The organism is Priestia sp. Y58 (assembly GCF_029522095.1).
GTDB classification, from domain to species: domain Bacteria; phylum Bacillota; class Bacilli; order Bacillales; family Bacillaceae_H; genus Priestia; species Priestia megaterium_E.
In genome coordinates this window covers 400,149-515,491 of record NZ_JAKWFL010000001.1, presented here as the reverse complement: position 1 = coordinate 515,491, position 115,343 = coordinate 400,149, and the positions used below count along the sequence as shown (strand labels likewise).

114 protein-coding genes, 1 pseudogene and 1 other annotated feature (2 of these 116 cut by a window edge) are annotated in these 115,343 nt (G+C 39.7%); of the genes and pseudogenes, 113 read left to right on the top strand and 2 right to left on the bottom strand.

The window, feature by feature from the left end:
* The 38 genes and pseudogenes from bshC to MMB68_RS02500 form a co-directional block, all read left to right on the top strand.
* On the top strand, nt 1 holds a 1-nt sliver of the coding sequence (gene bshC, locus MMB68_RS02685) for a bacillithiol biosynthesis cysteine-adding enzyme BshC (protein ID WP_116372382.1). 1,625 nt of this gene lie to the left of the window's left edge; only 1 of the gene's 1,626 nt is visible here; its start codon lies beyond the left edge, outside the window; its stop codon straddles the left edge of the window (only 1 of its three bases is visible, at nt 1).
* Nucleotides 2–335: 334 nt separating this feature from the next.
* A complete protein-coding gene (gene rsmH, locus MMB68_RS02680; RefSeq protein WP_277548187.1) occupies nt 336–1,271 on the top strand; it encodes a 16S rRNA (cytosine(1402)-N(4))-methyltransferase RsmH in 936 nt (311 codons plus the stop codon).
* A 33-nt stretch (nt 1,272–1,304) separates the two neighbouring features.
* Entirely contained in the window at nt 1,305–1,664 is a 360-nt protein-coding gene (ftsL, locus tag MMB68_RS02675; protein WP_013058965.1) for a cell division protein FtsL, read from the top strand.
* A gap of 5 nt (nt 1,665–1,669) precedes the next feature.
* The gene (locus MMB68_RS02670; RefSeq protein WP_277548184.1) at nt 1,670–3,916 is read left to right on the top strand and encodes a penicillin-binding protein; all 2,247 of its coding nucleotides are present in this window, start codon (nt 1,670–1,672) and stop codon (nt 3,914–3,916) included.
* 69 nt (nt 3,917–3,985) lie between these two features.
* Nucleotides 3,986–5,902: a stage V sporulation protein D gene (locus MMB68_RS02665; RefSeq protein ID WP_277548181.1), complete on the top strand. Its 1,917-nt coding sequence runs from the start codon at nt 3,986–3,988 to the stop codon at nt 5,900–5,902.
* A 211-nt stretch (nt 5,903–6,113) separates the two neighbouring features.
* Complete coding sequence (locus MMB68_RS02660) at nt 6,114–7,577, top strand: UDP-N-acetylmuramoyl-L-alanyl-D-glutamate--2,6-diaminopimelate ligase (RefSeq protein ID WP_025750376.1); 1,464 nt, start codon at nt 6,114–6,116, stop codon at nt 7,575–7,577.
* A gap of 61 nt (nt 7,578–7,638) precedes the next feature.
* Entirely contained in the window at nt 7,639–8,613 is a 975-nt protein-coding gene (gene mraY / locus MMB68_RS02655; protein WP_013058961.1) for a phospho-N-acetylmuramoyl-pentapeptide-transferase, read from the top strand.
* Nucleotides 8,614–9,963 (top strand): UDP-N-acetylmuramoyl-L-alanine--D-glutamate ligase, encoded by a 1,350-nt coding sequence (murD, locus tag MMB68_RS02650; RefSeq protein ID WP_014458374.1) that lies wholly within the window; start codon nt 8,614–8,616, stop codon nt 9,961–9,963.
* Nucleotides 9,964–10,024: 61 nt separating this feature from the next.
* Nucleotides 10,025–11,125 carry a stage V sporulation protein E gene (gene spoVE / locus MMB68_RS02645; protein WP_013058959.1) on the top strand — a complete coding sequence of 367 codons (1,101 nt, stop codon included), beginning with the start codon at nt 10,025–10,027 and terminating at the stop codon, nt 11,123–11,125.
* Nucleotides 11,126–11,665: 540 nt separating this feature from the next.
* Nucleotides 11,666–12,571, top strand: coding sequence for a UDP-N-acetylmuramate dehydrogenase (murB, locus tag MMB68_RS02640; protein ID WP_098249242.1), 906 nt, complete (start codon nt 11,666–11,668; stop codon nt 12,569–12,571).
* Nucleotides 12,572–12,724: 153 nt separating this feature from the next.
* Nucleotides 12,725–13,483: a cell division protein FtsQ/DivIB gene (locus MMB68_RS02635; protein WP_016765445.1), complete on the top strand. Its 759-nt coding sequence runs from the start codon at nt 12,725–12,727 to the stop codon at nt 13,481–13,483.
* Between the two features lie 425 nt (nt 13,484–13,908).
* Nucleotides 13,909–15,204 (top strand): cell division protein FtsA, encoded by a 1,296-nt coding sequence (ftsA, locus tag MMB68_RS02630; protein ID WP_013058956.1) that lies wholly within the window; start codon nt 13,909–13,911, stop codon nt 15,202–15,204.
* 41 nt (nt 15,205–15,245) lie between these two features.
* Nucleotides 15,246–16,403, top strand: a complete 1,158-nt coding sequence (ftsZ, locus tag MMB68_RS02625) for a cell division protein FtsZ (RefSeq protein WP_013058955.1) — start codon at nt 15,246–15,248, stop codon at nt 16,401–16,403.
* A 276-nt stretch (nt 16,404–16,679) separates the two neighbouring features.
* Nucleotides 16,680–17,603, top strand: coding sequence for a sigma-E processing peptidase SpoIIGA (gene spoIIGA, locus MMB68_RS02620; protein ID WP_277548175.1), 924 nt, complete (start codon nt 16,680–16,682; stop codon nt 17,601–17,603).
* Between the two features lie 30 nt (nt 17,604–17,633).
* A complete protein-coding gene (sigE, locus tag MMB68_RS02615) occupies nt 17,634–18,353 on the top strand; it encodes an RNA polymerase sporulation sigma factor SigE (protein ID WP_013058953.1) in 720 nt (239 codons plus the stop codon).
* Nucleotides 18,354–18,501: 148 nt separating this feature from the next.
* Nucleotides 18,502–19,281, top strand: a complete 780-nt coding sequence (sigG, locus tag MMB68_RS02610; protein WP_013058952.1) for an RNA polymerase sporulation sigma factor SigG — start codon at nt 18,502–18,504, stop codon at nt 19,279–19,281.
* A 348-nt stretch (nt 19,282–19,629) separates the two neighbouring features.
* On the top strand, nt 19,630–19,884 hold the full coding sequence (locus tag MMB68_RS02605; protein ID WP_013058951.1) for a YlmC/YmxH family sporulation protein: 255 nt from the start codon (nt 19,630–19,632) through the stop codon (nt 19,882–19,884).
* A gap of 74 nt (nt 19,885–19,958) precedes the next feature.
* Nucleotides 19,959–20,780, top strand: a complete 822-nt coding sequence (gene pgeF / locus MMB68_RS02600) for a peptidoglycan editing factor PgeF (RefSeq protein WP_014458379.1) — start codon at nt 19,959–19,961, stop codon at nt 20,778–20,780.
* A gap of 7 nt (nt 20,781–20,787) precedes the next feature.
* A complete protein-coding gene (locus MMB68_RS02595; protein WP_277548173.1) occupies nt 20,788–21,471 on the top strand; it encodes a YggS family pyridoxal phosphate-dependent enzyme in 684 nt (227 codons plus the stop codon).
* 16 nt (nt 21,472–21,487) lie between these two features.
* Complete coding sequence (locus tag MMB68_RS02590) at nt 21,488–21,955, top strand: cell division protein SepF (RefSeq protein ID WP_014458381.1); 468 nt, start codon at nt 21,488–21,490, stop codon at nt 21,953–21,955.
* A 3-nt stretch (nt 21,956–21,958) separates the two neighbouring features.
* Complete coding sequence (locus tag MMB68_RS02585; RefSeq protein WP_014458382.1) at nt 21,959–22,228, top strand: YggT family protein; 270 nt, start codon at nt 21,959–21,961, stop codon at nt 22,226–22,228.
* 50 nt (nt 22,229–22,278) lie between these two features.
* Nucleotides 22,279–23,052 (top strand): YlmH family RNA-binding protein, encoded by a 774-nt coding sequence (locus MMB68_RS02580; RefSeq protein ID WP_277548171.1) that lies wholly within the window; start codon nt 22,279–22,281, stop codon nt 23,050–23,052.
* An 84-nt stretch (nt 23,053–23,136) separates the two neighbouring features.
* Entirely contained in the window at nt 23,137–23,631 is a 495-nt protein-coding gene (locus MMB68_RS02575) for a DivIVA domain-containing protein (protein ID WP_013058945.1), read from the top strand.
* A gap of 69 nt (nt 23,632–23,700) precedes the next feature.
* Nucleotides 23,701–23,921 (top strand) — a binding site (T-box leader).
* 70 nt (nt 23,922–23,991) lie between these two features.
* The gene (gene ileS / locus MMB68_RS02570; protein WP_115654854.1) at nt 23,992–26,757 is read left to right on the top strand and encodes an isoleucine--tRNA ligase; all 2,766 of its coding nucleotides are present in this window, start codon (nt 23,992–23,994) and stop codon (nt 26,755–26,757) included.
* 170 nt (nt 26,758–26,927) lie between these two features.
* Nucleotides 26,928–27,215: a conjugal transfer protein TraR gene (locus tag MMB68_RS02565; RefSeq protein ID WP_013058943.1), complete on the top strand. Its 288-nt coding sequence runs from the start codon at nt 26,928–26,930 to the stop codon at nt 27,213–27,215.
* An 80-nt stretch (nt 27,216–27,295) separates the two neighbouring features.
* A complete protein-coding gene (lspA, locus tag MMB68_RS02560; protein ID WP_013084844.1) occupies nt 27,296–27,763 on the top strand; it encodes a signal peptidase II in 468 nt (155 codons plus the stop codon).
* Nucleotides 27,760–28,674 (top strand): RluA family pseudouridine synthase, encoded by a 915-nt coding sequence (locus MMB68_RS02555; RefSeq protein ID WP_014458386.1) that lies wholly within the window; start codon nt 27,760–27,762, stop codon nt 28,672–28,674. The genes lspA and MMB68_RS02555 overlap by 4 nt, the downstream gene beginning before the upstream one ends.
* Before the next feature lie 191 nt (nt 28,675–28,865).
* Complete coding sequence (gene pyrR / locus MMB68_RS02550; protein ID WP_013058940.1) at nt 28,866–29,408, top strand: bifunctional pyr operon transcriptional regulator/uracil phosphoribosyltransferase PyrR; 543 nt, start codon at nt 28,866–28,868, stop codon at nt 29,406–29,408.
* 156 nt (nt 29,409–29,564) lie between these two features.
* Nucleotides 29,565–30,872, top strand: a complete 1,308-nt coding sequence (locus tag MMB68_RS02545; protein WP_277548168.1) for a uracil-xanthine permease family protein — start codon at nt 29,565–29,567, stop codon at nt 30,870–30,872.
* Between the two features lie 148 nt (nt 30,873–31,020).
* Nucleotides 31,021–31,959: an aspartate carbamoyltransferase catalytic subunit gene (locus tag MMB68_RS02540; protein ID WP_243549908.1), complete on the top strand. Its 939-nt coding sequence runs from the start codon at nt 31,021–31,023 to the stop codon at nt 31,957–31,959.
* A complete protein-coding gene (locus MMB68_RS02535; protein WP_277548164.1) occupies nt 31,922–33,211 on the top strand; it encodes a dihydroorotase in 1,290 nt (429 codons plus the stop codon). Before MMB68_RS02540 ends, MMB68_RS02535 begins: the two co-directional genes overlap by 38 nt.
* Entirely contained in the window at nt 33,196–34,281 is a 1,086-nt protein-coding gene (locus MMB68_RS02530) for a carbamoyl phosphate synthase small subunit (RefSeq protein WP_277548161.1), read from the top strand. The genes MMB68_RS02535 and MMB68_RS02530 overlap by 16 nt, the downstream gene beginning before the upstream one ends.
* Nucleotides 34,281–37,493 (top strand): carbamoyl-phosphate synthase large subunit, encoded by a 3,213-nt coding sequence (carB, locus tag MMB68_RS02525; RefSeq protein WP_097824522.1) that lies wholly within the window; start codon nt 34,281–34,283, stop codon nt 37,491–37,493. The genes MMB68_RS02530 and carB overlap by 1 nt, the downstream gene beginning before the upstream one ends.
* The gene (locus MMB68_RS02520; protein WP_221784478.1) at nt 37,490–38,263 is read left to right on the top strand and encodes a dihydroorotate dehydrogenase electron transfer subunit; all 774 of its coding nucleotides are present in this window, start codon (nt 37,490–37,492) and stop codon (nt 38,261–38,263) included. Before carB ends, MMB68_RS02520 begins: the two co-directional genes overlap by 4 nt.
* Nucleotides 38,260–39,201: a dihydroorotate dehydrogenase gene (locus MMB68_RS02515; RefSeq protein ID WP_013058933.1), complete on the top strand. Its 942-nt coding sequence runs from the start codon at nt 38,260–38,262 to the stop codon at nt 39,199–39,201. The genes MMB68_RS02520 and MMB68_RS02515 overlap by 4 nt, the downstream gene beginning before the upstream one ends.
* Complete coding sequence (gene pyrF, locus MMB68_RS02510; protein ID WP_221784477.1) at nt 39,173–39,895, top strand: orotidine-5'-phosphate decarboxylase; 723 nt, start codon at nt 39,173–39,175, stop codon at nt 39,893–39,895. Before MMB68_RS02515 ends, pyrF begins: the two co-directional genes overlap by 29 nt.
* Entirely contained in the window at nt 39,892–40,530 is a 639-nt protein-coding gene (gene pyrE, locus MMB68_RS02505; protein ID WP_013084835.1) for an orotate phosphoribosyltransferase, read from the top strand. The genes pyrF and pyrE overlap by 4 nt, the downstream gene beginning before the upstream one ends.
* A gap of 129 nt (nt 40,531–40,659) precedes the next feature.
* Nucleotides 40,660–41,815 (top strand): annotated as a pseudogene (locus MMB68_RS02500) (IS3 family transposase).
* Nucleotides 41,816–41,873: 58 nt separating this feature from the next.
* On the opposite strand, the gene MMB68_RS02495 reads toward MMB68_RS02500, so the two are convergent.
* Nucleotides 41,874–43,586, bottom strand: a complete 1,713-nt coding sequence (locus MMB68_RS02495) for an Rqc2 family fibronectin-binding protein (RefSeq protein ID WP_206532530.1) — start codon at nt 43,584–43,586, stop codon at nt 41,874–41,876.
* A 141-nt stretch (nt 43,587–43,727) separates the two neighbouring features.
* Between MMB68_RS02495 and MMB68_RS02490 the strand changes: the two genes are divergently transcribed.
* From MMB68_RS02490 to spoVM, 17 genes are all read left to right on the top strand, one after another.
* On the top strand, nt 43,728–46,406 hold the full coding sequence (locus tag MMB68_RS02490; protein ID WP_221784476.1) for a cation-translocating P-type ATPase: 2,679 nt from the start codon (nt 43,728–43,730) through the stop codon (nt 46,404–46,406).
* A gap of 153 nt (nt 46,407–46,559) precedes the next feature.
* Nucleotides 46,560–47,435 (top strand): YicC/YloC family endoribonuclease, encoded by an 876-nt coding sequence (locus MMB68_RS02485; RefSeq protein ID WP_221784475.1) that lies wholly within the window; start codon nt 46,560–46,562, stop codon nt 47,433–47,435.
* Between the two features lie 46 nt (nt 47,436–47,481).
* Nucleotides 47,482–47,742 (top strand): DUF370 domain-containing protein, encoded by a 261-nt coding sequence (locus MMB68_RS02480; RefSeq protein ID WP_013084831.1) that lies wholly within the window; start codon nt 47,482–47,484, stop codon nt 47,740–47,742.
* A 13-nt stretch (nt 47,743–47,755) separates the two neighbouring features.
* Entirely contained in the window at nt 47,756–48,370 is a 615-nt protein-coding gene (gene gmk / locus MMB68_RS02475) for a guanylate kinase (protein ID WP_013058927.1), read from the top strand.
* A gap of 2 nt (nt 48,371–48,372) precedes the next feature.
* Nucleotides 48,373–48,594, top strand: coding sequence for a DNA-directed RNA polymerase subunit omega (rpoZ, locus tag MMB68_RS02470; protein WP_013058926.1), 222 nt, complete (start codon nt 48,373–48,375; stop codon nt 48,592–48,594).
* A gap of 180 nt (nt 48,595–48,774) precedes the next feature.
* On the top strand, nt 48,775–49,992 hold the full coding sequence (coaBC, locus tag MMB68_RS02465; protein ID WP_221784474.1) for a bifunctional phosphopantothenoylcysteine decarboxylase/phosphopantothenate--cysteine ligase CoaBC: 1,218 nt from the start codon (nt 48,775–48,777) through the stop codon (nt 49,990–49,992).
* Entirely contained in the window at nt 49,989–52,403 is a 2,415-nt protein-coding gene (priA, locus tag MMB68_RS02460) for a primosomal protein N' (protein WP_221784473.1), read from the top strand. The genes coaBC and priA overlap by 4 nt, the downstream gene beginning before the upstream one ends.
* A gap of 70 nt (nt 52,404–52,473) precedes the next feature.
* On the top strand, nt 52,474–52,947 hold the full coding sequence (def, locus tag MMB68_RS02455) for a peptide deformylase (RefSeq protein WP_013084828.1): 474 nt from the start codon (nt 52,474–52,476) through the stop codon (nt 52,945–52,947).
* A gap of 10 nt (nt 52,948–52,957) precedes the next feature.
* Nucleotides 52,958–53,896 carry a methionyl-tRNA formyltransferase gene (gene fmt, locus MMB68_RS02450; RefSeq protein ID WP_221812620.1) on the top strand — a complete coding sequence of 313 codons (939 nt, stop codon included), beginning with the start codon at nt 52,958–52,960 and terminating at the stop codon, nt 53,894–53,896.
* On the top strand, nt 53,889–55,229 hold the full coding sequence (gene rsmB, locus MMB68_RS02445; RefSeq protein WP_277548152.1) for a 16S rRNA (cytosine(967)-C(5))-methyltransferase RsmB: 1,341 nt from the start codon (nt 53,889–53,891) through the stop codon (nt 55,227–55,229). Before fmt ends, rsmB begins: the two co-directional genes overlap by 8 nt.
* Nucleotides 55,230–55,231: 2 nt before the next feature.
* Nucleotides 55,232–56,323, top strand: a complete 1,092-nt coding sequence (gene rlmN / locus MMB68_RS02440; protein ID WP_013084826.1) for a dual-specificity RNA methyltransferase RlmN — start codon at nt 55,232–55,234, stop codon at nt 56,321–56,323.
* A 4-nt stretch (nt 56,324–56,327) separates the two neighbouring features.
* Complete coding sequence (locus MMB68_RS02435; RefSeq protein WP_277447156.1) at nt 56,328–57,071, top strand: Stp1/IreP family PP2C-type Ser/Thr phosphatase; 744 nt, start codon at nt 56,328–56,330, stop codon at nt 57,069–57,071.
* A gap of 5 nt (nt 57,072–57,076) precedes the next feature.
* Nucleotides 57,077–59,134: a Stk1 family PASTA domain-containing Ser/Thr kinase gene (gene pknB, locus MMB68_RS02430; protein WP_346780472.1), complete on the top strand. Its 2,058-nt coding sequence runs from the start codon at nt 57,077–57,079 to the stop codon at nt 59,132–59,134.
* 13 nt (nt 59,135–59,147) lie between these two features.
* The gene (rsgA, locus tag MMB68_RS02425; protein WP_028410790.1) at nt 59,148–60,029 is read left to right on the top strand and encodes a ribosome small subunit-dependent GTPase A; all 882 of its coding nucleotides are present in this window, start codon (nt 59,148–59,150) and stop codon (nt 60,027–60,029) included.
* A gap of 2 nt (nt 60,030–60,031) precedes the next feature.
* Entirely contained in the window at nt 60,032–60,688 is a 657-nt protein-coding gene (gene rpe / locus MMB68_RS02420; RefSeq protein ID WP_013084822.1) for a ribulose-phosphate 3-epimerase, read from the top strand.
* 116 nt (nt 60,689–60,804) lie between these two features.
* Entirely contained in the window at nt 60,805–61,452 is a 648-nt protein-coding gene (locus tag MMB68_RS02415) for a thiamine diphosphokinase (RefSeq protein WP_221784470.1), read from the top strand.
* A gap of 79 nt (nt 61,453–61,531) precedes the next feature.
* On the top strand, nt 61,532–61,612 hold the full coding sequence (spoVM, locus tag MMB68_RS02410; protein ID WP_016765421.1) for a stage V sporulation protein SpoVM: 81 nt from the start codon (nt 61,532–61,534) through the stop codon (nt 61,610–61,612).
* A gap of 57 nt (nt 61,613–61,669) precedes the next feature.
* Here the strand turns inward: spoVM and rpmB are convergent, their stop codons facing one another.
* Nucleotides 61,670–61,858 carry a 50S ribosomal protein L28 gene (gene rpmB / locus MMB68_RS02405; protein ID WP_013058914.1) on the bottom strand — a complete coding sequence of 63 codons (189 nt, stop codon included), beginning with the start codon at nt 61,856–61,858 and terminating at the stop codon, nt 61,670–61,672.
* 314 nt (nt 61,859–62,172) lie between these two features.
* Here rpmB and MMB68_RS02400 point away from each other — a divergent pair, with 314 nt between their 5' ends.
* The 58 genes from MMB68_RS02400 to flhA all read left to right on the top strand — a co-directional run.
* Nucleotides 62,173–62,535, top strand: coding sequence for an Asp23/Gls24 family envelope stress response protein (locus MMB68_RS02400; RefSeq protein ID WP_013058913.1), 363 nt, complete (start codon nt 62,173–62,175; stop codon nt 62,533–62,535).
* Between the two features lie 16 nt (nt 62,536–62,551).
* Nucleotides 62,552–64,219: a DAK2 domain-containing protein gene (locus tag MMB68_RS02395; protein WP_221812618.1), complete on the top strand. Its 1,668-nt coding sequence runs from the start codon at nt 62,552–62,554 to the stop codon at nt 64,217–64,219.
* Nucleotides 64,220–64,415: 196 nt separating this feature from the next.
* Nucleotides 64,416–65,444, top strand: a complete 1,029-nt coding sequence (locus MMB68_RS02390) for a PTS sugar transporter subunit IIC (protein WP_016765419.1) — start codon at nt 64,416–64,418, stop codon at nt 65,442–65,444.
* A gap of 212 nt (nt 65,445–65,656) precedes the next feature.
* Nucleotides 65,657–66,319, top strand: a complete 663-nt coding sequence (gene sdaAB, locus MMB68_RS02385; RefSeq protein WP_014458409.1) for an L-serine ammonia-lyase, iron-sulfur-dependent subunit beta — start codon at nt 65,657–65,659, stop codon at nt 66,317–66,319.
* A gap of 98 nt (nt 66,320–66,417) precedes the next feature.
* Nucleotides 66,418–67,305, top strand: a complete 888-nt coding sequence (sdaAA, locus tag MMB68_RS02380) for an L-serine ammonia-lyase, iron-sulfur-dependent, subunit alpha (protein ID WP_013084817.1) — start codon at nt 66,418–66,420, stop codon at nt 67,303–67,305.
* Nucleotides 67,298–69,346: an ATP-dependent DNA helicase RecG gene (recG, locus tag MMB68_RS02375; RefSeq protein ID WP_195781988.1), complete on the top strand. Its 2,049-nt coding sequence runs from the start codon at nt 67,298–67,300 to the stop codon at nt 69,344–69,346. Before sdaAA ends, recG begins: the two co-directional genes overlap by 8 nt.
* Before the next feature lie 263 nt (nt 69,347–69,609).
* Entirely contained in the window at nt 69,610–70,173 is a 564-nt protein-coding gene (gene fapR / locus MMB68_RS02370; RefSeq protein WP_013058909.1) for a transcription factor FapR, read from the top strand.
* Nucleotides 70,174–70,193: 20 nt separating this feature from the next.
* Nucleotides 70,194–71,198, top strand: a complete 1,005-nt coding sequence (gene plsX / locus MMB68_RS02365; protein WP_221812617.1) for a phosphate acyltransferase PlsX — start codon at nt 70,194–70,196, stop codon at nt 71,196–71,198.
* Nucleotides 71,199–71,201: 3 nt separating this feature from the next.
* Entirely contained in the window at nt 71,202–72,146 is a 945-nt protein-coding gene (fabD, locus tag MMB68_RS02360; RefSeq protein ID WP_277548137.1) for an ACP S-malonyltransferase, read from the top strand.
* A 1-nt stretch (nt 72,147) separates the two neighbouring features.
* Nucleotides 72,148–72,888: a 3-oxoacyl-[acyl-carrier-protein] reductase gene (gene fabG, locus MMB68_RS02355; RefSeq protein ID WP_013058906.1), complete on the top strand. Its 741-nt coding sequence runs from the start codon at nt 72,148–72,150 to the stop codon at nt 72,886–72,888.
* A gap of 138 nt (nt 72,889–73,026) precedes the next feature.
* Nucleotides 73,027–73,260 carry an acyl carrier protein gene (gene acpP / locus MMB68_RS02350; protein ID WP_013058905.1) on the top strand — a complete coding sequence of 78 codons (234 nt, stop codon included), beginning with the start codon at nt 73,027–73,029 and terminating at the stop codon, nt 73,258–73,260.
* Nucleotides 73,261–73,441: 181 nt separating this feature from the next.
* On the top strand, nt 73,442–74,188 hold the full coding sequence (gene rnc, locus MMB68_RS02345) for a ribonuclease III (RefSeq protein ID WP_014458413.1): 747 nt from the start codon (nt 73,442–73,444) through the stop codon (nt 74,186–74,188).
* Nucleotides 74,189–74,265: 77 nt separating this feature from the next.
* Complete coding sequence (gene smc / locus MMB68_RS02340) at nt 74,266–77,826, top strand: chromosome segregation protein SMC (RefSeq protein ID WP_221784466.1); 3,561 nt, start codon at nt 74,266–74,268, stop codon at nt 77,824–77,826.
* A 25-nt stretch (nt 77,827–77,851) separates the two neighbouring features.
* Nucleotides 77,852–78,850, top strand: coding sequence for a signal recognition particle-docking protein FtsY (gene ftsY / locus MMB68_RS02335; protein WP_277548132.1), 999 nt, complete (start codon nt 77,852–77,854; stop codon nt 78,848–78,850).
* Between the two features lie 125 nt (nt 78,851–78,975).
* Nucleotides 78,976–79,110: a hypothetical protein gene (locus tag MMB68_RS02330; RefSeq protein ID WP_260506719.1), complete on the top strand. Its 135-nt coding sequence runs from the start codon at nt 78,976–78,978 to the stop codon at nt 79,108–79,110.
* Nucleotides 79,111–79,314: 204 nt separating this feature from the next.
* On the top strand, nt 79,315–79,647 hold the full coding sequence (locus tag MMB68_RS02325; protein ID WP_221784741.1) for a putative DNA-binding protein: 333 nt from the start codon (nt 79,315–79,317) through the stop codon (nt 79,645–79,647).
* A 12-nt stretch (nt 79,648–79,659) separates the two neighbouring features.
* On the top strand, nt 79,660–81,003 hold the full coding sequence (gene ffh / locus MMB68_RS02320; protein WP_013058900.1) for a signal recognition particle protein: 1,344 nt from the start codon (nt 79,660–79,662) through the stop codon (nt 81,001–81,003).
* Between the two features lie 136 nt (nt 81,004–81,139).
* Complete coding sequence (gene rpsP / locus MMB68_RS02315) at nt 81,140–81,412, top strand: 30S ribosomal protein S16 (protein ID WP_013058899.1); 273 nt, start codon at nt 81,140–81,142, stop codon at nt 81,410–81,412.
* A gap of 11 nt (nt 81,413–81,423) precedes the next feature.
* On the top strand, nt 81,424–81,654 hold the full coding sequence (locus MMB68_RS02310; protein ID WP_013058898.1) for a KH domain-containing protein: 231 nt from the start codon (nt 81,424–81,426) through the stop codon (nt 81,652–81,654).
* 152 nt (nt 81,655–81,806) lie between these two features.
* A complete protein-coding gene (locus MMB68_RS02305; RefSeq protein WP_014458417.1) occupies nt 81,807–82,190 on the top strand; it encodes a YlqD family protein in 384 nt (127 codons plus the stop codon).
* 12 nt (nt 82,191–82,202) lie between these two features.
* On the top strand, nt 82,203–82,715 hold the full coding sequence (gene rimM, locus MMB68_RS02300; RefSeq protein WP_028410799.1) for a ribosome maturation factor RimM: 513 nt from the start codon (nt 82,203–82,205) through the stop codon (nt 82,713–82,715).
* Nucleotides 82,715–83,455: a tRNA (guanosine(37)-N1)-methyltransferase TrmD gene (gene trmD, locus MMB68_RS02295; protein ID WP_221784465.1), complete on the top strand. Its 741-nt coding sequence runs from the start codon at nt 82,715–82,717 to the stop codon at nt 83,453–83,455. The genes rimM and trmD overlap by 1 nt, the downstream gene beginning before the upstream one ends.
* 161 nt (nt 83,456–83,616) lie before the next feature.
* The gene (gene rplS / locus MMB68_RS02290; RefSeq protein ID WP_013084808.1) at nt 83,617–83,961 is read left to right on the top strand and encodes a 50S ribosomal protein L19; all 345 of its coding nucleotides are present in this window, start codon (nt 83,617–83,619) and stop codon (nt 83,959–83,961) included.
* A 180-nt stretch (nt 83,962–84,141) separates the two neighbouring features.
* Complete coding sequence (gene lepB, locus MMB68_RS02285; RefSeq protein WP_013058893.1) at nt 84,142–84,693, top strand: signal peptidase I; 552 nt, start codon at nt 84,142–84,144, stop codon at nt 84,691–84,693.
* 21 nt (nt 84,694–84,714) lie between these two features.
* Nucleotides 84,715–85,581: a ribosome biogenesis GTPase YlqF gene (gene ylqF / locus MMB68_RS02280; protein WP_025750333.1), complete on the top strand. Its 867-nt coding sequence runs from the start codon at nt 84,715–84,717 to the stop codon at nt 85,579–85,581.
* A gap of 107 nt (nt 85,582–85,688) precedes the next feature.
* Nucleotides 85,689–86,456 (top strand): ribonuclease HII, encoded by a 768-nt coding sequence (locus MMB68_RS02275; RefSeq protein WP_221784464.1) that lies wholly within the window; start codon nt 85,689–85,691, stop codon nt 86,454–86,456.
* Between the two features lie 369 nt (nt 86,457–86,825).
* On the top strand, nt 86,826–87,986 hold the full coding sequence (gene sucC / locus MMB68_RS02270) for an ADP-forming succinate--CoA ligase subunit beta (RefSeq protein WP_013058890.1): 1,161 nt from the start codon (nt 86,826–86,828) through the stop codon (nt 87,984–87,986).
* A gap of 18 nt (nt 87,987–88,004) precedes the next feature.
* On the top strand, nt 88,005–88,907 hold the full coding sequence (sucD, locus tag MMB68_RS02265) for a succinate--CoA ligase subunit alpha (protein WP_013058889.1): 903 nt from the start codon (nt 88,005–88,007) through the stop codon (nt 88,905–88,907).
* 63 nt (nt 88,908–88,970) lie between these two features.
* Nucleotides 88,971–89,852, top strand: a complete 882-nt coding sequence (dprA, locus tag MMB68_RS02260) for a DNA-processing protein DprA (RefSeq protein WP_221784463.1) — start codon at nt 88,971–88,973, stop codon at nt 89,850–89,852.
* A gap of 154 nt (nt 89,853–90,006) precedes the next feature.
* A complete protein-coding gene (gene topA, locus MMB68_RS02255; RefSeq protein WP_221784462.1) occupies nt 90,007–92,082 on the top strand; it encodes a type I DNA topoisomerase in 2,076 nt (691 codons plus the stop codon).
* A gap of 206 nt (nt 92,083–92,288) precedes the next feature.
* On the top strand, nt 92,289–93,593 hold the full coding sequence (trmFO, locus tag MMB68_RS02250; RefSeq protein ID WP_028410805.1) for an FADH(2)-oxidizing methylenetetrahydrofolate--tRNA-(uracil(54)-C(5))-methyltransferase TrmFO: 1,305 nt from the start codon (nt 92,289–92,291) through the stop codon (nt 93,591–93,593).
* A gap of 65 nt (nt 93,594–93,658) precedes the next feature.
* On the top strand, nt 93,659–94,561 hold the full coding sequence (gene xerC, locus MMB68_RS02245; protein WP_028410806.1) for a tyrosine recombinase XerC: 903 nt from the start codon (nt 93,659–93,661) through the stop codon (nt 94,559–94,561).
* A gap of 14 nt (nt 94,562–94,575) precedes the next feature.
* The gene (gene hslV, locus MMB68_RS02240) at nt 94,576–95,118 is read left to right on the top strand and encodes an ATP-dependent protease subunit HslV (protein ID WP_013058884.1); all 543 of its coding nucleotides are present in this window, start codon (nt 94,576–94,578) and stop codon (nt 95,116–95,118) included.
* A 16-nt stretch (nt 95,119–95,134) separates the two neighbouring features.
* Nucleotides 95,135–96,535 (top strand): HslU--HslV peptidase ATPase subunit, encoded by a 1,401-nt coding sequence (gene hslU / locus MMB68_RS02235; protein WP_013084801.1) that lies wholly within the window; start codon nt 95,135–95,137, stop codon nt 96,533–96,535.
* A gap of 28 nt (nt 96,536–96,563) precedes the next feature.
* On the top strand, nt 96,564–97,343 hold the full coding sequence (codY, locus tag MMB68_RS02230) for a GTP-sensing pleiotropic transcriptional regulator CodY (RefSeq protein WP_013058882.1): 780 nt from the start codon (nt 96,564–96,566) through the stop codon (nt 97,341–97,343).
* Nucleotides 97,344–97,775: 432 nt separating this feature from the next.
* The gene (flgB, locus tag MMB68_RS02225; RefSeq protein WP_221784461.1) at nt 97,776–98,165 is read left to right on the top strand and encodes a flagellar basal body rod protein FlgB; all 390 of its coding nucleotides are present in this window, start codon (nt 97,776–97,778) and stop codon (nt 98,163–98,165) included.
* A 2-nt stretch (nt 98,166–98,167) separates the two neighbouring features.
* The gene (gene flgC / locus MMB68_RS02220; protein WP_221784460.1) at nt 98,168–98,617 is read left to right on the top strand and encodes a flagellar basal body rod protein FlgC; all 450 of its coding nucleotides are present in this window, start codon (nt 98,168–98,170) and stop codon (nt 98,615–98,617) included.
* 12 nt (nt 98,618–98,629) lie between these two features.
* Entirely contained in the window at nt 98,630–98,920 is a 291-nt protein-coding gene (gene fliE, locus MMB68_RS02215) for a flagellar hook-basal body complex protein FliE (RefSeq protein WP_182420412.1), read from the top strand.
* A 49-nt stretch (nt 98,921–98,969) separates the two neighbouring features.
* Nucleotides 98,970–100,562 (top strand): flagellar basal-body MS-ring/collar protein FliF, encoded by a 1,593-nt coding sequence (gene fliF, locus MMB68_RS02210; protein ID WP_221784459.1) that lies wholly within the window; start codon nt 98,970–98,972, stop codon nt 100,560–100,562.
* Nucleotides 100,563–100,573: 11 nt separating this feature from the next.
* Nucleotides 100,574–101,593, top strand: a complete 1,020-nt coding sequence (gene fliG / locus MMB68_RS02205) for a flagellar motor switch protein FliG (protein ID WP_221784458.1) — start codon at nt 100,574–100,576, stop codon at nt 101,591–101,593.
* Complete coding sequence (gene fliH / locus MMB68_RS02200) at nt 101,586–102,374, top strand: flagellar assembly protein FliH (protein WP_033579779.1); 789 nt, start codon at nt 101,586–101,588, stop codon at nt 102,372–102,374. Before fliG ends, fliH begins: the two co-directional genes overlap by 8 nt.
* Nucleotides 102,349–103,662: a flagellar protein export ATPase FliI gene (gene fliI / locus MMB68_RS02195; RefSeq protein WP_028411430.1), complete on the top strand. Its 1,314-nt coding sequence runs from the start codon at nt 102,349–102,351 to the stop codon at nt 103,660–103,662. The genes fliH and fliI overlap by 26 nt, the downstream gene beginning before the upstream one ends.
* 2 nt (nt 103,663–103,664) lie before the next feature.
* Nucleotides 103,665–104,108, top strand: coding sequence for a flagellar export protein FliJ (fliJ, locus tag MMB68_RS02190; RefSeq protein WP_028411429.1), 444 nt, complete (start codon nt 103,665–103,667; stop codon nt 104,106–104,108).
* 9 nt (nt 104,109–104,117) lie between these two features.
* A complete protein-coding gene (locus MMB68_RS02185) occupies nt 104,118–104,735 on the top strand; it encodes a MotE family protein (RefSeq protein WP_221784457.1) in 618 nt (205 codons plus the stop codon).
* A gap of 17 nt (nt 104,736–104,752) precedes the next feature.
* Nucleotides 104,753–107,005: a flagellar hook-length control protein FliK gene (locus tag MMB68_RS02180; RefSeq protein ID WP_277548122.1), complete on the top strand. Its 2,253-nt coding sequence runs from the start codon at nt 104,753–104,755 to the stop codon at nt 107,003–107,005.
* A 9-nt stretch (nt 107,006–107,014) separates the two neighbouring features.
* Nucleotides 107,015–107,443: a flagellar hook assembly protein FlgD gene (flgD, locus tag MMB68_RS02175; RefSeq protein WP_221784455.1), complete on the top strand. Its 429-nt coding sequence runs from the start codon at nt 107,015–107,017 to the stop codon at nt 107,441–107,443.
* Nucleotides 107,444–107,468: 25 nt separating this feature from the next.
* Nucleotides 107,469–108,284: a flagellar basal body rod protein FlgG gene (flgG, locus tag MMB68_RS02170; RefSeq protein WP_064472085.1), complete on the top strand. Its 816-nt coding sequence runs from the start codon at nt 107,469–107,471 to the stop codon at nt 108,282–108,284.
* A gap of 35 nt (nt 108,285–108,319) precedes the next feature.
* A complete protein-coding gene (locus tag MMB68_RS02165; RefSeq protein WP_098399876.1) occupies nt 108,320–108,529 on the top strand; it encodes a flagellar FlbD family protein in 210 nt (69 codons plus the stop codon).
* A 3-nt stretch (nt 108,530–108,532) separates the two neighbouring features.
* Complete coding sequence (gene fliL, locus MMB68_RS02160; protein WP_064472084.1) at nt 108,533–108,964, top strand: flagellar basal body-associated protein FliL; 432 nt, start codon at nt 108,533–108,535, stop codon at nt 108,962–108,964.
* Nucleotides 108,965–108,984: 20 nt separating this feature from the next.
* Nucleotides 108,985–109,986, top strand: coding sequence for a flagellar motor switch protein FliM (gene fliM, locus MMB68_RS02155; protein ID WP_221784454.1), 1,002 nt, complete (start codon nt 108,985–108,987; stop codon nt 109,984–109,986).
* Complete coding sequence (gene fliY, locus MMB68_RS02150) at nt 109,976–111,106, top strand: flagellar motor switch phosphatase FliY (protein WP_260506718.1); 1,131 nt, start codon at nt 109,976–109,978, stop codon at nt 111,104–111,106. Before fliM ends, fliY begins: the two co-directional genes overlap by 11 nt.
* 21 nt (nt 111,107–111,127) lie before the next feature.
* Complete coding sequence (locus MMB68_RS02145; RefSeq protein WP_028410821.1) at nt 111,128–111,490, top strand: response regulator; 363 nt, start codon at nt 111,128–111,130, stop codon at nt 111,488–111,490.
* 63 nt (nt 111,491–111,553) lie between these two features.
* A complete protein-coding gene (locus MMB68_RS02140) occupies nt 111,554–112,195 on the top strand; it encodes a flagellar biosynthetic protein FliO (protein ID WP_221784452.1) in 642 nt (213 codons plus the stop codon).
* Nucleotides 112,188–112,856, top strand: coding sequence for a flagellar type III secretion system pore protein FliP (gene fliP, locus MMB68_RS02135; protein ID WP_221784451.1), 669 nt, complete (start codon nt 112,188–112,190; stop codon nt 112,854–112,856). The genes MMB68_RS02140 and fliP overlap by 8 nt, the downstream gene beginning before the upstream one ends.
* A 10-nt stretch (nt 112,857–112,866) precedes the next feature.
* Nucleotides 112,867–113,136 (top strand): flagellar biosynthesis protein FliQ, encoded by a 270-nt coding sequence (gene fliQ / locus MMB68_RS02130; protein ID WP_016765390.1) that lies wholly within the window; start codon nt 112,867–112,869, stop codon nt 113,134–113,136.
* Nucleotides 113,137–113,138: 2 nt separating this feature from the next.
* Nucleotides 113,139–113,915, top strand: a complete 777-nt coding sequence (gene fliR / locus MMB68_RS02125; protein WP_028411419.1) for a flagellar biosynthetic protein FliR — start codon at nt 113,139–113,141, stop codon at nt 113,913–113,915.
* Nucleotides 113,916–113,917: 2 nt separating this feature from the next.
* The gene (flhB, locus tag MMB68_RS02120; protein WP_221784450.1) at nt 113,918–115,000 is read left to right on the top strand and encodes a flagellar biosynthesis protein FlhB; all 1,083 of its coding nucleotides are present in this window, start codon (nt 113,918–113,920) and stop codon (nt 114,998–115,000) included.
* A gap of 30 nt (nt 115,001–115,030) precedes the next feature.
* Nucleotides 115,031–115,343 carry the beginning of a flagellar biosynthesis protein FlhA gene (gene flhA / locus MMB68_RS02115; protein WP_221784449.1) on the top strand. It continues 1,724 nt past the right edge of the window, so the window shows 313 of its 2,037 coding nt (coding positions 1–313); the start codon lies at nt 115,031–115,033; its stop codon lies beyond the right edge, outside the window.

Here is a 115,343-nt window from a genome sequence, read left to right as displayed (position 1 = left end):
ATAAAATCCTGCTGAAAAGCAGGATTTTTATTTTGGAAAAGAGAAAAAGTCTACAAGGTGAATGGCAACCAATTGAATCCTCATAAGGTATTTATTTCTAATTGTGCAAAAAAACCTTATATTCCTTACATTTTATTCTACGAATATGTCCTACTTTTAACAAAATGACACTATTTGTGACAAAAAGACAAAATTCTACTTAATTCTTATATAAATAGCTGAAATAATGTTGAACTTTGATATATAATATAAACGTGTATATATATCAAAGAAAAACACCGTTTTTTGCTTTTTGTATACATAACTAAGTAGTTTAGAAAGAAGTAGGTGTCATAATGTTTAATCACACAACTGTTTTGCTTAAAGAAGCAGCGGAAGGCTTAAATATTAAGCCGGATGGAGTATATGTCGACTGCACGCTTGGCGGAGCAGGTCATAGTGAATATATCGTAAAACAGCTATCAGAAAAAGGGAAATTAATTGCGTTTGATCAAGACGATGTCGCTCTGGCAAATGCAAAAGAGAAATTGGCCCCGTATCTAGACAGAGTTATTCTAATCAAAAGTAATTTTCGCTATTTAAAAGAGCAGCTAATGAAACATGGAATTGAAGAAGTAGATGGAGTATTGTTTGACCTCGGAGTCTCGTCTCCTCAGTTGGATACACCAGAGCGAGGGTTCAGCTTTCATCATGATGCCCCGCTTGATATGCGCATGGATCAAAACTCAATGTTTTCTGCGTACAACGTAGTAAATGAATGGCCTTATGAAAAACTTGTGAAAATCTTTTTCCAATACGGAGAAGAAAAGTTTTCGAAACAAATTGCCCGCAAAATTGAAGCATATCGAGAGTCTAAACCAATTGAAACAACGCTAGAGCTGGTTGATCTTATTAAAGATGGTATTCCAGCGCCAGCTAGACGAACGGGTGGACATCCGGCAAAACGAATTTTCCAGGCTATTCGAATTGCTGTAAATAACGAGCTTCAAGTATTTGAAGATGCAATTGAACAGGCTATGGATGTAATCAAAAAAGGTGGACGTGTAAGTGTTATTACCTTCCACTCACTTGAAGACCGAATTTGTAAAGTTGCGTTTAAAAATGCAAGTACGGTTCCGCAGCTTCCGCATGGACTGCCGATTATTCCAGAAGAATTTAAACCTAAAATGAAAGTTATTACAAGAAAACCTATTTTACCTTCAGAAGAAGAGATAGAAGAAAATAAGCGCGCGCGCTCGGCAAAGCTTCGAATTGTTGAGAAATTAGTGTAATTAAAGGGTTTAATCAAAGAGGAGGGGACGAGAATGAACAATGTAGCATACAAAGTAAGAGAGCAAGATCAGCAGCAGAAGCAGCAAAAGACGGTACGTCAAGTTGTTCGGAAGACAAAAAGAAAAATCACGGTTGGTGAAAAAATTGTGTATTCTGGATTTGTCGCACTCATGCTGTTTGGGTCTGTGCAAATCATTTCAAATCAATCTTCGCTTTATAGCATCAGTGAAGAAGTGCAATCACTCGATGGAAAGATTGACAAGCAAGAAGCAAAAAACAATGAGTTAAAATTACAGGTAACAGAGTTAAGTGCATACGATCGTATTTGGACAAAAGCAAAAGAACTTGGACTAAAATTGAATGAAAATAACGTAAAAGTCGTTAACGATTAATTGCGATGACTACGCCAAGAAAAAATAGCAATATTAGTACAGGAGCAGCAATATTAATTTTAATATTTGCATTGCTCTTTTTTGTATTAGCCATCAGGTTCTTTTACATCCAAGCGACGGGCAAAGCAGACGGAGAAGCTTTAGCCGAAATTGCACAAAAACAGCATACGCGAACGTCTAAAATTGAAGGACAGCGCGGTACGATTTACGATCGAAACGGAGAAGCAATCGCCCAAGACACGGGTGCTTATACGGTTGTGGCGATTTTAGATAAAAAACAAACAAAAGACAAAGATCACCCGCAGCACGTAGTAGACCCTGAAAAGACGGCTGAAAAATTAGCCCCATTGTTGAAGATGGATGAGTCTAAACTTGAAAAAATGATGTCTAAAGACGTCTTCCAAGTCGAACTTGGCCCAGGCGGACGTGACATCGATAACGTGCTAAAACAAAAAATTGAAAAACTAAATCTCCCAGGCATCACGTTTTTACGCGATTCGAAGCGCTTCTATCCAAACGGTGTATTCGCCTCAAGTATTTTAGGATACGCACAAAAAGATGATACGGGTAAAATCGTAGGGAAAATGGGAATTGAAAAAGTATTTGATAAGCAGCTTTCTGAAGAAGATGGATATGTAAAATACGAAGCTGCTAAAAATGGAATTAAGCTTCCGGATCCAAAAGAGTCAATTGTAGCTCCGAAAAATGGAGACAGCGTCACGCTTACGATTGATGAAAAAATTCAAACGTTTTTAGAGGATGCGATGACAGCTGCTGCTAAAGAATATAAACCAGAAGAGCTAATGGCAACGGTAGTGAATCCGAAAACCGGTGAAATTTTGGCGATGTCAAACCGCCCTTCATTTGACCCAAATATTCGTGATATCACTTCTTATCGTAATCCGTTTGTTGAAAACAGCTATGAACTTGGTTCAACAATGAAAATCTTTACGCTAGCAGCCGCGATTGATGCAGGCGTCTATAACGGCGAAGACCGCTATCAGTCGGGATCTTATAAAGTAACGAAAAACAGCGTTCCGATTAACGATCACAACGGCGGAGTCGGCTGGGGAGCTATTACATTTAATGAAGGAATTCAAAGGTCTTCAAATGTAGCGGTTGCCATTTTAGCCAACGAAAAATTAGGTACCGACCGTTTGTATAAATACTTGGACAAGTTTGGCTTTATGGATAAGACGGGAATTGACTTGCCAAACGAAGCTTCTAGCAAGTTAGTGACGAAGTACCCGAGAGACCGCGTAACCACTGCGTTTGGACAGGCGTCTGCTTTTACGCCTATTCAAGAAATTCAAGCGGCTACTGCGATTGCAAATGACGGGAAAATGATGAAGCCTTACGTGATTAAACAAGTAATCGATGAAACAAATAAGAAAACGATTAAGAAAACAAAACCTACCGTAGTAGGACAACCTATTTCTAAAAAAGCAGCGAACGAAACGCTAGATATTTTAGAAACCGTTGTTTCTTCTGATGACGGAACAGGGAAACCTTACGCGATTGAAGGATACGATGTCGCTGGAAAGACGGGAACAGCTCAAATTCCTGGTCCTAACGGAGGCTACTTGCATGGACACGGGAAAAATTTCATTTCCTTTATGGGCTTTGCACCTGCTAAAGATCCAAAGCTGCTTGTCTATGTAGCTGTTAAAAATCCAACTCTCACGCCTCAAGAGACGGGTACTGCACCGCTTACAGCCGTATTTAATCCGGTGATGAAAAACAGCCTGCAGTACTTAGGGGTAGAGCCTGAAAAAACAGACGAAGACGGAAAGAAAACAGAAGAGAAAAAGGTAGATTCAGAAATTACGCTTAAATCTTACGTTAACGAATCAGTTGACAGTGCTGTGAAAGACTTAAAACAAAAAGGACTTGTTCCTGTTGTAATAGGTAAAGGAGATACGGTAGAAAGCCAGTCACCTACTTCTGATACCATTGTCACTGGTCAACGCGTGTTTATTAAGACAAATGGAAAAGCCACAATGCCTGATTTAACAGGTTTTTCACATCGTGATGTTATTCGCTTTAGTGAATTTGTCAACGTTCGACCTAGCGCACTTGAAAATGGTTATGTTGTAAGTCAAAGTATTAAAGCAGGCGATCCGCTAAAAGCAGGAACGTATCTGAAAGTGGAACTTGAAACGCCTAAAGAATTTTCAAGCACGTTAAATAAGTTAAAAGAAACGGAAAAAAGTGAATCTGATAGTAAAAAAGACGATAAGCAACTTGACTAGAAATTAAGTTCTAGTGAATCCTGTACAAGCATATATTGGAACGAGCCGATTCAGAGGAGGTTCTAATATATGCGGGTATCAGGAGTCACAGTTCGTAAAAGGCTAGCCATTGTTTTGTTTGTCGGTTTTATTGTGTTTTTGATTATTGATACAAGGCTTGGATATGTACAGTTGCTGACTGGGGATACGCTAACTGAAAAAGCCAAAGACTTATGGAGTCGGAATATTCCTTTTGAACCTGAAAGAGGAAAGATACTAGATCGCAATGATGTGGCACTTGCTACAAATAAAAGTGCACCGACCGTTTTAGTTATGCCAAGACAAGTTGAAAATCCAGCTGTTACGGCTGAAAAGTTAGCAAAAGTGCTGGGAGCATCAAAAGAAAAAGTATATGAACAAATAACAAAAGCTTCTTCTAGCGTATATTTGCGTCCTGAAGGAAGAAAAATTTCACATGCGAAAGCAAATGAAGTGCGAAATTTAAATTTAAAAGGCGTATATATAGCTGAGGATTCGAAGCGGTACTATCCGTTTGGAAGTTATTTGTCGCATGTATTAGGCTTTGCGGGAGTAGATAATCAAGGGTTAACAGGCCTTGAATTATATTATGATAAAGAGCTAAAAGGACAAAAAGGTTCAGTTAAATTGTATTCTGATGCTAAAGGTAAAAAGATGCCCAATATAGCCGATGACTACACAGCACCTGTGGACGGGCTGGATTTGAGATTGACCATTGATTCACGTGTGCAAACGATCATGGAGCGTGAGTTGGATAATGCTCAGACAGCTTATAATCCAGATGGTATGATTGCCATTGCCATGAATCCTAAAAACGGTGAAATTTTAGGTATGTCAAGTCGTCCGGGCTTTGATCCTACGGATTTTAAAAATGTGAAGCCTGAGGTGTATAATCGCAATCTTCCAATCTGGAGCGTATATGAGCCCGGATCAACGTTTAAGATTATTACACTGGCAGCTGCTCTTGAAGAAAAGAAAGTGGATTTACTAAAAGATCAATTTTACGATGATGGAGCCGCGGAAGTTGGCGGAGCGAGACTTCGCTGCTGGAAAAAAGGCGGACATGGACAGCAGTCTTTTTTAGAAGTTGTACAGAACTCATGTAACCCTGGTTTTGTGGAGCTTGGGGAACGCTTAGGAAAAGAGAAATTGTTCAAATACATTAAAGAATTTGGCTTTGGTCAAAAAACAGGTATTGATTTACAAGGGGAAGCAAAAGGAATTTTGTTCCCGCTTGAGCGCGTAGGGCCGGTTGAACAAGCTACAACAGCTTTTGGGCAAGGAGTTGCTGTTACGCCTATTCAACAAGTAGCTGCTGTTTCAGCAGCCGTAAACGGTGGAACGCTTTATGAACCTTATATTGCCAAAGAGTGGGTAGATCCAACTACCGGAAAAGTTGTAAGCAGTCATAAGCCGGTTGCTAAGCGAAAAGTTATTTCCGAGGAAACGTCTAAGCAAGTGCGTTTTGCTCTTGAAAGTGTAGTAGCACAAGGAAGCGGAAAAGGAGCTTTTGTGGAAGGGTACCGCGTTGGAGGAAAGACGGGTACTGCGCAGAAAGCTCAAAATGGAAAGTATTTAAAAAATAATCACATCGTTTCTTTTATCGGTGTTGCACCAGCAGATAACCCTGAAATTGTCGTGTATGTTGCAGTTGATAACCCAAAAGGCACCATTCAGTTTGGTGGAGTTGTAGCAGCTCCGATTGTAGGTAAAATGATTGAAGACAGTTTGCGTGTGATGGACATTAAACCGCGTAAAGGACAAATTGAAAAAGAGTTAACGTGGCTGGACACACCAATGATAAAAGTACCAAATGTCGTAGGAATGTCAAAAAAAGAGTTACAAGAACAGCTACTTAATTTAAAATTAGATGTGAGTGGCGAAGGAGATAAAGTGGTCAAGCAGTCTCCTGCAGCCGGAACGAAAGTTAAAGAAGGCGAAACGGTTAGAATTTATATGGGAAAATAAAAATCTCTATAAACCATTATTCTTCCTTGCATGATAATCAGCAGGTTACTCTGCGTGTGAACATGAAATCAACAAATAAGCCTTGGGGGTGTTCCCTCCGGGCTTCTTTTTCTGTAAAATGTAATAGGTTAGATGCTAGAAAAAGAAGAATAGTTGCCATAGCGTCTTATAACAAACGTTTCACTTTACAAATAGAGAGGACATGGTAGGAATGGATTTACGAGAACTACTAACACATTTACATGATTTTGTTCAGCTTCCTGAACAGAATATTGATATTACGTCAATTGAAATGGATTCAAGAGAAGTTAAGCCCGGAGCATTGTTCATTTGTATAGATGGCTATACAGTTGATGGTCATAGCTTTGCACAGATGGCTGTGGAAAAAGGAGCAGTAGCAATCTTAGCAGAAAAGCCCGTGGATGTAGAAGTGCCTGTTGTACGCGTGAAGAGTACAAAACGAGCAATGGCAGTACTAGCGGATGCTTTCTACAATCAGCCCACACAAAAAATGCATTTAATTGGTGTAACAGGCACAAATGGAAAAACAACGATTACACATTTAATTGAGCATATCTTTAAATCACAACATAAAAAGACGGGTCTAATTGGAACGATTGAAATTCGTATTGGTGATACGTCTTATGATGTGAAAAACACAACGCCTGAATCGCTGACGCTCCAAAAAACATTTCACCAAATGGTGGAGGAGAATGTAGAAGTAGCGATGATGGAAGTATCATCTCACGCGCTTGACTTAGGACGCGTACACGGGTGCGACTTTGACGTGGCGGTATTTAGTAACTTAACGCAAGATCATCTGGACTATCATCATACAATGGAAGATTATCGTCGTGCGAAAGGGTTGCTATTTGCACAGTTAGGAAACGCTTATAACCATAATCGTCCTAAATTTGCTGTTCTGAATGCTGATGATGCGGCAACTGAGGAATATATTAAGAACACGGCTGCTACAGTGATTACCTATGGCATTGACCGTGACAGTGATATTCGTGCAACAAATATTCAAATTACAAACAGCGGCACAACGTTCGACTTGACAACACCGACAGAAACGGTTCGTGTAGAAATGAAGCTTATTGGGAAATTCAGCGTCTACAACGTATTAGCGGCTACGGCTTCATGTTTAGTATCAGGTATTCCTCTGTCAGTTATTGTCGAGGAAATAAAAGTGTTAGAAGGCGTGTCTGGGCGTTTTGAAGTGGTTGATGCGGAGCAAGATTTTACGGTTATCGTTGATTATGCCCACACGCCGGACAGCTTAGAGAACGTGTTAAAAACTGTAAAAGAATTCGCAAAACGCAATATATATGTTATTGTTGGTTGTGGCGGAGATCGAGATCGTACAAAACGACCAATCATGGCTCGGATTGCAGCTGAATACAGTACACAAGCTATTTTGACATCTGATAATCCACGAAGTGAAGATCCATTGGCTATTTTAAAAGATATGGAAGAAGGTTTGGATACAGATAACTATGTGACGATTGCTGATCGTGCAGAAGCTATTCGCTATGCAGTGGAAACAGCGCATGCAGATGATGTTATTGTCATTGCTGGAAAAGGGCACGAGACCTATCAAATTATTGGTAAGAAAGTATTCGATTTTGACGATCGAGAAGTAGCACGCAAAATGATTGAGGAGCGAAAGTAGTAATGAAATGGGTAGAGAACAAAATGAGTCGGAATGAGTTGGAAGTTAAGGAGGGGACATCGTGCTAGAACAATCAATTTTATTGACAATCGGCGTAGCCTTTTTGATTACGGTTGTATTGTCGCCGATTTTTATTCCCTTCTTAAGAAGATTAAAGTTTGGTCAAAGTATTCGTGATGAAGGCCCGAAATCTCACCAGAAAAAATCAGGTACACCTACAATGGGCGGTATCATGATTTTATTATCTATTATTGTGGCAACTCTTATTATGGTCAATCAATATGCAGAACTTACATATAAGACGTTTCTATTATTATTTGTCACAATCGGATTTGGTTTGTTAGGATTTTTAGATGATTTTATAAAAGTAGTGTTAAAGCGTAACCTTGGATTAACATCTAAACAAAAGTTTTTAGGTCAGGTTGTCATTTCAATTATTTTTTACTTTATTGCAAGACAGTTTGAGTTTTCAACTGAAGTGACGATTCCTGGAATTAAAGACCCAATCGATTTAGGTTGGTTTTATGTTGTTTTCCTCATCATCTGGCTTGTTGGTTTTTCAAACGCGGTTAACTTAACGGATGGATTAGATGGACTTGTATCTGGTACAAGTGCGATTGCTTTTGGTGCATTTGCAGTTCTTGCTTGGAATGCAGAGCAGTTTGAACTATCTATTTTCTCAGTTGCTGTCGTAGGAGCTGTGTTAGGATTTTTAGTTTTTAATGCCCATCCTGCAAAAGTATTTATGGGAGATACGGGTTCTTTAGCGCTAGGAGGAGCTATCGCTACGGTGGCTGTCTTAATGAAAATGGAATTCTTGCTTGTTATTATCGGTGGTGTGTTTGTTATTGAAACACTATCTGTTATTATTCAAGTCGCATCTTTCAAAACAACAGGAAAACGTGTGTTTAAAATGAGCCCGCTTCATCACCATTACGAGCTAAGCGGCTGGTCGGAATGGCGCGTAGTTATGACTTTTTGGGCTGTAGGACTATTATTTGCAATGCTTGGAATTTATATCGAGGTGTGGATTTAAATGAAATCAGTCAATACGTATCAAGGTAAACAAGTACTTATTTTAGGATTAGCCAAGAGCGGTTTAGCAGCCGCTCAGTTAGTTAAACAGCTTGGTGCTAAAGTAGTCGTTAATGATCAAAAACCGTACGAAGAGAACGTAGCAGCACAGGAATTAGAAAAAACGGGCATTGAAGTTGTCTGTGGACATCATCCGCTTGAGCTTTTAGACAAAGCGGATGTTATTGTAAAAAACCCTGGGATTCCGTATTCAAATGTTCTATTGCAAGAAGCATTAAAGCGAAGTATTCCGATTTTAACAGAGGTAGAATTGGCTTATGAAATTAGCGAAGCTCCTTTTATCGGAATTACGGGAAGCAATGGGAAGACAACAACAACAACGCTAATTTATAAAATGTTAGAAGAAGATCAAAAGCAGCCGTTGATTGCTGGAAATATTGGAACAGTAGCTTGTGAAGTGGCGCAAAAAGCAACAAAGGACAATGTAATTGTAACGGAGCTTTCTTCTTTTCAGCTGATGGGAATTGAAAAATTCCGTCCGAAAATCTCTTTATTATTGAATTTGTTTGATGCTCACTTAGACTATCATGGTACAAAAGAGGAATATATCAAAGCGAAAGCAAATCTCTTTAACAATCAAACAAGTGAAGACTTTGCCGTTATTAATGCGGATGATGAGCTAGTGATGAAAGCTAGTGCAAATGTTAAAGCGACAAAAGTACCTTTTTCTGTTACAGCTCAAACGACAGAAGGAGCGTATATTAAAAACGAAACGATTTTCTTTAAAGATGAAGAAGTGATGTCCTTAAAAGATGTGGTGCTGCCAGGCAGACATAATCAAGAAAACATTTTAGCAGCTGTATCCGTTGTGAAGCTGTACGGCTGTTCAAATGAAGCTATCTACCGCGTGCTCACAACGTTTGCTGGTGTTAAACACCGCGTTCAATATGTCACGACAATCAACAAACGTAAGTTTTATAATGATTCTAAAGCTACGAATATGCTTGCTACAAAAGTAGCTCTTTCCGCTTTTTCGCAGCCGACGATTCTACTTGCAGGTGGACTCGATCGCGGCAATGAGTTTGATGATTTAAAAGAAGAGTTTAAAAATGTGAAAGCTGTGATTACGTTTGGTGAAACAGCTCCTAAAATTGAACGCGTAGCAAAAGAAGCGGGAATACAAATTGTAAAACGTGTCGATAATGTTAAACAAGCAGTTTCAGAAGCATATGCTTGTTCAGATGAAGAAGATGTTATTTTATTATCTCCTGCTTGTGCAAGCTGGGATCAATTTAAAACTTTTGAAGAACGTGGTGACATCTTTATTGAATCTGTGCATAAACTGAAATAAGGGCTTGTCTAAACACCTAGAAAATACACTAGCCCTAATCTATTTTTAGAGGTGTGTGACAGTGTCGACAAAAAGGTCTACCCCAGATTTTTTTCTCATAATCGTTACGCTTTCCTTGCTAACCATCGGCCTTATCATGGTATACAGCGCAAGTGCGGTATGGGCTACATACAAGTTTAATGATTCTTTTTTCTTTGCTAAACGCCAGCTCTTATTTGCAGGGCTTGGAGTATGCGCGATGTTTGTCATCATGAATATTGATTATTGGATGTGGCGTACGTGGGCAAAGCCAATTGTAATCATTTGCTTTGTTATGCTGGTACTTGTATTGATTCCAGGAGTAGGGCTAGTACGGAATGGGTCTCAAAGTTGGATAGGAGTTGGAGCGTTTTCGATTCAGCCTTCAGAATTTATGAAGTTTGCTATGATTATATTTTTAGCGAAATATTTATCAGAAAACCAGAAGAAAATTACATCCTTTAGAAAAGGAATGTTACCGGCATTATTACTGGTTTTCTTACCGTTTGGCATTATTATGATGCAGCCGGATTTAGGAACCGGAACGGTGCTTGTTGGAACTTGTTTAGTTATGATTTTTGTTTCAGGAGCCAAAGTCAGTCACTTTGCAGGGCTTGGATTGCTTGGCGTTGCCGGTTTTGTAGGGCTTGTTTTATCGGCTCCTTATCGGATTAAACGCATCACCTCGTTTTTAAATCCTTGGGAAGATCCGCTTGGGAGCGGGTTTCAAATCATTCAATCTCTTTATGCAATTGGACCGGGGGGATTGCTTGGATTAGGGTTAGGGCAAAGTAGACAAAAGTTCTTTTATTTGCCGGAGCCTCAAACTGATTTTATTTTTGCTATTCTGGCAGAAGAGCTCGGTTTCATCGGTGGAACACTCGTTCTGCTTTTGTTTAGCTTATTGCTTTGGAGAGGAATTAAAGTAGCGCTCGGAGCACCTGATCTTTACGGAACGTTTTTAGCCTTGGGAATTATTTCAATGGTTGCGATTCAAGTCATGATTAATATAGGCGTGGTAACAGGTCTTATGCCTGTTACGGGAATTACGCTTCCATTTTTAAGTTACGGCGGATCATCGCTGACGCTCATGCTGGCAGCAGTTGGAGTTTTGTTAAATGTTAGTAGATATTCTCGCTATTAATTGAAAAAAATTGTATAATGTCAAGTAGGCAATGGTCTACTGAAGTAAACCGTCATCTTAAATCCAAGTGCACGCCGGATTTTGTTGGCGGTTTATTTTCGATTTTTTACAGGTAGATGATATTTTTGTATGAAATGTTTTTAAAATGTAATGTTGTGATAACCAATTTTGAGTCCAACTATGGTATGATGTGTAAGGTTAAATGTTTTATCTTAGTGAGTAGGTGAACGTATGTGCACTTATGAGCGTAGCGTTTTTTTATGACTGTCAGCATGTGTTTAACTTCTAAATGAAAAACGATAAAAAAACAATCAAAATTACTTTATATAGCAGATGAACGTACATTCTATGGGTGAATGTCATACGATAAATAAAAATGATGAAATTGACAACAGAATAGAGTGCCTTCGTAGAAAAAATGTATCTTACAAGGTGCTGCTGCTTAGTTATGAATCTGTTCTTATTATTCTTATGCATTAGAAGTAAGGGCGCATTGACATGAAAGTTTTATAACAGCAAAGAGGGTTTTAGGAGGTTCTTATGGAAGCGTTAGTAAAAGAGTTAGTCGAAGCGAATATTGGAAAGGTTCGTGAAAATGAACCGCTAGCAAAACATACAACAATGAAAATTGGTGGTCCAGCAGATGTGCTTGTAGAACCTGATTCTGTTGATCACTTAAAAGTTACAATGGATATTATTAAAAAACATGGCGTGAAATGGAGAGCGATTGGTCGAGGATCTAATCTTCTTGTCTCTGATAAGGGAATTGAAGGCGTGGTCATTAAGCTCGGAGCCGGATTAGATAATTTAACAGTAGATGGAGAGACGGTTACTGTAGGTGGGGGATACCCTAGCATCAAGCTTGCAACAGTTATTACAAAACAAGGTCTGTCTGGACTGGAGTTTTCAAGTGGAATTCCTGGATCTGTGGGAGGCGCTGTTTATATGAATGCAGGTGCCCATGGTTCTGATATGTCTCATGTAGTCGAGAAAGCGCTGATTTTATTTGAAGATGGCACTCTTGAGTGGCTGACAAATGAAGAGCTTGAATTCTCGTATCGTCATTCAATTCTACAAAAAGACCGTCCTGGAGTATGTGTAGAAGCCGTGCTGCGTTTGAAAAAGGGAACGAAAGATGATATTGTGGCGGTCATGCAGAAAAATAAAGACTATCGCCGCGAAACACAGCCTTGGAATTTCCCTTGTGCGGGAAGTATTTTTAGAAATCCGCTTCCAAATTATGCAGGAGACTTAATCGAAAAGTCCAACTTAAAAGGTTTCTCAGTAGGCGGTGCGCAAATTAGTGAGCAGCATGCGAACTTCATTGTCAATACAGGAGATGCAACGGCTTCAGACGTGCTGAATTTAATTGCTCATGTTAAGAAAACAATTAAAGAGAAATTCGATATTGATATTCATACAGAAGTTGAGATTATCGGCCGCTAATTACTCAGCCTGTCGCTGTATGGTTATGCGTGAAAAGGTAGCTTTTATGTGTTTATTCTATGCTATAATGGGGATATTCTCATGAAGCAAAGATTGGAAATAAATAGATGGTAATTCTTCGTTTATTTTCTCAAATGGATAAGGGTGAAAAAAATGGAAAAAGGTAAGTTAATTGTTTTAGAAGATCGGGTACCGAAGCTCCAAGAACAGCGAAAGCAAAAAGCAAATAGACGGCTTATTTTGTATTTATCACTCTTTTTCATCCTTATTTTATTTATTGTATATTCTCAATCTTCTCTGAGTAATGTTTCTAACATTGAAGTACAAGGGAATAAACATGTAAGTGATAAGGATATTGTCAAAGCGAGTGGTCTGTCCAAAAAAACCAGCTACTGGAAAGCTGATGCTGATCAAATTCAAGAAAAAGTCGAAAAAAACCCTGAGGTAAAGGAAGCTGTCATTCACAAAACATTTCCTAATAAAGTCGTAATCGACGTAAAAGAGTACGCAAGAATTGCATATGTAACCTCGGGGAATAAATATTTCCCTGTGAATGAAAATGGAAAAGTTTTAAAAGAAGTAAGTGCTAAGAAAGTGTCATCCGACGCTCCGTTGCTAATTGACTGGAAAGACGGAGACGCTATACAAAGCATGGTTCAAGAATTAGCTAAAACGCCTAAGAGCATAAAAGGGGCTATTTCTGAGATTTACTATGCGCCGACAAAATCAGAACCTCTTCACATCGAGGTGTTTATGAATGATACGCGTGAAGTAAGCGGGAAAATTAGCAACTTCTCTGATAAAATTGTTCATTACCCAGCTATTGCAAGTAAATTGAGTGATGATCAAAAAGGTATTATTGATTTAGAAGAAGGATATGCATTTAAACCTTATAAAAAGAGCAAGCAGTAATTATTTTTTATAAGTGTTAATTAAAGGAAATAGATGAGTTGAGACTGGCAAACTAGCCCTTGTACATTGTATAATCACATGCAAGTATTCTGCATACATATGATTTTCTTCTCCGGTGCTGTGAAATGGAAATGTAATATTTGTTCTAGGTAAGTTTCGCTTTTCTCAGTGTACATCTTAGTGTAGACTTGTAGTTAAATAGCTTTTTTCAGTGAATTTTAGGCTTAAATCTAAAAAAAAGTCAAAACCAGAACGTTTTGTTCTTTGAAAGAGATAAAGTCTGTGAAAAACTTGAAAAAAATTGATTTTACAAAAGGGAAACAGATGTATTTGTTGAATATTTTCATATAATAAAAAATTAATATTGTTGTTCTTCTTAATTTATTAAGATGACATGTGCAGAAAGAAAAAGGAGGTGCCAAAGAATGAACAGCAATGAAATATACGTTAGTTTAGACATCGGTACATCCAGTGTGAAAGTAATCATCGGAGAGATGAGTAACGATTCATTGAATATCATTGGTGTAGGGAATGTTAAATCACACGGACTAAAAAAAGGTTCTATCGTTGATATAGATGCAACAGTTCAATCTATTAGAAAAGCAGTAGAACAAGCTGAACGAATGGTAGGCATTACAATTAAAAAGGTTGTAGTGGGCATAAGCGGAAATCATGTATTTTTACAGGATTGTCACGGAGTAGTAGCCGTGTCAAGCGAAAATCGTGAAATTACAAACGAAGATATTCATCGAGTAATTGATGCTGCTCAAGTCATGTCTATCCCGCCAGATCGTGAAATCATTGATGTTATTCCAAAGCAATTTATTGTAGATGGCTTAGAAGGTATTAACGATCCTAGAGGTATGATTGGGGTACGTTTAGAAATGGAAGGCACAATCATAACGGGATCTAGAACGGTTTTACATAACTTATTACGCTGTGTAGAAAGAGCTGGTTTAGAAATCAGTGATATTTGTTTACAGCCTCTAGCCGCTGGTTCAATTGCATTATCTCGTGATGAAAAAAACTTAGGTGTCGCACTGGTAGATATCGGTGGGGGTTCAACAACGGTTGCGATCTTTGATCAAGGACATTTGAAAGTAACAAATGTACTAGCTGTTGGCGGAGAGCACATTACCAAAGATTTATCGATTGGCCTTCGCACATCGACTGAAGATGCGGAAAATATTAAGATAAAGCATGGACATGCTTTCTACGATCATGCTTCTGAAGAAGAAGTATTTAGTGTACCGATCATTGGAAGCGATCAGCATCAGCAGTTTAATCAGCTCGAAATCTCTGATATTATTGAAGCTAGATTAGAAGAGATTTTAGATATGATTACGCAGGAGGTAAATCGCCTAGGATACAAAGATATTCCAGGAGGATTTGTTTTAACAGGCGGAGTAGTAGCGATGCCTGGTATTCTTGAGCTAGCTCAAGTAATTTTAAAGAATAACGTGCGCATAGCAGTGCCTGATTATATTGGAGTACGTGAGCCGCATTATACAACAGGCGTAGGATTAATAAAATTTGCATACAAAAATGCTAAAATACAAGGCCGGGAAATTGGAGCGCCAGTTGTGGAAGAAGAGCCGATTGAGCAAGAAATGATCAAACCTAGCCCGAAACCACAGCAGCCGCAACAATCAGCTGAGCAGCCGAAAAAGAAAAATGACCAAAATTTAATGAAGAAGTTTTTTGGATACTTCTTTGATTAACGTTACGGATTGGTAATTTCGAAGAATTAGGAGGAACTATCATGTTGGAGTTTGATACAAGTGTAGACCAATTAGCGACGATTAAAGTAATCGGTGTCGGAGGCGGCGGTAACAACGCGGTTAACCGAATGATTGAACATGGCGTCCAAGGTGTAGAATTTATTGCAGTTAATACAGATGCACAAGCATTAAATTTATCAAAAGCTGAAACAAAAATGCAAATCGGCGCTAAATTAACAAGAGGATTAGGTGCAGGTGCTAATCCGGAAGTTGGTAAAAAAGCAGCTGAAGAAAGTAAGGAACAAATCCAAGAAGCACTAAAAGGTGCAGACATGGTTTTCGTAACAGCTGGTATGGGTGGAGGAACTGGAACTGGTGCAGCTCCAGTCATTGCCCAAATTGCTCGTGAGCTAGGAGCACTAACGGTAGGTGTTGTTACTCGTCCGTTTACGTTTGAAGGCCGTAAGCGTTCTACTCAAGCGGCAGGCGGTATTGCGTCAATGAAAGAAGCAGTGGATACGCTGATTGTTATTCCAAATGATCGCTTATTAGAAATCGTTGATAAAAACACGCCAATGCTAGAAGCGTTCCGTGAAGCGGATAACGTATTACGACAAGGTGTGCAAGGTATTTCAGATTTAATCGCAGTTCCTGGATTAATTAACTTAGACTTCGCTGACGTGAAAACAATTATGTCTAACAAAGGATCTGCACTTATGGGTATCGGTATTGCGACTGGTGAAAACCGCGCTGCTGAAGCAGCTAAAAAAGCTATTTCAAGTCCACTTCTTGAAACATCTATCGATGGAGCTCAAGGTGTATTAATGAACATCACAGGCGGTACAAACCTAAGTCTTTACGAAGTACAAGAAGCTGCAGATATCGTTGCTTCGGCTTCTGACCAAGAAGTGAACATGATCTTTGGATCTGTTATTAACGAAAACCTAAAAGACGAGATTGTTGTTACAGTTATTGCAACTGGCTTTAGTGACCAAGATTTATCACAGCCAAAACCAGGTCGTCCTTCGTTATCAGCGAATCGCATGCAGCAATCGACACAGCAACCGGCTCCACAGCCGAAGCGTGAAGTAAAGCGTGAAGAACCTGTACAGCAAGAATATACGCGTCCATCTCAGCCACAGTCTGAAGATGCGCTAGATATTCCAACATTCTTACGAAACCGTAATCGTAGACGCTAAGAAAATAAAAAACCAAGACCTCTGTTTTATACAGAGGTCTTTTTTTATGCAATGAATCTAGAAAACTCAAAAAGAATATAAAAAACATTCGACATGGTCAATATGATGCCTTCAAAGGGTTTGTGTTTTCTTTCTAAAAGTGGTGTGACAAATATCGAATGATTTCCTCAAAAATACTGCTTGTTTCTCGGCATGAACTGACAGACTTTCTAATAGGATGTACTATATACTAATTTTTAACAGAAAAATTCAGAAAGAATGGAGAGGTTATAAACATTGCCAATCTATTTAGATTTAATATGGATGCTGAATTTTGGGTTAGATACGATTTTACTAATGTTATGTGCAGTTGTACTTAAACGGAATTACAAGTGGTGGCGGCTTTTACTTGGCGGCTTTATCGGTTCATTAATTGTCCTTCTTATGTTTACGCCTTTTTCTCATCTCATGGTTCACCCTGCTATTAAAATTTTATTCTCTTTTTTTATGGTATTGATGACGTTTGGTTATAAACGACTGCGCTTTTTCTTTGAGAATTTATTAACGTTTTATTTTGCAACCTTTGTTGTTGGTGGAGGGTTAATGGGCGTTCACTTTTTATTTCAAGATCAGTTTCTTGTTCTTAATCAAATGGTTGATACAAAATCTCCACAGTTTGGTGATCCTATTAGCTGGATATTTGTTCTTATCGGTTTTCCGCTATTATCTTATTTTTCAAAAGCACGAGTTGATGATTTGCGAATGAAAAACATTACATTTGATCAGCTGGTAGATGTGGAAGTTATTTTAAACGAACAGACGCTGTCGATGAAAGGACTTATTGATAGTGGAAACCAGCTTGTAGATCCGCTGACGAAAACCCCGGTTATGATTGTTACAGCAGATTCTTTAAAAGAAATATTGCCTGAAGGCTTAATGGAATTAAGCAAAAATGTCCAATCCTTTTCACACAGCGAAGATATTGATCAAGATTGGTATTCAAAAGTCCGCTTTGTCCCTTATCGAAGCGTGGGCCAAGCCAATCAGCTGCTGCTTGCTCTAAAGCCAGATATGGTAAGGCTGGTGCATCAGTCCAATACGATTGAAGTCACTAAAGTATTAGTAGGTATTAGTCATACAACGCTTTCAGTGGAGAAGCAATATGAATGTATTGTTCATCCGAAGCTTATCGTTATTGGAGAAGTAAGTTCCGCATCGTAAAAGGTGTGAACAAATAAAGGAGGATACAGAATGGCTACATATCGAATTCGATTTCAATTATGGTGGTACAAATTATTAATTAAACTTAAGTTAAAAACAGATGAAGTTTACTATATAGGAGGAAGTGAAGCTCTTCCACCGCCTTTAACAAAAGATGAAGAAGAAGTGCTCTTAAAAAAGCTCCCATCAGGAGATGAAGCAGCACGTTCACTATTGATTGAGCGTAATTTGCGACTGGTTGTTTATATTGCCCGCAAGTTTGAAAATACGGGAATCAATATTGAGGATTTAATTAGCATCGGTACCATCGGTTTAATTAAAGCAGTAAACACGTTTAATCCTGAAAAGAAAATTAAGCTAGCGACGTACGCCTCTCGCTGTATTGAAAATGAAATTTTAATGTATTTGCGCCGCAACAATAAAATTCGATCTGAAGTTTCATTTGATGAGCCGTTAAATATTGATTGGGATGGAAACGAACTGTTATTATCTGACGTGATGGGAACCGAAGAAGATATCATCACAAAAGACCTGGAAGCCAATGTAGATCGAAAACTTTTGTTGAAAGCACTGCACCAATTAAATGATCGTGAAAAGCAAATTATGGAGCTGCGCTTTGGGCTAGCCGGCGGAGAAGAAAAAACGCAAAAAGATGTAGCTGATATGCTAGGCATTTCTCAATCTTATATTTCAAGGCTTGAAAAACGAATTATTAAACGGCTGCGAAAAGAATTTAATAAAATGGTTTAAGTAAAAAAGCTGATTGTATAAGGGCTGAGAAGCATCTTATACAATCAGCTTTTTTAGCGTGGAATTGTCAGAATTATAAAAGTGCATATTTTTTCCTTCGGAGGAGATACTGAATTCAGAACATCATCTCCTGTTAGGAGGGAAAGAGTTGACAAGAAATAAAGTAGAAATTTGTGGAGTAGATACTTCGAAACTTCCCGTATTAAAAAATGAAGAAATGCGAAAGTTGTTTAAACAAATGCAGGCTGGAGATGGAACAGCAAGAGAAAAGCTAGTAAGCGGAAATTTACGTCTCGTACTCAGCGTGATTCAACGTTTTAACAATCGTGGAGAATTTGTTGATGACTTATTTCAGGTTGGGTGTATTGGATTAATGAAATCCATTGACAATTTTGATTTAAGTCAAAACGTGAAGTTTTCTACATATGCTGTCCCAATGATTATAGGGGAAATTCGCCGCTATTTACGTGACAATAATCCAATCCGTGTTTCTCGTTCCCTTCGTGATATTGCTTATAAAGCTCTTCAAGTTCGTGAAAGGCTTATGAGTGAAACATCCAAGGAACCTACAGCTGAGGAAATTTCAAAAGTCCTAGAAGTGCCGCATGAAGAAATTGTGTTTGCTTTAGATGCTATCCAAGATCCGGTTTCTCTATTTGAACCTATTTACAATGATGGTGGAGACCCAATCTATGTCATGGATCAGCTAAGCGATGAACGCAACCGTGATTCAACTTGGATTGAAGAAATTGCTTTGCAAGAAGGTATGAGAAGATTGAACGAGCGAGAAAAACTAATTTTACGAAAGCGCTTCTTTCAAGGTAAAACACAGATGGAAGTGGCTGAAGAAATTGGTATTTCTCAAGCGCAGGTTTCTCGTTTAGAAAAAGCTGCTATTAAACAGATGAATAAAAATATTCAAAGTTAACAAAAGCTCTCTAAACTGGCAGCTGCTCGTGTTCATACAATCAATACCATTCACTTTATTTGATGTTCAACTTAATAAGCATCGTGTCTATAAAAACGGACACGGTGCTTATTTTGTATGTATCAATGTATAATACATGACCAAAAGATATTCATATCCGGTTTCCTATTGCTGTGAGGAATTCTAGCTACTCGTTGAGAATGTCTCTTGATGAAAAGATGTGTAATTAGTGAACAAAATGCCTATAGAACGAGAATGGCAGAGAAAAAATAAGCTTTTCCTTCATGAAATGAAAATTTGAAAATATATATAGGCTAAGGAATAAAGTTGGCTATAGGAGGAGAGAGCATGTTAAAGATTTCAGAGTTTCAGCTGAAAGACGTAGTGAATGTAGCTGATGGCAAAAAACTTGGAAATGTAGGGGATATTGATATTGACTTAACAACGGGAAAAATACAGGCCGTCATTATCGGAGGCTCTCGTGTATTGGGCTTCTTTGGAAAAGATGATGAAATTGTGATTCCGTGGAAAAATATTGTGAAAATTGGTTCTGATGTCATTTTAGTACGTTATAAAGACGCATTTCAGCCTGAAGAGAATTAGTTTTTTGTCAACAGCACCTAGCAATCTGTGGTACAATATGTGAGAACAAATGAAACAAGGGATGTGTCACATACATGAATCCTGAGCCATTAAAAAAAAGCCATCACGAGTCGTTTATGTGGCTGAGCCCTTGGGTAGAAAAGAATGATATGCTTGTTGTTGGTTTCACCACAAAAAATGGTGGCGTGAGTAAACCTCCATTTGCTTCTTTTAACCTAGGGCTTCACGTAAACGATAACGTAGAAGATGTTATTACAAATAGAAAAATTTTAGCAGCCGAACTAGACATGTCTTTTGAAAGCTTTGTATGTGCTGAACAAGTACATGAAGCAACTGTTCAAAAAGTAACAAAAGCCGACTGTGCAAAAGGACTCTACAAGTATGAAGAGGGCATAAAAGCAACGGATGGCATTTATACAAATGAATCTGATATTTTGTTAGCTTTATGTTATGCAGATTGTGTTCCGCTGTACTTCTATGCGCCTGATCACCATTTAGTTGGTCTAGCTCATGCCGGGTGGAAGGGAACAGTGAAAGATATTGCAGGAAATATGATTCGACGTTGGGTAGAGCAAGAAAATGTTCCAGTTGAAGATATTTACGTGGCGATTGGCCCTTCGATTGAAGATTGCTGTTATGTTGTCGATAACCGCGTCATTACACAAGTAAACGAAGTAGTTGGCCAAAATGGATATCAAGAAGTAAGCCCTGGACAATACGCGCTTAATTTAAAAAAAGTCAATAAGCTGCTGATTCAAAACGCAGGCGTATTGCCGGAACGAATTTTAACATCGTCGTATTGTACAAGCTGTGAAGATGACCTGTTCTTCTCACATCGCCGCGACCAAGGGAAAACAGGACGCATGTTTAACTTCATAGGCTTTAAGGAGGAGTAATTACATAGTGACAGCTAGCGTAAGTGAAAATCTAGAAGCAGTTCAACAAACAATTGCTGAAGCGTGTAAAAAAGTTAATCGAAATCGAGAAGATGTAGAGCTGATTGCTGTAACAAAATACGTTTCCACAAAACGAGCAGCAGAAGCAGTGGATGCAGGCATTTTACATCTCGGAGAAAACAGGGATGAAGGTCTTCTAGAAAAGTATGAATCAATCGGTGAGAAAGCGACCTGGCATTTTATCGGGAGCTTACAAACAAGAAAAGTAAAAAATGTGATTGATAAAGTTGACTATATTCATTCACTAGACCGATTATCTTTAGCAAAAGAAATTGATAAACGTGCAGGACATCGTATAAAATGTTTTGTACAAGTTAATGTTGCCGAAGAACAATCCAAGCATGGCCTTGCTGTAGAAGACGTAATTCCATTTATTAAATCCCTTGAAGAATTTACAAATATTCAAGTGGTTGGATTAATGACCATGGCTCCTCACACAGATGATGAGCCCGCGCTTCGCAGCTGTTTTCAAGGTCTAAAAAAATTGCAGGATCGTATACAAGAACTAAACTTGCCATATGCACCGTGTACGGAGCTATCAATGGGAATGTCAAACGATTATGCAATTGCAATTGAAGAAGGAGCAACATTCATTCGACTAGGAACCACGTTAGTTGGGAATGAACGTTAAGGAGGTGTAATTCAAGATGAGTATGAAAAATCGCTTTAGAAGTTTCTTTGCTCTTGATGACGATACTGAATATGTAGAAGAACATTACGAACAAGAAGAGTCGGTAGAAGAGCCTGTACAGCAGTCGAGACCAGCAGTGAAAGCTAGTCAGCAGCCGAATCAGCAGCAAAATGTGATTAGCTTGCAAAGCGTTCAAAAATCATCAAAAATGATGCTTTGCGAACCGCGCGTCTATGCCGAAGCACAAGAAATTACGGATCATTTAAAAAATCGTAAAGTCGTAGTTGTTAATTTACAGCGCATTCAACGAGATCAAGCAGTGAGAATTGTCGACTTTTTAAGTGGTACAGTTTATGCTTTAGGCGGGGACATTCAAAAAATTGGAACCGACATCTTTTTATGTACACCTGATAATGTAGACGTAAGCGGAAGCATTTCAGATATGATGGGAGAACACGATACAACAAACGTAAAGAGGTGGTAGTTTTTGGACATCGTTTTTGGGATTCTTGGGCAATTGATTGGTCTTTACTCATGGGCACTAATTATTTACATTTTGATGTCTTGGGTACCCGATGTAAGGGCATCTAAGTTTGGTCAGCTGCTTGGCAGTATTTGTGAGCCTTACTTAGAGCCTTTTCGTAAAATCATTCCGCCGATTGGCATGATTGATATTTCACCTCTTGTTGCAATCTTTTTACTACGATTTGCGCAAGCAGGGGTACGTTCACTTCACAGTATGGTTGGATTTATTTAAAAAGGAATCGCTGGATTCCTTTTTTACATACCAATAGTAGGAGTAATAATATGTCTATTTATGAACATTTTAGGCAAGAAGAACATGGATTTATTGACCAGGTTCTTCAGTGGAAAGAAGATGTCCTACATCAATACAGCCCAAAATTAACGGACTTTTTAGATCCAAGAGAACAGCAGATTGTGACGGCTATTGTCGGGACTGAAGGAGAGGTTCAAGTTTCATTTGATGGTGGACAACCGTTTGCTGAACGCAAGCGTGCGCTGCTATATCCGGATTACTATGTACCTCAAAGTGAAGATTTTCAGTTGTGTATGTACGAGCTCAATTATCCTAAAAAGTTTGTGACAATTGAACATCCTCAAGTTCTTGGTTCGGCGATGTCTTTAGGACTGCGCCGTTCAAAATTTGGAGATATTTTGGTCGCGGGAGACGATATTCAGCTTGTAGTTGCAGAGGAAATTTCTTCCTATATTGAGATGAATTTAACATCAATTGGAAAAGCCAAAGTTTCACTTTCTTCTATTCAAAGAGAGCAGCTGCATGTGGTAAAAGAAGAGCTGATTGAACACGTTTATACAGTTTCTTCAATGAGGCTTGATGTTTTGCTGTCGACTATTCACAATTTATCAAGACAAAAAGTCCAGCCGTTTATTGCAAATAGAGCGGTAAAAGTAAATTTTAAAGTCATTGAACAGCCGTCTTTTGAATGTCATGAAGGTGATATTTTGTCGCTTCGTGGCCACGGCAGAAGTCGTATCGTTTCACTTGAAGGCAAAACCAAAAAAGAAAAATGGCGAATTGTTGTAGGAAAGCAGAAATAAAGAAATCTACTAGCAGGAAATTTTAAAAATATGTCGAATAAACCATTACTAATGATGTAATGAGACAACACGGAGGTGGCCTAGATGCCTTTAACCCCTTTGGATATTCATAACAAAGAGTTTAATCGCGGGTTTCGCGGATATGATGAAGATGAAGTAAATGAGTTTCTTGACCAAGTAATTAAAGACTATGAGCTGGTAATGCGTGATAAAAAGGAGTTAGAAGGAAGAGTATCTGAATTAACAGATCGTCTTGGACATTTTACTAACATCGAAGAAACGTTAAATAAATCAATTTTAATTGCTCAAGAAGCAGCGGAAGATGTGAAGCGAAACGCTGAAAAAGAAGCGAAGCTCATTATAAAAGAAGCAGAAAAAAATGCGGACCGTATTATTAATGAAGCACTGTCTAAGTCTCGTAAAATTGCGATGGACATTGAGGAGACGAAAAAGCAGTCTAAAGTATTTAGAACTCGTTTCAAAATGTTAATCGAAGCACAGCTTGAAATGTTAAACAGCGATGACTGGGATCAGTTGATGGATTATGAGATGCCAGCGCTAGAAGAAAAAATTGACTAGTCAAGACATCATCTTGACTTCTCACGTTTTGTTGTCATATAATTTGGTAACAGATGAAATTTCATATCAAACAGTACGGAGACAGGGAGAGTAGCTTTTTTAGTTTGTCAAAGCGAATCGAGGATGGTGTGAGCTCGATAACAAACAAAAAAGTGAAAATCACCCTAGAGTACCATTGCTGAAATGATGATAGTAAGCAGTGGCGGTTTATTCACGTTACGAATGCAAAGAGGATTTGCGTGCAGCAAATCTACTAGGGTGGTACCGCGGGAGACCTTCTCGTCCCTTTTTGGGATGAGGAGGTCTTTTTGTTATGGTACAAAAAGATATGAAATTTACGTTTTTTTTGGAGGGTAAAACATGGAATATAAAGATACATTATTGATGCCAAAAACTGAATTTCCGATGCGTGGAAATTTACCGAACCGCGAGCCTAAAATGCAAGAACAGTGGGCTGAAATGAATATTTATGAAAAAGTGCAAAAACGTACGGAAGGTCGTCCGCTATTTGTCCTGCATGACGGACCTCCATATGCGAATGGCGATATTCACATGGGACATGCCTTAAATAAAATTTTAAAAGATTTTATCGTTCGCTATAAGTCGATGTCAGGCTTCTGCGCACCTTATGTACCAGGCTGGGATACACACGGTTTGCCAATTGAAACAGCTTTAACAAAAAATAAAAAAGTAAACCGCAAAGAAATGACGGTAGCTGAGTTCCGTAAGCTTTGCGAACAGTATGCTTGGGAACAAGTAAACGGCCAGCGTGAGCAGTTCAAGCGTTTAGGCGTACGCGGAGATTGGGATAATCCATATGTAACGCTTCAGCCGCAGTACGAAGCGCAGCAAATCAAAGTGTTTGGTGACATGGCGAAAAAAGGCTACATCTACAAAGGGTTAAAACCTGTGTACTGGTCCCCTTCAAGTGAATCTGCTTTAGCAGAAGCGGAAATTGAATACTATGACAAGCGTTCAGCTTCTATTTACGTAGCGTTTAACGTAAAAGATGGTAAAGGTGTGCTTGAACAAGATGAAAAATTCATCATTTGGACGACAACACCATGGACAATGCCAGCTAACCAAGGGATTGCTGTCAATCCTGAGCTTCAGTACAGCGTAGTTGAAGCAGACGGAGCAAAATATGTAGTGGCAACTGAACTGATTGAAACAGTTGCTAAAGAAATTGAATGGGCTGAATATAAGACACTTCGTACAGTAAAAGGTTCAGAACTTGAACGCGTGGTAGCTGAACATCCAATCTACAAGCGCGATTCTTTAGTTGTTCTTGGCGATCACGTAACAACGGATGCTGGTACTGGATGTGTTCATACAGCACCGGGACACGGGGAAGACGACTTTATCGTTGGTCAAAAATACGGTTTGGAAGTTCTTTGCCCAGTCGACAGTAAGGGTCATATGACGAATGAAGCACCAGGATTTGAAGGGTTATTCTATGATAAAGCGAATAAGCCGATTACAGACAAACTAGAAGAAGAAGGCGCGCTGTTAAAATTAAGTTTCATTACCCACTCATACCCACATGACTGGCGTACAAAGAAACCAACAATTTTCCGTGCAACGGCACAGTGGTTTGCGTCTATTAAAGATTTCCGTGAAGATTTATTAAAAGCAGTAGAAAAAACAAAATGGGTACCTACTTGGGGTGAAACGCGACTTTATAACATGGTGCGTGACCGCGGAGACTGGTGTATTTCTCGCCAACGTGCATGGGGCGTGCCGATTCCGGTATTTTATGCTGAAAATGATGAGCCAATCATTACGGACGAAACAATTGAACACGTATCAAATCTATTTAGAGAACATGGATCAAACGTATGGTTTGAGCGTGAAGCAAAAGACTTGCTTCCAGAAGGCTTTACTCATGAAGGAAGCCCAAATGGCCGCTTCACAAAAGAAACAGACATCATGGACGTATGGTTTGACTCTGGTTCTTCACATCAAGCTGTTCTTGAAGAGCGTGAAGACTTACAGCGTCCGGCTGATTTGTATTTAGAAGGTTCTGACCAATACCGAGGCTGGTTTAATTCAAGTCTTTCTACAAGTGTAGCTGTAACGGGTGAAGCACCTTATAAAGGGGTACTTAGCCACGGATTTGCTTTAGACGGTGAAGGTCGCAAAATGAGTAAGTCATTAGGAAACGTTGTAATTCCAGAAAAAGTAATGAAACAACTAGGTGCAGATATTTTACGTTTATGGGTAGCTTCTGTAGATTACCAAGCTGATGTTCGTGTATCTGATAACATTTTAAAACAAGTAGCAGAAGTATATCGTAAAATCCGCAACACGTTCCGTTTCTTACTAGGAAACTTAGCGGACTTTAATCCAACAACTGACGCTGTAGCCGTTGAAGACCTTCGTGAAGTAGACCGCTACATGCTTGTGAAGCTGAACAAATTAATTGATAAAGTGCAAAAATCTTATGATTCATATGAATTCTCAAGCATTTATCACGCAGTGCATAATTTCTGTACAATTGATATGAGTTCATTCTACTTAGACTTCGCAAAAGATGTATTGTACATCGAAGCAGAAAATAATGTAGAGCGTCGCAGCATTCAAACGGTCCTTTATGAAACGTTATTATCGTTAACGAAATTAGTGTCTCCAATTCTTTCTCATACAGCAGACGAAGTATGGGTTCACATTCCAAATGTAAAGGAAGAAAGCGTGCAGCTAGTTGATATGCCAGAGGTTCAAGAAATTGAAGGAGCAGATCAATTAGTAGAGAAATGGGATGCGTTCATGGAGCTTCGTGATGAAGTATTAAAAGCGCTAGAACAGGCTCGTAATGAAAAAGTAATCGGTAAGTCTTTAGAAGCAAAATTAACGCTGTATCCAACAGCAGATACAAAAGAGCTGTTAGCATCTATTTCTGAAAATGTAGGTCAACTCTTCATCGTTTCAGATCTTGAAGTAGCAGAAGGTGAAGCACCTGCTGAAGCACAAAAATTCAGCTATGCTTCAATTGTTGTAAGTAAAGCAGAAGGTGAGAAGTGTGAGCGCTGCTGGGTTGTATCACCAACAGTTGGCGAAGATCAAGATCACCCGACTTTATGTACACGCTGTGCGGATGTTGTGAAAAATCACTACGTTCAGCAGTAATGAACAAAAACACGTCCTTTTTGGGCGTGTTTTTTGCTGTACGAAATTCCCAAATACAATGGTATAAAGCATTTAAAGCCTTAGGAAAAACTTGTGTTGTAGATTCGATGGAAAACTCGGTAAACCTAACATCATTAATACTTCATCTTATCAGCACAGGAGGCGTTTGCATGTATGAAAATTATCTTTCCATTGGACAGGAATTAGCTCTTATTAAAGAAGAATTACAAGATCGCCTAGTGAGATATGCTACAGAACAATCTGGTTATATAGATGAAAAGGAACGTTATGTAATAGAAATGATTAAAGCAGATTTAAAAGATGTAGAACACGCGTTAGCAAAGCTTGACGTTGGTGCGTTCGGAATTGATGAACTAACTGGCGAAGTGATGTCTATTCATAAATTAAAAGTAATGCCGACGGCCCGCACAAACGAAGATTTATTTGTTTTATGGTGAGAAGCGAGAAAAAAAATGAATTATGTGCTAAAATGCTTTAGTATGGATTCGTTTGATTTTATTGCGGGAGGAAAACGTTTGTGTTTTATTATCTTATCGCTTTAGCTGTTATACTTATTGATCAGGTAACAAAATGGATGATTGTAAAAGAAATGTATTATGGACAAAGCATCACCGTGATTGAAAACTTTCTTTACATTACCTCTCATCGTAACAGAGGAGCCGCGTGGGGGATTTTACAAGGACAGATGTGGTTCTTTTATCTCATTACGGTGGTTGTGGTAGTCGGTTTAATAATTTATATTCAAAAGCTCAAAAAACAAGATAAATGGTTCGGTATTGCGCTAGCATTAATGTTAGGCGGCGCCATTGGAAACTTTATTGATCGAGTGGTCCGTAAAGAAGTAGTTGATTTCGTAAATACATACATCTTTACGTATGATTTTCCGATTTTTAACGTAGCTGATTCGGCACTTGTCGTCGGAGTAATCATCATGTTTATTATGACGCTGTTTGAAGGGAAAATGAAGAAGGAGCACAAAGAATGAATGTAATTGAAACAGTTATAAATGAAGAACAAGCGGGAGAACGTATTGATAAAGTACTTTCGACTGTAAATGCAGAATGGTCACGTTCACAAGTGCAGCAGTGGATTAAAGAAGGTCACGCAAAAGTGAACGATAAAACCGTTAAAGGAAACTATAAATGTAAAACAGGAGACGCTGTTATTATTGAAGTGCCGGAACTAGAAGAGCTAGATGTGGTAGCGGAAGAAATGGATTTAGATATTTATTATGAAGATCAAGATGTGCTTGTTGTAAATAAACCTCGCGGCATGGTTGTACATCCAGCTCCTGGTCATCATAGCGGCACGCTTGTAAACGGCCTAATGGCTCACTGTAAAGATTTATCCGGTATTAACGGCGTTATGCGCCCTGGTATCGTTCATCGAATTGATAAAGATACATCTGGTTTACTTATGGTTGCAAAAAATGATTTAGCTCATGAATCACTAGTTAGTCAGCTTGTAGCTAAAACAGTGACGCGTCGCTATAAAGCTATCGTTCACGGAGTAATTGCGCACGATCACGGTACAATTGATGCGCCAATCGGCCGAGATAAGCAAGACCGTCAAAGCATGACGGTCACTGATGAAAACAGCCGTGATGCAGTGACGCACTTTACTGTATTGCAGCGTTTTAAAGATTTTTCACTGGTCGAATGTAAGCTAGAAACGGGGCGAACACACCAAATTCGCGTTCATATGAAGTATATTGGCTTTCCGCTTGCCGGGGATCCGAAGTACGGACCGAAAAAAACGCTTCCGATTGACGGACAAGCGCTTCATGCTGGTGTATTAGGTTTTATTCACCCTCGTACAAATGAATATATGGAATTTGAAGCGCCGGCTCCAAAAGAGTTTAATGAGATGCTAGAGCTTATTGAAAAAAGAAGTTGACAACTGCCATAAGTGATGGCATACTTGTATTAACTTAATAAGAACCTTTAAGAACAGTCCAGAGAGGCTGAGAAGGAAACGGTGCAGAAAAGGCATACTTATAGTCTTTTTGAAGAAATATGTCTAAAACCAAATCCTCTTGCCTCAAGGCAAGAGGATTTTTTTATGTCAACAACTTGAGGTGAAAAACAGTGAACGTAAAAGCTACCGTACTTGACGAACAGGCTATTCGCCGCGCTTTAACTCGAATTGCACATGAGATTATTGAAAAGAATAAAGGAATCGAAAATTGTGTGCTAGTGGGGATTAAAACGCGAGGTATTTATATCGCAAAACGTTTAGCAGAACGAATTGCACAAATTGAAGGAAATACACTGCCAGTCGGAGAACTAGACATCACGCTTTACCGAGATGATTTATCGAAAGTGACAAGCAATGATGAGCCTCTCGTAAAAGGATCAGATATTCCGACAGATATTGCAAATAAGAACGTCATCTTAGTAGACGATGTGTTATATACGGGCCGTACGGTTCGAGCAGCACTTGATGCACTGATTGATATCGGCCGACCTGAACTCATTCAGCTGGCTGTCTTAGTGGATAGAGGGCACCGCGAGCTGCCGATTCGAGCAGACTATGTTGGCAAAAACGTACCGACAGCTAAAAGTGAAAAAATTGCGGTGCACTTAATGGAAGTAGACGAAAAAGACCACGTGTCTATTTACGAAAAATAAATTATATACCCTTTTAAATGGTAGTCCCGTGAGGCTGCAAAAGGGGGGTCACTATACAAGGAAAACTATACTGCGGTATAGCGTCTTCCCTGTATGCTGAAAACCTCTTTGCCTCTGCGTAAAGAGGTTTTTTAATAGTGATAGGAGGAAAAACATATGAGTCAACAACGAGATTTTGTACTTGATATACATGATAAACCAAAAGCAGTAAATTGGTTAACATTGAGTCTACAGCATTTGTTTGCAATGTTTGGGTCGACGGTGTTAGTGCCGTTCCTAGTCGGGTTCAGCCCGGCAATTGCTTTGATTTCAAGCGGGGTAGGAACGCTTGCTTTCCTGCTCATTACAAGAGGTCAAATTCCTTCTTATCTTGGTTCATCGTTCGCGTTCATCACGCCAATCATTTTCGCCAAAGCTTCGTTTGGACCTGAAGAAACGATGGTTGGCTGTTTCTTAGCCGGACTTGTTTATGGAATCGTTGCTTTGATTATAAAAGGAACAGGAATCAATTGGATTATGAAGCTGCTTCCTCCGGTTGTAGTAGGACCAGTTATTATGGTTATAGGCTTAGGACTGGCTAATACAGCAGTAGGCATGGCTATGAACGATGCAAAAGGAAATTACAGCTTAACTTACCTGATGGTTGCGCTTGTGACACTAGCGATAACAGTTGCTTGCTCAATCTTCTTTAAAAACATTATCAGTCTGATTCCGGTACTGATGGGAATTATCGGCGGATACATCTTCGCTTATACACAAGGGTTGGTAGACTTTTCAAAGGTAGTGAAAGCAGAGTGGATTGAAATACCTCATTTCTACGTGCCGTTCGTCACATACACGCCGTCCATTTCACTGGGGATTGTGCTTATCATGGTACCTGTAGCAGTCGTAACACTCTCAGAACATATCGGACACATTCTCGTCTTAAATAAAATTGTGGATCGAAACTATATTGAAAAGCCAGGGCTGCACAGATCGATTTTAGGAGACGGAGTAGCAACTATGCTTGCTGCGCTGATCGGCGGACCGCCAAATACAACATACGGTGAGAACATCGGAGTGTTAGCTATCACAAAGGTGCTTAGCGTATTTGTGATAGCAGGAGCAGCAGTCTTCGCAATTTTGTTCGGGTTTGTCGGCAAAATCAACGCTCTTATTTCAAGTATACCAACGCCGGTCATGGGCGGGATTTCAATTCTCTTATTCGGAATCATTGCTTCATCAGGCTTGCGCATGATGGTGGATGCAAAGGTAGACCTTGGATCAAAACGAAACTTAATGATTGCTTCGATTATCTTAGTGTTAGGAATCGGAGGAGCACACTTAGATATCTCAGAACATGTAAAGATTGATAGCATGGCACTGTCTGCTATCATGGGAGTTCTGCTGAATCTAGTTCTGCCGAAAGAGAAGATAAAAGAAGTAGAAAACGTTCAACAAACGTCAGCACGAAAAATTTCATAGAACGCCTTTTAATTGAAATCCAGAGAGGTTTCTAAGGGTGTGTGAAAAGCGCGTTATAGACGAAGCTTGTTTTCTTACACCCTTTCTAAGTTAGAAAGGGTGTTTTTTATAAAGAAATGCGAGGAAAGCAAAAATGGAGGGAATCGATATGAAACATTTAGTGACAGTCTCAACACTAGAAACAAATGAAATTCTAGAGATTTTAGACAGCGCTGAAAACTATCGAACGAATAAACAAGGATGGAAACCGGAAGAGAAAATGTTTGTTGCCAACTTATTTTTTGAAGCGAGCACGCGTACTCGATGTAGCTTTGAAATGGCAGAACAGCAGCTAGGATTAACAACAATTCCGTTTGAAGTAACAACTTCAAGCGTCCAAAAAGGAGAAACGCTTTATGACACGATTGAAACATTAGCTTCAATCGGCGTTCAGTCAGTTGTTATTCGCCACCCGCAAGATCGCTATTATGAAGCACTGCAGGAAAAAGTATCGATTCCCATCATTAATGCAGGAGACGGATGCGGTCAGCATCCAACTCAGTGTCTGCTTGATCTACTGACGATTCGCCAAGAGTTCGGCTCGTTTAAAGGATTAAAAGTCGCAATAGTCGGAGATTTGCGACATAGCCGCGTAGCGAGATCGAATGCTGAAATGCTGACAAAGCTAGGGGCGACCGTATATTTTGCGGGACCTGAAGAATGGAAAGATGAAGAGAACAGACACGGTACATATCTTGATATCGATGAAGCAATCGAAACGGTCGATGTTGTGATGCTGCTGCGTATTCAATTTGAAAGGCATGAAGAGAACGCTTCAGAGCTTGCAAAGAACTACCATAGCCGCTTCGGATTAACCGTTGAACGAGAGCGGAAAATGAAATCACATAGCATTATCCTTCATCCAGCTCCTGTAAACAGAGGAGTCGAAATTGCGGATGAGCTCGTTGAATGTGAACGCTCAAGAATTTTTAAACAAATGCAAAATGGCGTATACATTCGCATGGCAGTATTAGCAAGAGCGCTACAACCAATTGAAAGGGGACTTAATAATGACAACAATTATCAAAAATGCTACATGGTTAAATGAAGGGAAAATTGAAAAAGTCGAACTGAAAATTGAAAATGGTGTAATTGCTGAAATAGCTTCACACATCGACGTAGAGAATGAAGAAGTCATTGATGCAGGCGGGAACTTCTTATCACCGGGTTTAATCGATGTCCACGTTCACTTGCGCGAGCCAGGGGGAGAAAAGAAAGAAACGATTGAAACGGGTACTCTAGCAGCGGCAAAGGGCGGTTTTACAGCAATTGCTGCAATGCCAAACACGCGTCCAGTTCCGGATACTGTTGAACAAATGGAGTGGGTAAACAAGCGTATTGAAGAAACAGCACATGTTCGCGTATTACCATACGCATCGATTACCACTCGTCAATTAGGAAAAGAACTAACGGACTTTGAAGGCTTAAAAGAAGCGGGCGCATTTGCTTTTACAGATGATGGAGTAGGCGTTCAGTCAACAGGAATGATGCTGGAAGCGATGAAAAAAGCCGCTTTATTAAATAAAGCAATCGTTGCACACTGTGAAGATAATGATTTAATCAACAAAGGCTGCGTCCACGACGGAAAATTTGCAAAAGAACATGGACTAAACGGTATCCCTTCTATCTGCGAAGCCGTTCAAATTGCACGAGATGTACTGCTTGCTGAAGCAGCAAACTGTCACTACCATGTGTGTCACGTAAGTACAAAAGAATCCATTCGCGCCATTCGTGATGCGAAAAAAGCAGGCATTCGCGTAACCGCAGAAGTAACGCCACATCATCTGTTACTAAATGAAGAAGATATCCCGGGACTTGATTCGAATTTTAAAATGAATCCGCCGCTTCGAGGAAAAGATGATCAACAGGCATTAATTGAAGCTTTATTAGACGGAACGCTTGATTTTATCGCCACTGATCATGCACCGCACACAGCGGAAGAAAAAGCAGAAGGCATGGAGCTTGCGCCGTTTGGGATTGTGGGACTTGAAACAGCTTTCCCGCTTCTTTATACAAACTTGGTATTAAAAGAAGTAATGACGCTAGAGCAGCTAGTATCATATTTAACAAACAAGCCTGCTGACACGTTCAACCTTCCTTATGGCACCATCGAAGTAGGGAAACCAGCAGATTTAACTATCATTGATCTTGAAACAGAAAAAGCAATTAATCCAGAAGAATTTGTATCAAAAGGTAAAAATACGCCGTTTGCTAACTGGGTATGCAAAGGTTGGCCGGTAATGACATTAGTAGAAGGTAAACGAGTATGGGAGGATGTTAAAGCATGCAACGTCAACTAATTTTAGAAGATGGAACAGTATTTATCGGAAAAGGATTCGGCAGCGACAAAGAGATGACAGGAGAAGTTGTTTTCAACACGGGAATGACAGGATATCAAGAAATTCTATCTGATCCATCATACTGTGCACAAATTGTGACATTAACATATCCTTTAATCGGAAACTACGGTATTAACCGCGATGACTTTGAGTCGATTGAACCAGCTGTACATGGTTTGATTGTAAAAGAAATTTGTGATGCTCCTTCAAACTTCAGAAGCGAACTATCAGTAGATGAATTTTTAAAACAAAAAGATATTCCAGGGTTAGCTGGAATCGACACGAGAAAATTAACGCGAAAAATTCGTCAGCACGGTGCGCTTCGCGGACGCGTATGCAACATGGAAGTCAATGTAGAAGAAGTGGTAGCACAGCTTCAAAATCATGAACTTCCGACTGATTCCGTTAAAAAAGTATCAACAGTGAAGCCTTACCCAAGCCCAGGCAGAGGTAAAAAAGTGGTACTCGTTGACTTTGGAATGAAACACGGAATTTTACGCGAATTAACGGCTCGTCAATGCGACGTGATTGTGGTTCCTTATAACGTAACTGCGCAAGAAATTCTTCAATTAAATCCAGATGGCATCATGTTAAGCAACGGACCTGGAGACCCAAAAGACGTACCTGAAGCAATCGAGATGATTCAAGGGGTTTTAGGAAAGGTTCCTCTTTTCGGAATTTGTTTAGGACACCAGCTGTTTGCGCTAGCATGCGGAGCAGATACAGAAAAAATGAAATTTGGTCATCGTGGATCCAACCATCCTGTAAAGGATTTAAAAACCAATAAAGTAGCTCTTACATCTCAAAACCACGGCTATACAGTATGTGAGCCATCTCTTGCCAACACGCCATTAGAAGTGACGCACGTTGCGCTCAACGATGGAACGGTTGAAGGAGTAAAGCATAAAGAATATCCGGCATTTACGGTTCAATATCACCCTGAAGCATCACCGGGACCTGAAGATGCAAACGGATTGTTCAACGAATTTATGAATCTTATGAAAAACAATCAGAAAGTAGGTAATTGCTAATGCCAAAACGTCAAGATATTAACACAATTCTCGTAATCGGATCAGGACCAATCGTCATCGGACAGGCGGCAGAGTTTGACTATGCAGGAGCGCAAGCGTGTATTGCGTTAAAAGAAGAAGGATACAAAGTTATTCTTGTGAACTCCAATCCTGCAACAATCATGACAGACTCAGAAATGGCAGATAAAGTATATATTGAACCTCTAACGGTTGAATTTGTAAGCTCAATTATTCGTAAAGAACGCCCGGATGCACTGCTTCCAACGCTTGGCGGTCAAACGGGACTGAACCTAGCGGTAGAATTACACGAAACGGGCATTTTAGAAGAATTTAATGTAGAAATTCTCGGGACAAAATTATCGGCGATTGAACAAGCTGAAGACCGTGAGCAGTTCCGTTCACTAATGAATGAACTAAATCAGCCTGTCCCAGCAAGTGAAATCATTCATTCACTAGACGAAGCATATGCGTTTGTTGAACAAGTAAACTATCCGGTAATCGTGCGTCCTGCTTATACACTTGGCGGTACGGGAGGCGGAATTTGTAACAACGAGCAAGAGTTGATTGAAATTGTAACAAGTGGATTAAAACACAGTCCTGTAACACAATGCTTACTTGAGAAAAGCATTGCAGGCTTTAAAGAAATTGAATATGAAGTAATGCGCGATGCAAACGATAATGCGATCGTAGTATGTAATATGGAAAACTTTGATCCGGTCGGTATTCATACAGGAGATTCAATTGTTGTAGCACCAAGCCAAACGCTAAGCGACCGTGAGTATCAGCTGCTTAGAAATGCGTCACTAACAATTATCCGAGCGCTTAAAATCGAAGGCGGATGTAACGTTCAGCTAGCACTAGACCCAGAAAGCTTCCAGTATTACGTAATTGAAGTAAATCCTCGTGTAAGCCGCTCATCGGCTTTAGCATCAAAAGCAACAGGGTATCCAATTGCAAAATTAGCAGCAAAAATTGCGGTAGGCTTAACATTAGATGAAATGATGAACCCGGTAACTGGGAAGACATACGCATGTTTCGAACCGGCACTAGATTACATCGTATCTAAAATTCCACGCTGGCCGTTTGATAAATTTGAATCAGCTAACCGTAAACTAGGTACACAGATGAAAGCAACAGGTGAAGTAATGGCAATTGGCCGCACGTTCGAAGAGTCAATTTTAAAAGCCGTACGCTCACTTGAGTCAAACGTTCATCACTTAGAGCTGAAAGATGCGCATGAATTTGATGATGCCATTATTGAAAAACGTATTCGCAAGGCTGGCGATGAGCGATTATTCTACATCGCAGAAGCAATTCGCCGCGGCGTAACGATTCAGCAAATTCACGAGTGGAGCAAAATCGATCTTTTCTTCTTAGTAAAACTTGAAAAAGTGATTGCTTTTGAAAATGTGTTAAAAGAAGAGATTCATAACGTAGAAGTTTTACAGGAAGCAAAAGAAATGGGATTTGCAGACTGCACGATTGCTAAGCTATGGAATCAAACAGAGCGTGAAGTATATGACTTCCGCAAACAAAATGGCGTGATGCCAGTATACAAAACGGTAGATACATGTGCAGCAGAATTTGAATCTACAACACCATATTTCTACGGCACGTTTGAAGATGAAAATGAATCGATTGTTACAGATCGTAAAAGCGTTGTAGTGTTAGGGTCAGGTCCGATCCGCATCGGGCAAGGAATTGAGTTTGACTATGCAACGGTTCACTCGGTGTGGGCAATTAAAGAAGCTGGCTACGAAGCGATTATTGTCAATAACAATCCAGAAACAGTATCAACTGACTTCAGTATTTCAGATAAATTATACTTCGAGCCGCTGACGATTGAAGATGTGATGCATATCATCGATTTAGAAAAACCAGAAGGTGTGGTTGTACAGTTCGGTGGTCAAACAGCAATCAACTTAGCGGATGAGCTAGAAGCAAGAGGGGTCAAGATTTTAGGAACGTCGCTTGAAAGCTTAGATGCAGCGGAAGACCGTAAAAAATTCGAAGCGACGCTAGCACGTTTAGAAGTACCTCAGCCGCTTGGAAAGACGGTTACGTCCGTAGAAGAAGCAGTGGTTGTGGCAAAAGAAATTGGTTATCCGGTGCTTGTACGTCCTTCATATGTACTAGGCGGACGCGCAATGGAAATTGTGTATAAAGAAGAAGAACTGCTTCACTATATGAAACACGCGGTAAAAGTACACGCTGATCACCCTGTATTAATCGACCGCTACTTAACGGGAAAAGAAATTGAAGTCGATGCCATTTCAGACGGTGAAACAGTGGTTATTCCAGGGATTATGGAACATGTAGAGCGCGCGGGTGTACACTCAGGTGACTCCATTGCTGTATATCCACCGCAAACTCTGTCACAGGATGTAAAAGATACAATCATTGATTACACAACACGTATTGCAAAAGGCTTAAACATTATTGGACTGCTCAACATTCAGTTCGTCTTATCAAAAGGAGAAGTGTTTGTTCTTGAAGTAAATCCTCGTTCAAGCCGTACGGTGCCGTTCTTAAGTAAAATTACGCGTATTCCGATGGCGAATGTGGCAACAAAAGTTATTTTAGGAACAAGTTTGCGAGAGCTTGGCTATGAATCAGGCATGCACCCTGAAGAAGAAGGTGTCTACGTAAAAGTGCCGGTCTTCTCATTTGCAAAGCTGCGCCGCGTAGATATTACGCTTGGACCTGAAATGAAATCTACTGGAGAAGTAATGGGGCAAGATTCAACGTACGAAAAAGCATTATATAAAGGACTAATTGCGTCAGGTATGTCCATTAAGCCGTACGGTTCAGTACTTATGACAGTAGCGGATAAAGATAAAGAAGAGGCAACAGCGCTAGCGAAGCGTTTTGCTAACATTGGCTACCAGGTGATTGCAACAGAAGGAACAGCTTCAACGTTTACAAAAGAAGACATTCGCGTAAAAGTAGTAAATAAAATTCATCATGAAGATCACAATCTTTTAGATGTGATACGAAAAGGTGAAGCGCAGCTTGTCATCAACACGCTAACAAAAGGAAAACAGCCTGCGCGTGACGGATTTAAAATTCGCCGTGAAGCAGTTGAAAATGGTGTACCTTGCTTAACATCACTTGATACAGCAGAAGCGATTTTACGAGTGCTTGAAACGATCAGCTTCCATACAACGCCAATGAAAAAAGTTCGTCCAACTAAAGAGGTGACAACCGTATGATCAAACATGAAATGATGCAAGTCGTCAGTCAGCGACCGTTAACACACAATGTATATGAATTAACCCTTCAAGGCGAGCTTGTTCGTTTCATGAATGAGCCGGGGCAGTTTGTGCATATCCGCGTTAATAACGATTATTTGCCACTGCTTCGCAGACCAATCAGTATTGCAGAAATTGACCAAACCCACGAACAATTTACGATGATTTACCGTGCAGAAGGAGCGGGAACATCGCTTCTGGCTGAAAAACAAGCCGGACAGTCGATTGACGTGTTAGGTCCGCTTGGGCATGGTTTTCCATTAGAGGCGATAGAGTCAGGTCAAACGGCTTTATTAGTAGGGGGAGGCATTGGAGTGCCTCCGCTCTATGAGCTTTCAAAAAGACTTCGTGAAAAAGGCGTGCAAGTTATTCATGTCCTAGGCTTTCAATCAAAAGCAGACGTATTTTATGAACGAGAGTTTTTAGCTTTAGGAGAAACATATATTGCAACGGTAGATGGCTCTTACGGAACAAAAGGTTTTGTCACAACGGTGATTGATGAGCATCAGCTTTCATATGACGTTATGTTTTCATGCGGTCCAACTCCGATGTTAAAAGCACTAGAAAATAATTATACAAACAAGCCGCTTTATATTTCTTTAGAAGAAAGAATGGGCTGTGGAATCGGAGCTTGCTTTGCATGTGTATGCAAGCAAAGTGAAGATTCTACGGCGTATAAAAAAATCTGCAGCGACGGTCCCGTCTTTCAAGCAGGGGAGGTGCTTTTATGAGTATGCTAAAAACGACATTGCCAGGCTTAGATTTGAAAAATCCAATTATGCCAGCATCCGGCTGTTTTGGATTTGGGCGTGAGTATGCTCAATTTTATTCACTTGATGCACTTGGAGCCATTATGATCAAAGCGACTACTGCTGAAACTCGTTTTGGCAATCCAACTCCCCGCGTAGCGGAAACATCTGCAGGAATGTTAAATGCGATCGGATTGCAAAATCCAGGGTTAGAAAAAGTAATGAACGAAGAGCTTGTTTGGCTTCAGCAATATGATGTGCCGATTATCGCGAACGTAGCCGGTGCTTCAATTGAAGAATATGTGCACGTGGCAAAAGAAATTTCAACCGTATCAAATGTAAAAGCACTTGAATTGAATATTTCATGCCCTAACGTAAAAGAAGGCGGAATTGCGTTTGGCGTAGATCCTGTCATTGCTGCTCGTTTAACGAAAGCAGTAAAAGATGTTTCAAATGTTCCAGTTTATGTTAAACTATCACCAAACGTATCCAATATTGTAGACATGGCGATGGCTGTTGAAGAAGCTGGCGCGGATGGCTTAACGATGATCAATACGCTTCTCGGGATGCGTCTGGATTTGAAAACAGCTCAGCCGGTTTTAGCGAACGGCACAGGTGGACTGTCAGGCCCATCCATTAAACCGGTAGCGATTCGAATGGTATATGAAGTGAGCCAAAAAGTGAACATTCCGATTATCGGTATGGGCGGAGTAACGACTGCTGAAGATGCACTCGAGTTCCTATATGCAGGTGCAAGTGCAGTAGCGGTTGGTACAGCAAACTTTGTTGATCCGTATGTGTGTCCAACCATCATTGACGAACTGCCAAGGCTATTAACATCATTAGGATACGAGCATGTTTCAGAATGTATCGGAAGGAGCTGGAAAAAGCGTGAAGCAACCGTTAATCATTGCTCTTGACTTTTCATCAATTAACGATGTACAGCAGTTTTTAATGCCTTTTCAACAAGAGTCATTATTTGTGAAAGTAGGCATGGAACTGTTTTATAAAGAAGGGCTATCTATTATTTCTGCATTAAAAGAACAAAACCATCAAATCTTTTTAGACTTAAAGCTTCATGATATTCCCAATACGGTAAAGCAAGGGATGAAGTCTTTAGCTTCTCTTGAAGTAGATTTGGTTAACGTTCACGCTGCCGGCGGAACGAACATGATGCAAGCAGCCGTTGAAGGACTTGACTTAGGAACAGCTGCCGGCAAAAAGCGCCCGGATTGTATTGCGGTTACTCAGCTAACGAGTACGTCTGATGAAATGTTAAAAGAGCAGCAGCTTATTACGCACTCGATGCAAGAAGTGGTTACGCATTATGCAGCGCTTGCTAAAAAAAGCGGACTAGACGGCGTTGTATGTTCTACTCATGAAGTGCCTTCGATTCGAAAAGCAGCAGGAGAGGACTTCTTGACCGTAACGCCTGGTATTCGTATGGGCACAGATTCGGTAGATGACCAAGTCCGCGTAGCGACGCCTCAGCTAGCGAGAGAATATGGCTCAAGTGCCATTGTCGTTGGACGTTCTATTACTAAAGCAAAAGACCCGCTTAACGCATATTATGAGATGTTACAGCAGTGGAAAGGGGAGCGTATTACGCGATGACAAAACTACGAAAAGAAATTGCAAAACAATTAATTGATATTGAGGCAGTAAGCCTTCAACCGAACGATCCGTTTACGTGGGCCTCTGGAATTAAGTCGCCTATTTATTGTGACAACCGTCTAACGCTTAGCTACCCAAAAGTGCGAAAAGAAATTGCAAAAGGTCTGCAGCATTTAATTAAAACGTATTTTGCTAATGCAGAAGTGATTGCTGGTACAGCTACAGCTGGTATTCCTCATGCAGCATGGGTAAGTGAAGCGTTAGAGCTTCCAATGTGTTATGTGCGAAGCAAAGCAAAAGAACATGGCCAAGGAAATCAAATCGAAGGAAAAGTAACAAAAGGCCAAAAAGTTGTTGTGATTGAAGATTTGATTTCAACTGGCGGAAGTGTGTTTACCGCAGTCGATGCATTAAAAGCGCAGGGGTGTGAAGTACTGGGAGTTGTGTCTATCTTTACATATGAGCTGGAAAAAGCGCGTCAGCTGTTTAAAGAAAAAGAACTTCAGGTTTATTCGCTAACAGACTACTCTACGCTAGTAGAAGCGGCAAACGAAGCGGGATACATTGAAGAAGAAGCGATGGACAAGCTATTTAAATGGCGTGAAAATCCTTCAGACCCTTCATGGATGAACTAAACTAGATCTATATAATAAAACCCCCTTTCTATATAGGGACTGACCCCATGGAGTGAGACAAATAAAAAACACCTTTAAGTTAAAAAACGGGTATGTAGTACCTAACAATAACTTGGAGGTGTTTTTTCTATGGGGACAAGAGTAAGCTATCCAGTAGAAGTGAAATTAAAAGCAATTGAAATGCGATTGGCAGGAATCCCCGTCAAAGAAGTGATGGAAACGTTACAGATTCGCAATCGTACGCAGCTTAAAACATGGATGAGATGGCATAAAAATGGAGAAGCTTATCGTTTAGCACAGCCCGTTGGGCAAAGCTACACCCATCAAAAGGGGTCCCATTCTCAAGATGCTTTATCAACGTTAAAAGCTGAAAATCAATATTTAAAGCAACAGAATGACGTGTTAAAAAAGTACAAAGAATTGGAAAGGGAGTGGTACGAGAAGTTGTATTGAATGTAGTGGAAGAATTAAAAAAGCAGTTGCCGATCTCTCAAATCTGTCAGTGCCTAGGGGTTCCTCGATCTACTTATTATCGTTGGCAGAAAAATGAGCAACGAGAAGAAATGAAGAGAAAAAAACGAATCGAACGAAAAATTGGTGAACAGTGCCGCAACCATAAATTTCGATATGGATATCGAAAAATTACAGCGTTACTCAATCAAACCATGCGTATCAACCATAAAACCGTGCAGCGTGTTATGCAGAAATACAGTTGGCAATGCCGAGTAAAAAGAAAAAAACGGAAACAAACAGGACAACCTTATCAGGTTGTAGAAAACGTGTTAAACCGTAATTTCCGAGCAGAGCGCCCTCTTCAAAAGCTGGTTACGGATATTACCTACTTGCCTTTTGGACCCAAACAGTTGTATCTTTCAAGTGTTCAAGATTTATTTAATGGGGAAATTATTGCGTACTCCATTGGTGATTGCCAAAACGTAGAATTTGTTTTAGATACATTAAGTCAACTCCCTCCTTTGCCTGAAGGATGTACGTTGCATAGCGACCAAGGTTCGGTTTACACGTCCTATGCGTATCAACAAAAAGTCAAAGAAAGAGGCATTATCAGCTGGTGTCCCGTAAAGGGACACCAGCTGATAATGCCTCCATTGAATCGTTTCATTCCATCCTAAAGTCTGAAACGTTTTACCTCGACGAGTTATCATGTACTACGACTGCCATCGTAGAACAAACCGTCGAAAATTATATTACTTATTATAACCATATCCGTATTCAAACAAAACTAAACAACCAGTCACCGGTACAATACCGAAAACTGGCTGTTTAAAAGGTGTTTTGATCCCTGTCTCGAAATCAGGGGTCAGTCCCATAGAAAGGGGGTTTTATTATGACTGACGCAGTTTCAGTACAAGTTCTTCGCTAGGCGTTACGTATACTGTTTGCTGATTATCGTACGTCACAAAACCAGGTTTAGCACCGCTTGGTTTCTTGACGTGGCGAATTTTTGTATAGTCCACAGGTACTGAACTTGAATTTTTAGCTTTACTAAAGTAAGCAGCAAGGTGAGCCGCTTCTAAAATTGTTTCTTCTGAAGGCTCTTGGCTGCGGATAACAACGTGAGAACCCGGTATATCTTTTGTATGAAACCAAATGTCATCACGAGCAGCAAGGCGATTTGTTAAATACTCATTTTGCTTATTGTTTTTTCCAACTAAAATCGTCGTGCCGTCGCTTGAAACGTATTGTTCAAGTGTAGGCGTGGTGTTTTTTTGTTTTTTTGCTTGTTTTTGCTGACGGTTGCGCAAATATCCTTCTTCCACAAGCTCTTCACGAATCTCTGCAATGTCTTTGTGAGTAGCAGTATCCATTTGCTGAATAAGTGATTCAAAATACTGTACTTCTTCGTTTGCTTTTTCAATTTGTTCGATTACAATCGAAACGGAATTTTTCGCTTTTTGATACTTTGTGAAAAAGCTTTGAGCATTTTGAGACGGTGATTTTTGCGGATCTAATGAAATCGTAAGTGTACCGCTATTTTCATCATAATAATTAATAACATCCACTTTCGCATCTCCTTTTTTGACAAGGTGTAAATTTGCGGTAAGGAGTTCACCGGCTAGCTGATAATCAGATGCTTTTTCTGCATTTTGCAGCGTTTGCTCAAGTTTTTTTATTTTTTTCTCATTTTTCTTTTTTTCGGTAGAAATAAACTGTACTAAATCATGCGCTTGCTGCTTTACACGATCTCGCTCTGCTTTTCCGTAGTAATAGCGGTCAAGAAGCTCGCTGATGGTTGCATACGTTTTTTTCGTACCCTCTAAATGCGTTAATTCCAGTAAATAAAAGTAGTCTTTTTGATTAACGGTTGTCAGAGTCGGTGTAAACTGACCTTCTTTGATCAGCGTCATCGTTTCGACGAATGATTTTGGAAGGGTAGAACGATTCGCTAAGCCAGAGCGAAACACCACTTCATTTGCAATTAAAGGAGAAAGCCCCGAGAAGGTTTGCACTAGCTGAGTCGCTAACTTTCCGCTATTAAAATCAATTTTTTTAACCACGGTTTCCTCGTCGGCTTCAAATGGATGAAGCTTATCTTGGCTAGGAGGCAGTACGTAAGGTGCTCCGGGTAGAAGCGTACGGTGCCTGTTCAAGGCCATTGGAACGTGTTTAATGCTGTCGATAATCGTTTGTTTTTCTTTATCTACAAGCACAACATTACTATGTCTTCCCATGATTTCAATAATAAGCTGCTTGTACGTCACGTCGCCAATTTCATTTCGTCCTTTTGTTTCAATGACTAAAATGCGGTCTAATCCAAGCTGATACACTTGTTCAATAATGCTTCCTTCTAAATGTTTGCGAAGAAGCATACAAAACATAGGAGGCTCAGATGGATTTTCATAGGGCTCATTTGTAAAATGAACGCGTGAATAGTTAGGGTGAGCTGAGATTAAAAGTTTGCGGTTTTCACCTTTAGCGCGTACTTGTAAAATCAACTCGTTTGGAAACGGCTGATATATTTTTGAAATTCGTCCTGAAACCAAGGTCTCAGATAATTCTTGTAAAATGCCATATGTAAAAATACCATCAAATGACATAGTGCTCACATCCTTAAGTAATTGAAAATTGTCCTATAGAAAAGTATAGCATTTTTTAGGACGAGTCTGAATAAGCATACGATATAAGATTGTAACAATCTAATAGGTGCATTTACAAATAAAAGGGTGTGAAAAGATGCAATGAAATGGTATGAATTAGGTGAAAAAGCAATAGTAGAAGTAACAAAAACAGACAGACAGCATGGCCTTACACACAAAGAAGTAAAAGCACGTCAGCAGCAGCAAGGATTTAATGAATTGACTGAAGGTGAGAAAAAACCGGCCATTCTTGTGTTTCTAGAGCAGTTTAAAGATTTTATGGTACTGGTTTTACTAGCTGCCACGCTTATTTCAGGGCTTTTAGGCGAATACATCGATGCGGTTGCTATTATTGCCATTGTAGTAATTAATGGATTTCTAGGTTTTTTTCAAGAAAGAAAAGCCGAGAAGTCTCTTCATGCATTAAAAGAGCTTTCTGCTCCTCAAGTAGCAGCTATGCGTGAAGGGAAATGGGTTAAGTTACCATCTAAAGAGCTGGTAGTAGGAGACGTTGTAAAGTTTTCGAGCGGAGACCGTATCGGGGCTGACCTTCGAATTATGGAAGCCAAAAGTCTAGAAATTGAAGAATCAGCGCTTACGGGAGAGTCTTTGCCTGTTGCCAAGCAAATAAAAGCTTTGCCAGGAGATGAAGTGCCGCTTGGAGATCAGGACAATATGGCGTTTATGGGTACGCTTGTGACGCGAGGAAGCGGAACAGGTATCGTTGTAGGGATTGGAATGAAAACAGCGATGGGACAAATTGCTGATTTGCTTCAAAATGCTGAAGCCATGATTACTCCTCTTCAACGGAAGTTAGAGCAATTAGGTAAAATTTTAATCGTTGTAGCTCTTGCACTTACTGTATTAGTTGTTGGGATTGGTGTGCTGCAAGGGCATGATTTATACAGTATGTTCTTAGCGGGAGTTTCCTTAGCTGTTGCTGCCATACCCGAAGGTCTTCCTGCCATCGTAACCGTGGCGCTATCTCTGGGTGTACAGCGCATGATTAAGCAAAGATCCATTGTTCGCAAACTTCCTGCTGTTGAGACACTAGGATGCGCGTCAGTCATTTGCTCGGACAAAACGGGCACATTAACGCAAAATAAAATGACGGTTACTCACCTCTGGTCAGGAGGAATGACGTGGAGGGTATCAGGGACAGGGTATGAACCTACGGGCGTATTTTCGCGAGAGGAAAGAGAAGTTGATACACGGAGTGAAAAACCACTTCAGCAGCTTTTGGTGTTTGGTCTGCTTTGCAATCAAACGTCCATTTCGAGAAAAGATAAAGAATATGTCATCGACGGTGATCCTACTGAAGCGGCTTTGCTTGTTGCCGCGATGAAAGCAGGGCTGACAAAAGAAAATATTCAAAAGCAGTTTACGATTATTGAAGAGTTTCCATTTGATTCAACGCGTAAAATGATGAGTGTAGTCATTGAAGACGCATCTCATAAACGCTATGTGATAACAAAAGGTGCTCCGGATGTGCTGCTTGTAAACAGCAAAAATATTTTGTGGGAAAGCAGACAACAAACGCTGTCGGTAACAGTTCATAATGAAGTAAAAGGAGCGATTGATCAGTTAGCTAGCCAAGCGCTTCGAACAATTGCTATTGCTTATCGGCCGTTAGGAGACCATGAGAGCGTTCATACAGAGAACGAAGCGGAAAAAGACCTGACTTTCCTCGGGCTTCAAGGAATGATTGATCCGCCAAGACCAGAAGTCAATCAAGCGGTCAAAGAATGCCGAGACGCAGGAATTAAAACCGTTATGATTACAGGTGATCACGTCATTACAGCACAGGCGATTGCAAAACAGCTAGGCATTCTACCGAAAAACGGTCAAGTCTTGGAAGGAACGGATTTATCCAAAATGACGCAGGAAGAGCTAGAAGAAGTAGTGGATGATGTTTACGTATATGCCAGGGTATCACCTGAGCATAAGCTTAAAATTGTTAAGGCTCTTCAAGCAAAAGATCACATTGTAGCCATGACGGGCGACGGCGTAAATGATGCACCGGCTATTAAAGCAGCAGACATAGGCATCGCGATGGGCATCACGGGGACAGACGTAGCAAAAGAAGCGTCTTCACTCGTTTTGCTTGATGATAATTTTGCTACTATTAAATCAGCGATCAAAGAAGGACGAAACATCTATGAAAATATTCGAAAGTTTATCCGTTACTTGCTTGCATCAAATGTAGGAGAAATCTTAGTTATGCTCTTTGCGATGATTTTAGCACTTCCGCTACCGCTAGTACCCATTCAAATACTATGGGTAAACTTAGTAACAGACGGTTTGCCTGCGATGGCTCTTGGCTTAGACCAGCCAGAGGACAACGTGATGAAGCGCCATCCAAGGCATCCGCGTGAAGGTATCTTTGCAAGAGGATTAGGGTGGAAAGTAGTCAGCCGCGGATTTTTAATTGGAGCTGCTACACTTGCTGCATTCATGATTGTTTACGACAATGACCCAGATCGGCTGCAGTATGCACAGACGATTGCATTTGCCACACTTGTCATGGCACAGCTTATTCACGTATTTGACTGCCGGAGTGAAAAATCAATCTTTGATCGCAATCCATTTCAGAACTTATATCTTGTAGGAGCCGTTATTTCATCTATTATCCTTATGCTGGTGGCCATCTACTATCCGCCCCTGCAGCCTATTTTCCATACAATGGCTATTGCACCGCGGGAATGGCTCGTTATTCTAGGACTTGCAAGCCTTCCAACTTTTTTACTTGCCGGTTCACTTTTAACAAGAAAACCTTCATAAATTGTGCTATACTTTAATACAGGCTGTCCTAAATGAGAAAACTCATGAAGGCAGCCTTTACAGGTTGAATAAAGAAGAGAGATTTCTTTTTTTTGCTAACACTTTCTTTTATGATACTTTTTATGTAAGATGTACATAGTGGATGTGATGATAATGATAAAAAGTATGACGGGTTTTGGCCGCGGAAAAGCGGAAGTGGAAAATCGATCAGTAACAGTGGAAATGAAGTCTGTTAATCATCGTTTTTGTGAAATTGTTATTCGTATGCCAAGACAATTAATTGAAATTGAAGATAAAATAAAAAAAATCGTTCAAACATACATAAAACGTGGTAGAGTAGAAGTATTTGTTACTATTTCAGGTGAAGAAATGGCAAAAAAGAAACTGCAGACGGATTGGCAGCTGCTTGAGGAATACATGAATGCGTTGCAGCAAGTACAAGAAAAGCATGGGCTGTCACAATCTGTTCAAATTCAAGACATTTTACACATGCCTGAAGTGATGACAACTTATGAAGAAGAAGCTGATCAGACGAGTATTCATGGTGCAATCTTTGAAGCCGTTGACGCTGCTGTGCATCAGTTAGTGGATATGCGGAAACGAGAGGGATCACAGCTGTATCACGATTTGATGGGGTACTTACAGGATATTCAAGACATTCGCGAAAAAATTACACAGCTTGCTCCTGAAGTTGCTGAACAATATCGCGAGCGTATTAAAAGAAAGCTGAGCGATTATTTAGAAGGTACTTTCGATGAGCAGCGAGTGCTGACTGAAGTAGCTATTTTTGCTGAAAAAGCAGATATTAGCGAAGAACTTACGCGAATTCAAAGTCATGTTTCACAATTTATTCAAGCATTAAATACACCTGATTCAGTAGGACGCAAGCTGGATTTTCTTGTTCAAGAGCTGAATCGTGAAATGAATACAATCGGTGCGAAGGCAAATAATGGTACTATTGCTCAGTATGTTATTAGTATGAAAGCACAATTAGAACGCATAAAAGAGCAGGTTCAAAATATTGAATAGCCTTCGTGTAAGATAAAGATTATATTGTTATAGCAGGAGGCTTCTTATGAGCGGTAAATTAGTGAACGTTGGATTTGGAAATTTTATTTCTTCTAATCGTATAATCTCTGTCGTTCATCCTGAATCAGCTCCAATCAAACGCATTATTCAAGATGCAAAAGATCGAGGCTCTTTAATAGATGCAACGCAAGGACGTAAAACACGATCTGTTATTGTTATGGATAGCGATCATGTTATTTTAGCTCCTGTACAGCCAGAAACTGTGTCACAGCGACTTATAAACAAAGAAGAATTATTAGAAGGGTAGGTCACTTGAACCGATGATTGAAAGAGGTTTATTAATTGTTCTTTCCGGACCATCAGGTGTTGGAAAAGGAACGGTACGAAAAGCATTGTTTGAGCAAGAAGACATTAAATTGCAGTATTCTATCTCTGCAACAACAAGAAAGCCCCGCGAAGGTGAAGTAGACGGTGTTGACTATTTCTTCAAACCACGCGAAGAGTTTGAGCGCATGATTGAAAACAAGAAATTATTAGAGTGGGCTGAATACGTAGGTAACTACTACGGTACCCCGGTTGATTATGTAGAACAAACGTTATCTGAAGGCAAAGACGTATTTCTAGAAATTGAAGTGCAAGGTGCTCTTCAAGTGAAAGAAGCGTTTCCAGAAGGTTTGTTCATCTTCTTGGCACCGCCGAGTTTGTCAGAGCTTAAAAGTCGTATCGTAAACCGCGGTACTGAAACAGAAGATTTAATCAATAACCGTATGCGCGTGGCAAAAGAAGAAATTGAACTTATGGACGCCTACGATTATGTTGTAGAAAATGACAAAGTAGAAAATGCTTGTGCTCGCATCCGTGCTATCGTAACGGCTGAACACTGCCGTCGTGATCGTATTTCTGCGCGCTATAAAAGAATGCTGGAGGTAGAATAAACATGCTTTATCCATCAATTGATTCCCTAATGGAAAAATTAGATTCTAAGTACACGCTTGTGACAGTAGCTGCAAAACGTGCACGTCAATTACAGCTTCACAATGATACACCGATTGAAAAGCCGGTTTCTTATAAATTTGTAGGCTGTGCTTTAGAAGAAATTAATGCTGAACAATTAAGCTATAAGCAAGGTGTAGCAGAAGAAGATTCTAAACATCAGTAAGTGAAAAAATAACAACCTACTTTATAGGTTGTTATTTTTTTGATGCTTTTGTTTGTATTCAAGCAGGATAGTGAATGTCTCATTACAAAAATGGTATAATAATTAAATTGAAAAGCTTTAGATAGTTACCCGAGTAAACAAGCGGATGCTGGTTGAGCGGGATAAATAGATGGGGGCATAATGATGAAGGGAAAACGAATTTTATTATGTGTTAGCGGCGGGATCGCCGTATATAAAGCCGCAGCTTTAACAAGTAAATTAGTACAAGCGGGAGCGGAAGTTAAAGTAATGATGACTGCTTCGGCATGCGAGTTCGTAACGCCGCTTACGTTTCAAGCTCTGTCTCGAAACCCAGTTTATACAGATACGTTTGATGAAAAAGATCCATCTGTGATTGCACATATTGATTTAGCAGATTGGCCTGATTTAATTTTAGTAGCTCCTGCTACGGCAAATATGATAGGGAAAATAGCAAATGGTCTTGCAGATGATATGATTTCCACAACGCTGCTGGCTGCTACTGCACCTGTGTGGATTGCACCTGCAATGAATGTTCATATGTATGATCATCCAGCTGTTAAAAAAAATATGAGCACTCTTTCATCATTTGGTTACTCTTTTGTAGAACCTGGAGAAGGGTATTTGGCATGCGGTTATGTAGGAAAAGGCCGTCTTGAAGAGCCAGAAACAATTGTTTCACTAATCGGATCTTATTTCTCACAAGCATCAGATACACAAAAGATCCTTGAAGGTGTGAATGTATTGGTTACAGCAGGACCTACGGTAGAACGCATTGATCCCGTCCGATTTTTCACCAATCGTTCTACCGGGAAAATGGGCTATGCCCTTGCAGAACAAGCTGCTAAGTTAGGCGCATCGGTAACACTTGTAACGGGACCGACGAATTTAGAGTATCCAAAAGGAGTGCAGGTTGTTCAAATTGAAAGTGCGCAGCAGATGCTTGAAGCTGTTATGCAGCGCTATCATGAAGCAGATGTTGTTATCAAATCAGCCGCAGTGGCAGATTACCGGCCAAAGCATGTGTTTGATCAAAAGATGAAAAAGCAGCCTGGTGCAGCAGTATTAGAGCTAGAGAGAACAACAGATATTTTACGCACGCTTGGAGAGCAAAAAGAACACCAACTTTTAGTCGGCTTTGCAGCAGAAACAGAACAAGTGGATGAATATGCACAAAAGAAACTTTCATCTAAAAACTTGGATATGATTGTAGCCAATAACGTAACGACAGAGGGAGCAGGTTTTGGGACGGACACAAATATTGTAACGCTCTATAAGCGAAGCGGAGAGTCTAGGAAACTTCCCATTCTTTCAAAACACGATGTAGCTACCGAGGTGTTAAAAGAAGTGAAGGAAATGTTAGAAGGGCTGAAAAAATGAGTGTAGCTAGTGTAATTGTGGACGTGGCTGCTAAGCAAACAGATCGAGCTTTTGACTACGCTGTTCCTGACAAATGGAAAGGAATTATTGTTCCGGGTATGCGGGTTGTCGTTCCGTTTGGTCCTAGAAAAGTTCAAGGGTTTGTGGTGGCTCTTAAAGAAGAGGCCGAAGTTAAGCGTGTTAAACCAATCGCTGACCTGCTTGATTTAACGCCGGTTCTGACTCCCGAACTGTTAGAGATTGGGCACTGGCTAACCGAAAAAACGCTTTGTTTTATGATATCGGCTTTTCAAGTCATGCTGCCTGCGGCGATGAAAGCAAAATATGATAAAGAACTGTCACTCCTTTCAAAAGAGGCATACGAACAGCTTCATGAGCAAGTAAAGCCGTTTTTTCAGTCAAGATCCTCGCTGAAGTGGAGTGAAGTAGAAAAAACAGCCGCTGCTTCTGTTTTTTACCGGGATATTCAAAAAGGTTTAATTGAAGTCGTCTACGTCGTGAAAAACAAAGGAAACAAAAAAACGGCAAAAGGCGTAAAACTGAATCAAAGCCTTGAAGAAATTCAGCAGTTTATGAGCGAGTTAAATAAGCAGGCAGAAAAGCAAAAACAAGTGCTGTCTTTTATGCTCGAGCGAAGTGAAGAAGTAGCCATAAAAGAAATAGCCGAAGATTTGCAGATTACCTCCGCTCCTATAAAAACGCTGATTAATAAAGGACTCTTAGCGGAAACAGAAATTGAAATATACCGTGATCCTTATCAAGATCGATACTTTACACCATCAAAGCCATTTCAATTGACCGATGAACAAGCTGAGGCAATTACACCGATTCTGCGGGACATCGAAGAAAATCTTCACGATGTGTTTTTAATGTACGGAGTAACCGGAAGCGGAAAAACAGAAGTGTATCTTCAATCAATTGATCAAGTGCTGAAAAAAAGAAAAGAAGCGATTATGCTTGTTCCGGAGATTTCACTTACCCCTCAGATGGTCAAGCGGTTTAAAGAGCGGTTCGGCTCAAAAGTTGCTGTGCTTCATAGCGGCTTGTCTACTGGAGAGAAATACGATGAATGGCGAAAAATTCAGCGAAAAGAAGTATCCGTTGTAGTAGGGGCCCGCTCTGCTGTATTTGCTCCATTTGAAAATTTGGGCCTTCTTATTATCGATGAAGAACATGAGACGAGTTATAAACAAGAAGAAAACCCCCGTTATCATGCCAGAGATGTAGCTATTTACCGAGGGCAGCATCATCAGTGTCCAGTCATTTTAGGAAGTGCAACACCAACGCTTGAGTCCTTTGCAAGAGCGCAAAAAGGTGTGTATAAGCTGCTGACGTTAAAGCAAAGAATGAATAAGTCATCAATGCCGTCGGTGGATATCGTTGATATGAGAGAAGAGCTTCGCAGCGGCAATCGCTCTATGTTTTCAACTCTGCTGTTTGAAAAGATGAAAGACCGTTTGGAAAAAGGGGAGCAAATCGTTTTATTTTTAAATAAAAGAGGTCATTCTTCTTTTGTTATGTGCAGAGACTGCGGTTACGTTCCGACATGTGAGCACTGTGAAATTTCACTAACGTATCACCGCTATCAAAATAAATTAAAATGCCATTATTGCGGACATGAAGAACAAGTGCACACTGAGTGCCCAGAATGCCACAGCGAACATATCCGCTTTTTTGGATCTGGTACACAAAAAGTGGAAGAAGAATTAACAAAAGTGCTGCCTGAGGCTAGAGTCGTTCGAATGGATGTTGATACGACAAGCAGAAAAGGCGCGCATGAAAAGCTCCTGAACAAGTTTGCAAGTGGAGAAGCGCAAATTTTACTAGGGACCCAGATGATTGCGAAGGGACTGGACTTTCCAAACGTCACGCTTGTAGGCGTTCTAACAGCAGATACAATGCTGAATTTACCTGACTTTCGTGCATCTGAAAAAACGTTTCAGCTTTTAACACAAGTAAGCGGAAGAGCAGGACGCCACAAACTTCCAGGGGAAGTAGTGATTCAAACGTACACGCCTGAACACTACAGCATTCAACTTGCGAGCCAGCATGATTATGATGCGTTTTATAAGCAGGAGATGGAAATTCGTAAAATGCATAAATATCCGCCGTTCTTTTACTTGGCGCTTGTCACCGTATCTCATGAAAATATTGCAAAAGTGGTGTCTGTTACAGACAAAATTTCGCAGTATCTGCGTCAGAAACTTTCGCCGCAAACAACGATCTTAGGGCCAGTCGCATCTCCGATTGCTAAGATAAAAGATAGATATCGCTATCAATGCATGTTAAAATACAAGCTGGAACCAAGCCTGATTCCGCTGTTGAAATATATATTAGAACGTTATCAAGCGGAAATGCAGAAGGAGAATTTAACGATCACTATTGATTTGAATCCATACTCGATGATGTAACTAGTCGTCTTGATTGCGTTAAAGAAGAAGGTTTTTGGATATAAATAGAAAGAATAAAGGAGGTGCCTATTTGGCTAAGCTTAAGCTTGTTTACCATCCTAATGAAGTACTTGAACAAGAGTGTGAAGTCGTTAAAAACTTTGATAATAAATTAGCGAAATTACTAAACGGCATGTATGATTTAATGCTTGAAGCAGACGGTGTGGGTCTAGCTGCTCCTCAAGTAGGAGTTCTGCAGCAAGTGGCAGTGGTAGACGTGGATGACCGACACGGTAAAATTGAGTTAATTAATCCGGTAATTATTGAGCAACGAGGCGAACAAATCGGTCCAGAAGGCTGCCTAAGTTTTCCGGGCCTTTTTGGTGACGTGGCTCGAGCTGATTATGTGAAAGTACGTGCGCAAAATCGTAAAGGAAAACCTTATTTTATAGAAGCAAAAGGTTTTTTAGCACGAGCAATTCAACATGAAATTGATCATTTACACGGTGTATTGTTCACGGAAAAAGTAACAAAGTATTACGAAGAGGATGAACTAGAAGGGTAGGTTTTACACGATGAAAGTCGTATTTATGGGAACACCGGATTTTTCAGTGCCGGTTTTACAAACATTACTTAAAGATGGATATGAAGTGGTCGCAGTGGTTACACAGCCGGACCGACCAAAAGGACGCAAGCGCGTATTAACACCTCCTCCAGTAAAAGTTGAGGCGTTAAAGCATGAAATACCTGTACTGCAGCCAGAAAAGATTCGTTTAGAAGAAGAATATCAGAAAGTATTAGCGTATGAGCCTGACCTAATTGTAACAGCGGCTTTTGGTCAAATTTTACCAACCCCTATTTTAGAAGCGCCTAAATACGGCTGTATTAACGTGCATGCTTCTCTGTTACCTGAACTGCGCGGAGGCGCGCCGATTCATTATTCAATTCTACAAGGTAAGCCGAAAACTGGTGTTACAATTATGTATATGGTAGAAAAATTAGATGCAGGTGATATCTTAACACAGGTAGAAGTTCCGATTGAAGAACGTGATCACGTTGGCACGCTTCATGATAAACTCAGCGCTGCTGGTGCAAAACTGCTTTCAGAAACCATTCCTTCTCTTGTAAAAGGTGAAATTACGCCGGTTCAACAAAACGATGACGAAGCGACATTTGCTTCAAACATTAAGCGGGAACAAGAGAAAATTGATTGGGCTCGTACAGGAGAAGAAATTTATAATCATATCCGCGGACTTCACCCTTGGCCGGTTGCTTATACAACAGCAGACGGTCAGGTCATGAAAATTTGGTGGGGTGAGAAAGTATCTGCATCAGGCAAACCAGGTACCGTTTTATCACTTGAAGAGGATGGATTTATAGTAGCAACTGGAAATGAAACAGCTATTAAAGTGACGGAACTTCAGCCGGCTGGAAAAAAACGTATGGATGCAGCGCAGTATTTACGAGGTACATCCGTTGAAGTCGGAACAGTATTAGGGGATGTCAATGAGTAAGTACAACGTTCGAGACATAGCTTTAGATATTTTACTAGCTATTGAAAAAAATCAGGCATTCAGCAATCTATTGTTAAATAACAGTATACAAAAACGCGGCATTCAAGGAAAAGATGCAGGGTTGTTAACGGAAATTGTGTATGGAACGATTCAAAGACGTGATACGTTAGATTATGGGTTAGCGCCTTTCTTGAAAAATCCAAAAAAACTACAGCCTTGGGTGCGAGTGCTGCTTCGTTTATCTCTTTACCAAATGGTATATCTAGACCGAGTGCCTGACCGGGCAATCCTTCATGAAGCAGTAGAAATTGCTAAAAAACGCGGCCACAAAGGAATTGCCTCAATGGTAAACGGCGTTTTACGAAATATTCAGCGCAGTGGCACGCCTTCTTTAGAAGAAATACAAAATCCTGTGGAGCGGTTGGCGATTGAAACGAGTCATCCATTGTGGCTTGTAAAACGCTGGGTGGAACAATATGGATTGGACAAAACACGCGGAATCTGTTTAGCTAATTTAATGGCCCCTAAACAAACAATCCGAGTAAACAGTGCACGCTTTACGCAAAATGAAGTAAAAGAAGCGCTTGAAAAAGAAGGTATTGTTGTAGAACCAGGCCATTTTGTAGAAGAAGCGCTAGAAGTTCAAAAAGGAAATGCAGCTCATACACAAGCATTTCGTGAAGGAATGTTTACCGTTCAAGATGAAAGCTCTATGTTAGTGGCTCATGCGCTCGGTGCGGAGGCAGAAGAGCTAATTTTAGATAGCTGTGCTGCACCGGGAGGAAAATCAACTCATATTGCAGAGCAGCTTAAAAACAGTGGTAAAGTTATTTCCTTGGACATTCATGACCATAAAGTAAAGCTGATTGCCCAGCAGGCAGAGCGTCTGCATCTTACCAATATTGAGCCGACGGTTCAAGACAGCCGCAAAGCAGGCGAACAGTTTGATAAAGAAATGTTTGACCGCATCTTAGTAGATGCTCCGTGCTCAGGTTTTGGTGTAATGAGACGTAAACCTGATTTGAAATATACAAAAACTGAGCAAGATGTAAAGCAGCTGGCGCGTATTCAACAAGATATTTTAAATGCGGTTGCGCCTTTATTAAAAAAAGGTGGGACCCTTGTATATAGTACATGTACAATTGACCGGGATGAAAATGGGGATGTTGTAGCAGCATTTTTAGCAGATCATGCTGATTTTCAAAAAGATGAAACACTTGCTGCACGCATGCCGCAAAAGCTTAAAAAAAACGTAAAACATGGTGAAATTCAATTGCTGCCAGATGCACAAAGCGATGGATTTTATATTGCATGTTTACAGAAGAAGGTGTAAAAATGGAAGAAGTAGCTAAAAGAAAAGCAAAAGCAGAAGAAAAAGCGCAAAAACCATCTATTTATTCATTAGAAATGCACGACCTAGAAAATTGGTTAGTGGAACACGGGGATAAGAAGTTCCGTGCTAAACAAATTTTTGACTGGTTATATGTTAAACGCGTAACGGACTTTGACGATATGTCAAACTTATCTAAAGGATTACGTGAACAGTTAAAAGACAAATTTGCATTAACGACATTAAAAACAGTTGTTCAGCAAACGTCTGGGGACGGCACGATGAAGTTTTTATTCGAACTCCATGACGGTTATACAATTGAAACGGTGCTTATGCGTCATGAATACGGAAATTCTGTCTGTGTCACAACTCAAGTTGGCTGTCGCATCGGCTGTACATTCTGTGCGTCTACTCTTGGAGGTTTAAAGCGTAACTTAGAAGCTGGAGAAATCGTAGCACAAGTAGTAAAAGTACAAAAAGCGCTAGATGAACAAGGAGAACGCGTGAGCTCTGTCGTAATTATGGGTATTGGGGAGCCATTTGATAACTATGATGAAATGATGCGCTTCTTAAAAACAATTAATAGTGATGATGGATTAAATATTGGTGCACGTCATATCACAGTATCGACAAGTGGGATCATTCCGAAAATCTATAAGTTTGCTGATGAAAAAATGCAAATCAATTTTGCGATTTCACTTCACGCTCCAAACAATGACATCCGCTCACGCTTAATGCCGATTAACCGTGCGTACAAACTTCCTGATTTGATGGAAGCCATTAAATATTATACGGATAAAACGGGAAGACGTATTAGCTTTGAGTATGGTCTATTCGGAGGCGTAAACGATCAAGTAGAGCATGCTGAGGAATTAGCGGATTTGATTAAAGACGTTAAATGTCACGTGAACTTGATTCCGGTAAACTATGTGCCTGAGCGTGATTATGTTCGTACACCGCGTGAACAGATTTTTGCATTTGAACGTACGCTTAAAAAGCGTGGCGTTAACGTGACTATCCGACGTGAGCAAGGTCATGACATCGATGCAGCTTGTGGCCAATTACGTGCGAAGGAGCGTAAAGAAGAGACGAGGTGATTGTATGGCAACTGTCTTCATGACAGACCGAGGGAGAGTTAGACAACACAATGAAGATAACGGAGGGGTATTTTTGAACCAATACAATCAGCTGCTTGCAATTGTGGCTGATGGTATGGGAGGTCATCGAGCTGGCGACGTCGCCAGTGAGATGGCGGTTCAAAAATTGCAAACAGCGTGGGAAGAAGCGGACAAAGTAACGTCTCCTGATGAGGCGACGCAGTGGATTCGTACGCATGTTTCGCAAATTAATCAAGATATTTATCAGTATGCTCAGGAGCATGAAGAGTGTAAAGGGATGGGTACAACAGTTGTACTTGCTTTATGCGCTGATACGTTTTGTGCGATTGGTAATATAGGAGACAGCAGATGCTATATTTCAAATGAATATGGATTTCAACAAGTAACAGAAGATCATTCTCTTGTAAATGAACTCGTAAAAAATGGTCAAATCACAAAAGAAGATGCCGAGCATCATCCACGAAAAAATATCTTATTGCGAGCACTAGGTACCGAAGAAAATGTTAGTTTAGATGTAAAAACAATTGAAGTGGAAAAAGAAGATCGATTATTATTATGTTCAGATGGACTGACAAATAAGGTAACGGAACAAAAGCTGAGCGAAACGTTATCAACAAGTTCATCACTTCACGAAAAGGGTACGAGCCTGATTCAATTAGCAAATGAGCTTGGTGGAGAAGACAATATTACACTTGCAATTGTGGACTTTACATCTGAAAGTGGGTGAGAGTGTTGCTAATAGGTAGACGGCTAAACGACCGTTATAAGGTATTGCAAGTAATTGGTGGAGGCGGAATGGCAAACGTCTATTTAGGTCGCGACATGATTTTGGATCGTGATGTGGCAATTAAAGTGCTTCGTTTAGACTTTGCAAGTGACGATGCGTTTATAAAGCGTTTCCATCGAGAAGCACAATCTGCTACGAGTATTGCTCATCCTAATATTGTCAGCATTTATGATGTTGGAGAAGAAGAAGATATTTACTATATCATCATGGAATATGTACCGGGTATGACATTAAAGCAATACATTCTGCAAGAATCACCACTATCTCTTGATAAAGCCATACATATTATGACGCAGATTACATCAGCTATTGCCCATGCTCATCAGTACGGAATTATTCACCGGGATATCAAGCCTCAAAATATTTTAATTGATCATGATGATACCATTAAAGTTACTGACTTCGGCATTGCCGTAGCACTAAGTTCTACAACCATTACGCACACTAATTCTGTTTTGGGCTCTGTTCATTATTTATCTCCTGAACAGGCAAGGGGAGGGCTTGCGAATAAGCGTTCTGATATTTATTCGCTTGGCATCGTCCTATTTGAATTGCTAACGGGTCGAGTCCCTTTTTCTGGGGAATCGGCTGTGTCAATTGCATTAAAACATTTACAGACAGAAACACCTTCTCCAAAAAGATGGAATCCATCTATCCCTCAAAGCGTGGAGAATGTTGTATTAAAAGCAACAACTAAAGATCCATTTTACCGATACAGTTCCGTCGAAGAACTCGAAGCGGATTTACAGTCTGCTGTTCATCCAAATCGTTATAATGAACAAAGGTTTACGGTGCCTGATGATGAAGAAGTGACAAAAGCCATCCCAGTTATTAAGGAGGATTTTGTTGAATCCGAAGAAACGCACGTACCTGTGAGAAAACCGCCTCACTTAGAGCGCGAAGAACAAGAGGAAGAAGAGTTAAAGCCGAAGAAAAAAAAGAAGAAAAAGAAAAAAGGCAAAAGCAAGCTGATTGTAACGCTTGTTTTAATTTTTTTGCTGCTGGCAGCTGCTAGCGTAGCCGCCGTTACATTTATTCCGGCTCTATTACTTCCAAAAGACGTAAAGGTTCCTGATTTACATAATCAAGATTATGAATCAGCAGTAACCGATTTAGTTTCTTTAGGCTTTAAAGTAAAGAATCCTAAAGATATATCTGATAATAAGGTGGAAGAAGGCGACGTGGTTAAAACGATGCCAGAAGCGGGAGACGTTATTAAAGAAGGATCTAATGTCATTATTTATCGAAGTACAGGAAAGAAAAAAGAAGCATTTAACCGGTACATTGGAAGAAGCTTTACGGAAGTAAAAAGTCTGTTAGAAAAGCAGAATTATAAAGATATCCAATCCATCGAAGTTGAAAGCACAGAACCAAAAGGCAATATTACAGATCAGACGCCTAAAGAAACCGAACAAGTGGTGCCGGAAGATACAACGGTTACGCTATGGGTAAGTAAGGGTCCGCCGAAGATTACATTAAAGGATTTCTCGGGCTGGACGGAAAAAAGCGTAAAAGATTATGCGTCAGATGAAGATATTGAAGTGGACGTAAAAACAGCGTATTCCGACACTGTTGAAAAAGGTCTTGTGATGTCTCAAAAGCCTGCAGCGGAGCAGAGTATCGAGCAAGGTGATAAGCTCACCATTACGGTCTCAATGGGCAAGGAGCCAAAAGCTCCTCAAACGGTGTCAGTGGATGTGACTATTCCGTATAAAGAAGAGACTGAAACGGAAGCAAGCACGGAACAAGGCGACGCAACGGAAACAGGCGATGCCACCGGAACAGAAGAGGAAAAGCCAAAGCCAAAGCCAAAGCCACAAAAAGTACAAATTTATATCGAAGATGCAGATAACGATATGTCCGTTCCTGCTAAAGAACTAACGATTACTGAAACAACAAAAGAATCGTTCGATGTTTTAGTTGATGAAAATGAAAAAGCGTCTTATAAAATTGTCCGAGACGGGGAAGTTATTGAAGAAAAAGACGTTGAATATCCAGAGTGATAGGAGTGAGGTTATGCCAGAAGGAAGAATTATTAAATCCCTTAGCGGATTTTATTATGTTCTTCATGACGGACAAGTAACGCAATGTCGAGGACGAGGTGTTTTTCGTAAAAAGAAGGTAACGCCTTTAGTCGGTGACAATGTAGTATTTCAGGCGGAAAATAAGCTTGAAGGATATATACTTGAAATTAAAGAACGTAAAAATGAATTAGTTCGTCCCCCTATTTCAAATGTTGATCAGGCGCTGCTTGTTTTTTCAGCGATTGAACCTGATTTTAGCACAATGCTTCTTGACCGATTTTTAGTGTTAGTGGAGTCTAATCATATTGAACCTATTATTTGTATTTCAAAAGTAGATCTTTTATCACAGCAGCAAAAGCAAGAAATCGAGCAATATGCTGAAGAATATCGTAAAATAGGATATGAGGTCATTTTAACGTCGACAGTCACAGAAAAAGGCATGGAACAAATTCAGCCGTTATTTGAAGATCGCGTAACGGTTATTGCCGGACAGTCAGGTGTAGGTAAATCTTCACTGTTAAATACGCTTAAACCAGAGCTTGAGTTAAAGACAAATGATATTTCAATGTCACTTGGAAGAGGAAAGCATACAACACGTCATGTAGAACTGATTTCGTTTGGTGAAGGGTTAGTAGCCGATACGCCCGGCTTTAGCTCACTGGAATTTTTAACATTAGAAGTAGAAGAGTTAGCCGATTGTTTTCCTGAAATGTCGCGTTTGAGTGAACAGTGTAAATTTCGAGGTTGCTTGCATGTGAAAGAACCAAAATGTGCGGTGAAAGAAGCATACGAGCAAAAAGAAATTCCGAGTTATCGCTACGAACATTACTTGCAATTTATTGAGGAAATTAAGCAAAGAAAGCCGAGGTATTAAAAATGACAAAAATCGCACCTTCCATTTTATCTGCCAATTTTTCAAAGCTTGCTGAAGAAATTCGTGAAGTTGAAGCAGGTGGAGCAGACTACATCCATATAGACGTTATGGATGGCCATTTTGTTCCTAATATTACAATTGGACCGCTTATCGTTGAGGCTGTACGCCCTGTCACAACACTGCCATTAGATGTGCATTTAATGATTGAAAACCCAGATCAATACGTTCCAATGTTTGCAAAGGCAGGTGCTGATATTTTAACGGTACATGCTGAAGCGTGTACTCATTTGCACCGCACCATTCAATTAATCAAAGAGCACGGCATGAAAGCAGGCGTTGCTTTAAATCCTGCAACGCCAATTGACGTGGTGAAGCATATCTTAGAAGATATCGATCTTATTTTATTAATGACGGTGAACCCAGGCTTTGGAGGGCAAAACTTCATTCCAAATGTACTGCCGAAAATTGAGCAAATCTCTCAGCTTATTGAAATTCGTCACCTTTCTATTGAAGTAGAGGTTGATGGAGGAATTAACGAAGAAACAGCAAGAAAATGTGTGGAAGCAGGAGCAAATGTCTTAGTGGCTGGCTCAGCTATTTATAATCAAGAAGACAGAGCTGGCGCAATTAGTCAAATTCGCACAACTGTTCAAGCGTAAGTAATAAAAGCTGCTGTGTACAACGAGTAGAACTTGTACACAGCAGCTTTTTCTTTTAGGATAAAGAAAACATATTTATTTCGTTCATTTTTTAATAGAAAAGGAGCATATACATAATGAAAATTCATATTCTAGCAGGGGGACCGGATGAACATATGCCGCCCTTTCACCAATCAAATGATGTAAAGTGGGTAGGAGTAGACCGCGGCGTATTCCTTCTTCTTCAACAAGACATTTTGCCCGTAAAAGCATTCGGAGATTTTGATTCCATTACAAATGCGCAGCTTAAGCTAGTGAGAGAAGCATTACAAGATGTTGAACTGTATCCTGCGGAAAAAGATGCGACGGATTTGGAACTTGCTTTTGAGTGGGCAATAGAGCAAAAACCGGACAGTATTTGTATATTTGGAGCAACAGGTGGAAGGCTTGACCACATGTTTGGAAGCATTCAGCTCCTGTACAAAGGGTTAAAAAAGAAAGCGAGTGTCCAAATGATTGACAATCAAAATATCATTCAATTGTTTGAACCAGGCACTTATCATGTAGATCGTTTAAAGGAGTTTCACTATATTTCATTCGTTCCTTTTGCAGGCAGTGTAAAAGAGCTTACGCTAGAAGGTTTCAAATATCCGCTCAATAAGCATGAAGTAGAACTCGGCTCAACTTTATGTATTAGCAATGAACTTATTCAACAAAGAGGTACTTTTTCATTTACAAAAGGCATATTAATGATGGTAAGAAGCAATGATAAACGTTGCTTGTGATGAAGTATGGAAAATGAGAGCAGGACATAGGGCTTTCTTTAAAAGGAGATAAAGTGTGGAGACGGTTAGGAGGGACAGTATGAAATTCTATACAATCAAACTTCCAAAGTTTTTAGGTGGCATCGTAAAGGTCATGCTTAATTCGTTCAAAAAAGATTAACAACGCCGGAATAATAAAAGAAGCACCATAAAATATGGTGCTTTTTCATTATAAAGATTAAACGCGTTGAACTTTACCAGACTTAAGGGCTCTAGCTGAAACGTACACACGTTTTGGTTTACCGTTCACTAAGATACGTACTTTTTGAACGTTAGCACCCCATTTACGCTTAGTAGCGTTCATTGCGTGAGAACGTGCGTTACCTGAACGAGCTTTTCTACCAGTTACTACACATTTGCGTGCCATGATTTTCCCTCCTAACACCAAAAAAACTACTCAATTCTGTTTTGAGAAATACTATATTAATTTATCACAGCCTTACAGAGAATGCAATAGTTCTGGAGAAAAGCTTTCAAGAAATTTTCCTTGACATATAAAATGAATCTATGTTCAATAATATAGAGAGTAGAAATAGGTATAACTTGGGCTATTACTTATTTTAAGACAAGTTGATACCTAATACTGTCATCTTTAAAAGGGACAAGCTGGACGCCTCTTTTAAAACGAGATTGATTATAGTAGAATATTTATAACCTATGAAAGTAGAAAGGGGAACGAGTATGTCCATCGAAATGAAAACGAAGTATGGTCAAATTGATATTTCTACAGATGTAATTGCAACAATTGCTGGAGGAGCAGCTGTTGATTGTTACGGGATTGTCGGAATGGCTTCAAAAAATCAGCTTAAAGATGGTCTTACAGAAATTCTTCGCAAAGAAAACTTTACACGAGGTATTGTAGTAAGACAAGAAGAGGATGACGTACATATCGACATGTACATTATCGTAAGCTATGGAACAAAAATTTCTGAAATTGCTCATAATGTGCAAACAAAAGTAAAATACACGCTGGAACAAACGGTTGGTTTAACGGTTGATTCAGTAAATATTTATGTGCAGGGTGTTCGTGTAACGAACGTTTAATTAAGGAGGAAGATTCGTGTCAATGACAACGTTGGACGGAAAGCGGTTTAGAGAAATGGTGCTTCAAGGAGCCCAGCATCTATCTAACAATGCAGATTATGTAGATGCACTGAACGTTTTTCCTGTACCAGATGGCGATACTGGAACAAATATGAACTTATCGATTACGTCTGGTGCTAAAGAAGTAAAAAATAAACTATCTGATCACATCGGCCAAGTGAGTCAAGCTTTATCTAAGGGCTTATTGATGGGGGCGCGCGGTAATTCAGGAGTTATTTTATCTCAATTATTCCGCGGTTTTGCGAAATCGGTTGAGCAAAAGTCAGCGATTACAACAGTAGAGTTTGCTGAAGCTCTTGAGCTTGGTGTAGAAACTGCTTATAAAGCTGTTATGAAACCAATCGAAGGAACCATTTTAACAGTAGCTAAGGATACTGCTAAAAAAGCAGCGGCTGTTGCTAAAAAGCAATCTGATATGATTCTGTTCATGGAAGAAGTACTTAAGGAAGCTAATGCTTCGTTAAATCGCACGCCAGATCTTTTACCCGTGTTAAAAGAAGTAGGCGTAGTGGACAGCGGAGGTCAAGGGCTTGTTTTAATTTATGAAGGCTTTTTAGCTGAATTAAAAGGTGAAAAACTTCCGGGTGTACCCATGTCAGCTCCTTCGATGAATGAACTCGTAAATGCTGAGCATCATAAGCATGCGCAAAGCCATATGAATACAGAAGATATTGAATTTGGCTATTGTACAGAATTTATGGTAAGGCTGGAAGAGGATAAGCCTGCAGCTAAAACATTTTCTGAAGACACGTTTCGTCAAGACTTAAGTAAATGGGGCGACTCATTGCTTGTAGTATCTGATGATGAAATCGTGAAAGTTCATATTCACGCCGAGCATCCTGGAGAAGTGTTAAACTACGGGCAGCAGTACGGAAGTTTAATTAAAATGAAGATTGAAAACATGAGAGAACAGCATAGCAGCATTGTTTCAGATGAAGAAAAGCCCGCAGTGAAAAAGGCTGAAAAACAGCCGTTTGGCATTGTTACTGTGTCAATGGGAAAAGGAATTGCTGAATTGTTCAAGAGCCTTGGGGCAACGGTTGTCATTGAAGGCGGACAAACAATGAATCCAAGTACGGAGGATATTGTCAAGGCGATTGAAGAAACAAATGCTGAACAGGTACTGATTTTACCTAATAACGGAAATATTGTGATGGCTGCTAACCAAGCGGCTGCTGTTGCCGGCAGTCACGTTTCGGTTGTCCCGTCTAAAACGGTTCCTCAAGGAATGACAGCGCTGCTATCATTTAATCCTCAGCAAAGCTTAAAAGAAAACGAGGAAGTAATGACAGAAGCTCTACAGCACGTGAAAACAGGACAAGTAACGTATGCAGTTCGCGATACAAATATTGATGGTCTTGAATTAGCCAAAGGCGATTTTATGGGTATTGCCGAAAAGAAAATCGTTGTAAAAGATTCAGAGAAATTAGAAGCAGCAAAAAAGCTATTGACTTATATGATTGATGACGAAGCGGAAATCCTTACGATTCTTCAAGGAGAGGATGTCTCAGACGATGAAGCTGAAGCGCTAACATCGTTTGTAGAAGAAACGTTTGAAGAAGTTGAGGTAGAGCTTCATAAAGGAGATCAACCTTTATATTCTTACATTTTTGCAATTGAATAACCAAAAAGGAAGCATCCCTCTCGAGGGGTGCTTCCTTTTTTATGTTTTTTAAGTTAGATACGAACTATTTTATTTATAAATGTTGTAATCGTTCGTTATATTAGGTATATTAGTTGAAAAGAACCCGTTTGTATGGTAGTTTTGAAAACTGATTGAGTCAAATGTGAAAGAAAACAGCATGAGAGGAGAGACAACAGTGGATATTTTAAAAGGAACAGGTTTATTATTGTTAGTTTTATTTTTATTTTGGTTGTTTAGCAACAAGGCACCTTATGGCATGAAAGCAATGGGGGCTCTGGCAAGCGGAGCGGTAGCTGCGTTTCTCGTAGAGGCCTTTCAGTCATATGTAGGAGGAGATTTACTAGGTATTTCATTCTTAGGTGAAGTTGGAAAGGCTGCAGGAGGAATGGGAGGAGTTGCGGCGGCAGCACTAGTTGCTTTGGCTTTAGGAGTATCTCCTGTATATGCTCTTATGATGGGGGTGGTATGTTCAGGGCTAGGCTTGCTCCCTGGATTTTTTGCGGGATACCTCATGGCATTTGTCGTGAAATTTATTGAGAAAAAGGCACCTGCTGGTCTCGACTTATTAGGGAATATTTTAATTGCGGCACCTTTAACAAGATTAATTGGTAATGCATTCTCACCTATTGTAGATGCGACGCTTTTAAATATTGGAGGAATTATCAAAGATACAACAAGTGCTAGCCCTATTTTGATGGGAATTATTTTAGGGGGAGTTATTACAGTAGTAGCAACGGCTCCGCTTAGCTCAATGGCTTTAACGGCTATGCTAGGGTTAACGGGATTGCCTATGGCGATTGGAGCTCTTGCTGTGTTTGGTTCTTCTTTCATGAACTATGTGCTGTTTGATCGATTAAAAATTGGGGATCGTCGTACAACCATTTCAGTTGCAGTTGAACCTTTAACACAAGCGAATATTATTTCAGCAAATCCGATTCCTATCTACATTACAAACTTTGTTGGAGGTGCACTAGCCGGTGTGGTTGTGGCTCTGTTCGGATTGGTAAATGATGCTGCAGGCACGGCAACACCAATCGCAGGACTTGCAGTGATGTTTGGGTTTAATGACCCTATGAAAGTCACAATTTGTGCAGTGCTTTGCGCACTAGCGGGAGCATTAGCTGGGTTTATAGGTTCAGTTGTTTTTAAAAACTTTAAAATTAAAACAGTAGACGATGTAGCTTCCGAGCAAGAAGCAGCTTAAGTAATTCATCTTTTCCTGCATAATATAGCAAAAAAAGCGGTGTGCTTATCTTATTTTTATGGATAAATACACCGCTTTTTTTGTGCGGGAGTCTCTAATAAAAATGAGAATTTTTAAATTTTTTAAGAGCGTGAAACAAAGCTTCCAAAAAGTCAAAAGCTCAAGTAACATATAAGTAATAACAATGTCTAAATAGCAGGGGGAAAATCCTTATGAAATATAAATCTGTCTTTGATATTATTGGTCCGGTAATGATTGGACCATCTAGCTCACATACAGCTGGTGCAGCGCGTATTGGACGCGTTGCACGGACGCTTTTTGGCAAGCAGCCCACAAAAGTTGTGGTTTCACTGTACGGTTCTTTTGCTCAAACATATAAAGGGCACGGAACAGACGTAGCGTTGATTGGCGGTATTCTAGATTTTGATACATTCGATCAGCGTATTCCGCAATCTTTGGACTTAGCTAAAAAAGAAGGAATTGACGTCACATTTGTTGAGGAAGCGGCAATCACAGATCATCCTAATACTGCTCGCATTAAAATGAGCGACGGATTAAAGGAAATTGAAGTTGTTGGAATTTCAATTGGCGGAGGAAAAATTCAAATTACGGAGCTGAACGGATTTGAATTAAATTTATCAGGCATGAATCCAGCTATTCTCGTTGTGCATAATGATCGATTTGGTGCCATTGCGACCGTTACAAATATTTTGATGAAACATTCAATTAATATCGGACATATGGAAGTATCTCGCAAAGAGCGCGGAGAAGTAGCGCTCATGGCAATTGAAATGGATACAAATATTGAAGATGATGTAATTGAAGAGTTAAAAACATTGCCTCACATTATTCAAGTAACAAGAATGGTTGAGTAGGATAGAGCGAATAGGAACGGCTTGAGAGAATAACTCGAGCCGAGTGGTTATAGATGATTCTAAAGTGAAAATAAGACAGAATAATAGCGGAGGTTACTATGTTTCGAAACGTAGCAGAACTAGTAGAATTAGCAGAAAGTCAAAATGTGAAAATTGCAGAGATTATGATTCAACAGGAAATAGATATCACGGGAGTTACTCGTGAAGAAATCATGGAAAAAATGGACCGGAACTTAACGGTTATGGAAGAAGCGGTTGAACGCGGTTTAAAAGGGGTACAGTCTGTTACAGGTTTAACAGGCGGAGATGCAGTGCTGCTTCAAAACTATATTCAAAGTGGAAAATCTTTATCTGGAAATTTAATTTTAGATGCAGTCAGCAAAGCTGTAGCGACAAACGAAGTAAATGCGGCAATGGGGACAATCTGTGCAACGCCTACTGCTGGATCTGCGGGGGTAGTACCAGGAACGCTGTTTGCAGTGCAACATAAGCTAAACCCAACTCGTAAAGAAATGATTGAATTTTTATTTACATCAGGTGCTTTTGGATTTGTTGTAGCCAATAATGCGTCTATTTCAGGAGCAGCAGGCGGATGTCAAGCAGAAGTTGGTTCAGCTTCAGGTATGGCAGCTGCAGCGATTGTTGAAATGGCAGGAGGTACACCGAGTCAGGCAGCTGAAGCAATGGCAATTACTCTCAAAAATATGCTAGGATTAGTATGTGACCCAGTAGCGGGGCTAGTAGAAGTTCCATGTGTGAAACGAAACGCAATGGGAGCGGCGAATGCAATGATTGCAGCAGATATGGCCTTAGCAGGCATTACAAGTCGTATTCCATGTGATGAAGTCATTGATGCTATGTATAAAATTGGTCAAACAATGCCGGTTGCATTACGAGAAACTGCACAAGGAGGCTTAGCGGCAACACCAACAGGTCGCGAGCTTGAAGCGAAGATCTTTGGTATTGCATTAAATAAAAGTGAATGAACTAACAACTATTTCAATTAAAACCATTAAAGGTATTGGAGATGAAACAGCACAAGCATTAGAGGATATGCATATTCACAGTGTGCATGACTTGTTAGAACACTTCCCATACCGCTATGAAGATTATGAGTTAAAAGATTTGGCTGAAGCAAAGCACGACGAAAAGGTCACCGTAGAAGGAAAGGTTCACAGCGTTCCCTCGCTTACGTATTACGGAAAAAAACGTTCGCGCCTTACATTTCGGCTGCTAGTAAACCGCTATTTGATTACGGTTACTTGTTTTAATCGCCCTTACTATAAATCAAAGTTAGAAATCGATCAAACTGTTACGGTTACGGGGAAATGGGATCAGCATCGGCAAACGATTAACTTGCAGGAGCTTCAATTTTCTCCGTTTGTTAAAAATCAAACGATTGAGCCTGTTTACTCGGTTAAAGGCAGCTTAACGGTCAAAGGAATGCGGAAGTTCGTCTCTCTTGCGTTGAAGAATTATGGCAGCAGCATTCAGGATATGCTCCCGGCCTCTATTCGTTCTAGATACAAACTAGTAACGCGTGAAGAAGCGGTTAGAAGTATTCACTTACCTCGTGATCATGAAGATTTAAAACAAGCAAGACGTCGATTTGTTTATGAAGAATTTCTACTTTTTCAATTAAAAATGCAGGCGCTTAGAAAGCGCGAAAGAGAAGAAACGCCTGGAATGAAGCAAGCATTTGATTCAACTGAGCTGGTAAACTTCACGAACTTGCTGCCGTTTCCGCTAACAAACGCTCAAAAACGTGTAGTAAACGAAATTACGCACGATATGAAATCGCCTTATCGCATGAATCGCTTGTTGCAAGGTGATGTAGGGTCCGGTAAAACAGTCGTAGCAGCGGTTGCTTTATACGCCACTGTTTTAGCAGGGCATCAAGGTGCTTTAATGGTACCGACTGAAATTTTAGCTGAACAGCATGCTGAGTCATTGACTGCGATGCTTGAAAAGGTAGGAATCAGCGTAGGCTTGCTAACAGGGTCTGTTAAAGGAAAAGCAAGAAGAGAGCTGCTTCAGCGAGTGAAAGACGGAGATGTTCATGTATTAGTAGGTACACATGCCTTAATTCAAGACGAAGTTATATATAATAGTTTAGGGCTCGTCATTACGGATGAACAGCACCGCTTTGGAGTTGGACAGCGCCGGGTTTTACGTGAAAAAGGAGAAAGTCCGGATGTACTGTTTATGACGGCGACTCCTATTCCACGAACCCTTGCCATTACGGTGTTTGGAGAAATGGATGTGTCCATTATCGATGAAATGCCAGCAGGACGTAAGGCAATTGAAACATACTGGGTAAAACATGATATGCTTGAACGTATTTTACATTTCGTTGAAAAAGAAATACATGACGGCAGACAAGCTTACGTTATTTGTCCGTTGATTGAAGAATCGGACAAGCTGGATGTTCAAAATGCAATTGATGTGCATGCAACACTCACTCACTATTTTAATGGAAAAGCAAGCGTTGGTCTCATGCACGGAAGATTGTCACCTGATGAAAAAGAAGAAGTGATGAAACAGTTTAGCGTAAATGACGTGCAGATTTTAGTATCAACAACGGTTGTAGAAGTAGGAGTGAACGTTCCGAATGCAACCGTAATGGTCATTTATGATGCAGAGCGCTTTGGGTTATCTCAGCTTCATCAGCTAAGAGGACGCGTAGGACGCGGAGATGCACAGTCGTATTGTATTCTGCTCGCAGATCCGAAATCAGAAGTTGGAAAAGAACGAATGACCATTATGACGGAAACAAACGATGGATTTGTATTATCAGAAAGAGACTTAGAGCTTCGTGGGCCTGGTGATTTCTTTGGTAGAAAACAAAGCGGGATGCCTGAGTTTAAAGTAGCCGATATGGTGCACGATTACCGTGCGCTTGAAGTAGCTCGAGAAGATGCTGCTAAGCTTGTAAATTCCGACAGCTTTTGGACAGAAGATCAGTTTGCACTGCTGAGAATACAATTAGAAGCAACGGGCGTATTAACTGGAGAAAAATTTGATTAGTAAAAGAAGCTGAAAGTAGTTTAGTTGAAGGGAAATCCGAACGATGAATCGAGATTCTTGATGGAGAATCCAACTCGTTCGGATTTTTTCATTGGTAGGGTGAACGCAGGTTTCATGTATGTAGATGTTTTTAGCGACTGTTAATAGTTATAGATATCCATAGTGCGATGCAAAGAATACAGCATGTGAAAAATGTTGCAATTAGAAGGCAATGATTATATACTGCTATTAGTACCTAGTATTAAAAGTTCGGATGGTGGACAATGAAGCGCAGTAAAAAAGAAAGACAGCAGCTATTAAAAACGACAATTGAAGAAAACCCATTTATTACGGATGAAGAACTAGCAGACCGTTTTTCAGTGAGCGTTCAAACAATTCGATTAGACCGCCTAGAGTTGTCGATTCCTGAACTGCGAGAACGTATTAAGCATGTAGCTTCAAAACAACTAGACGAGGAAGTGCGTTCGCTTCCGATTGAAGAAGTAATTGGAGAAGTTATCGACATTGAACTAGATCAATCAGCGATATCTATTTTTGATGTGAAAACAGAGCATGTGTTTCAGCGTAATCAAATTGCTCGTGGTCACCACCTTTTTGCGCAGGCTAATTCGTTAGCTGTCGCTGTTATTAACAACGAATTAGCGCTCACAGCAGATGCGTCGATCCGTTATCACCGCCCTGTTAAGCTTCATGAACGAGTGATAGCAAAAGCGAAAGTTCTGTCAACTAGTGAAGTGCGAACCACCGTTGAGGTAAACAGCTATGTAGGGCAAGAGCAAGTGTTCTCTGGCACTTTTAAAATGTATCGTTCTACAAAGGATAAATAATAAAAAGGATGAGACGCAACATGAAACTAGCTATTGATGCAATGGGCGGAGATCATGCACCGAAAGCCATTATTGAAGGTGTAGAAAAAGCTACTGCTCAATTTAAAGAATTACATATTACGTTAATTGGAAACGAATCAGAAATAAAAAAGTATTTAACAAATTCAGACCGTATTTCGATTATTCATACAGAAGAAACCATTGATGCAACTGATGAGCCAGTGCGAGCTGTGCGCCGTAAAAAACAAGCATCTATGGTATTAATGGCAAATGAAGTAGCCGAAGGTCGTGCGGATGCTTGTATTTCAGCAGGAAACACAGGTGCGTTAATGACAGCGGGACTTTTTATTGTAGGGCGCATCAAAGGCATTGAACGTCCAGCACTTGCTCCGACGCTTCCGACACTAGATGGAAAAGGCTTTTTAATGCTAGACGTTGGTGCAAACGTTGATGCCAAGCCTGAACATTTGCTCCAGTACGCTGTAATGGGGTCTGTGTATGCCGAAAAAGTACGCGGCATTCAAGCTCCTAGAGTGGGACTGCTGAACATTGGAACTGAGGATAAAAAAGGAAATGACTTAACAAAGCAAGCCTATCAGCTACTAAAGAATGCTGATCTTAATTTTGTAGGCAACGTGGAATCCCGTGATTTGCTAAACGGCGTAGCGGATGTGGTTGTAACAGATGGTTTTACAGGGAATATGACTCTTAAGAGCATTGAAGGAACGGCGCTTTCCTTGTTTTCTATGATTAAACAAGAATTAATGAGCACGTTAAAAAGCAAGTTAGCCGCAGCGGTGCTGAAGCCTCAGCTGCAGGGGTTAAAAGCGAAAATGGATTACAGTGAATATGGAGGCGCAGGGCTGTTTGGATTGCATGCGCCTGTTATCAAAGCGCACGGTTCGTCGGATGCGAATGCAGTATTTAGCGCGATTAAGCAAGCTGTGAATATGGTGGAAAACAATGTGTCTTCCACTATTCAAAAAGCAATCGAACAAACTGCTAATGAAGAAAAGGAGAGATAAGAAATGGGGAAAATTGCTTTTATCTTTCCAGGCCAAGGGTCACAAACTGTTGGTATGGGAAAAGATTTATATGATGGAACAGAGGAAGCGAAAAAGCTGATTCATACAGCTGACGAAGCTTTAGGGTTCAGTCTTTCAAACATTATTTTTGAAGGGCCTCAAGAAGAATTGACTTTAACTTATCACGCTCAACCTGCTCTTTTAACAACGAGTACAATGCTGCTTGAAGCATTTAAAATGAGCGGAATTACACCCGATTTTGTTGCGGGTCACAGTCTAGGAGAGTACAGTGCGCTTGTGGCTGCTGAGGTTTTATCGTTTAAAGATGCCGTTGTTGCTGTTCACAAAAGAGGCCGCTATATGGACGAAGCTGTACCAGCAGGTCAAGGTACAATGGCAGCAGTGCTTGGCATGTCAGCGGAAGATCTAGAAGCTGTTACCGCTCAAATTACAAGCGAAGGCGATGCTGTTCAGCTTGCAAATATTAACTGTCCGGGTCAAATTGTTATTTCAGGTACGGTAAATGGTGTAGAAAAAGCTGGAGCTCTTGCCAAAGAAAAAGGTGCAAAACGCGTGATTCCTCTAGTGGTAAGCGGTCCGTTCCACTCTAGTTTAATGAAGCCAGCTGCTGAAAAACTACGTGATACGCTAGAAACAGTGGGCTTTAGCGATGCGAAAGTTCCAGTCATAGCAAACGTAACAGCAAAGCCGGTTACTGACAGTCAAGATATTCAAAACAAGCTAGTGGAACAACTGTATTCTCCGGTGAGATGGGAAGAAACAGTTGAGACACTTCTTGCAGAAGGTGTAGATACATTTGTTGAAATTGGACCAGGAAAAGTATTATCAGGTCTTGTGAAAAAAGTAAATCGCCGTGCGACTGTGTATGCTGTTAATGATCTTACATCATTAAAATCAACGATTGACGCACTAAAAGGGGGAGAATAACATGTTACAAGGGAAAGTTGCGGTTGTAACAGGCGCTTCTCGCGGAATTGGTCGTGCCGTTGCAATTGAGCTGGGAAAGCTTGGTGCTAAAGTAGTTGTAAACTATTCTGGAAGCGAAGCGAAAGCTCTTGAAGTTGTGGATGAAATTAAAGGATTAGGAACGGATGCAATTGCTGTACAAGCAAATGTGGCAGAAAGTGATTCTGTACAAGCAATGATAAAAGAAGCGATTTCTACATTTGGTTCAGTAGATATTTTAGTAAACAACGCGGGCATCACACGTGATAATCTTCTTATGCGTATGAAAGAAGACGAATGGGATGATGTTATTAATACAAACTTAAAAGGCGTATTTTTGTGTACAAAAGCGGTTACTCGTCAAATGATGAAGCAGCGCGCAGGACGCATCATTAATATTTCATCAATTGTCGGCGTCAGCGGTAATGCTGGACAAGCAAATTATGTAGCAGCAAAATCAGGCGTGATTGGTTTAACAAAAACAACTGCCAAAGAATTAGCAAGCCGCAATATTACAGTGAATGCAGTTGCTCCTGGTTTCATTGCAACAGACATGACGGATAAATTGAATGAAGAAGTGCAGGCGGAAATGTTAAAACAAATCCCTCTTGCAAGCTTCGGCCAGCCTGAGGATGTTGCGAACGCAGTTGCGTTTTTAGCATCAGATGCAAGCCGTTATATTACGGGTCAAACGATTCACGTTGACGGCGGAATGGTGATGTAAAAAAGGCACTTTACGAAAAGTGTAATTTGGTGATAAAGTACAAAGGGACGTTTACTAGGCGACCGATAAACTTTATTATTCAACCATAGTATTTTAGATGGAAATCATCTATAATGACTTGAGGGGAGGTGAAGAACAATGGCAGAGGTACTAGAACGCGTAACAACAATCATTGTTGATCGTCTTGGTGTAGACAAAAGTGAAGTGAAACTAGAATCTAGTTTCAAAGAAGACTTAGGTGCTGACTCTCTAGACGTAGTTGAATTTGTAATGGAGCTTGAAGAGGAATTCGATATCGAAATTTCTGACGAAGAAGCTGAAAAAATTTCAACTGTAGGAGATGCAGTTAATTACATACAGAGCCAAATTTAATCTGTAGTATATGTATGAAAAGCCCCGTTAAACAGCGGGGCTTTCTCTTCTTTTTAAGAATTTCAAAAAAAGACCTCTTTTTTTTGAAAAGGTAGTGTATCTTTTAGGATACCTCGTTTTATAATGAGAGATGTTAGGGAAAAACTACGAAACAATTGAAGCAGGTAAGCGGAGGTATTTTATGCCTAAACAATATTCAAATCGAGATCGAAAGATAAACGTGAAATTCAAGCAAAATTTTGCAGAGTTTCAAAAGGAAATTGGTATTCAGTTTACAAATGAAGCGCTTCTTTTTCAAGCATTTACACATTCATCCTATGTGAATGAGCATCGCAGAAGACCGTATGAAGACAACGAGCGTCTTGAGTTTTTAGGAGATGCCGTATTAGAACTAACCGTATCGCAATTTTTATTTAAAAAATATCCAACGATGAGTGAAGGTGAGTTAACGAAGCTTCGTGCAGCAGTTGTGTGCGAACCGTCGCTTGTTACTTTTGCAAATGAAATGGATTTTGGTAAACTAGTGTTACTTGGAAAAGGTGAAGAGATGACAGGCGGCCGATCTAGACCGGCTTTACTGGCCGATGTATTTGAAGCATTTATCGGAGCTCTTTATTTAGACCAAGGGCTTGATACGGTAGTAACGATTCTGAAAAAAGTTGTCTTTCCAAAAATTAATGAAGGTGCTTTTTCTCATGTGATGGATTTCAAAAGCCAGCTTCAAGAAGTGATTCAACGTGATGGAGTTGGACAATTAGAATACAAAGTTTTGCAAGAAAAAGGTCCAGCGCATAATCGCGAATTCTTATCTCGCGTATCGTTAAATGGTGAAGAGCTCGGCGTTGGTGTAGGGCGTTCGAAAAAAGAAGCAGAGCAAAAAGCAGCTCAAGTAGCTATTACGAAAATTAGAGCAAGTCAAACGAAATAAAATGATCCCCCTCTTAACGTATTCGTTATAAAGGGGGATTTGCTATGAAAAGATTACATGTGTGAGGGGGGATTTCTATGTTCCTCAAACGATTAGATATTGCAGGGTTCAAATCGTTTGCAGAAAAAGTATCGATAGATTTTGTGCCAGGTGTAACGGCGGTAGTAGGACCGAATGGAAGCGGAAAAAGCAACATTACGGATGCCATACGCTGGGTGCTTGGAGAACAGTCAGCCAAATCGCTTCGTGGAGGGAAAATGGAGGACATTATTTTTGCAGGAAGCGAATCGCGCCGTGCGGTAAATGTTGCTGACGTAACGCTTACGTTAGAAAATGATGACCAGTTTCTCCCGCTTGACTATCATGAAGTTAGTATTACAAGGCGCGTGTACCGCTCAGGAGACAGTGAATTTTTTATTAACAACCAGTCGTGCCGCTTGAAAGATATTGTCGATTTATTTATGGATTCAGGACTTGGAAGAGAAGCTTTTTCGATTATCAGTCAAGGAAAAGTAGAAGAAGTACTAAGCAGTAAATCTGACGAGCGCCGTAAAATTTTTGAAGAAGCAGCAGGTGTATTAAAATACAAAACGCGTAAACGAAAAGCGGAGCTTCGGCTTCTCGAAACACAAGAAAATTTAAATCGAGTGGTAGATATTCTTCATGAAATTGAAGGTCAGTTAGAGCCTTTACAGATTCAATCGTCAATTGCCAAAGATTATTTGCAGAAAAAAGAAGAATTAGAGCACATTGATGTGGCTGTTACGGTATTTGAAGTTGAAGATCTTCATCAGAAATGGGAAAAATTAAAAGCTGAAATGGCTCAGCACGAGCAGCTCGAAGAATCTCTCGCGACGAATATTCGCACGCGTGAAGGAGAAATCCAGACCCTTCGTTTGCACATTCAGCAAATAGATGAACAACTAGACTCTTTACATAAAAAACTACTATATGTAAGTGAAGAAGTAGAAAAGCTAGAAGGCAAAAAAGAAGTATTAAAAGAGCGTAAGAAAAATGCCTTTCAAAATAAAGAGCAGCTGGAACGTTTAGTAAAAGAGTATACTCATAAACATCAAGAGCTAAGTAAAGCAAAAGACAGCGAAGGAAAAGATCTTGAGCAATCTCAAAAAGAAGTACAAGAGATACGCCTGAAGCTTACTGAGCAGGAACAGCTGTTCAGGCAGTACAGCGAGAATCTAGAAGAAAAGCTTGAACAGATGAAAAGCGAGTATTTTGAATTAGCGAACGCTCAAACATCCGCTCGAAATGAAATTTCATTTTTAGAGCAGCAAAAAATGCAAACGTTTGAAAAAGAGCAGCGTTTAACAAAATCCAACGAGCAATACGTAGAACAGCGCCGTGAATTAACGCAGCGAAAAGAAGCGGCGATCAAAAGACTTGCTCAGTTTCGTCAAGAGCTTCAGCAGGCTGTACAAGTGTATAAGCAGCAAGGAGAGAAGCTTGAGTCATTAAGGCAAGCCTATCGTAAACAAGAGTCTACGCTTTATCAAGCTTATCAGTACGTGCAGCAGACAAAATCACGAAAAGAAATGCTTGAAGAGATGCAAGAAGACTATGAAGGTTATTTTCACGGTGTAAAAGAAGTATTAAAAGCGCGTGATGAGAAGCTTGCAGGTATCAAAGGCGCCATTGCTGAGCTAATCAATGTTCCAAAAGAGTATGAAACAGCGCTTGAAATTGCGCTTGGAGGAGCAGCTCAGCATATTGTCGTTCAAGACGAACAAAGTGCACGTCAGGCAATTGGCTTTTTGAAACAAAATGGTTACGGGAGAGCTACGTTTTTACCACTGACGGCTGTAAAAGATCGTTATGTTCCGGCTCAAACTATTTCTATGCTAGAGAGTCACGAAGCGTATGTAGGGATCGCTTCATCTCTTGTTAAATACGAAGCTACCTACGACCGAGTTATTAAAAATTTGCTTGGAACCGTTATTGTTGTTAATGATTTAAAAGGTGCAAATGAACTTGCCCGTCTTGTGCAGCATCGCTATCGTTTTGTGACCGTTAAAGGAGATGTCGTCAACCCCGGTGGTTCGATGACAGGCGGTTCCATGAAGCAAAAGTCCAACTCTTTGTTAGGCCGTCAGCGTGAAGTGGAAGCCATTACAGCAAAAATAGAAGAGATGGAACAAAAGACGATTGTGCTCGAGCAAGATGTGAAAGATAAAAAGTCACAGATTGAAGAGCTTCAACAGGAAATTAATAAACAGCAGGCATTTGTGGAACGCTTGAAAGACAAAGAGCAGGAATCTGACCGAGAAGTAAAGCAAATTGACATCGAAGAAAAAGCAGTGAATGACCGCTTAACCATGTACGATCATGATATTGCTAGCTTTAGACAAGATCAAACAAGCTTGTCCGCTCGAATTGATGAGCTGCATACGAGTTTGCAAGGAAATCAGCAGCAGGCAAATGTATTAGAGAAAAACATTGAAGAGTTAGCTGCACGCAAGCATACACAGCAAACGTCTAAAGAAACGGTTCAACATGAGCTTACAGAAGTAAAAGTGCTTCTTGCGAAAAAAGAACAGTTCCTCACAAATCAGCAAGAAAAATATGAAAGAGTGTGCTTTGAGCTTGATCAAACCATTCAGCGTTTGTCTGAAGCTACAGATGATCTTTCTCTTTTAACGAGTGAAATCACGAGCAATGACTCGGGTGAACTTCAGCTCGAAGAAGCGGCGCATGAGCGAATAAAAGAAAAGACAGAAACGTTACAATTAATGGATGACTGCAGATCAGAGCGGTTGAAAGCCCAGAATAAACTTGAAGACGAAGAGAGAGTTGTAAAAGAGCTGCAGCGTCAGTACAAACAAATTACGGATGCTTTAAAAGATGAAGAAGTCAAAATCAATCGAATTGACGTAGAGCTAGACAGCCGTCTGCAGCAGCTGACAGAAGAGTACGAAATTAGCTTTGAAGCAGCAAAAGAAAAATATCCTTTAACATTAGATATTCAAGAAGCGAGAAAAAAAATCAAGCTCATTAAGCTGGCAATTGATGAATTAGGAACCGTAAACTTAGGTTCTATTGAACAATACGAACGCGTTTCAGAGCGCTATGAATTTTTAAATACGCAGCGAGCGGACCTTGACGAAGCGAAAAATACCCTGTATCAAGTGATTGAAGAAATGGACGAGGAAATGAAGAAACGTTTTTCTGATACGTTCACTCGTATCCGCAATGAATTTGGTACAGTGTTCTCTTCCCTATTCGGAGGAGGAAAAGCGGATTTGAAATTAACAGATCCGAAAGATTTATTAAATACAGGTGTAGAAATTGTTGCCCAGCCTCCTGGGAAAAAACTGCAGAATCTAGGGTTGCTGTCAGGCGGCGAGCGTTCGTTAACAGCCATTGCCCTCCTGTTTTCTATTTTGAAAGTACGTCCGGTACCGTTTTGTGTGCTAGATGAAGTGGAAGCGGCGCTTGATGAAGCAAACGTTCATCGCTTCGCTACGTATTTACGCAAATTTAGTAATCAAACACAGTTCATTGTTATTACTCACCGAAAAGGTACAATGGAAGAAGCTGATGTACTGTACGGTGTGACAATGCAAGAATCTGGCGTATCGAAATTAGTCTCTGTTCGTTTAGAGGAATCAAAGCAATATGTTTAACTCATAGAATGAAAGGGTGGTACGAATGAGTTTTTTTAAGAAACTAAAAGAAAAAATTACAATGCAAACCGATTCTGTTACACAAAAATTTAAAGATGGACTATCAAAAACGCGCAATTCTTTTTCAGAACGCGTGAATGATCTAGTGTCTCGCTATCGTCAAGTAGACGAAGAGTTTTTTGAGGAATTAGAAGAAATTTTAATTAGTGCTGATGTCGGTGTGGCTACCGTGTTAGATTTAATTGATGACTTAAAATCGGAAGTGAAACGCCGTAATATTAAGGACCCTCAAGATGTACAGGCTGTCATCTCTGAGAAATTAATTGATATTTATGAATCTGGTGAAGAGCAGATTAGTGAACTGAATATGCAGCAAAATGATTTAACGGTGATTTTGTTTGTAGGGGTAAACGGCGTTGGAAAAACAACAACAATTGGGAAAATTGCTCATAAATTCAAACAAGAAGGCAAAAAAGTCGTAATGGCAGCAGGAGATACGTTCCGTGCCGGTGCGATTGAGCAGTTAGAAGTATGGGGAGAACGCGTTGGTGTTGATGTTATTAAGCAATCTGCAGGCTCTGACCCTGCAGCTGTCATGTATGACGCTGTTCAGTCAGCTAAGGCTCGAAAAGCAGATGTTTTATTATGTGATACAGCAGGGCGCCTTCAAAACAAAGTGAATTTAATGAAAGAATTAGAGAAAGTAAAGCGTGTTATTGAGCGAGAAATTCCTGGTGCTCCTCATGAGGTACTTCTTGTACTTGATGCGACGACGGGGCAAAATGCTTTAAGTCAGGCTAAAACATTCTCAGAAGCAACGAACGTGACGGGAATTGTGTTAACAAAACTAGATGGTACGGCTAAAGGCGGAATTGTTCTTGCCATTCGAAACGAACTGAAGCTTCCTGTTAAATTCGTTGGACTTGGAGAAAAAGTAGACGACCTTCAGCCGTTTGACACGGAACAATATATCTATGGGTTATTTGCCAATGCTGTAGAAGAAGAAACAGAAAAAGAGGCATAATCTCAAAAGAGGCTGCCACAAAAGTAGTTTAGTTGAAGGAAGATCCGAACGATGAATCAAACTCGTTCGGATTTTTTCATGGTGATGGTGAATGTAGGTTTCATGTATGCAGAAGCTTCTAGCTGTTGATTGGAGGGCAAGACGAAGACTCCTGCGGGAAAAGCGGAACAGGTGAGACCCCGCAGGAGCGGAAACGACGAGGAGGCTCAGCGGCCGCCCGCGGAAAGCGAAGTCTTGCACGGAAATCAACAGCGGTGTAACAAGTGATTCATACGAGCTCCTTTATCCCATTTGTTCGTCTTTAAATTGAAATAATTTAGTTATGTCTCGATCTCTTTTAAATGGGAAAATGTCAGGTGTTAAGGAAAAAACTTGACATTCAAACCTCGCCTAGTTAAACTAATAACATGTAAAGGCTTTTCACTTAACAAGGGGGCGGTCAGATGGTTGAAAAGAGCGTGCATATGCTCGAAAAAACAACAAGAATGAATTACTTATTTGACTTCTATCAGGCGCTGTTGACGCCCAAACAAAGAAGTTATATGTCACTTTATTACTTGGATGATTATTCCCTCGGTGAAATAGCGGAAGAATTTGATGTGAGTCGTCAAGCAGTTTATGATAATATAAAACGTACAGAGCAAATGCTTGAACAATATGAGGAAAAGCTATTGTTATTTCAACGGTTTCAAGAGCGTCAATCAATTGTTCAACAACTGAAAGACGAACTTGCAGCCGACTTATACAAGAATAGTAAGCTTTCTTCTCTTCTTGATTCGCTCGAGAAATTAGATTAGGGGGCGGCGTATATGGCATTTGAAGGATTAGCCGACCGTTTGCAAAGCACACTGCAAAAGTTAAAAGGAAAAGGAAAAGTTAACGAAGCTGATGTTAAAGAAATGATGCGTGAAGTTAGACTTGCCCTTTTAGAAGCCGATGTAAACTTTAAAGTAGTAAAAGACTTTGTTAAGCGCGTAAGCGAACGTGCTGTAGGTCAAGACGTTCTTAAGAGCTTAACGCCTGGACAACAAGTTATTAAGGTTGTACAAGAAGAATTAACTGCACTTATGGGCGGAGAGCAAAGCAAGATTGCAGTAGCTCCAAAAGCTCCAACTGTAATTATGATGGTTGGACTTCAAGGTGCAGGTAAAACAACAACAACCGGTAAACTTGCCAATTTATTACGTAAAAAATATAACCGTAATCCATTGCTTGTAGCAGCAGATATTTATCGTCCGGCAGCTATTAAACAGCTTGAAACACTAGGAAAACAGCTTAGCATGTCTGTTTTTTCATTAGGTGATCAAGTAAGTCCTGTGGAGATTGCGAAACAAGCTATTGCTCATGCGAAAGAAGAGCATCACGATTATGTATTAATTGATACAGCGGGACGTTTGCATGTTGATGAAAATCTAATGGAGGAGTTAGAACAGATCAAAGAGCTTTCTAACCCAGACGAAATTTTCCTTGTTGTCGATGCGATGACGGGTCAAGATGCAGTAAACGTTGCGGATAGCTTTAATAAGCAATTAGGATTAACTGGAGTTGTATTAACGAAACTAGACGGCGATACGCGCGGTGGTGCAGCGCTTTCTATTCGTGCAGTAACCGATACACCAATTAAGTTTGTCGGTCTTGGAGAAAAAATGGATGCTATTGAAGCATTCCATCCAGAGCGTATGGCTTCCCGTATCTTAGGTATGGGTGATGTGCTGACGCTTATCGAAAAGGCTCAGGCAAATGTAGATGCTGAAAAAGCAAAAGAGCTTGAAGCTAAGCTGCGCACGCAGTCATTTACATTTGATGACTTTTTAGATCAACTTGCTCAGGTGCGTCAAATGGGACCGCTTGATGAGCTAATTGGTATGCTTCCGGGCGCCAATAAAGTAAAGGGGCTCAAAAACCTGCAGGTTGATGAAAAGCAAATTAATCATGTAGAAGCAATCATTCGTTCTATGACGAAAGCGGAAAAAACAAACCCTGAAATCATTAATGCAAGTCGAAGAAAACGTATTGCAAAAGGAAGTGGACGTTCTGTACAAGAAGTCAACCGTTTGCTTAAACAATTTGAAGACATGAAAAAAATGATGAAACAAATGACAAATATGTCAAAAGGCAAGAAAAAGGGTATGAAACTTCCATTCTTTTCATGATAAAACGCTTAATTTGGACTGAAAAACCAAAGAAAATAAAATATTTTTCTAGTGTTAAGAAAAAAACCTTTACAAACATTTTACCTATTTGATATTATATTATCTTGTTGAAACATATTCGGAGGTGCTTTATAAAATGGCAGTAAAAATTCGTTTAAAACGTATGGGAGCTAAAAAATCTCCTTTCTATCGTATCGTAGCAGCAGACTCTCGTTCACCACGTGATGGACGTTACATCGAAGTAGTTGGAACTTACAATCCTGTAGTTCAACCAGCTGAAGTTAAAATCGATGAAGAGCTAGCTCTTAAATGGTTACAAAATGGTGCTAAACCATCTGATACAGTTCGTAACCTTTTCTCTAACGAAGGCATCATGGAAAAATTCCATAATGCTAAATTAGGAAAATAATTTCACTCGAGATGACATCACTAATCGAAACAATTGTAAAGCCGCTTGTTGATTATCCAGCTGATGTTAAAGTGGAGGAACAAGAAGATGAACGTCAAGTGACGTACATCCTTACTGTTCACCAAGAAGATGTCGGCAAAGTAATCGGCAAACAAGGCCGCGTTGCAAAAGCGATTCGAACTGTTGTGAATGCAGCAGCATCACAGCAAGGTAAAAAAGTGTATGTGAAAATTCAAGAGTAATCAAAAAGGGAGAGGGATAACCTCGCCCTTTTTTTTATGTTATGATAAGATGAACGTTTTGATCACAGTAAGTCTTTTGCGAGCAAGAAGCAGCTATTTCAATATGCATGCCAAAAGCACAAGGACACTATCTTGAGGGCGGAGGGAACGTTTTGAACATTATTCAAAAAGTGGTTGTGAAACAAGTGTTAACTGAAGCAAGCAAACAAGATCTTGAAAATCGTTTTGTAAACCGCAAGCAGGCGCTTGAAAAAGAAATGGAACAGCTGAAATTTCAGTTAAAGCACATGGAAAAAGCCAATAAAGGTTCTTCTTTATTACATAGTCAATTTGAAAAAGAAAAATCCGCTCGCCTTGAAAAAATTGAAGTGTTGAACTTTCAGCTGACGCAATTAGAAAAGCTTCCTTTAGGGAGCGAACTCGTTGAAACGGAACTCGATGCCTTAGTAGAGGTAAAAATCGGCGATGATTGGGAAAAGATAAAAGAAAGTAAAACAATTATTATAAAAGATAGCAAAGTTGTTGAGATTAGATAGAGGTGAAGAAGCATGGAATGGTTTAAGGTTGGAAAAATTGTGAATACCCATGGTGTAAAAGGAGAAGTTCGTATTGTATCAACTACGGATTTTGCTGATGAGCGCTATGAAAAAGGAAATAAACTTTATATCTTCAAAGAGAAGCAAAGCGAGCCGGTAGAAGTAACGGTAGCAAGCCATCGCAGGCATAAAAATTTTGATCTGCTTACATTCGAAGGCTATCACAACGTAAATGATGTCGAGCAGTACAAAAACTGCGAAGTGAAAATTCCTGAGGAGCAGCTAACGGATTTAGAAGACGGTGAATTCTATTTCCACGAAATTATTGGCTGTACAGTAAAAACAGAAGACGGAGTAGAGGTAGGAACGGTCAAAGAAATTTTAACGCCGGGAGCTAATGATGTGTGGGTCGTTAAAAAAGGCGGAAAAGAAGTTCTTATTCCTTACATCGACGACGTTGTACAATCTATTGATATAGATGAAAAAGAGATTGTTATTACGGTAATGGAAGGGTTATTGGACTAATGAAAATTGATGTACTATCGCTATTTCCTTCTATGTTTGACGGTGTTTTTGGTGAATCAATTTTGAAAAAAGCACAGGAAAAAAATGCGGTTGAACTGAATGTAGTTAATTTCCGAGAATATTCTACGAACAAACATCAGAATGTGGACGATTATCCTTACGGCGGAGGTGCTGGAATGGTATTGACACCTCAGCCTATTTTTGACGCTGTAGAGAAGCTGACTGAAACAGCTAAGAAGCCCCGGGTAGTTTTGCTTTGTCCGCAGGGCGAACGCTATACACAGGCAAAAGCAGAAGAGCTAGCGGCAGAAGAGCATTTAATTTTTATTTGCGGTCATTACGAAGGATATGATGAACGAATTCGTGAGCAGCTGGTAACTGATGAGATTTCAATTGGTGACTATGTATTAACTGGAGGAGAGCTTGGTGCCATGGTTGTGATCGATAGCGTTGTTCGCCTGCTTCCCGATGTGCTTGGCAATAATCATTCAGCTGTACAAGACTCACACAGTACAGGTTTACTAGAGCACCCCCACTATACGCGTCCTGCTGATTTTAGAGGCTTAACAGTTCCTGAAGTACTTATGTCAGGAAATCATAAAAAAATTGAACAGTGGCGTCAAAAAGAGTCTTTAAAGCGCACGTTGCTTCGAAGACCGGATATGCTTGAAAAGATGGAGCTAACGGAAGAGCAAAAGAAACTAGTAGCTCAATTAAAAGAGGAAAACGGCCTTTCATAAATCCATAAAATTTATGCATAAACTCTGTTGCATACGGTATAAGAGTGTGCTAAGATAGATTTTGTGGCTTGGGCAGATGTCTGGTCACCTATAACGATGTTCCGCTGCAATGATTGAAAAGCATTGGTATGAGCGTCTGTTGGAAGGAGTTGAAACACGCGATGCAAAAATTAATCGAAGAGATTACAAAAGAACAATTAAAAACAGATCTTCCTACGTTCCGTCCTGGTGATACTGTACGTGTACACGTAAATATCGTTGAGGGTACTCGTGAACGTGTTCAGGTATTTGAAGGTGTTGTTATTAAGCGTCGTGGCGGTGGTATCAGCGAAACATTTACAGTACGTAAGATTTCTTACGGTGTAGGTGTAGAGCGTACATTCCCACTTCATACGCCAAAAATTGCAAAAATCGAAGTAATGCGCCGCGGTAAAGTACGCCGTGCGAAACTTTATTACCTACGTGAATTACGTGGTAAAGCTGCGCGTATTAAAGAAATTCGATAATAGTAAAGGGGAGCTTGTTTATACAAGCTCCTTTTTTCAAATGTTTTTTTAGAACGATTCGTTCTCTGACAGTAAAAAATAGACGTACAAGTCATCATTTTTTTATTCTATTTATTTATTAGGCGTTTCAAACATTATCGTTTAAAATAAAGGTATGACATAAGAGTTGGAGGACTGAAGATGGCTCGAAAGAAAAATGAACTGTGGGAATGGATAAAAGCAATCGCCATTGCCGTACTGTTAGCTGTTGTAATTCGCTATTTTTTGTTTGCACCGATTGTAGTAGATGGACTTTCTATGATGCCTACGCTGCATGACCAAAATCGAATGATTGTAAATAAGTTCTCCTATAAGATTGGTGATCCTGATCGCTTTGATATTATTGTTTTTCATGCTACAGCGGAAAAAGATTACATAAAACGTATTATCGGACTGCCGGGTGATCATATTGAGTATCGAAATGATACGCTATATGTAAATGGAAAAGCTTATAAAGAGCCCTATTTAGATCAGTATAAAAAAGAAGTGATTGACGGTAATTTAACCGAAGATTTTAAACTAGAAGACGTAACGGGTAAAAAGACCGTGCCAGAAGGCTATTTGTTCGTGATGGGAGACAATCGACGCTATAGTAAAGACAGCCGTCAGATTGGCTTTGTGAGCATGGACAAGGTGCTTGGTAAAACGAGTGCCGTATACTGGCCGATTAAAGAAGCGCGTTTTGCAAAGTAAAATATAAAAGGTGAGTAAAATATGACAATTCAATGGTTTCCTGGCCATATGGCCAAGGCCAGAAGACAAGTAACTGAAAAGCTAAAATTGATTGATATTGTATACGAACTGGTTGATGCACGCATTCCGCAATCATCGCGAAATCCAATGATTGATGAGATTATCGTGAACAAGCCGAGAATCGTATTGCTTAATAAAGTGGACAAAGCTGATCCGCGCGTCACTCAGCAGTGGCTAGATTATTACAAAGAACAAGGTATTTATGCCTTAGCTATTGACGCACAAGCAGGTAAAGGAATGAAACAAATTGTTTCGTCTTCCAAAGAACTTCTTCAAGAGAAGTTTGACCGCATGCGCGCAAAAGGAGTTAAAAAACCCCGCGCTATCCGAGCGATGATTGTAGGGATTCCTAACGTCGGTAAATCAACGCTGATTAATCGCCTTGCCAGCAAAAAAATCGCCAAGACCGGAGACCGTCCAGGTGTGACGCAAGCACAGCAGTGGATTAAGGTAGGAAATGAACTGGAGCTACTTGATACGCCAGGTATTTTGTGGCCTAAGTTTGAAGATGAAACAGTTGGATATAAGCTTGCAACAACGGGTGCTATCAAAGATACCATTTTAAATATGCAAGATGTCGCTGTTTATGCGCTGCGCTTCTTAACTAGCCATTACCCAGAACAATTAAAGCAGCGTTATGATTTAAATGAAATCCCTGAAGACATTGTAGAGCTTTTTGATGCAATTGGGTCGCGCCGCGGCTGTTTAATGGGTGGCGGCATGGTGGATTACGATAAAACGGCTGAACTTGTTCTTCGAGAAATTCGAACGGATAAAATTGGCACCTTTACATTTGATGATCCAAGTGAAGCTGAACAACAGCTGTAAGCAATACATTGCGAACTGAAACAAAAAACGCCTCTGCCTTTTTAGCATGAGGCGTTTTTTATGTAAAGGTGCCGTGTGAAAATGTTGATATAAAGAAGGTGGAGCTAATGAAAAAAAGTATTAAGGAAATAAAAGAAGAACTAAAGCGAGTGAGAAGCCCGGAAGATGCTTTATTTAAGGCATATGCGCAAGATGAGCGTAAAGGTGTGCAGCAGGTTATTATTCAAAAACAAAGGCAATTTGAAGCCGCTGAGCGCTTGAAGCAACAGTTTGATGGAATGATGGCATATGAAAACGAATTATACAATCAAGGAGCAACCTATATTGCCGGAGTAGATGAAGTAGGAAGAGGACCGTTAGCAGGACCGGTAGTAGCTGCTGCTGTTATTTTGCCTCCGGATTTTTTTCTCCCTGGTTTGACGGATTCAAAGAAGTTATCAGAGGCAAAGCGAGAAGAATTTTATGAAGAAATTTGTAAAAGCGCTGTCGCTATCGGTATAGGTATTATAGACGCAGAGGTCATTGATTCTATTAATATTTATGAAGCAACAAAAAAGGCAATGACTGAAGCAATTGAACTTCTAGCTGTTCAGCCTGATGAACTGCTTATTGATGCGATGAAGCTGCCGGTGCCTATTTCGCAGCAGTCAATCATCAAAGGCGATGCTACAAGCATTTCCATTGCTGCAAGTTCTGTTATTGCAAAAGTGACGCGAGATCGAATGATGAAAGAACTTGGTGAACGCTATCCTGCATACGGATTCGAAAAACATATGGGATATGGAACAAAACAACATTTAGAAGCAATCGAACAATATGGAATTTTGCCAGAACACCGCCGATCTTTTGCACCGATAAAAAACCAAGTAAACTAGAACATGATACCCGAACATATCTCTGCTTTTTAGCGCATGTTTTACATGCGGGATTTTAGGCTCAAAAAGGATATAGCCTACTTAAGTGGAGATATTGCTACGGGTGGAGTTCGTGAATTATTTTCCTCTCAGTCTGCTTTAGTTATGAAGGTTGATTTACACGATCAACCACACGTTTAATGTCCGCAGAGCCTCATCGACTTCATAAGGTATGGTTAAGTACTATCTCCATAAAAATATCAATTTTCTTATTATTTCAATATTTTTCACTAGAATAGTAGACAATTAGACAATTATTTTTATACAATGAAAGCGCAGTCTATTTTGTGCAGTATAGTTTTGTGGTTGATTATGTTAGGAGGATGGGAAATGAATATCCATGAGTATCAAGGAAAAGAACTACTCAGAAAATATGGGGTTGCAGTACCAAACGGTCGAGTAGCTTTTACTGTTGAAGAAGCAGTTGAAGCAGCAAAGGAATTAGGTTCACAAGTATCTGTGGTGAAAGCACAAATCCATGCTGGTGGACGCGGTAAAGCGGGCGGTGTCAAAGTAGCAAAAAACTTAGATGAAGTTCGTACATATGCACAAGATATTTTAGGAAAGACCCTCGTAACACACCAAACAGGCCCTGAAGGAAAAGAAGTTAAGCGCTTGTTAGTTGAAGAGGGATGCGATATTAAGAAAGAATACTACATCGGTTTAGTTCTTGATCGTGCAACGTCTCAAGTTGTATTGATGGGTTCTGAAGAAGGTGGAACTGAAATTGAAGAAGTGGCAGAAAAAACGCCTGAAAAAATCTTTAAAGAATATGTAGATCCTGCGATTGGTTTACAAGCATTCCAAGCTCGCAGACTTGCATTTAATATTAATATTCCAAAAGAATTAGTTGGAAAAGCAGTTAAGTTCATGACGGGTTTATATACAGTATTTGTTGAAAAAGACTGCTCAATTGCAGAGATTAATCCTCTAGTTGTAACAGGTGACGGAGACGTTATGGCATTGGATGCGAAGTTAAACTTTGATTCAAATGCGCTGTATCGTCAAAAAGATATTCTTGAATATCGTGACCTTGAAGAGGAAGATGCTAAAGAAATTGAAGCATCTAAATACGACTTAAGCTACATTTCACTAGATGGCAATATCGGTTGTATGGTAAACGGTGCAGGTTTAGCAATGGCAACGATGGATATTATTAAACATTACGGAGGCGACCCTGCTAACTTCCTGGATGTTGGGGGCGGCGCAACTGCTGAAAAAGTAACAGAAGCATTCAAAATTATTTTATCTGACCAAAATGTAAAAGGTATTTTCGTTAATATTTTCGGCGGGATTATGAAATGTGATGTTATTGCAACAGGTGTTGTTGAAGCAACGAAACAAGTTGGATTAAGCCTTCCATTAGTTGTTCGCTTAGAAGGAACAAACGTTGAACTTGGAAAAGAAATTTTACAAAAATCAGGCTTAAATATCACAGCTGCTGAATCTATGGCAGACGGCGCACAAAAAATCGTTTCACTAGTGAAATAGAAAGGCTGGGGGATAGGAATGAGCGTATTTATTAATCAAGATACAAAAGTAATTGTACAAGGAATTACAGGCGGAGTTGGCCTTTTTCATACACAACAAATGTTAGAATATGGAACAAAAATTGTTGGTGGCGTAACACCAGGTAAAGGCGGCTTAGAAGTAGAAGGTGTTCCGGTATTTAATACGGTTGCCGAGGCAAAAGAAAAAACAGGCGCAACGGCTTCTGTTGTATATGTTCCGCCAGCATTCGCAGCTGACTCCATTATTGAAGCAGTTGACGCAGATTTAGATTTAGTTATTTGTATTACGGAAGGTATTCCAGTATTAGATATGGTAAAAGTAAAGCGTTATATGGAAGGAAAACGCACGCGCCTTGTGGGACCTAACTGCCCAGGTGTTATTACACCAGAAGAATGTAAAATTGGAATTATGCCAGGGTACATTCACAAAAAAGGTCATGTAGGTGTAGTTTCACGTTCTGGTACATTAACATATGAAGCTGTTCATCAACTTTCTGAAGCTGGCATTGGCCAATCAACAGCTGTTGGTATCGGTGGTGACCCAGTGAACGGCACGAACTTTATCGATGTATTAAAAGCGTTTAATGAAGATGAAGATACGTACGCAGTAATTATGATTGGTGAAATCGGCGGTACGGCAGAAGAAGAAGCGGCAGAATGGGTAAAAGCAAACATGACAAAACCTGTGGTCGGCTTCATTGGCGGTCAAACAGCACCTCCAGGAAAACGTATGGGCCATGCTGGTGCTATTATTTCAGGTGGTAAAGGGACAGCGTCTGAAAAAATTAAAACAATGAATGAATGCGGTATCCAAGTAGCTGAAACACCATCTGTTATGGGAGAAACACTTATTAAAGTGTTAAAAGAACAAGGCATTTACGAGCAGTGTAAGACTCATTAATAGAAGACATATAGCCTCCTTTGACCGGGGGCTATTTTGTCCATTTAAAAAGGAGATTGTAGAATGTCTGATTTACGGGAAAAATTAATTCATTTAGCACATTGTCCATCTGTTAATTGGAAACAAATTTTTGCGCTACTTCAACAGAATTCTTCATTACAAAATCTCTACGAGTACTCTCCATCACAGCTTCAAAAACTATTGACTCTCTCGATTGAACGTGCTAATCAAATAAAAAAAGATTTGCAAACTATTCCAATACGAGATATTCTAGATAAATATGACGCTGAGAATATTCAATGTGTCACCATCCTAGATGATGAATATCCTGAACTTTTGCGCCATATTTATGATCCGCCTTGGGTATTATTTGCAAGAGGAAAGGTTTCTCTTCTACACGCTCCGGCAAGCTTAAGCGTTGTAGGAACAAGGAATCCCACTTCATATGGAACTGCAGCTCTGACTCATATTGTTAAGCCGATGCTGCATGAAGAATTTGTCGTTGTAAGTGGACTAGCCTTAGGGATTGACCAAGCTGCTCATGAACTGGCTATCGCTGAAAAAGCTAAAACGATTGCAGTTTTAGGCGGCGGGTTTTATAATATTTACCCAAGAGGAAACCAAAATTTAGCAAGAGAAATTGCGCAGCATCATTTGCTGCTTTCTGAATATGCCCCGTTTATGAAGCCGACGAAATGGTTTTTCCCTCGCAGAAACAGAATCATTAGCGGATTAACAGGAGGCACGTTGGTGGTGCAAGCAAAAGAAAGAAGTGGATCTTTTATTACCGCCGACCAGGCGCTTCAGCAAGGAAGAGAAGTATTTGCCATACCGGGTTCTATTTTTGAAGAAACATCATGTGGAACGAATAAGTTAATCCAATTAGGGGCAAAACTTGTGCAAAGCGCTGCTGATATTACAGATGAAATGATGTATATAAGATGAATGTTTCAAAGTAGTCATATTCTTGCATGGTATGAAATACTAGTGAGATACGTAGTGAAATCGTATGACTTATCTTTTTGACATTTGACAAACAAGAACCAAATATTTAATAATAATGAAGATTTTATTCTACCTCTTGAGGAGGAACAAATAGATGTCTGACTACCTAGTAATTGTAGAATCGCCTGCAAAGGCTAAAACAATTGAACGTTATTTAGGAAAGAAATATAAAGTAAAAGCATCGATGGGACATGTTCGCGATTTACCTAAAAGTCAAATGGGAATTGATATTGACCAGGATTACAATCCGAAATATATTACAATTCGCGGGAAAGGCCCGGTTTTAAAAGAACTAAAAACAGCGGCTAAAAAAGCAAAAAAGATTTACCTAGCAGCCGATCCAGACCGTGAAGGAGAAGCGATTGCATGGCACTTGGCGCACAGTTTGGATGTAGACATTGCATCGGACTGTCGCGTAGTATTTAATGAGATTACAAAAGAAGCGATTAAAGAATCTTTTAAACATCCACGAGCAATTAATATGGATTTAGTAGATGCTCAACAAGCACGCCGTATTCTTGACAGGCTGGTTGGCTACAACATCAGTCCATTGCTGTGGAAAAAAGTGAAAAAAGGATTAAGTGCCGGAAGGGTTCAATCAATTGCAGTGCGGTTAATTATTGATCGTGAAAAAGAAATTGCAAAGTTTATCCCAGAAGAATACTGGACGGTAAAAGCAACTTTTCAAAAAGGGAACGACCAATTTGAAGGCCAGTTGATCGAATATCAAGGGAAAAAAGTAGAGCTATCGAATGAAAATGATGTAACCAACATTGTTAAACAATTAGATGGAAATGAATTTTCAATTTCTAAAGTAACAAAACGTGAGCGAAAGCGTAATGCGGCTCCTTCTTTTACCACGTCTTCATTACAGCAAGAGGCAGCGCGGAAACTGAACTTCCGAGCGAAAAAAACAATGATGATTGCGCAGCAATTGTATGAAGGAATTGATTTAGGAAAAGAAGGAACAGTAGGTCTTATCACGTATATGCGTACCGATTCTACTCGTATTTCAGAAACAGCTCAAACAGAAGCTAGAGATTACATTACGAACGCGTACGGAAATCAGTTTGTGGCAACGGAAAAGCGTAAAGAAAAGAAGAATTCAAATGCGCAAGATGCCCACGAAGCGATTCGTCCAACTTCAGCTCTTCGTAAACCAGGAGAGGTAAAAGAGTTCTTATCGCGTGATCAGTATCGACTGTATAAGTTAGTATGGGAGCGCTTCGTTGCTAGTCAAATGGCACCTGCAATTATGGATACAATGGCTGTAGATTTGAAAAATGGAGACGTAACATTTAGAGCGAACGGCTCAAAAGTTAAATTTCCAGGCTTTATGAAAGTGTATGTTGAAGGCAATGATGATCAAGTGGAGGAAAAAGAAAATCTTCTTCCAGACTTAGAAGAAGGAGAAGTAGCTTATTCTAAGGACATCGATGAAAAGCAGCACTTCACACAGCCGCCGCCAAGATATACAGAAGCTCGTTTAGTCAAGACATTAGAAGAGCTAGGCATTGGCCGACCGTCTACATATGCTCCAACACTTGACACGATTCAAAAGCGCGGGTACGTAGCGCTCGATAACAAGCGTTTTGTTCCAACAGAACTTGGAGAAATTGTACTAGAGCTTGTATTGGAGTTTTTCCCGGAAATTTTAGATGTAGAGTTTACAGCTAAAATGGAAAACGATTTGGATGAAGTGGAAGATGGTAATGTTCAATGGGTGCGTGTTATTGACGAATTTTACAGTGATTTTGAAAAACGCTTAGAACATGCTGAAAAAGAAATGCGCGAAGTGGAGATTAAAGATGAACCTGCCGGAGAAGATTGCGAAGAATGCGGTTCACCTATGGTATACAAAATGGGACGCTACGGAAAATTTATGGCATGCTCTAATTTCCCTGACTGCCGCAACACAAAGCCAATTGTAAAAGAAATTGGCGTAAAGTGTCCGAAATGTGAAGAAGGAAATATCGTTGAGCGAAAATCGAAGAAAAAGCGTACATTTTATGGCTGTGATCGATTCCCTGGCTGTGACTTCGTATCTTGGGATAAGCCAATTGCAAGAAAATGTCCGAAATGTGAAAATCTGCTTGTAGAGAAGAAACAGAAAAAAGGAACTCAAGTCGTCTGTACAAGTTGTGATTATAAAGAGGAAGCTCAGCAGTAAAAGAGAATGGGATGAATTCCCACACTTTAAATTTAAAAATAGCAGTTATATAAGATGCGGCGACATTGCTTCATGTGCTAAAATGGAAACGTTATTAGCGACATTGAGTAATGTCGCATTTTCTTTGTCCTGTTAAAAAAGGAACAGACAAGTGAATGAATAAGGAAAATGATAGAAAAGATAGAAATGAAGTTGGAGGATTTACAATGAATGAACAAGTAATTAATGTTATCGGAGCAGGTCTTGCTGGAAGTGAAGCAGCTTGGCAGATCGCAAAGCGCGGTTTGAAAGTCCGTCTTTATGAGATGAGACCAGTGAAGCAAACACCTGCTCATCATACGGACAAATTTGCTGAATTAGTATGTAGTAATTCACTGCGTGCGAATACATTAACAAATGCAGTGGGTGTGTTAAAAGAAGAAATGCGATTATTAGACTCTGTAATTATTCGTTCAGCAGACGAATGTGCGGTTCCAGCAGGTGGAGCACTGGCTGTTGATCGTCACGAATTTGCCGCTCGTGTGACGGAAAGCGTTAAAAACCATCCGAACGTAACGGTTGTTAACGAAGAGATTACGGAAATTCCACAAGGACCAACTGTTATTGCAACAGGTCCGTTAACGTCAAAAGATTTATCGGAACAGCTGCGCGCGTTAACAAGTGAAGATTATTTATATTTTTACGATGCGGCTGCACCTATTATTGAAAAAGACAGCATTGATATGGATAAAGTATATCTTAAATCTCGCTATGACAAAGGGGAAGCTGCCTATTTAAACTGTCCGATGACAAAAGAAGAATTCCAGCGTTTTCATGAAGCATTAATCAATGCAGAGACGGTTCCTTTAAAAGAATTTGAGAAAGAAATTTATTTTGAAGGATGTATGCCAATTGAAGTAATGGCTTCACGCGGAGAAAAAACAATGCTCTTTGGACCAATGAAACCAGTTGGGTTAGAAGATCCGAAAACAGGAAAGCGACCTTATGCAGTTGTTCAGCTTCGTCAAGATGATGCAGCAGGTACACTATATAATATCGTAGGTTTCCAAACACATTTAAAATGGGGAGCACAAAAAGAAGTATTAAGCTTAATCCCAGGTTTAGAAAATGCAGAAGTAGTACGCTACGGAGTTATGCATAGAAATACGTTTATTAATTCTCCTAAATTGTTAAAACCTACGTATCAATATCGTGAGCGCGATGACTTATTCTTTGCTGGACAAATGACGGGAGTAGAAGGATATGTAGAATCAGCGGCGAGCGGACTAATGGCAGGAATGAACGCGGCTCGACTTGTACTTGGTGAAGAATTGGTTGTATTGCCGCAGGAAACAGCGATTGGCAGTATGGCTCACTATATCACACATACAAACGCTAAAAATTTCCAGCCGATGAATGCCAACTTTGGCTTATTCAAAGAATTGGAAGTGCGAATTAAAAACAAACAAGAACGAAATGAAACGCTTGCTAAACGAGCATTGGAAACTATTCAGAATTTTACAACAAAATAATCAAAATTGTTTGCAAGGGCTACTTAATTGTGATAATATTTAGTAGCCCTTGTGAGGTGATAACATTGGAATTTGTTAAAGATGTATTAAATTCCTTTCTAGAATATTTACAAATTGAGAAAAATTATTCAAAATATACAGTTGACTGCTATGAAAAAGACATCGTTATCTTTATGTCTTTTATGCAGGAAGAGCAAATACAAAACCTACAAAGTGTTACATATGCTGATGCAAGGCTGTTTTTAACACGCCTATATGAAAAGCAGTATTCAAAAAGATCGATGTCACGCAAAATTTCTTGTTTGAGAACGTTTTATCGTTACTTAAATAGAGAAGAATTAGTAGAAGATAATCCATTTGCGCTCGTTACCCTTCCTAAAAAGGAAGAGCGAAATCCTCGCTTCCTGTATGAAGAGGAGATTGTGAAATTATTTCAAATGAATGACTTAACAACTCCGTTAGGGCAGCGTAATCAGTCTCTATTAGAATTGCTGTATGCCACCGGAATACGAGTGAGTGAATGTGCATCTATTAAGCTTAGCGATATAGATTTTTCACTTCAAACTTTGCTCGTATATGGAAAAGGGAAAAAACAACGGTACGTGCCATTTGGCTGTTATGCCAAGGACGCTCTTAGAGTATATATAGATAATGGAAGAAAGCTTCTTTTAAAAAAGGCTCCTTCTGATACTCATTCGCTCTTTTTAAATTATAAGGGGACACCGTTGACAGACCGAGGCATACGCTTAGTCATTGATCAGTTAGTAAAGAAGACCGCTGAGAATATACATATTAGTCCACACGTTTTGCGGCATACTTTTGCGACTCATATGTTAAATGAAGGGGCAGATTTACGTACAGTTCAAGAAATGCTAGGTCATGAACATTTATCAACCACTCAAATATACACACATGTGACGAAGGATCGTTTAAAGGCAGTTTATATGAATCACCATCCTCGCGCATAAAAGGAGGAGTTAATTTGTCTACTTTCCATGCTACTACGATTTTTGCGGTTCAGCATAACGGTCAATGTGCCATGTCTGGGGACGGACAAGTAACGTTCGGTAATGCTGTTGTGATGAAACATACTGCTCGAAAAGTAAGACGTCTATTTCAAGGGCAAGTTCTTGCCGGCTTTGCAGGTTCAGTAGCTGATGCATTCACTCTTTTTGAATTATTTGAAACGAAGCTTGAAGAGTATAACGGAAATCTTCAGCGTGCAGCCGTTGAGCTTGCTAAACAATGGAGAAGTGACAAAGTATTGCGAAAGTTAGAAGCAATGCTTATTGTTATGAACAAAGATAACTTGCTGTTAGTATCAGGAACAGGTGAAGTTATTGAACCGGACGACGGCATTTTAGCAATTGGATCAGGCGGAAATTATGCTTTATCAGCGGGACGTGCATTAAAACAACATGCAGGCGAACATTTAACAGCTAAAGAAATTGCAAAAGCAGCTTTAGATGTAGCAAGTGAGATATGTGTTTATACAAATGATCATATTATTGTAGAAGAACTGTAGGAAAGGGGATTTTTTTATGAATTCTCATTTAACACCTCGACAAATTGTAGAAAAGCTCGATCAGTATATTATTGGTCAAACGAAGGCAAAGAAAGCGGTCGCTGTTGCACTGCGAAATCGCTATCGACGCGGTCTGCTGGACGAATCTTTACGTGATGAAGTTGTGCCGAAAAACATTTTAATGATTGGTCCTACAGGTGTGGGTAAAACCGAGATTGCACGCCGCTTAGCTAAGCTTGTCGGTGCACCTTTTATTAAGGTTGAGGCAACAAAATTTACGGAAGTTGGATATGTAGGACGCGATGTAGAATCAATGGTTCGTGATTTAGTGGAAACGTCAGTTCGACTTGTGAAAGAAGAAAAAATGAACGGCGTGCGTGATCGCGCAGAAGAAAATGCAAACAAGCGGATAGTGGAGCTTCTTGTTCCAAGCAAAAAGAAGCAGCAATCGTTTAAAAATCCGTTTGAAATGATTTTTTCAAACGGTACACAGTCAAGCGATGCGGATCCTGATCAAGATGAGGAAACGAATATTGCAACGAAGCGCAAGCAGATTGCTCATCAGCTTGCTTTAGGAGAGCTTGAAAATCATTATGTCACAATTGAAGTAGAAGAGCAACAACCTTCTATGTTTGATATGTTACAAGGTTCGGGTATGGAACAAATGGGCATGAACATGCAGGATGCCTTAAGCAATTTTATGCCTAAAAAACAAAAAAAGCGCAAGCTTACTGTTAAAGATGCACGAAAAGTATTAACAAATGAAGAAGCGCAAAAATTGATTGATATGGATGAAGTGACGCAAGAAGCTGTGAATCGTGCAGAACAATACGGAATTATTTTCATTGACGAAATTGATAAAATTGCTCAGAAAAGTGGTAATTCATCTTCCGCTGATGTTTCACGTGAAGGCGTGCAGCGAGATATTTTACCAATTGTAGAAGGGTCAACGATTGTTACCAAATATGGCGCAGTCAAAACTGATCATGTTTTGTTTGTAGCAGCCGGTGCTTTCCATGTATCAAAACCGTCGGATTTAATTCCAGAATTGCAAGGTCGATTCCCAATTCGCGTGGAATTAACGAAGCTAACCGTTGAAGATTTTATAAACATTTTAGTAGAGCCAGATAATGCGTTATTAAAGCAATATGCGGCATTATTGGAAACTGAAGGTATACAAATTGAATTTTCTGACGATGCTATACGTAAGATTGCAGAAATTGCATATCAGGTAAATCAAGATACAGACAATATTGGTGCAAGAAGGCTTCATACGATTTTAGAACGTTTGCTAGAGGATTTATCGTTTGAAGCACCAGAAGTAACATTAGAGAAAATTGTGATTACTCCGCAGTACGTGGAAGAAAAATTAGAAAAAATCGCTAAAAACAAAGATTTGAGTCAATTTATTTTATAGAACTGAAATCGCAGGAGGAAGAGTACTAATGGATTTATTAGGGAAAACTAGAAAGATTAATGCAATGCTACAAAAAGCAGCTGGTAAACCAGTAAACTTTAAAGAAATGGCTGAAACACTTTGCGAAGTGATCGAATCAAACGTATTCGTAGTAAGCCGTCGCGGTAAATTATTAGGAATCGCTGTTAAACAGCAAATTGAGAATGCGCGTATGAAAGATATGTTAGAAGCACGCCAGTTCCCAGAAGAATATACTCAAAGCCTATTTAACATTCAAGAAACATCTTCTAACTTAAACATTGAAAGTCAATATACAGCTTTCCCAGTTGAAAATAAAGACTTATTTGATGCAGGACTAACAACAATCGTTCCAATTATCGGAGGCGGAGAGCGTCTAGGTACGCTTGTACTATCTCGTTTAGACCGTCAGTTCGAAGATGATGATTTAATCCTTGCTGAATATGGTGCAACGGTAGTAGGTATGGAAATTCTTCGTGAAAAAGCAGAAGAGATTGAAGAAGAAGCGCGTAGCAAAGCTGTTGTACAAATGGCGATTAGCTCATTATCATACAGTGAGTTAGAAGCTATTGAGCACATCTTTGAAGAGTTAAATGGAAATGAAGGACTATTAGTCGCAAGTAAAATTGCTGACCGCGTTGGAATTACACGTTCAGTAATCGTAAATGCGCTACGTAAATTAGAAAGTGCTGGCGTTATCGAATCACGTTCTCTAGGAATGAAAGGAACTTACATTAAAGTTCTTAACAACAAATTCTTAGTAGAGCTTGAAAAATTAAAATCTAACTAAGTTTATGAACCAAAAAGCACACGGGCAGAGCCCGTGTGCTTTTTTTGTATGCTCTCAGTACAAAAAGATTAAGAAGATTCGTTCACTATTTTTATAAATCCTTAACAAACTTCATATAAAAATCTAAAAATTATATTATAGAATTTTTAAATAGTAAAAAGATACTAGTTGATTACAAATCGTTACTTTTATTACATATTGTTCAGGACTTATGGTATATATTTTGATTTTAAATTTAAAAAATAGAGCTAAAGTATAGCATTGATGTTAAAATATGCTTGAAAAAAGAATGAAAATTTTGGTTTATAGTCCAAAAGTTCTTAAAAAAGGATAGACATTGCATGAAGTTTTTCTTACAATAAGTTCTATGGTACTAAAGTCGAAATTTGTCTCATTTTTGAGGAAAATAGAATAGATAAGCAGGTGTAAGAATTGAGTTTGTTTTCAACTACTTTTCAAACAATTGAAAATGGAATTAGCTACGCGTCACAAAAGCAGCAGACGATTGCACAAAATATCGCAAACGTTGATACTCCAAATTACAAATCGAAAACAGTATCGCGTACGAGTGAATTTCGAGATTTATTACATAACGAGTTAGAAGCATATCAGACTGATTCAAAACATATCCCATTCTCCGGTTCATCCCAGCGAGTGATTACCCAGCAAGGAAGCACTTCCTATCAAGCAAACGGAAACAATGTGGATATGGATAAAGAGATGGCGGATATGGCTGAAAATCAAATTTACTATGAGGCGCTAGTAGATCGTTTAAATGGAAAATTCAATTCTCTTCAAACAGTCATTAGAGGAGGTAAATAAGTTTGACTATTTTTCAAAATATGAATATTACATCTTCAGCTTTAACTGCCAATCGTTTAAGGATGGACGTTGTTTCATCTAATATGGCGAATGCTGAAACGACAAGAGGGACGTACGTTAATGGTGAGTGGCAGCCTTATAAAAGAAAAATGGTTGTCATGCAGTCTGATCGTTCGCCTTCTTTTTCGTCCGTCTTACACTCCGAAATAAATAAAAGTCAAAACAATGGTGTAAAAGTCACAGATATCGCAGAAGATAATACTCCTTTTAATTTAGTATATAATCCGACGCATCCAGATGCGAATGACCAAGGGTACGTGCAGATGCCGAACGTAGATCCTTTAAAGGAAATGACGGATTTAATTAGTGCTACTCGATCCTATGAAGCAAATGTGACGGTCTTTAATACAAACAAAAGTATATTAACAAAGGCGTTAGAAATTGGGAAATAAAGGAGCGATAAAATGATTAATGGTATCAGCAATCAAATAGCACTAGCAAAAACAGCAGCTTCTACTAGCACTGGACAAACAACTCAACAGTTTTCAACGTTTTTAAAAGACTCAATCAATGAGTTAAACAATACTCAACGCGCTTCGGATATAGCGACTGAAAAGCTTGCTAAAGGAGAAAACGTCGAACTCCAAGATGTAATGATTACTGCTCAAAAAGCAAGTATTACGATGCAAACGGCTCTTGAAATACGCAATAAAGCTGTTGAAGCCTATCAGGAAATGATGAGAATGCAAATGTAATTGAGCGGTTATTAAAGAAAATGAAAATAGTAATAACCGGAGGAATACCATGAATGAAAGAATAGCTCTTTATCGAGATAAGATGAAAGTCTTTTGGAATAACCGCAAAAAAGGGCAGAAAATAGCACTTATCGCTACTCCTCTTGCGGCTATTCTAGTCATTAGTTTAGCATCTGTTTTTTTAAACAAGGATAAATTTGTCCCTCTTTATAGCAATCTATCGGCTCAGGAAACAGGACAAATCAAAGCAGAGCTTGATGCTAGAAGCGTTCCCTCAGAAATCTCTGATAACGGAACAACCATTTCGGTGCCTGAACAAAGTGTTGACTCGCTAAAAGTTGATTTAGCTGCACAAGGAATTCCTGATAGCGGAAGTATCGACTATTCGTTTTTTGGGAAAAATGCGAGCTTTGGTATGACAGATAATGAATTTGATGTGTTAAAACTCGATGCGATGCAAACTGAATTGGCTAACTTAATGAAAAACATTCAAGGAGTCAACGATGCAAAAGTGATGATTACCCTTCCCAATGAAAGCGTATGGGCGAATGAAAAGCAGGAAGAAGCATCAGCATCGATTGTGCTTAATACAAAGGCTGGTTATAAATTTGATGATCAGCAAATTAAATCTCTTTATCATTTAGTATCCAAAAGTGTGCCAAACCTTCCTACAGATAATATCGTCATCATGAACCAATATTTTGAGTACTTTGATTTAAAAGGTAACGAAACGAATTCAGCTTCTAGCTCATTTGCTTCGCAGAACGAAGCGAAAAAAGAAGTTGAGCGAGATATTCAGCGTCAAGTACAGCAAATGCTAGGAAGACTGGTCGGTCAAGACAAAGTAATGGTCTCTGTTACAGCAGATCTTGATTTTACACAGGAAAATCGCGAAGAAAAGCTAGTAGAGCCTGTTGATAAAGATAATATGCAAGGAATTGCCGTTAGCGCTGAAAAAATTAATGAAACATTTTCTGGAAAAAACGCTCAAGATGGAGGCGTTGCTGGAACAGGAGAAGAAGATACAACAAATTACTCATCTAGTACAACAAGTGGAGACGGAGACTACGAAAAAAACGAAGAACGAATTAATTATGAAGTGAATCGAATTCATAAAGAAATCGTCGAAAGTCCATACAAAATTCAAGACCTTGGCATTCAAGTAATGATAGATCCGTCCAATGCAAAAGGGAAATCACAAGTTTCCGATACGCTGGAGTCAGACGTTCAAAAAATGTTAGGTACAATTGTCCGTACTTCTATTTCAAAAGATGCAAATACAAAAGCTCTCTCGGATAACGCGGTCAGCGATAAGATTACCGTTTCCGTTCAGCCGTTTAATGGACAAGAAACAGCTGACAACACAGCAAGTTCAATTCCATTGTGGATGTATATAATCGGAGGAGCACTGCTGCTTATTATTGTTGTTCTTATTGTGCTGTTGGTTAGGAAAAGACGTCAAGACTTAGATGAAGAGGAATATGATGAAGAGTATGATGAAACTTTTGAAGCATATGAAGCGGCACAAAAAGCCCCTGTTTTAAGTGCTGAGCAGCAAACAAGAAGCAATCTTGAAACGTTAGCGAAGCAAGACCCGGAAGAGTTTGCAAAACTGCTGCGAACATGGATTAGTGAGGATTAGGAGGAAAGCTAATGGTAAAGGCTATGCAAAAAAATGAGTTAACTGGAAAGCAAAAAGCAGCAATTTTGTTGATTTCTCTCGGTCCTGATGTATCAGCTTCTATCTATAAACATCTCAGTGAAGATGAAATTGAGCAACTAACGCTTGAAATTTCTTCAGTGAGAAAAATAGAGCCGTCTCTAAAAGAAGCTGTGCTTCATGAGTTTGAACAACTAACGCTTGCTCAAAACTACCTTGAAAAAGGAGGAGTAAGCTATGCGAAACAGGTGTTAGAAAAAGCACTTGGACCAGAGCAGGCTATGATGATTATCAATCGATTAACTTCTTCTTTGCAAGTTCGTCCATTTGACTTTGCCAGAAAAGCTGATCCTATGCAGCTGTTAAATTTCATTCAGCATGAGCATCCTCAGACGATTGCCCTTATTTTATCTTACTTAGAGCCGCCACAGGCAGGACAAATCTTATCATCACTGCCTCAGGAAAGGCAAGCGGATATTGCAAGACGGATTGCAACGATGGGAAGTACGTCTCCGGAAGTCATTAATGAAGTGGAACAAATTTTAGAGAGAAAGCTTTCTGCTACTGTTACCCAAGACTATACCCAAACAGGTGGTTTAGAAGCAGTAGTTGAAGTATTAAATGGAGTAGACCGAGCAACTGAAAAAATTATTATTGATACGCTTGAAATTCAAGATCCGGCATTAGCAGAAGAAATCAAACAGCGAATGTTTGTATTTGAGGATATCGTAACGCTCGATAACCGTTCTATTCAGCGTGTGATACGAGATGTAGAAAATGATGATTTATTGTTGAGCTTAAAAGTAGCAAGTGAAGAAGTGAAATCTATTATTTTTAAAAATATGTCTAGCCGTATGGTGGAAACGTTTAAAGAAGAAATGGAATTTATGGGTCCTGTGCGTTTGAAAGATGTAGAGGAAGCTCAGTCACGTATCGTTGCTGCAATTAGACGTTTAGAAGATGCTGGTGAAATTGTACTAGCTCGAGGTGGAGGAGACGATATTATTGTCTAATATCATTAAATCAACTTATACGAATAAACTTTCAGACGAAAATGCGAAGCACATTCAAGTCATTCCATTTGGTTTTCCGATACAAGATGAGCCCACAGAAGAACATCTTCAGCAAGAAAATGCACAGCACGTTATTGAACAAGCGCATAGTGAAGCTGAAATGATAAAGGCCGAGGCAGACGCTTACCGCAAACAAGCTCAAAACGAAGTTGAACGTTTGAAAAAGCAGTGGGAAGAAGAGAAGGTGCTGCTGTTTCAACAAGAAAAAAAACGCGGCTATGAAGAAGGGTACGAAGAAGGGCTGCTTCAAGGGAAACAAGAGTACGAACATGTATTAGCCATGTCGCGAAACATTGTTGACGAAACAAAGAATCAGTACTACGAATATATAAATCAATCTGAAGAAGTCATTTTTGAATTAGGTTTCACCCTAGCAGAAACGCTTTTAAATGAGCAGCTTCAAAGAGATGAATCATTTTTATCACTTGTTGCAAGGTCTTTAAAAGAAGTTAGAGAACATAAAGAAATCCAGCTTTTTGTTTCTCCCAAAAAATATGCATATGTATGTGAACATAAACGAGAACTGTTCGATTTATTAAACGGAGAAACCGGGCTGTTTATTTATGCAGATGAAAATCTTCAGGAAATGGATTGTGTCATCGATTCCTCTTATGGGCGTCTTGTTGCTTCTTTTGATAGTCAGTTAACGGAAATGAAGAAAAAATTAAAAGAACGTTTGTTAGAGGGGAGTAAACATGAAAGTCGCACAACTCATTCATGAAATCCCGCGCACATCTTCTTTTAAACGGTACGGGAAAGTCAGCCGAGTAGTAGGAATGATGATTGAATCTAAAGGACCTAGAACGTCAATAGGAGATGTTTGTTTTATTCATCTCAGTGAACGAGGAGATAAAATTCGTGCAGAAGTTGTTGGTTTTAACGGTGAGCACGTCGTTTTAATGCCTTATACGTCTGTTCGATATATCGGACCTGGCTGCCTAGTGGAAACAACAGAAAAACCTCTGCAGGTAAGCGTGGGGAAAGAGTTAATAGGTCAAGTGCTTGATTCGTTAGGCAACCCTTTAGATGGGTCTGAACTTTCTCATTATTTGCCTTTTGTTTTAACCGATCAAGACCCGCCTAATCCTTTAGAGCGCCCGCCTATTGAACAGCCTATTGAAGTAGGTGTACGGACGATTGATAGTTTGTTAACCGTAGGTCGAGGGCAGCGCATAGGTATTTTTGCAGGAAGCGGTGTTGGGAAAAGTACGCTGCTTGGGATGATTGCTCGTAATACAAAAGCAGATATCAATGTCATTGCCCTTGTAGGCGAGCGAGGAAGAGAAGTTAGAGAATTTATTGAACGAGATCTTGGAGAGGAAGGGTTAAAGCGCTCTGTTGTAGTAGTTGCTACCTCGGATCAGCCTGCTCTACTTCGAATGAAAGCAGCATATACAGCTACTTCTATTGCTGAATACTTTCGAGATGAGGGGCTGAGCGTCATGATGATGATGGATTCTGTTACCCGTGTAGCAATGGCTCAGAGAGAAATTGGATTAGCCGTAGGTGAACCTCCCACTACCAAAGGTTATACACCATCTGTTTTTGCTAGCTTGCCAAGGCTGCTTGAACGTACAGGGACTAATCAACATGGATCTATTACCGCTTTTTACACTGTATTAGTAGACGGTGATGATATGAACGAACCTATTTCGGATACGGTGCGAGGCATTATAGACGGACATATTGTACTAGACAGGGAGCTTGCCAATAAAGGTCAATATCCGGCCATCAATGTCTTAAAAAGCGTTAGTCGCGTGATGAACCATATCGTAAGTGAACGGCATAAAGAAGCAGCTGAAAAACTGCGTTCATTAATGGCTACCTACGCTAATTCTGAAGACTTAATTAACATAGGTGCCTACAAAAGAGGATCTTCTGTTTACATTGATGAGGCAATCCACTATCATCCTGTCATTGAGGCATTTTTAAAGCAAAAAACGAACGAACATCCATCGTTTGAAACAAGTGTAACAAAGCTCTGTGAACTGTTTGTGAAAGGTGAGTAAATATGGCATATGAATTTAGGTTATCTAAAATAATGGCAATTAAGTCAAATGAAAAAGATGAACTGCTATCTCAATATAATCAATCCCTACAGCAGTTTGAAACAGCGGGTGAAAAGCTTTATAAAAAGTTAAAAGAAAAAGAAACGCTGATTGAACAGCATACGGGCAAAATGAAGCAGGGGCTTTCTATTTTAGAAATTACATCATTTCAGCAGTTTTTAACAAGTGCCGAACGAGTGATTGAAAGGCTGCAACAAGAGGTCATGTTTGCCAGACAGCAAATGAACTTAAAGAAACTGAAGCTAGAAGAAAAGAATATAGAAGTAAAGAAGTATGAAAAATTAAAAAAGAAAGACTACGATTCTTATATAACAGCGGAAAAACAATTAGAAGCGAAGCAAATGGATGAGCTGTCTTTACAGCAGTACATGCTGCATAGAAATTAGGTGAAAAACATGGCTAAACGAAAAGAATTAAGAGAAGAGTACGAAGAAGAAAAGTCTTACAGTAAAAGCCAAGTGTTTTTATTTTTAATCTTTATTCCAGCAGTGTTCCTTATCTTGGCGGCTTATATTGTTCTGACGCTTTTAGGCGTTAATGTAAATGATAAAGTTTCAGCTATTACACACGCCATTCCGTTTGTATCAAGTGAACAGTCGCAAAAAAATGAAAATATTAAAGAAAGCAATGAAGAGATACAAAAGCAGGTTGAGAGTCTTCAAAAAAAGCTGAGCACAAAAGAAAAGCAAATCGCAGCTTACGAGAAAACGATCGCTACAAAAGATCGTCAAATGGATGAACTAAAAATTGAAATGCGCGATATGGAAGAAAAAGCCGATGATGAAGCGAAAAAACAAAAGAACAATCAGCTGGCAAAAAAAGATGTCATTGCTACCTATGAAAATATGTCTCCTAAAAATGCAGCGCTCATCTTTGCCGAATTAAAAGAAGACAAAGCGGTTGCGATGCTTAAGCAGTTCAAAGCGAGTACAAGAACGGCAATCTTAGAAAAAATGGATCCGAAAGTAGCTGCACGCTATACGACATTGTTAACAGATCAGATTGATGAATAAAAGCAGAGGTGAAAACAGTGGAAATTTCACTACGTCCAGCAGCTGCATCAAAGGTAAACTGCGATGAAAAAGCAGCTGCTAGTCAGACTCAGGGTTTTTTTGAAGAAATTGTTCAGCAGCTTCAGCAGTTAGATACGCAGCCTTCAGCATCCGAGGATAAATCATCAGATGAAACAGCGGTAGATCAAAACCTCTTGCAGGCGGTTGGGTTAATTGCGATTCAGTTAAGTGAAGCGGAAGATAAAGAAATGGAACCGGCTGTCTTATACGAACATCTAATCGAAATGATTAATAGGATTCCAAGTAGTCCAGATTTGGAACAGCCGCTTCTAAAGCTGCAGCACGTGCTAACAGACATGCAGCGGGGACCTGTTTCACCTGAAACAGACAGTCAAGAACAGTATTTAACTTCTATTTCTACCTTGCTGGAACTATGTAAAAATACGTCAGCTGTTTTTCAAACAGAGTTCGCTCAGCTGATGGAAGAACTACAAAAACCGCAGCTGCAGTCAGTGAAGCTTTCAGATTCGCAGCTTCAAGGCTTGCAGAAAGCTGCTGCTGAAAAAATAGAGAAAATTCATAAACAACCACGTGTATTAACCGATACCTTACATGAAAAGCGCTCTGCTGGTTTCTTCGCCGTTGTTCATGCGGCTCCAAAAAGTCCTCTAAAAGATATGAGCGCTGTTCGTAAAGAAGAAAAAGGGCCGCTATTTAATCAGCTTCCATGGAAAAAAGATGTGGTATTACACAGCGAAAGTATAGATACAGATAGCTTCTCAAAAAATAGTGAAGGTTCTTTGGGAAAAAGCATAACCACGGTGGTATCAGAAAATCAGCCATCATCTTTTGTATCTAGAGGAATACCGAACGTTTCTATTGATTTAGGACCAGTCACATCTGAGTATCAACAGTCTAGCAATCTGGTAAACGAGCTGCAAAAGGTATGGAGTAAAGCTTCGATCAGTACTGAAGAAGGAGCATCTAAGCTTTCTATTACGTTATTGCCAAAGCAGCTAGGGACGATTTCAATTGAAGTGCTTCAACAAGACAATGAAACAATTGCGCAGGTTGTGGTAACGTCAGCGAAAACAAAAGAGCTATTAGACGCCAACCTTTCGACTTTAAGGCAAGTTCTGAATTCTCAGCATGTATCCGTTGATGAAGTCGATGTGGCCGCTGTTCAAGCAGCTCTAGAAAGTTCTGTAAAAGATATGAACACTCTTGCTAAAGAAGAAAAAGGGCCGCAGCTTTCTATTGATTTAGGGCAAGTAAAATCAGACCATCAACAGTCTAGCGATCTGGTAAACGAGCTTGAAAAAATATGGAGTAAAGCTTCGATCAGTACTGAAGAAGGAGCATCTAAGCTTTCTGTTACGTTATTGCCAAAGCAGCTAGGGACGATTTCAATTGAAGTGCTTCAACAAGAAAATGAAAGGGTTGCGCAGGTTGTGGTAACGTCAGCGAAAACAAAAGAGCTGTTAGACGCCAACCTTTTCAAATTACGACAAGCTCTCACGTCTCAGCATGTATCCGTTGAGCAAGTCGGTGTGGACGCTGTTCATACAGCTTCAGAAAGTTCTGTGGAAAATATGAATGTTTTTCGTAAAGAAGAAAAAGTACCGTTTTTCCATCAGCTTCCATGGAAAAAAGATGTGGTTGTACCCAGCGGAAGTATAGATACCAATAGCTTTTTAAAAAATAGCGAAAGTCCGGCAGGTACACACACAACCGGGGCGACAGTAGAGAATCAGCCATCATCCTTTGGAAGTGGAGAAATGCCTAAGCTTCAGCAGTTCTCTATTTATCTAGGGCAAGCAAAATCTGAGTATCAACAGTCTAGCAATTTGGTAAACGAGCTTGAGAAAATATGGAGTAAAGCTTCGTTTAGTACCGAAGAGGGAACATCCAAGCTTCTCATTAAGTTATTTCCAAAACAGCTAGGTGCGATTTCAATTGAAATGCTTCAGAAAGACAGTGAAACGGTTGCGCGAATTGTCGTATCGTCAGCAAAAACAAAAGAGTTATTAGACTCCAACTTTTCAACTTTGCGGCACGGTCTCGCGTCTCAGCATGTATCCATTGATAAAATCGATGTGCTACTGTCAGAACAAGCGATGTTGTATAACAATGAAAACGACCAGCAAAAAGAAAGACAGGAAAAAGAAGCGTTTAAAAAAGAAGAAGAAGATCAAGATTCACAACAATTGGAAGAATCGGCTTCCTTTCTATCTTCTTTTGAAGCAGCGCTCATTAACTACAACGTATAGGTGATAACAATGACAAATGAAATTACGTCTGACTTGTATTTAAGCAATAGGGACATACCAGTGAAGCAAACGGGAAACAGCTCGCTTGGCAAAGATGACTTTTTGAAGCTTTTGATTGCTCAGCTTCAAAATCAAGATCCAATGAATCCAATGGAAGACAAAGACTTTATTGCTCAAATGGCTCAGTTTTCATCTCTTGAACAAATGACAAATATGAGCACATCGCTCAATACGTTTGTAACGCAGTCTCAGGCTTCTCCTATTTTAAAAGGAAGCGAATTAATTGGTAAAACCGCTGCATGGTTAGATGAAGAAGGAAATAAAAAGCAAGGAGTCATTTCAACAGCATCCGTCAAAAACAATGAGATATCGTTTACTATCAACGATGAAAAGCATACGGTACTTTCGCTAAACGATATCTTAGAAGTAAGCAGTTAACCAACCAAATTTAAGGAGTGATTTTATGTTACGTTCGATGTATTCAGGAATCAGCGGCATGAAAAATTTTCAAACTAAATTAGATGTCCTAGGAAATAATATTGCCAATGTTAATACATACGGCTATAAAAAAGGACGTACAACGTTTCAAGATTTAGTAAGTCAGCAGGTAGCAGGAGCAACAGGACCGGCTGGGAACCGTGGAGGTGTTAACGCTAAACAAGTCGGATTAGGTTCGCAAATTGGCACAATTGATACAGTTCAAACATCAGGAAGCATTCAGTCAACGGGACGTCCGCTAGATTTAGCTATTTCTGGTGACGGCTATTTTGTTGTAAATGATGGAACATCAGACTATTACACAAGAGCGGGGAACTTCTATTTAGATAAAGATGGTTACCTTGTGACAGGTGATGGGTTGTTTGTGAAATCTACTAGTACTAATGACAATGGAAGAATTAAAATTGATCCAACTACAGCTAAAAGCTACAGTATTGGGGCAAATGGGACCGTTAATATTGTTGGTCTAAACGGAACTATGCTTCCGAATCCTCAGACTATCAAGCTTGCAAAATTCGCTAATAATGAAGGGCTTCAAAAAGCAGGAGGAAATTTGTTCGCTAATACTCCAAATGCTGGTCTGGTTACAACTCCTGCAAACATTACTCCTGGAAACAGCGGTACGGGAACTTTAATTTCAAGCGCCCTTGAAATGTCCAACGTTGATTTATCGGAAGAATTCACGGACATGATTGTTGCACAGCGCGGATTTCAAGCGAACACAAGGATTATTACAACATCCGATGAAATACTGCAAGAATTAGTGAATCTAAAACGATAGGCGGGAGGAAGGAGTAGGTATTACTCCGGTTGATTATGATCACTTTAACAAGGCTAAACGGCAAAACATTTACGTTAAATGCTCTTTACATCGAGCAGGTTGAGGCATTTCCTGATACGACGATTACGCTAACGAATAATAAAAAGCTGGTGGTAAAGGATTCGGTTGAAGAAGTGAATGAGAAAGTAACGCGTTATTATCAGCGAATTAACGTATTAGGGCTGCAGCAAACGACGGAGGAATAAAGTGTGTTCAAAAATAAGCTAATTAGTAAGATGATTATTATCCTGCTTTCTCTTACTTTAATAGGAAGCATTGCGGTTATTGTGACGTTAAAGTACACGGAGCAGGCAGGTACTGAAAAAGGTCCATCTATCGACGATGTGATTAAAGCTTCTGTAGATGTAACGGATATCAAAACCAATTTAAAAAGCAATAATTACATCAGCATCTCTTTTAAAATTCAAATGGATAGCAAAAAAGCAGCGGGAGAGCTTCAAAAAAGAGACTTTCAAGTAAGAGACATTATTATCAAAAGGCTCTCAGATATGAGTGCTCAAGATTTTGAAGGAACGCAAGGACTCAGCACGTTAGAAACAGATATTGCAAAGCAAATTGATCAATTAATGGAAAACGGACATGTTGTTAAAATTTATACAACGTCTAAAGTGTTGCAGTAAAGAAAAAGGGAGGGAAGCTAGTGGCAGGGGATGTATTATCACAAAATGAAATTGACGCCCTATTATCCGCGTTATCAACCGGAGAGATGGATGCGGATGAGCTAAAAAAGGAAAATAAAAAACAGCGTATTCGTACATATGATTTTAAACGCGCCCTGCGTTTTTCAAAAGATCAGATTCGCAGTTTGACGCGAATTCATGAAAATTATGCGCGCATGTTAATCAACGTCTTTTCGGCGCAGCTTCGTAACGTTGTACAAGTGTCTGTTGTATCAGTGGATCAAATTCCGTATGAGGAGTTCATTCGCTCTGTTCCGAAAGTAACCATCTTAAACGTGATAGCCGTCCCTCCTTTAGAAGGGCATATCATTATGGAAGTCAATCCGAACATTGCCTATGCGATGCTTGACCGCTTGCTCGGGGGACAAGGCGAGAGCGGTGGGAAAATTAGTAACTTAACGGAGATTGAAACGAGCTTGGTTCGAAACTTGTTAGAGAAAACGTTAGACAGTATGAGAGAAGCTTGGAGTTCTATTGCGGAAATTGAACCTGAAACATCAGAGTTTGAAGTGAATCCTCAGTTTTTGCAGGTAATTTCACCAAATGAAATTGTCATCGTCATTTCATTAAACGTACAAATTGGAGATGAAACGGGCATGATCAATCTATGTATTCCGCACGTGACGCTTGAGCCGATTGTGTCCAAACTGTCCGTTCATTACTGGATGCAATCTTCGAAAAAAGAACCTAACGTACAAGAGGTTGAGCAGCTAAAGGAACGAATCAATGATGCGGAATTGCAGGTTGTAGCCGAGCTAGGAAAAGCGGATATTTCAATTGAAGATTTCCTAGCATTAGATGCGGGAGATGTTATTCGACTGCAAACAAGCGTTCATAATCCGTTAACTATTTACGTCGGAGAACAACCTAAATTTATTGCACAGCCTGGAAAAGTCAGTCGGAAAGTCGCTGTGCAAATTCTAGATGATGTTAAGAGGAGGAACGAAAGGAATGAACGATGACATGCTTTCGCAAGATGAAATTGATGCGTTGTTAAAAGGAACTTCTTCACTTGACGAGTTTTCAGAGCCGAATAAGTCAAGTCAAGTAGATGATTACTTTACGGAAATGGAAAAAGACGCGCTTGGCGAAATTGGAAATATTTCGTTTGGCAGTTCAGCAACAGCGCTATCGGCTTTATTGAATCAAAAAGTCGATATTACCACACCGTTTGTATCGCTCGTATATAAAGAAGAGCTGACGGATGAATTTCCAAATCCTCATGTCGCTGTGCAAGTTCAGTATACAGAAGGCTTTTCTGGTACGAATTTGTTAGTTATTAAACATGAAGATGCAGCTGTTATTTCAGATTTGATGCTTGGTGGAACGGGTGAGAATCCGACGGAAATCATGGATGAAATTAAGCTGAGTGCAGTGCAGGAAGCGATGAATCAAATGATGGGTTCTGCAGCGACGTCTATGTCCACGGTATTTCAAAAGAAAATTGATATCTCTCCGCCGAGCTTAGATATTTTAAATATTCAAAAAGGGGAAGGCACAGAGCTTATTCCCCAAGATGACGTCTTTGTAAAAGTCTCTTTTAATTTGAAGGTAGGCACATTAATCGATTCGAATATTATGCAGCTTTTATCGATATCTTTTGCCAAAAGCTTGGTGGAAGAGCTTTTAGTTCCAAGCGCAGAAGATACGGCAGCTTCTATTGAAAAAGAATCAGATTTTAACGAAAAGCAAACAGAACCGCCGTCAGCTGAATACGTACAGCATGAAGAAACACAGCAGGTAGAATCTGTTCATGTACCAGTTGATATTCAGCCCGCATCGTTTTCAGAGTTCGAGCACGTGTCTTCTCCTCAAGGGGATTCACGAAATTTAGACATGCTGCTTGATATCCCGCTTCAAGTTACCGTGGAGCTTGGAAGAACTAAGCGAACGGTTCAAGAGATTTTAGCATTATCTTCTGGTGCAATCATTGAACTTGATAAACTAGCAGGCGAACCAGTAGATATCTTGATTAATAGCAAATTAATAGCAAAAGGTGAAGTGGTCGTCATTGACGAGAATTTTGGCGTTCGCGTAACCGATATTATTAGTCAAAGAGACCGTATTAACAAACTAAAGTAATGATTTTTAGGAGGAGTAGAGATGGGAAACCGAATTTTAATTGTAGATGATGCTGCATTCATGCGCATGATGATCAAAGATATTTTAACGAAAAATGGATATGAAGTAGTAGCGGAAGCGGCAGACGGTCAGCAGGCTGTGGAGTTATTTAAAGAGCATGCACCAGATCTTGTCACAATGGATATTACGATGCCTGAAATGGATGGAATTACGGCCTTAAAAGAAATTAAAAGCATAAAAAGTGATGCTAAGGTGATTATGTGTTCAGCCATGGGCCAGCAGGCAATGGTGATTGATGCGATTCAAGCAGGGGCAAAAGATTTTATCGTTAAGCCTTTTCAAGCAGATCGTGTATTAGAGGCAATTTCAAAAGCAATTGGATAAACAGCAGATTGGCGGGGCTTTCCCGCTAATCTTACACTATGTTGAAGTAAGAGGTGGCAGGCATTGCTGCGAAAGTTCGTAATTGCTGCGCTGTTAATAAGCGTATTAGCAGGATCAAATCAAATCGTCTATGCAGAAAGTGGATCTGCATCGGTAAAAGAATGTTTGGAAAAAACGGAGAAGTGTTCAGAGAATGAGAGTGCTGATTCAAAAGAAAAAACTGCACTCCAGGGGACGCCTACGCTCTCAGCTGGAGATATTATGAAGATGATATTCGCGTTTTTACTTGTAATTGGGCTGCTTTTTGCGCTCTTAAAATTTGTAAATAAAAAAGGAAAAATGCTTCAAAAGAATAAAGTAGTACAAAACTTAGGCGGTACAAATGTGGGAAGCAGCAAGTCGGTGCAAGTGGTAAAAGTTGGAGAACAGCTTTTTGTCATTGGAGTCGGCGAAAACGTGCAGCTTCTTTCAGAAATTACGGGGCAGGAGAAACAGCAGCTGCTCACGCAGTATGAGGAACAACAAAGAAACGAAGGCGAATACAAAGTGGTACCACCGTCCTTTTTAGAAAAATTAACTTCTAAAAAAGAAGAGAAATCTAGTCATTCTTTTCAACAGCTTTTTCAGCGAGAAATGAATGAAATGAAAACAAAAAGGCAAAACGTACTGAAAGAGTTAGAAAGGAACAAAAAGAACGATGAATGAAGTGATGAATCTCTTTAACTCGAGCAGTCCTACAAATGTTTCAACGTCTGTCCAGCTTTTGTTGCTGCTGACGGTGTTTTCAGTAGCTCCTGGAATTTTAATTATGATGACCTGCTTTACACGTATTGTCATTGTGCTTTCGTTTGTACGTACATCGCTCGGGACACAGCAAATGCCTCCTAACCAAGTATTAGTTGGATTATCGCTGTTTTTAACGTTTTTTATTATGGCACCCACTTTTTCTCAGGTAAATGAACAGGCGCTTCAGCCGCTTTTAAAAGAAAAAATCACGCTGAATCAAGCCTATGAAAAAGCAGCTGAACCAATGAAAGAATTTATGAGTGCTCATACAAGACAAAAAGATTTAGCTCTTTTTTTAGAATATGCGGATATAGATAAACCATCCTCTGTTCAAGATATTCCCTTAACTGCGCTCGTTCCGGCTTATGCAATCAGTGAGCTAAAGACAGCATTTCAAATTGGATTTATGATTTTTATTCCTTTTCTCATTATCGATATGATTATAGCAAGCGTGCTGATGTCTATGGGAATGATGATGCTTCCTCCCGTTATGATTTCGCTCCCGTTTAAAATTTTACTATTTGTACTGGTTGACGGCTGGAATTTAGTTGTTAAATCATTATTAATAAGTTTTCAATAGGTGATAGACAATGAATGGAGAATTTGTCATTTCGTTAGCAGAAAAAGGCGTGTATACAATCCTAATTGTATCTGGCCCTTTATTGCTGCTGGCCCTTGTAGTTGGGCTCATTATTAGTATTTTTCAAGCAACTACCCAAATTCAAGAGCAAACTCTTGCTTTTGTTCCTAAGATTGTAGCGGTCTTAGTAGGGATTGTATTTTTTGGTCCGTGGATGTTATCAAAAATGATTTCATTTACATATGAAATTTTTTCAAATCTGTATCGGTACGTAGGGTAGCTATGAGTCAGTTGATCTTATCCTATCCCGCGTTTTTACTAGTGCTAGTGCGGGTAACGTCTTTTTTTATCACGGTTCCGCTATTTTCATACAAAACGATTCCCGCAGTTCATAAGGTAGGTTTGTCTGCCTCGCTATCCGTCATTATTGCGACAACGATTGATTTACCTGTCGTTTCGTTAGACGCACAGTTTGTACTTTTAGTAGTAAAAGAATGCGCTGTTGGCTTGTTTATTGGTTTGACCGCTTATGTATTTATTATGGCTATTCAAATTGCCGGAGGTCTTATCGATTTTCAAATTGGATTTGCGATTGCCAACGTAATAGATCCGCAGACAGGTGCGCAAAGCCCGATACTAGGTCAATATTTATATGTATTTGCTCTTCTATTTTTATTATCGACCAATGGACATCATTTATTAATAGACGGCATCTATAATAGTTATTTAATTATTCCGTTAGACAAAGTAGCTTTCCCTGTGGGAAGCCAAGCATTTGCTACACACATCATAACCGTTTTCTCATCGATGTTTTTAGTAGCTGTTCAAATGTCTTTGCCTTTGGTAGGTTCATTATTTTTAGTCGATATCGCGCTTGGAATTGTCGCAAGAACCGTTCCGCAGTTAAATATTTTCGTAGTGGGGTTTCCGGTAAAAATTATTGTTGCCTTTATTTTGCTGATTGTCGTGATGGGGAGCATGTTTTATATGATGCAAATCATATTTGAACAAATGATAGAAGCGATGCGCGCGATGATCCGCATATTAGGAGGGGTGTAGCTTTGTTTTTAGTAAAAGTTGATTTGCAATTTTTTGCGGGAGAAAAAACGGAAAAAGCTACACCTAAAAAAAAGCAAGACTCTAGAAAAAAAGGACAGGTAGCTAAAAGTCAAGATGTTACAACAGCGCTCATCCTTTTAATGGTTTTTCTTTATTTTTTGTTTGGAGCCAAACAGTTTTTACAGCAAATGATGAAGTTGTTAAGAGAAGCTTTTCAAACGTATATGCTTGAGGAAGTGACGGCAGAGCGCGTATTTGCGATGTTTAAGTACCTTCTTCCTTCAGTAGCCCTTGCAGCAGGTCCTGTTATGCTCGCAGCTTTTATTGCTGCGCTCGGAGCGAATTATATGCAGGTTGGTATTCTTTTTTCCACGGAGGCTCTTCAGCCTAAGTTAGAAAAGATTAACCCTATTAGCGGAGCCAAACGGATTTTTGCCATGAGAGCGCTGGTAGAACTAATCAAGTCAACGCTGAAAATTATATGTATCGGAGCCGTCACGTTTTTTATCTTATGGATTCACATAGAAGATGTATTAAATTTATCTCAAAAAAGTATAGGGGACTCGCTGGTTGTTCTATCTAAGCTTGTTTTTCAAATGGGACTTGCAGCCTCGCTTATGCTTTTATTTTTATCGCTGCTTGATTATTTGTACCAAAAGTTTGATTTCGAGAAAAATATTCGAATGTCAAAGCAAGATATCAAAGATGAGCATAAAAACATTGAAGGGGATCCTCTAATCAAGTCAAAAATAAAGCGAAAGCAGCGGGAAATGGCAATGTCTCGCATGATGCAAGAAGTTCCAAAAGCAGATGTCATCATTACAAACCCTACTCATTATGCCATTGCTTTAAAATATGATGAAGAAAAAATGGATGCTCCCTATGTTGTAGCCAGCGGCGTAGACTTTATTGCTCAAAAGATTAAAGGAATTGCCAAAAGCCATGAAATCATCATGGTAGAGAACCGCCCGCTGGCAAGAGCACTTTTTGACCAAACCAAAGTAGGGGATGCAGTACCCGAAGAGTTTTTTAAAGCGGTGGCTGAAATATTAGCTTACGTATACCGCATTCAAAATAAAATGTAACGTTACGCTATTGTAAGGAGAGAAAAATTAATGTCTGCAAGAGAACTGCCAGTTGTTATAGGTGTTGTACTCATTATCGTTATGCTTGTTATTCCGTTGCCTTCATGGTTATTAAGTATTTTAATCATGATTAACATTTCTCTTGCGCTGCTTGTACTGCTCGTTTCCATGAATATGAAAGAACCTTTAGAGCTATCGGTATTTCCGTCTTTGCTGCTGGTTCTTACGCTATTTCGATTAGGTTTGAATGTATCGACAACACGTTCAATCTTAGGAACAGGAGAAGCAGGCGGAGTGGTGGAAACATTTGGCCACTTCGTTATTGGAGGAAACCCGTTAGTCG

Excerpts from the sequence above, each read along its gene's own strand:
- murB (WP_098249242.1), top strand. The coding sequence starts at position 11,666 with ATGGAAGCGTTAGTAAAAGAGTTAGTCGAAGCGAATATTGGAAAGGTT.
- rpe (WP_013084822.1), top strand. The coding sequence starts at position 60,032 with ATGACAAAAATCGCACCTTCCATTTTATCTGCCAATTTTTCAAAGCTT.
- MMB68_RS02435 (WP_277447156.1), top strand. The coding sequence starts at position 56,328 with ATGGCAACTGTCTTCATGACAGACCGAGGGAGAGTTAGACAACACAAT.
- fliP (WP_221784451.1), top strand. The coding sequence starts at position 112,188 with ATGAATGAAGTGATGAATCTCTTTAACTCGAGCAGTCCTACAAATGTT.
- MMB68_RS02400 (WP_013058913.1), top strand. The coding sequence starts at position 62,173 with ATGTCCATCGAAATGAAAACGAAGTATGGTCAAATTGATATTTCTACA.
- ftsZ (WP_013058955.1), top strand. The coding sequence starts at position 15,246 with ATGTTGGAGTTTGATACAAGTGTAGACCAATTAGCGACGATTAAAGTA.
- rlmN (WP_013084826.1), top strand. The coding sequence starts at position 55,232 with ATGGAAGAAGTAGCTAAAAGAAAAGCAAAAGCAGAAGAAAAAGCGCAA.
- MMB68_RS02485 (WP_221784475.1), top strand. The coding sequence starts at position 46,560 with ATGATAAAAAGTATGACGGGTTTTGGCCGCGGAAAAGCGGAAGTGGAA.
- rsmB (WP_277548152.1), top strand. The coding sequence starts at position 53,889 with ATGAGTAAGTACAACGTTCGAGACATAGCTTTAGATATTTTACTAGCT.
- rpmB (WP_013058914.1), bottom strand. The coding sequence starts at position 61,858 with ATGGCACGCAAATGTGTAGTAACTGGTAGAAAAGCTCGTTCAGGTAAC.
- rsgA (WP_028410790.1), top strand. The coding sequence starts at position 59,148 with ATGCCAGAAGGAAGAATTATTAAATCCCTTAGCGGATTTTATTATGTT.
- MMB68_RS02530 (WP_277548161.1), top strand. The coding sequence starts at position 33,196 with ATGCAACGTCAACTAATTTTAGAAGATGGAACAGTATTTATCGGAAAA.
- plsX (WP_221812617.1), top strand. The coding sequence starts at position 70,194 with ATGAAACTAGCTATTGATGCAATGGGCGGAGATCATGCACCGAAAGCC.
- sdaAA (WP_013084817.1), top strand. The coding sequence starts at position 66,418 with ATGTTTCGAAACGTAGCAGAACTAGTAGAATTAGCAGAAAGTCAAAAT.
- sucD (WP_013058889.1), top strand. The coding sequence starts at position 88,005 with ATGAGCGTATTTATTAATCAAGATACAAAAGTAATTGTACAAGGAATT.
- MMB68_RS02275 (WP_221784464.1), top strand. The coding sequence starts at position 85,689 with ATGAAAAAAAGTATTAAGGAAATAAAAGAAGAACTAAAGCGAGTGAGA.
- fmt (WP_221812620.1), top strand. The coding sequence starts at position 52,958 with ATGAAAGTCGTATTTATGGGAACACCGGATTTTTCAGTGCCGGTTTTA.
- gmk (WP_013058927.1), top strand. The coding sequence starts at position 47,756 with ATGATTGAAAGAGGTTTATTAATTGTTCTTTCCGGACCATCAGGTGTT.
- MMB68_RS02490 (WP_221784476.1), top strand. The coding sequence starts at position 43,728 with ATGAAATGGTATGAATTAGGTGAAAAAGCAATAGTAGAAGTAACAAAA.
- MMB68_RS02520 (WP_221784478.1), top strand. The coding sequence starts at position 37,490 with ATGATCAAACATGAAATGATGCAAGTCGTCAGTCAGCGACCGTTAACA.
- MMB68_RS02535 (WP_277548164.1), top strand. The coding sequence starts at position 31,922 with ATGACAACAATTATCAAAAATGCTACATGGTTAAATGAAGGGAAAATT.
- ftsY (WP_277548132.1), top strand. The coding sequence starts at position 77,852 with ATGAGTTTTTTTAAGAAACTAAAAGAAAAAATTACAATGCAAACCGAT.
- MMB68_RS02545 (WP_277548168.1), top strand. The coding sequence starts at position 29,565 with ATGAGTCAACAACGAGATTTTGTACTTGATATACATGATAAACCAAAA.
- acpP (WP_013058905.1), top strand. The coding sequence starts at position 73,027 with ATGGCAGAGGTACTAGAACGCGTAACAACAATCATTGTTGATCGTCTT.
- ileS (WP_115654854.1), top strand. The coding sequence starts at position 23,992 with ATGGAATATAAAGATACATTATTGATGCCAAAAACTGAATTTCCGATG.
- fabD (WP_277548137.1), top strand. The coding sequence starts at position 71,202 with ATGGGGAAAATTGCTTTTATCTTTCCAGGCCAAGGGTCACAAACTGTT.
- MMB68_RS02480 (WP_013084831.1), top strand. The coding sequence starts at position 47,482 with ATGAGCGGTAAATTAGTGAACGTTGGATTTGGAAATTTTATTTCTTCT.
- spoVM (WP_016765421.1), top strand. The coding sequence starts at position 61,532 with ATGAAATTCTATACAATCAAACTTCCAAAGTTTTTAGGTGGCATCGTA.
- sigE (WP_013058953.1), top strand. The coding sequence starts at position 17,634 with ATGGCTACATATCGAATTCGATTTCAATTATGGTGGTACAAATTATTA.
- MMB68_RS02145 (WP_028410821.1), top strand. The coding sequence starts at position 111,128 with ATGGGAAACCGAATTTTAATTGTAGATGATGCTGCATTCATGCGCATG.
- priA (WP_221784473.1), top strand. The coding sequence starts at position 49,989 with ATGAGTGTAGCTAGTGTAATTGTGGACGTGGCTGCTAAGCAAACAGAT.
- MMB68_RS02580 (WP_277548171.1), top strand. The coding sequence starts at position 22,279 with ATGTCTATTTATGAACATTTTAGGCAAGAAGAACATGGATTTATTGAC.
- trmD (WP_221784465.1), top strand. The coding sequence starts at position 82,715 with ATGAAAATTGATGTACTATCGCTATTTCCTTCTATGTTTGACGGTGTT.
- MMB68_RS02515 (WP_013058933.1), top strand. The coding sequence starts at position 38,260 with ATGAGTATGCTAAAAACGACATTGCCAGGCTTAGATTTGAAAAATCCA.
- rsmH (WP_277548187.1), top strand. The coding sequence starts at position 336 with ATGTTTAATCACACAACTGTTTTGCTTAAAGAAGCAGCGGAAGGCTTA.
- dprA (WP_221784463.1), top strand. The coding sequence starts at position 88,971 with ATGTCTGATTTACGGGAAAAATTAATTCATTTAGCACATTGTCCATCT.
- pyrE (WP_013084835.1), top strand. The coding sequence starts at position 39,892 with ATGACAAAACTACGAAAAGAAATTGCAAAACAATTAATTGATATTGAG.
- MMB68_RS02165 (WP_098399876.1), top strand. The coding sequence starts at position 108,320 with ATGATCACTTTAACAAGGCTAAACGGCAAAACATTTACGTTAAATGCT.
- MMB68_RS02590 (WP_014458381.1), top strand. The coding sequence starts at position 21,488 with ATGAGTATGAAAAATCGCTTTAGAAGTTTCTTTGCTCTTGATGACGAT.
- rpoZ (WP_013058926.1), top strand. The coding sequence starts at position 48,373 with ATGCTTTATCCATCAATTGATTCCCTAATGGAAAAATTAGATTCTAAG.
- MMB68_RS02565 (WP_013058943.1), top strand. The coding sequence starts at position 26,928 with ATGTATGAAAATTATCTTTCCATTGGACAGGAATTAGCTCTTATTAAA.
- flgD (WP_221784455.1), top strand. The coding sequence starts at position 107,015 with ATGACAAATGAAATTACGTCTGACTTGTATTTAAGCAATAGGGACATA.
- MMB68_RS02665 (WP_277548181.1), top strand. The coding sequence starts at position 3,986 with ATGCGGGTATCAGGAGTCACAGTTCGTAAAAGGCTAGCCATTGTTTTG.
- hslU (WP_013084801.1), top strand. The coding sequence starts at position 95,135 with ATGAATTCTCATTTAACACCTCGACAAATTGTAGAAAAGCTCGATCAG.
- ftsL (WP_013058965.1), top strand. The coding sequence starts at position 1,305 with ATGAACAATGTAGCATACAAAGTAAGAGAGCAAGATCAGCAGCAGAAG.
- carB (WP_097824522.1), top strand. The coding sequence starts at position 34,281 with ATGCCAAAACGTCAAGATATTAACACAATTCTCGTAATCGGATCAGGA.
- MMB68_RS02325 (WP_221784741.1), top strand. The coding sequence starts at position 79,315 with ATGCTCGAAAAAACAACAAGAATGAATTACTTATTTGACTTCTATCAG.
- sucC (WP_013058890.1), top strand. The coding sequence starts at position 86,826 with ATGAATATCCATGAGTATCAAGGAAAAGAACTACTCAGAAAATATGGG.
- fliF (WP_221784459.1), top strand. The coding sequence starts at position 98,970 with ATGAATGAAAGAATAGCTCTTTATCGAGATAAGATGAAAGTCTTTTGG.
- MMB68_RS02660 (WP_025750376.1), top strand. The coding sequence starts at position 6,114 with ATGGATTTACGAGAACTACTAACACATTTACATGATTTTGTTCAGCTT.
- MMB68_RS02575 (WP_013058945.1), top strand. The coding sequence starts at position 23,137 with ATGCCTTTAACCCCTTTGGATATTCATAACAAAGAGTTTAATCGCGGG.
- lepB (WP_013058893.1), top strand. The coding sequence starts at position 84,142 with ATGGCTCGAAAGAAAAATGAACTGTGGGAATGGATAAAAGCAATCGCC.
- rpsP (WP_013058899.1), top strand. The coding sequence starts at position 81,140 with ATGGCAGTAAAAATTCGTTTAAAACGTATGGGAGCTAAAAAATCTCCT.
- MMB68_RS02310 (WP_013058898.1), top strand. The coding sequence starts at position 81,424 with ATGACATCACTAATCGAAACAATTGTAAAGCCGCTTGTTGATTATCCA.
- fabG (WP_013058906.1), top strand. The coding sequence starts at position 72,148 with ATGTTACAAGGGAAAGTTGCGGTTGTAACAGGCGCTTCTCGCGGAATT.
- topA (WP_221784462.1), top strand. The coding sequence starts at position 90,007 with ATGTCTGACTACCTAGTAATTGTAGAATCGCCTGCAAAGGCTAAAACA.
- MMB68_RS02635 (WP_016765445.1), top strand. The coding sequence starts at position 12,725 with ATGGAAAAAGGTAAGTTAATTGTTTTAGAAGATCGGGTACCGAAGCTC.
- flgG (WP_064472085.1), top strand. The coding sequence starts at position 107,469 with ATGTTACGTTCGATGTATTCAGGAATCAGCGGCATGAAAAATTTTCAA.
- fliY (WP_260506718.1), top strand. The coding sequence starts at position 109,976 with ATGAACGATGACATGCTTTCGCAAGATGAAATTGATGCGTTGTTAAAA.
- fliI (WP_028411430.1), top strand. The coding sequence starts at position 102,349 with ATGAAAGTCGCACAACTCATTCATGAAATCCCGCGCACATCTTCTTTT.
- MMB68_RS02670 (WP_277548184.1), top strand. The coding sequence starts at position 1,670 with ATGACTACGCCAAGAAAAAATAGCAATATTAGTACAGGAGCAGCAATA.
- MMB68_RS02605 (WP_013058951.1), top strand. The coding sequence starts at position 19,630 with ATGTTAAAGATTTCAGAGTTTCAGCTGAAAGACGTAGTGAATGTAGCT.
- rimM (WP_028410799.1), top strand. The coding sequence starts at position 82,203 with ATGGAATGGTTTAAGGTTGGAAAAATTGTGAATACCCATGGTGTAAAA.
- sdaAB (WP_014458409.1), top strand. The coding sequence starts at position 65,657 with ATGAAATATAAATCTGTCTTTGATATTATTGGTCCGGTAATGATTGGA.
- MMB68_RS02495 (WP_206532530.1), bottom strand. The coding sequence starts at position 43,586 with ATGTCATTTGATGGTATTTTTACATATGGCATTTTACAAGAATTATCT.
- MMB68_RS02415 (WP_221784470.1), top strand. The coding sequence starts at position 60,805 with ATGAAAATTCATATTCTAGCAGGGGGACCGGATGAACATATGCCGCCC.
- pgeF (WP_014458379.1), top strand. The coding sequence starts at position 19,959 with ATGAATCCTGAGCCATTAAAAAAAAGCCATCACGAGTCGTTTATGTGG.
- codY (WP_013058882.1), top strand. The coding sequence starts at position 96,564 with ATGGATTTATTAGGGAAAACTAGAAAGATTAATGCAATGCTACAAAAA.
- murD (WP_014458374.1), top strand. The coding sequence starts at position 8,614 with ATGAAATCAGTCAATACGTATCAAGGTAAACAAGTACTTATTTTAGGA.
- rnc (WP_014458413.1), top strand. The coding sequence starts at position 73,442 with ATGCCTAAACAATATTCAAATCGAGATCGAAAGATAAACGTGAAATTC.
- MMB68_RS02540 (WP_243549908.1), top strand. The coding sequence starts at position 31,021 with ATGAAACATTTAGTGACAGTCTCAACACTAGAAACAAATGAAATTCTA.
- fliQ (WP_016765390.1), top strand. The coding sequence starts at position 112,867 with ATGAATGGAGAATTTGTCATTTCGTTAGCAGAAAAAGGCGTGTATACA.
- fliJ (WP_028411429.1), top strand. The coding sequence starts at position 103,665 with ATGGCATATGAATTTAGGTTATCTAAAATAATGGCAATTAAGTCAAAT.
- MMB68_RS02555 (WP_014458386.1), top strand. The coding sequence starts at position 27,760 with ATGAATGTAATTGAAACAGTTATAAATGAAGAACAAGCGGGAGAACGT.
- rplS (WP_013084808.1), top strand. The coding sequence starts at position 83,617 with ATGCAAAAATTAATCGAAGAGATTACAAAAGAACAATTAAAAACAGAT.
- trmFO (WP_028410805.1), top strand. The coding sequence starts at position 92,289 with ATGAATGAACAAGTAATTAATGTTATCGGAGCAGGTCTTGCTGGAAGT.
- fapR (WP_013058909.1), top strand. The coding sequence starts at position 69,610 with ATGAAGCGCAGTAAAAAAGAAAGACAGCAGCTATTAAAAACGACAATT.
- ylqF (WP_025750333.1), top strand. The coding sequence starts at position 84,715 with ATGACAATTCAATGGTTTCCTGGCCATATGGCCAAGGCCAGAAGACAA.
- coaBC (WP_221784474.1), top strand. The coding sequence starts at position 48,775 with ATGATGAAGGGAAAACGAATTTTATTATGTGTTAGCGGCGGGATCGCC.
- ftsA (WP_013058956.1), top strand. The coding sequence starts at position 13,909 with ATGAACAGCAATGAAATATACGTTAGTTTAGACATCGGTACATCCAGT.
- fliR (WP_028411419.1), top strand. The coding sequence starts at position 113,139 with ATGAGTCAGTTGATCTTATCCTATCCCGCGTTTTTACTAGTGCTAGTG.
- ffh (WP_013058900.1), top strand. The coding sequence starts at position 79,660 with ATGGCATTTGAAGGATTAGCCGACCGTTTGCAAAGCACACTGCAAAAG.
- smc (WP_221784466.1), top strand. The coding sequence starts at position 74,266 with ATGTTCCTCAAACGATTAGATATTGCAGGGTTCAAATCGTTTGCAGAA.
- fliE (WP_182420412.1), top strand. The coding sequence starts at position 98,630 with ATGATTAATGGTATCAGCAATCAAATAGCACTAGCAAAAACAGCAGCT.
- fliG (WP_221784458.1), top strand. The coding sequence starts at position 100,574 with ATGGTAAAGGCTATGCAAAAAAATGAGTTAACTGGAAAGCAAAAAGCA.
- MMB68_RS02185 (WP_221784457.1), top strand. The coding sequence starts at position 104,118 with ATGGCTAAACGAAAAGAATTAAGAGAAGAGTACGAAGAAGAAAAGTCT.